Source organism: Streptomyces sp. NPDC006624, from assembly GCF_040611555.1.
GTDB lineage: Bacteria > Actinomycetota > Actinomycetes > Streptomycetales > Streptomycetaceae > Streptomyces.
The window spans coordinates 1-112885 of sequence record NZ_JBEXOM010000016.1 but is presented as its reverse complement, the minus strand read 5'-3'; the positions used below and the strand labels follow the sequence as shown (position 1 = coordinate 112885).

At 72.2% G+C, this 112885-nt stretch carries 101 protein-coding genes, 1 tRNA gene and 2 pseudogenes; 37 read left to right on the top strand and 67 right to left on the bottom strand.

Annotated features, from left to right (window positions below; all coding sequences use genetic code 11):
• Nucleotides 1-36 precede the first annotated feature (36 nt).
• From ABZY20_RS26605 to infC, 4 genes are all read right to left on the bottom strand, one after another.
• The gene (locus tag ABZY20_RS26605) at nt 37-897 is read right to left on the bottom strand and encodes an RNA methyltransferase (protein WP_356444326.1); all 861 of its coding nucleotides are present in this window, start codon (nt 895-897) and stop codon (nt 37-39) included.
• Between the two features lie 90 nt (nt 898-987).
• Entirely contained in the window at nt 988-1371 is a 384-nt protein-coding gene (rplT, locus tag ABZY20_RS26600; protein WP_010045263.1) for a 50S ribosomal protein L20, read from the bottom strand.
• A 94-nt stretch (nt 1372-1465) separates the two neighbouring features.
• Nucleotides 1466-1660, bottom strand: coding sequence for a 50S ribosomal protein L35 (gene rpmI, locus ABZY20_RS26595; RefSeq protein WP_003977225.1), 195 nt, complete (start codon nt 1658-1660; stop codon nt 1466-1468).
• Between the two features lie 107 nt (nt 1661-1767).
• Nucleotides 1768-2406: a translation initiation factor IF-3 gene (gene infC, locus ABZY20_RS26590; RefSeq protein ID WP_078955787.1), complete on the bottom strand. Its 639-nt coding sequence runs from the start codon at nt 2404-2406 to the stop codon at nt 1768-1770.
• A 407-nt stretch (nt 2407-2813) separates the two neighbouring features.
• Here infC and ABZY20_RS26585 point away from each other — a divergent pair, with 407 nt between their 5' ends.
• Nucleotides 2814-3170 (top strand): DUF1844 domain-containing protein, encoded by a 357-nt coding sequence (locus tag ABZY20_RS26585; RefSeq protein ID WP_031114676.1) that lies wholly within the window; start codon nt 2814-2816, stop codon nt 3168-3170.
• Between the two features lie 25 nt (nt 3171-3195).
• Here the strand turns inward: ABZY20_RS26585 and ABZY20_RS26580 are convergent, their stop codons facing one another.
• Genes ABZY20_RS26580 through ABZY20_RS26570 form a run of 3 tightly spaced genes read right to left on the bottom strand, consistent with a single transcriptional unit; the run spans nt 3196 to nt 6252 of the window.
• Complete coding sequence (locus ABZY20_RS26580) at nt 3196-3924, bottom strand: SseB family protein (RefSeq protein ID WP_356444324.1); 729 nt, start codon at nt 3922-3924, stop codon at nt 3196-3198.
• A 44-nt stretch (nt 3925-3968) separates the two neighbouring features.
• Nucleotides 3969-5135 carry a type VII secretion-associated serine protease mycosin gene (gene mycP, locus ABZY20_RS26575; protein WP_356444478.1) on the bottom strand — a complete coding sequence of 389 codons (1167 nt, stop codon included), beginning with the start codon at nt 5133-5135 and terminating at the stop codon, nt 3969-3971.
• Between the two features lie 28 nt (nt 5136-5163).
• Nucleotides 5164-6252: a hypothetical protein gene (locus ABZY20_RS26570; RefSeq protein WP_356444322.1), complete on the bottom strand. Its 1089-nt coding sequence runs from the start codon at nt 6250-6252 to the stop codon at nt 5164-5166.
• A gap of 1401 nt (nt 6253-7653) precedes the next feature.
• On the opposite strand from ABZY20_RS26570, the gene ABZY20_RS26565 reads away from it, so the two are divergent.
• Nucleotides 7654-8856 (top strand): amino acid deaminase/aldolase, encoded by a 1203-nt coding sequence (locus ABZY20_RS26565; protein WP_356444320.1) that lies wholly within the window; start codon nt 7654-7656, stop codon nt 8854-8856.
• Nucleotides 8857-8868: 12 nt separating this feature from the next.
• On the opposite strand, the gene ABZY20_RS26560 is transcribed toward ABZY20_RS26565, so the two are convergent.
• From ABZY20_RS26560 to ABZY20_RS26545, 4 genes are read right to left on the bottom strand one after another with little or no spacing between them, the layout of a single operon-like run.
• A complete protein-coding gene (locus ABZY20_RS26560) occupies nt 8869-9795 on the bottom strand; it encodes a DUF2510 domain-containing protein (RefSeq protein WP_356444476.1) in 927 nt (308 codons plus the stop codon).
• 47 nt (nt 9796-9842) lie between these two features.
• Nucleotides 9843-10628, bottom strand: coding sequence for a 3-oxoacyl-ACP reductase (locus ABZY20_RS26555; RefSeq protein WP_356444318.1), 786 nt, complete (start codon nt 10626-10628; stop codon nt 9843-9845).
• Nucleotides 10625-11998: an aldehyde dehydrogenase family protein gene (locus tag ABZY20_RS26550; protein ID WP_356444316.1), complete on the bottom strand. Its 1374-nt coding sequence runs from the start codon at nt 11996-11998 to the stop codon at nt 10625-10627. The genes ABZY20_RS26555 and ABZY20_RS26550 overlap by 4 nt, the downstream gene beginning before the upstream one ends.
• A gap of 8 nt (nt 11999-12006) precedes the next feature.
• Nucleotides 12007-13371, bottom strand: coding sequence for a glutamine synthetase family protein (locus ABZY20_RS26545; RefSeq protein WP_356444314.1), 1365 nt, complete (start codon nt 13369-13371; stop codon nt 12007-12009).
• 83 nt (nt 13372-13454) lie between these two features.
• Here ABZY20_RS26545 and ABZY20_RS26540 point away from each other — a divergent pair, with 83 nt between their 5' ends.
• The 3 genes from ABZY20_RS26540 (at nt 13455) to ABZY20_RS26530 (ending at nt 16500) form a co-directional block, all read left to right on the top strand.
• The gene (locus ABZY20_RS26540) at nt 13455-14192 is read left to right on the top strand and encodes an FCD domain-containing protein (protein ID WP_356444312.1); all 738 of its coding nucleotides are present in this window, start codon (nt 13455-13457) and stop codon (nt 14190-14192) included.
• A gap of 147 nt (nt 14193-14339) precedes the next feature.
• A complete protein-coding gene (eat, locus tag ABZY20_RS26535; protein ID WP_356444311.1) occupies nt 14340-15785 on the top strand; it encodes an ethanolamine permease in 1446 nt (481 codons plus the stop codon).
• Nucleotides 15786-15822: 37 nt separating this feature from the next.
• The gene (locus tag ABZY20_RS26530) at nt 15823-16500 is read left to right on the top strand and encodes a gamma-glutamyl-gamma-aminobutyrate hydrolase family protein (RefSeq protein WP_356444474.1); all 678 of its coding nucleotides are present in this window, start codon (nt 15823-15825) and stop codon (nt 16498-16500) included.
• 33 nt (nt 16501-16533) lie between these two features.
• Here ABZY20_RS26530 and ABZY20_RS26525 read toward each other — a convergent pair whose 3' ends face one another.
• A complete protein-coding gene (locus ABZY20_RS26525) occupies nt 16534-17463 on the bottom strand; it encodes a LysR family transcriptional regulator (protein WP_356444309.1) in 930 nt (309 codons plus the stop codon).
• Between the two features lie 70 nt (nt 17464-17533).
• Here ABZY20_RS26525 and ABZY20_RS26520 point away from each other — a divergent pair, with 70 nt between their 5' ends.
• Entirely contained in the window at nt 17534-18685 is a 1152-nt protein-coding gene (locus tag ABZY20_RS26520; RefSeq protein ID WP_356444307.1) for a TDT family transporter, read from the top strand.
• Here the strand turns inward: ABZY20_RS26520 and ABZY20_RS26515 are convergent.
• The 4 genes from ABZY20_RS26515 to ABZY20_RS26500 form a co-directional block, all read right to left on the bottom strand.
• Entirely contained in the window at nt 18597-19328 is a 732-nt protein-coding gene (locus tag ABZY20_RS26515; protein WP_356444306.1) for a helical backbone metal receptor, read from the bottom strand. The two genes, ABZY20_RS26520 and ABZY20_RS26515, sit on opposite strands and share 89 nt — an antisense overlap.
• Nucleotides 19325-19894 carry an XRE family transcriptional regulator gene (locus ABZY20_RS26510; RefSeq protein ID WP_356444304.1) on the bottom strand — a complete coding sequence of 190 codons (570 nt, stop codon included), beginning with the start codon at nt 19892-19894 and terminating at the stop codon, nt 19325-19327. The genes ABZY20_RS26515 and ABZY20_RS26510 overlap by 4 nt, the downstream gene beginning before the upstream one ends.
• A 334-nt stretch (nt 19895-20228) precedes the next feature.
• The gene (locus ABZY20_RS26505; protein WP_356444302.1) at nt 20229-22844 is read right to left on the bottom strand and encodes an ABC transporter permease/substrate binding protein; all 2616 of its coding nucleotides are present in this window, start codon (nt 22842-22844) and stop codon (nt 20229-20231) included.
• Nucleotides 22837-23928 carry a betaine/proline/choline family ABC transporter ATP-binding protein gene (locus ABZY20_RS26500; RefSeq protein ID WP_356444301.1) on the bottom strand — a complete coding sequence of 364 codons (1092 nt, stop codon included), beginning with the start codon at nt 23926-23928 and terminating at the stop codon, nt 22837-22839. The genes ABZY20_RS26505 and ABZY20_RS26500 overlap by 8 nt, the downstream gene beginning before the upstream one ends.
• Nucleotides 23929-24123: 195 nt before the next feature.
• Here ABZY20_RS26500 and ABZY20_RS26495 point away from each other — a divergent pair, with 195 nt between their 5' ends.
• Together ABZY20_RS26495 and ABZY20_RS26490 are read left to right on the top strand one after the other, a co-directional pair.
• Nucleotides 24124-25053 carry a 5'-3' exonuclease gene (locus ABZY20_RS26495; protein ID WP_356444472.1) on the top strand — a complete coding sequence of 310 codons (930 nt, stop codon included), beginning with the start codon at nt 24124-24126 and terminating at the stop codon, nt 25051-25053.
• A 102-nt stretch (nt 25054-25155) separates the two neighbouring features.
• Complete coding sequence (locus tag ABZY20_RS26490) at nt 25156-25998, top strand: siderophore-interacting protein (RefSeq protein ID WP_356444299.1); 843 nt, start codon at nt 25156-25158, stop codon at nt 25996-25998.
• A gap of 21 nt (nt 25999-26019) precedes the next feature.
• Here the strand turns inward: ABZY20_RS26490 and ABZY20_RS26485 are convergent, their stop codons facing one another.
• Nucleotides 26020-26601 carry a GNAT family N-acetyltransferase gene (locus ABZY20_RS26485; RefSeq protein ID WP_356444297.1) on the bottom strand — a complete coding sequence of 194 codons (582 nt, stop codon included), beginning with the start codon at nt 26599-26601 and terminating at the stop codon, nt 26020-26022.
• Between the two features lie 79 nt (nt 26602-26680).
• Between ABZY20_RS26485 and ABZY20_RS26480 the strand changes: the two genes are divergently transcribed.
• On the top strand, nt 26681-27667 hold the full coding sequence (locus tag ABZY20_RS26480; RefSeq protein ID WP_356444295.1) for an RluA family pseudouridine synthase: 987 nt from the start codon (nt 26681-26683) through the stop codon (nt 27665-27667).
• Here ABZY20_RS26480 and ABZY20_RS26475 read toward each other — a convergent pair.
• From ABZY20_RS26475 to ABZY20_RS26395, 17 genes are all read right to left on the bottom strand, one after another.
• The gene (locus ABZY20_RS26475) at nt 27661-29184 is read right to left on the bottom strand and encodes a cytochrome P450 (RefSeq protein ID WP_356444294.1); all 1524 of its coding nucleotides are present in this window, start codon (nt 29182-29184) and stop codon (nt 27661-27663) included. The genes ABZY20_RS26480 and ABZY20_RS26475 overlap by 7 nt on opposite strands.
• Before the next feature lie 67 nt (nt 29185-29251).
• Complete coding sequence (locus ABZY20_RS26470) at nt 29252-29872, bottom strand: ATP/GTP-binding protein (protein WP_356444292.1); 621 nt, start codon at nt 29870-29872, stop codon at nt 29252-29254.
• Nucleotides 29853-30254 (bottom strand): DUF742 domain-containing protein, encoded by a 402-nt coding sequence (locus ABZY20_RS26465; RefSeq protein ID WP_356444290.1) that lies wholly within the window; start codon nt 30252-30254, stop codon nt 29853-29855. Before ABZY20_RS26465 ends, ABZY20_RS26470 begins: the two co-directional genes overlap by 20 nt.
• Nucleotides 30251-30658, bottom strand: coding sequence for a roadblock/LC7 domain-containing protein (locus tag ABZY20_RS26460; RefSeq protein WP_215122510.1), 408 nt, complete (start codon nt 30656-30658; stop codon nt 30251-30253). Before ABZY20_RS26460 ends, ABZY20_RS26465 begins: the two co-directional genes overlap by 4 nt.
• Nucleotides 30655-32301, bottom strand: coding sequence for an ATP-binding protein (locus ABZY20_RS26455; RefSeq protein WP_356444288.1), 1647 nt, complete (start codon nt 32299-32301; stop codon nt 30655-30657). The genes ABZY20_RS26460 and ABZY20_RS26455 overlap by 4 nt, the downstream gene beginning before the upstream one ends.
• A 325-nt stretch (nt 32302-32626) precedes the next feature.
• Nucleotides 32627-35476, bottom strand: a complete 2850-nt coding sequence (locus tag ABZY20_RS26450; RefSeq protein ID WP_356444286.1) for a DEAD/DEAH box helicase — start codon at nt 35474-35476, stop codon at nt 32627-32629.
• A 78-nt stretch (nt 35477-35554) separates the two neighbouring features.
• Entirely contained in the window at nt 35555-36445 is an 891-nt protein-coding gene (locus ABZY20_RS26445) for a diacylglycerol kinase (protein ID WP_356444285.1), read from the bottom strand.
• A 31-nt stretch (nt 36446-36476) separates the two neighbouring features.
• A complete protein-coding gene (tatC, locus tag ABZY20_RS26440; protein WP_356444283.1) occupies nt 36477-37439 on the bottom strand; it encodes a twin-arginine translocase subunit TatC in 963 nt (320 codons plus the stop codon).
• A 47-nt stretch (nt 37440-37486) separates the two neighbouring features.
• On the bottom strand, nt 37487-37771 hold the full coding sequence (tatA, locus tag ABZY20_RS26435) for a Sec-independent protein translocase subunit TatA (RefSeq protein ID WP_356444281.1): 285 nt from the start codon (nt 37769-37771) through the stop codon (nt 37487-37489).
• Nucleotides 37772-38030: 259 nt separating this feature from the next.
• Nucleotides 38031-38225 carry a hypothetical protein gene (locus ABZY20_RS26430; RefSeq protein ID WP_356444280.1) on the bottom strand — a complete coding sequence of 65 codons (195 nt, stop codon included), beginning with the start codon at nt 38223-38225 and terminating at the stop codon, nt 38031-38033.
• A gap of 81 nt (nt 38226-38306) precedes the next feature.
• The gene (locus tag ABZY20_RS26425) at nt 38307-38600 is read right to left on the bottom strand and encodes a hypothetical protein (RefSeq protein ID WP_356444278.1); all 294 of its coding nucleotides are present in this window, start codon (nt 38598-38600) and stop codon (nt 38307-38309) included.
• A gap of 100 nt (nt 38601-38700) precedes the next feature.
• Complete coding sequence (locus ABZY20_RS26420) at nt 38701-39780, bottom strand: WYL domain-containing protein (protein WP_356444276.1); 1080 nt, start codon at nt 39778-39780, stop codon at nt 38701-38703.
• Between the two features lie 19 nt (nt 39781-39799).
• Nucleotides 39800-40777, bottom strand: coding sequence for a WYL domain-containing protein (locus tag ABZY20_RS26415; RefSeq protein ID WP_356444274.1), 978 nt, complete (start codon nt 40775-40777; stop codon nt 39800-39802).
• 129 nt (nt 40778-40906) lie between these two features.
• Nucleotides 40907-41278, bottom strand: a complete 372-nt coding sequence (locus ABZY20_RS26410; RefSeq protein WP_019754140.1) for an FKBP-type peptidyl-prolyl cis-trans isomerase — start codon at nt 41276-41278, stop codon at nt 40907-40909.
• A 62-nt stretch (nt 41279-41340) separates the two neighbouring features.
• The gene (locus ABZY20_RS26405; RefSeq protein WP_356444272.1) at nt 41341-42342 is read right to left on the bottom strand and encodes an FKBP-type peptidyl-prolyl cis-trans isomerase; all 1002 of its coding nucleotides are present in this window, start codon (nt 42340-42342) and stop codon (nt 41341-41343) included.
• A gap of 131 nt (nt 42343-42473) precedes the next feature.
• Entirely contained in the window at nt 42474-43835 is a 1362-nt protein-coding gene (gene pafA / locus ABZY20_RS26400) for a Pup--protein ligase (RefSeq protein WP_356444270.1), read from the bottom strand.
• A gap of 9 nt (nt 43836-43844) precedes the next feature.
• Nucleotides 43845-45104, bottom strand: coding sequence for an MFS transporter (locus ABZY20_RS26395; RefSeq protein WP_356444268.1), 1260 nt, complete (start codon nt 45102-45104; stop codon nt 43845-43847).
• Between the two features lie 89 nt (nt 45105-45193).
• On the opposite strand from ABZY20_RS26395, the gene ABZY20_RS26390 reads away from it, so the two are divergent.
• Nucleotides 45194-46204, top strand: coding sequence for a LacI family DNA-binding transcriptional regulator (locus ABZY20_RS26390; RefSeq protein WP_356444266.1), 1011 nt, complete (start codon nt 45194-45196; stop codon nt 46202-46204).
• A 373-nt stretch (nt 46205-46577) separates the two neighbouring features.
• Here ABZY20_RS26390 and prcA read toward each other — a convergent pair whose 3' ends face one another.
• From prcA to arc, 6 genes and pseudogenes are all read right to left on the bottom strand, one after another.
• Complete coding sequence (prcA, locus tag ABZY20_RS26385) at nt 46578-47333, bottom strand: proteasome subunit alpha (protein ID WP_356444264.1); 756 nt, start codon at nt 47331-47333, stop codon at nt 46578-46580.
• A gap of 68 nt (nt 47334-47401) precedes the next feature.
• Nucleotides 47402-48202 carry a proteasome subunit beta gene (gene prcB / locus ABZY20_RS26380; protein WP_356444470.1) on the bottom strand — a complete coding sequence of 267 codons (801 nt, stop codon included), beginning with the start codon at nt 48200-48202 and terminating at the stop codon, nt 47402-47404.
• Nucleotides 48199-48300, bottom strand: a pseudogene (locus ABZY20_RS26375) (recombination endonuclease VII); the annotation flags it as partial. The pseudogene ABZY20_RS26375 and the gene prcB, both read right to left, overlap by 4 nt.
• A gap of 308 nt (nt 48301-48608) precedes the next feature.
• Entirely contained in the window at nt 48609-48827 is a 219-nt protein-coding gene (locus ABZY20_RS26370) for a ubiquitin-like protein Pup (RefSeq protein WP_094055289.1), read from the bottom strand.
• Between the two features lie 178 nt (nt 48828-49005).
• Nucleotides 49006-50517, bottom strand: a complete 1512-nt coding sequence (gene dop, locus ABZY20_RS26365) for a depupylase/deamidase Dop (protein WP_356444262.1) — start codon at nt 50515-50517, stop codon at nt 49006-49008.
• A 234-nt stretch (nt 50518-50751) separates the two neighbouring features.
• Nucleotides 50752-52518: a proteasome ATPase gene (gene arc, locus ABZY20_RS26360; RefSeq protein ID WP_356444260.1), complete on the bottom strand. Its 1767-nt coding sequence runs from the start codon at nt 52516-52518 to the stop codon at nt 50752-50754.
• Between the two features lie 246 nt (nt 52519-52764).
• Between arc and ABZY20_RS26355 the strand changes: the two genes are divergently transcribed.
• Nucleotides 52765-53070, top strand: coding sequence for a ferredoxin (locus tag ABZY20_RS26355; RefSeq protein ID WP_356444258.1), 306 nt, complete (start codon nt 52765-52767; stop codon nt 53068-53070).
• 60 nt (nt 53071-53130) lie between these two features.
• On the opposite strand, the gene ABZY20_RS26350 is transcribed toward ABZY20_RS26355, so the two are convergent.
• The 3 genes from ABZY20_RS26350 to ABZY20_RS26340 all read right to left on the bottom strand — a co-directional run bounded on the left by ABZY20_RS26350 (nt 53131) and on the right by ABZY20_RS26340 (nt 56862).
• Nucleotides 53131-53709 carry a hypothetical protein gene (locus ABZY20_RS26350; protein WP_356444256.1) on the bottom strand — a complete coding sequence of 193 codons (579 nt, stop codon included), beginning with the start codon at nt 53707-53709 and terminating at the stop codon, nt 53131-53133.
• Between the two features lie 319 nt (nt 53710-54028).
• Nucleotides 54029-54931, bottom strand: coding sequence for a tRNA (adenine-N1)-methyltransferase (locus ABZY20_RS26345; RefSeq protein WP_030576904.1), 903 nt, complete (start codon nt 54929-54931; stop codon nt 54029-54031).
• A 38-nt stretch (nt 54932-54969) separates the two neighbouring features.
• The gene (locus ABZY20_RS26340; protein WP_356444254.1) at nt 54970-56862 is read right to left on the bottom strand and encodes a site-2 protease family protein; all 1893 of its coding nucleotides are present in this window, start codon (nt 56860-56862) and stop codon (nt 54970-54972) included.
• Between the two features lie 187 nt (nt 56863-57049).
• On the opposite strand from ABZY20_RS26340, the gene ABZY20_RS26335 reads away from it, so the two are divergent.
• Both ABZY20_RS26335 and ABZY20_RS26330 read left to right on the top strand, forming a co-directional pair.
• Nucleotides 57050-58078 carry a RecB family exonuclease gene (locus ABZY20_RS26335; RefSeq protein ID WP_356444252.1) on the top strand — a complete coding sequence of 343 codons (1029 nt, stop codon included), beginning with the start codon at nt 57050-57052 and terminating at the stop codon, nt 58076-58078.
• A gap of 54 nt (nt 58079-58132) precedes the next feature.
• Nucleotides 58133-58804 carry a response regulator transcription factor gene (locus ABZY20_RS26330; RefSeq protein WP_016434400.1) on the top strand — a complete coding sequence of 224 codons (672 nt, stop codon included), beginning with the start codon at nt 58133-58135 and terminating at the stop codon, nt 58802-58804.
• Between the two features lie 78 nt (nt 58805-58882).
• Here the strand turns inward: ABZY20_RS26330 and ABZY20_RS26325 are convergent, their stop codons facing one another.
• The 4 genes from ABZY20_RS26325 to metH form a co-directional block, all read right to left on the bottom strand.
• The gene (locus tag ABZY20_RS26325) at nt 58883-60466 is read right to left on the bottom strand and encodes an ABC transporter substrate-binding protein (RefSeq protein ID WP_356444251.1); all 1584 of its coding nucleotides are present in this window, start codon (nt 60464-60466) and stop codon (nt 58883-58885) included.
• A gap of 108 nt (nt 60467-60574) precedes the next feature.
• Nucleotides 60575-62179, bottom strand: coding sequence for an ABC transporter substrate-binding protein (locus ABZY20_RS26320; protein WP_356444250.1), 1605 nt, complete (start codon nt 62177-62179; stop codon nt 60575-60577).
• 407 nt (nt 62180-62586) lie between these two features.
• Nucleotides 62587-63288: an HAD family phosphatase gene (locus ABZY20_RS26315; protein ID WP_356444248.1), complete on the bottom strand. Its 702-nt coding sequence runs from the start codon at nt 63286-63288 to the stop codon at nt 62587-62589.
• Nucleotides 63289-63457: 169 nt separating this feature from the next.
• On the bottom strand, nt 63458-66973 hold the full coding sequence (gene metH, locus ABZY20_RS26310; RefSeq protein ID WP_356444247.1) for a methionine synthase: 3516 nt from the start codon (nt 66971-66973) through the stop codon (nt 63458-63460).
• A gap of 318 nt (nt 66974-67291) precedes the next feature.
• On the opposite strand from metH, the gene ABZY20_RS26305 reads away from it, so the two are divergent.
• The 6 genes from ABZY20_RS26305 to ABZY20_RS26280 all read left to right on the top strand — a co-directional run bounded on the left by ABZY20_RS26305 (nt 67292) and on the right by ABZY20_RS26280 (nt 74303).
• On the top strand, nt 67292-68056 hold the full coding sequence (locus tag ABZY20_RS26305; protein WP_356444246.1) for an IclR family transcriptional regulator: 765 nt from the start codon (nt 67292-67294) through the stop codon (nt 68054-68056).
• Nucleotides 68057-68319: 263 nt separating this feature from the next.
• On the top strand, nt 68320-69114 hold the full coding sequence (locus ABZY20_RS26300) for an MIP/aquaporin family protein (RefSeq protein WP_356444244.1): 795 nt from the start codon (nt 68320-68322) through the stop codon (nt 69112-69114).
• Nucleotides 69115-69197: 83 nt separating this feature from the next.
• A complete protein-coding gene (glpK, locus tag ABZY20_RS26295) occupies nt 69198-70736 on the top strand; it encodes a glycerol kinase GlpK (RefSeq protein ID WP_356444242.1) in 1539 nt (512 codons plus the stop codon).
• Nucleotides 70737-70744: 8 nt separating this feature from the next.
• Nucleotides 70745-72361 (top strand): glycerol-3-phosphate dehydrogenase/oxidase, encoded by a 1617-nt coding sequence (locus ABZY20_RS26290; protein WP_356444240.1) that lies wholly within the window; start codon nt 70745-70747, stop codon nt 72359-72361.
• 128 nt (nt 72362-72489) lie between these two features.
• Nucleotides 72490-73161, top strand: a complete 672-nt coding sequence (locus tag ABZY20_RS26285; protein ID WP_356444239.1) for a FadR/GntR family transcriptional regulator — start codon at nt 72490-72492, stop codon at nt 73159-73161.
• 155 nt (nt 73162-73316) lie between these two features.
• Nucleotides 73317-74303, top strand: a complete 987-nt coding sequence (locus ABZY20_RS26280; RefSeq protein WP_356444237.1) for a PAC2 family protein — start codon at nt 73317-73319, stop codon at nt 74301-74303.
• A 59-nt stretch (nt 74304-74362) separates the two neighbouring features.
• On the opposite strand, the gene mshC is transcribed toward ABZY20_RS26280, so the two are convergent.
• The 4 genes from mshC to ABZY20_RS26260 all read right to left on the bottom strand — a co-directional run bounded on the left by mshC (nt 74363) and on the right by ABZY20_RS26260 (nt 77871).
• Complete coding sequence (gene mshC, locus ABZY20_RS26275; RefSeq protein ID WP_356444236.1) at nt 74363-75592, bottom strand: cysteine--1-D-myo-inosityl 2-amino-2-deoxy-alpha-D-glucopyranoside ligase; 1230 nt, start codon at nt 75590-75592, stop codon at nt 74363-74365.
• A 131-nt stretch (nt 75593-75723) separates the two neighbouring features.
• Nucleotides 75724-76554: an SCO1664 family protein gene (locus tag ABZY20_RS26270; RefSeq protein WP_356444234.1), complete on the bottom strand. Its 831-nt coding sequence runs from the start codon at nt 76552-76554 to the stop codon at nt 75724-75726.
• Nucleotides 76518-77108, bottom strand: coding sequence for a DUF3090 domain-containing protein (locus tag ABZY20_RS26265; protein ID WP_356444232.1), 591 nt, complete (start codon nt 77106-77108; stop codon nt 76518-76520). The genes ABZY20_RS26270 and ABZY20_RS26265 overlap by 37 nt, the downstream gene beginning before the upstream one ends.
• Before the next feature lie 76 nt (nt 77109-77184).
• The gene (locus ABZY20_RS26260; RefSeq protein ID WP_356444231.1) at nt 77185-77871 is read right to left on the bottom strand and encodes a histidine phosphatase family protein; all 687 of its coding nucleotides are present in this window, start codon (nt 77869-77871) and stop codon (nt 77185-77187) included.
• 59 nt (nt 77872-77930) lie between these two features.
• On the opposite strand from ABZY20_RS26260, the gene corA reads away from it, so the two are divergent.
• A complete protein-coding gene (gene corA / locus ABZY20_RS26255; protein ID WP_356444229.1) occupies nt 77931-78926 on the top strand; it encodes a magnesium/cobalt transporter CorA in 996 nt (331 codons plus the stop codon).
• 10 nt (nt 78927-78936) lie between these two features.
• Here the strand turns inward: corA and ABZY20_RS26250 are convergent, their stop codons facing one another.
• On the bottom strand, nt 78937-79725 hold the full coding sequence (locus tag ABZY20_RS26250; RefSeq protein ID WP_356444228.1) for a ferritin-like domain-containing protein: 789 nt from the start codon (nt 79723-79725) through the stop codon (nt 78937-78939).
• Between the two features lie 261 nt (nt 79726-79986).
• Nucleotides 79987-81042, bottom strand: coding sequence for an LLM class F420-dependent oxidoreductase (locus ABZY20_RS26245; protein WP_356444226.1), 1056 nt, complete (start codon nt 81040-81042; stop codon nt 79987-79989).
• A gap of 211 nt (nt 81043-81253) precedes the next feature.
• Between ABZY20_RS26245 and ABZY20_RS26240 the strand changes: the two are divergent.
• From ABZY20_RS26240 to ABZY20_RS26230, 3 genes and pseudogenes are all read left to right on the top strand, one after another.
• Nucleotides 81254-82354, top strand: a pseudogene (locus ABZY20_RS26240) (pectate lyase); the annotation flags it as partial.
• A gap of 141 nt (nt 82355-82495) precedes the next feature.
• On the top strand, nt 82496-83482 hold the full coding sequence (locus tag ABZY20_RS26235) for an aldo/keto reductase (RefSeq protein WP_356444224.1): 987 nt from the start codon (nt 82496-82498) through the stop codon (nt 83480-83482).
• Nucleotides 83479-85794, top strand: coding sequence for a helix-hairpin-helix domain-containing protein (locus ABZY20_RS26230; protein WP_356444222.1), 2316 nt, complete (start codon nt 83479-83481; stop codon nt 85792-85794). Before ABZY20_RS26235 ends, ABZY20_RS26230 begins: the two co-directional genes overlap by 4 nt.
• Before the next feature lie 71 nt (nt 85795-85865).
• On the opposite strand, the gene ABZY20_RS26225 is transcribed toward ABZY20_RS26230, so the two are convergent.
• Entirely contained in the window at nt 85866-86579 is a 714-nt protein-coding gene (locus ABZY20_RS26225; protein WP_356444220.1) for a hypothetical protein, read from the bottom strand.
• A 47-nt stretch (nt 86580-86626) separates the two neighbouring features.
• Between ABZY20_RS26225 and ABZY20_RS26220 the strand changes: the two genes are divergently transcribed.
• A complete protein-coding gene (locus ABZY20_RS26220; protein ID WP_094055315.1) occupies nt 86627-86815 on the top strand; it encodes a DUF5703 family protein in 189 nt (62 codons plus the stop codon).
• Between the two features lie 80 nt (nt 86816-86895).
• Here the strand turns inward: ABZY20_RS26220 and ABZY20_RS26215 are convergent, their stop codons facing one another.
• The 3 genes from ABZY20_RS26215 to ABZY20_RS26205 all read right to left on the bottom strand — a co-directional run bounded on the left by ABZY20_RS26215 (nt 86896) and on the right by ABZY20_RS26205 (nt 89558).
• The gene (locus ABZY20_RS26215) at nt 86896-87720 is read right to left on the bottom strand and encodes a chaplin family protein (RefSeq protein WP_356444218.1); all 825 of its coding nucleotides are present in this window, start codon (nt 87718-87720) and stop codon (nt 86896-86898) included.
• 130 nt (nt 87721-87850) lie between these two features.
• On the bottom strand, nt 87851-88084 hold the full coding sequence (chpH, locus tag ABZY20_RS26210) for a chaplin ChpH (protein WP_356444216.1): 234 nt from the start codon (nt 88082-88084) through the stop codon (nt 87851-87853).
• A gap of 148 nt (nt 88085-88232) precedes the next feature.
• Nucleotides 88233-89558 carry a M20/M25/M40 family metallo-hydrolase gene (locus ABZY20_RS26205; protein ID WP_356444214.1) on the bottom strand — a complete coding sequence of 442 codons (1326 nt, stop codon included), beginning with the start codon at nt 89556-89558 and terminating at the stop codon, nt 88233-88235.
• A gap of 196 nt (nt 89559-89754) precedes the next feature.
• On the opposite strand from ABZY20_RS26205, the gene ABZY20_RS26200 reads away from it, so the two are divergent.
• Nucleotides 89755-89839: transfer RNA gene (locus tag ABZY20_RS26200), tRNA-Leu, on the top strand.
• 63 nt (nt 89840-89902) lie between these two features.
• Entirely contained in the window at nt 89903-90277 is a 375-nt protein-coding gene (locus ABZY20_RS26195; RefSeq protein ID WP_356444212.1) for a YchJ family metal-binding protein, read from the top strand.
• Between the two features lie 6 nt (nt 90278-90283).
• On the opposite strand, the gene ABZY20_RS26190 is transcribed toward ABZY20_RS26195, so the two are convergent.
• On the bottom strand, nt 90284-90985 hold the full coding sequence (locus tag ABZY20_RS26190) for a FadR/GntR family transcriptional regulator (protein WP_356444210.1): 702 nt from the start codon (nt 90983-90985) through the stop codon (nt 90284-90286).
• A gap of 137 nt (nt 90986-91122) precedes the next feature.
• On the opposite strand from ABZY20_RS26190, the gene ABZY20_RS26185 reads away from it, so the two are divergent.
• Together ABZY20_RS26185 and ABZY20_RS26180 are read left to right on the top strand one after the other, a co-directional pair.
• Nucleotides 91123-91641, top strand: a complete 519-nt coding sequence (locus ABZY20_RS26185) for a gluconokinase (RefSeq protein ID WP_356444208.1) — start codon at nt 91123-91125, stop codon at nt 91639-91641.
• A gap of 54 nt (nt 91642-91695) precedes the next feature.
• Entirely contained in the window at nt 91696-93093 is a 1398-nt protein-coding gene (locus ABZY20_RS26180) for a gluconate:H+ symporter (protein ID WP_356444206.1), read from the top strand.
• 332 nt (nt 93094-93425) lie between these two features.
• On the opposite strand, the gene ABZY20_RS26175 is transcribed toward ABZY20_RS26180, so the two are convergent.
• The 4 genes from ABZY20_RS26175 to ABZY20_RS26160 all read right to left on the bottom strand — a co-directional run bounded on the left by ABZY20_RS26175 (nt 93426) and on the right by ABZY20_RS26160 (nt 97398).
• Complete coding sequence (locus ABZY20_RS26175; protein WP_356444205.1) at nt 93426-94043, bottom strand: cytochrome b/b6 domain-containing protein; 618 nt, start codon at nt 94041-94043, stop codon at nt 93426-93428.
• A complete protein-coding gene (locus ABZY20_RS26170) occupies nt 94027-94752 on the bottom strand; it encodes a molybdopterin-dependent oxidoreductase (protein ID WP_356444203.1) in 726 nt (241 codons plus the stop codon). The genes ABZY20_RS26175 and ABZY20_RS26170 overlap by 17 nt, the downstream gene beginning before the upstream one ends.
• A gap of 111 nt (nt 94753-94863) precedes the next feature.
• Nucleotides 94864-96414: an APC family permease gene (locus tag ABZY20_RS26165; RefSeq protein WP_356444202.1), complete on the bottom strand. Its 1551-nt coding sequence runs from the start codon at nt 96412-96414 to the stop codon at nt 94864-94866.
• 33 nt (nt 96415-96447) lie between these two features.
• The gene (locus ABZY20_RS26160) at nt 96448-97398 is read right to left on the bottom strand and encodes a hypothetical protein (protein WP_356444200.1); all 951 of its coding nucleotides are present in this window, start codon (nt 97396-97398) and stop codon (nt 96448-96450) included.
• A gap of 363 nt (nt 97399-97761) precedes the next feature.
• Here ABZY20_RS26160 and ABZY20_RS26155 point away from each other — a divergent pair, with 363 nt between their 5' ends.
• Genes ABZY20_RS26155 through ABZY20_RS26140 form a run of 4 tightly spaced genes read left to right on the top strand, consistent with a single transcriptional unit; the run spans nt 97762 to nt 99967 of the window.
• Nucleotides 97762-98655, top strand: a complete 894-nt coding sequence (locus tag ABZY20_RS26155) for a DMT family transporter (RefSeq protein WP_356444199.1) — start codon at nt 97762-97764, stop codon at nt 98653-98655.
• 33 nt (nt 98656-98688) lie between these two features.
• Nucleotides 98689-99204 carry an NUDIX domain-containing protein gene (locus tag ABZY20_RS26150; RefSeq protein WP_356444197.1) on the top strand — a complete coding sequence of 172 codons (516 nt, stop codon included), beginning with the start codon at nt 98689-98691 and terminating at the stop codon, nt 99202-99204.
• A gap of 38 nt (nt 99205-99242) precedes the next feature.
• Nucleotides 99243-99635: a DUF202 domain-containing protein gene (locus tag ABZY20_RS26145; RefSeq protein WP_356444195.1), complete on the top strand. Its 393-nt coding sequence runs from the start codon at nt 99243-99245 to the stop codon at nt 99633-99635.
• The gene (locus ABZY20_RS26140) at nt 99632-99967 is read left to right on the top strand and encodes a DUF202 domain-containing protein (protein WP_356444193.1); all 336 of its coding nucleotides are present in this window, start codon (nt 99632-99634) and stop codon (nt 99965-99967) included. The genes ABZY20_RS26145 and ABZY20_RS26140 overlap by 4 nt, the downstream gene beginning before the upstream one ends.
• A 219-nt stretch (nt 99968-100186) precedes the next feature.
• On the opposite strand, the gene ABZY20_RS26135 is transcribed toward ABZY20_RS26140, so the two are convergent.
• Nucleotides 100187-101146, bottom strand: a complete 960-nt coding sequence (locus ABZY20_RS26135; RefSeq protein ID WP_356444192.1) for an NADP-dependent oxidoreductase — start codon at nt 101144-101146, stop codon at nt 100187-100189.
• Between the two features lie 199 nt (nt 101147-101345).
• Between ABZY20_RS26135 and ABZY20_RS26130 the strand changes: the two genes are divergently transcribed.
• Both ABZY20_RS26130 and ABZY20_RS26125 read left to right on the top strand, forming a co-directional pair.
• A complete protein-coding gene (locus ABZY20_RS26130) occupies nt 101346-102380 on the top strand; it encodes a phosphotransferase family protein (protein ID WP_356444190.1) in 1035 nt (344 codons plus the stop codon).
• A gap of 5 nt (nt 102381-102385) precedes the next feature.
• Nucleotides 102386-103600: an acyl-CoA dehydrogenase family protein gene (locus ABZY20_RS26125; RefSeq protein WP_356444188.1), complete on the top strand. Its 1215-nt coding sequence runs from the start codon at nt 102386-102388 to the stop codon at nt 103598-103600.
• A gap of 50 nt (nt 103601-103650) precedes the next feature.
• Here the strand turns inward: ABZY20_RS26125 and ABZY20_RS26120 are convergent, their stop codons facing one another.
• Genes ABZY20_RS26120 through ABZY20_RS26110 form a run of 3 tightly spaced genes read right to left on the bottom strand, consistent with a single transcriptional unit; the run spans nt 103651 to nt 106707 of the window.
• Nucleotides 103651-104244: a TetR/AcrR family transcriptional regulator gene (locus ABZY20_RS26120; protein WP_356444186.1), complete on the bottom strand. Its 594-nt coding sequence runs from the start codon at nt 104242-104244 to the stop codon at nt 103651-103653.
• A 28-nt stretch (nt 104245-104272) separates the two neighbouring features.
• Nucleotides 104273-105937 (bottom strand): AMP-binding protein, encoded by a 1665-nt coding sequence (locus ABZY20_RS26115; protein ID WP_356444184.1) that lies wholly within the window; start codon nt 105935-105937, stop codon nt 104273-104275.
• Nucleotides 105934-106707, bottom strand: a complete 774-nt coding sequence (locus ABZY20_RS26110; protein ID WP_356444182.1) for an SDR family oxidoreductase — start codon at nt 106705-106707, stop codon at nt 105934-105936. The genes ABZY20_RS26115 and ABZY20_RS26110 overlap by 4 nt, the downstream gene beginning before the upstream one ends.
• Nucleotides 106708-106856: 149 nt before the next feature.
• Here ABZY20_RS26110 and ABZY20_RS26105 point away from each other — a divergent pair, with 149 nt between their 5' ends.
• Nucleotides 106857-108092, top strand: a complete 1236-nt coding sequence (locus tag ABZY20_RS26105) for a DUF1343 domain-containing protein (protein ID WP_356444180.1) — start codon at nt 106857-106859, stop codon at nt 108090-108092.
• 51 nt (nt 108093-108143) lie between these two features.
• On the opposite strand, the gene ABZY20_RS26100 is transcribed toward ABZY20_RS26105, so the two are convergent.
• Nucleotides 108144-110942, bottom strand: coding sequence for a penicillin acylase family protein (locus ABZY20_RS26100; RefSeq protein ID WP_356444179.1), 2799 nt, complete (start codon nt 110940-110942; stop codon nt 108144-108146).
• Nucleotides 110943-111208: 266 nt separating this feature from the next.
• Here ABZY20_RS26100 and ABZY20_RS26095 point away from each other — a divergent pair, with 266 nt between their 5' ends.
• Entirely contained in the window at nt 111209-111811 is a 603-nt protein-coding gene (locus ABZY20_RS26095) for a hypothetical protein (RefSeq protein ID WP_356444178.1), read from the top strand.
• Between the two features lie 75 nt (nt 111812-111886).
• Nucleotides 111887-112609 (top strand): 3-keto-5-aminohexanoate cleavage protein, encoded by a 723-nt coding sequence (locus ABZY20_RS26090; RefSeq protein ID WP_356444176.1) that lies wholly within the window; start codon nt 111887-111889, stop codon nt 112607-112609.
• Nucleotides 112610-112885 lie beyond the last annotated feature (276 nt).

The window sequence follows — 112885 nt, the reverse complement described above, 5'->3', positions numbered from 1 at the left end:
CAGGCTCCGCGGAGGGTCCCTGAGCTGGTCACCCTACTAGTTCCCGGTGACGGAGCGGCACCCTCCGGGGGCGCGCTGTGCACGCGCCGACGCATAGAGACATACGGCCGCGGCGGTGGCCAGGTTCAGGCTCTCGGCCTTCCCGTGGATCGGGACCCGGACCACGGCGTCGGTGAGGGCGCGGGTCTCCTCCGGCAGCCCCCATGCCTCGTTGCCGAAGACCCAGGCGGTGGGCCCGCCCATGGTGCCCTTGTCGAGCTCGTCGTCGAGGTCGCGGTCACCGGCCCCGTCGGCGGCGACGATGCGCACCCCGGCGGCCCGCAGCCCGTCGACGGCCTGCTCGACGGGGACGCCGACGGCGACGGGCAGATGGAACAGGGAGCCGACGGAGGCGCGGACGGCCTTGGGGTTGTACACGTCGACGGAGGCGTCGGTCAGGACGACGGCCTCGGCGCCCGCGGCGTCGGCGCAGCGCAGCACGGTGCCGGCGTTGCCGGGGTCCCGGACGTTGGCGAGCAGGGCGACGAGCCGGGGGCGGGCCCGCAGCACCTCGTCGAAGGGCGTGTCGAGGAACCGGCAGACCCCGACCAGCCCTTGGGGGGTGACGGTGGTGGAGATGTCGGCGATGACCTGCTCGGACGCGAGGTGGACCCGGGCTCCGGCGTCCCGGGCCTCCCCCACGATGTCGGCGTACCGCTCGGCGGCCTCGAGCGTCGCGAACAGCTCCACGAGCGTGGCCGCGTCCCCGGCCCGGTGCCCGGCGGCCTCCCGTACGGCCTGCGGCCCCTCCGCGAGGAACAGCCGCTCCTTGCCCCGGAAGTTCCGCTTGGCCAGCCGCCGCGCGGCCAGGACGCGGTGGGAGCGGGGCGAGATGAGCTCGGGGGTGGCAGGGGACATCCGGTTCGCTTTCTCCGTAACTACTACACAGCAGGACCCGCAGGCCGTCCGGCCTGCGGGTCCTTCAGTCACCTCGGCTGAGCGCCGGTGTCAGGCCGCCTTGGGGGCGTTGACGTCGCTCGGCAGCGCCTTCTGCGCGACCTCGACGAGGGCCGCGAAGGCGCCCGCGTCGTTCACGGCCAGCTCGGCCAGGATCTTGCGGTCGACCTCGATGTTCGCGGCCTTCAGACCCTGGATGAAGCGGTTGTAGGTCATGCCGTTGGCGCGGGCAGCGGCGTTGATGCGCTGGATCCACAGCTGGCGGAAGTCACCCTTGCGCTTCTTGCGGTCGTTGTAGTTGTAGACCAGCGAGTGGGTGACCTGCTCCTTGGCCTTGCGGTACAGGCGCGAACGCTGACCGCGGTAGCCGGAGGCCTGCTCGAGGATCGCCCGGCGCTTCTTGTGGGCGTTGACTGCCCGCTTGACGCGTGCCACTTCTTAACTCCTTGTAGCGGGGCCGTGGGGGTCTTCACACGGCCCGAAATCGATTGGGTCCCGGTCCAGACGTGCGGCGCTCACGCGCCGGGCGTCACTTGCCGAGAAGCTTCTTGATCTTCGCGGCGTCGCCCGGGGCCATCTCGGCGTTGCCGGTGAGGCGACGCGTCACACGGGACGACTTGTGCTCGAGCAGGTGGCGCTTGCCGGCGCGCTCGCGGAGCACCTTGCCGGAGCCGGTGATCTTGAAGCGCTTGCTGGCACCGCTGTGCGACTTGTTCTTCGGCATAGCGCCGTTCTCTCCTCGTCGGTGGCGCTCCGGTGCCCGGTCGTGAAACCGGGCACGGTGGAGCGTCGTCTTGTTTCGGTTGCTTCCTGGGACTCGCGTCCCGGGGGTCACGCCTCGGCGGGCTCCTCAGCCGGCGCCTCGGTCTCCGCGGCGTTCTGCGACTTGCCGGGGTTGGCCTTCGCTTCCGCCTTGCGGGCTTCCTGCGCCTGGCGAGCCTCGGCCATCGCCTCGGTCTTCTTCTTGTGCGGACCGAGGACCATGATCATGTTCCGGCCGTCCTGCTTCGGGTTCGACTCGACGAACCCGAGGTCCTGGACGTCCTCCGCGAGACGCTGCAGCAGTCGGTAGCCCAGCTCGGGCCGGGACTGCTCGCGACCACGGAACATGATCGTGATCTTGACCTTGTCGCCCTGCTTGAGGAACCGGACGACGTGACCCTTCTTGGTGTCGTAGTCGTGCGGGTCGATCTTCGGCCGGAGCTTCATCTCCTTGATGACCGTGTGCGCCTGGTTCTTGCGCGCCTCACGGGCCTTCATGGCCGACTCGTACTTGAACTTCCCGTAGTCCATGAGCTTGCACACGGGCGGACGGGCGTTCGCCGCGACCTCGACCAGGTCCAGGTCGTACTCCTGCGCAAGCTCCAGTGCCTTGGCCAGGGGGACGATGCCCACCTGCTCGCCACTGGGACCGACAAGTCGCACCTCGGGAACGCGAATCCGGTCGTTGATGCGGGGCTCGGCGCTGATGGATCCTCCTCGGTAGCACCACGCGGCGGTCTGGCGGACGGCCGCGTAACGTCTGTGTTCGTTAGACCTAACCGCGCAGAGGCAACAAAAATGCCCCGGACGATTCCCAGGCGGGGCTCCTCGAACTACCGGAGCACCGTCGCGGGGGAACCGCGGGGCGCGCTTTCGGACGGATCGCCGTCGCCGGACGGGACCGTCTGACCGGTGACCCGCCGCCCTGGGGGTGGTCGGGTGGGAGTTCGAAAGCCTCCACTTGTGGGCCGGGCTCGCGGGCTGTGAGGCATACGTGTCCGACCGGTCGTTACCCGAGATTACCAGCAAAGGCCAGGAACGGCTAATTGCGGCGCCTCGCGGAGGGGCCGGGGTCCGGTGCGGCGGGCGCCCGCTCTGCGCCTATCGTGTGGGGCATGAGTGAGACCCCTCCTGAGTCCCCCGACTTCGACGCCATGGCCCGCGACATCGCCGAGGTCCCGGCGGTCGAGGTGATCGTGACGGTCGCCGTCAACCTGATGAGCGCCGCCGCGGTGAAGCTCGGTCTGACCGAGGAGGGCGAGAAGCACAAGGACCTGGACGAGGCCCGCAAGCTGGTGCACGCGCTGGCCGGTCTGCTGGACGCGTCCGCCACCGAGATCAGCTCGTTCCACGCGGCGCCCCTGCGCGACGGCCTGAAGTCGCTGCAGCTGGCGTTCCGCGAGGCCTCGCTCGTCCCGGACGAGCCGGGGCAGGGCCCGGGTGAGAAGTACACGGGCCCGGTCTACGGCTAGAGGCTCATCGGACGAACCCGGAGGCTCAGCGGACGAACAGGGGCTCGCCCGGGGGCGTCGCCTCGGCCGGCAGCAGTGCCAGGTCGAGGCCGCGCACCAGGCGGGCCCTCAGTGTGTCGTCGGCGGCGAGGCGCTCGGCGACGGCCCGGGCGGCCTCGGCGGGATCCGCGGCGGGGTCGAGGACCAGGGCGAGGGTGCCGTCGGCCTGCCCGGGGCCGAGGTGGGCGCGCAGGACGGCGGGCTCGGCGGCCACGGCCGCGCGCACGGCGTCCACGACCGCCGGGTCCGCGAGCGGGTCGGTGGTGACGCGGCCCTCCGCGAGGGCGAGCAGGGCCGGGCCGGTCAGTTCGAAGGGCACCGGCCCGGCGAGGTCCAGCACGACCGTGTCCGCCTTCTCGTGCGCGGCGGCCCGCAGGGCCTGGTGCAGGGGTACGGCGACGGGCCGGGCGGCCGGGTCCCAGCGGGCCAGGGAGTCGGTGGAGGTGAAGGCGGGCAGAGCGGTGCGGTTCCCGGCCTTCAGGGTCGGTACGGCCATGTCGCTGGTCTTCTCGCGGCGCAGTCCCCGCTCGTCCTCCTCGACCTCGCCGAGCACGGCGACGACGGGGACGAGCAGCCGGGCGCCCTTGAGCGCCTCCAGGACGGGTCCCACGGCGGTGCGGTCCTCGGACCAGGCGGCGAGGGCCGCGCTCAGCCGGGGGTCGGCGGAGCCGTCGTCGTCGGAGTAGCCGGGGTCGGGGATGTTCTTGTTCGCCACGGTCGTCGACCCTATCGGCAGGGTGGCGCGCCACCGGCGGCGGCTCAGAACTCCTCGTGCCGCGTGCGGCGGCCCCGCCACAGGACCACCGAGGCGACCAGCAGGACGCCGCCCGCGCTGCCCGCGAGGGGGGCGGCCCAGTCGGCGGTGCCGTCGTCCGAGGACGCCTCGTCCGGTCCGTCGCCGAAGTACTCCGCGCCGTAGGACACCGACCTGAGGCCGCCGTCGGCGAGGCGGCCCCCCTCCTCGATGGCGGCGGCCGGGTCGACGAAGCCGAAGCCCCGGGAGTCGTCGCGGCCCTCGACCGGGGCGTTGCGGGCGGTGTCCTCCAGGAGCGACTTGATCTGGGCCGGGCTCAGACCCGGGTGGGCCGCCTTGACCAGGGCGGCGGCGCCGGAGACGAAGGCGGCGGCGGCGCTGGTGCCCCAGCCCTCGTAGTACTTGCGGTCCGGGTCGGCGATGACGACGTCGACGCCGGGGGCGCTGACGGTGGCGTACCAGCGGCGGGTGGAGAAGGAGGCGCGGGTGCCGGCCCGGTCGACGGCCGTGGCGGCGATGACGCCGGGGTAGGCGGCCGGGTAGGAGATGTGGTCGCCCTTCTCGCCGCCGTTGCCGGCGGAGGCGACGACGACCACGCCCTTCTTCAGGGCGTACTGGATCGCCTGGTCCTCGGCGGGTTCGGGGTGGGCGGAGGCCGAGTCGTCGCCGAGGGAGAGGTTGATGACGTCCGCGCCGTTGTCGGCGGCCCAGCGGATGCCCTCGGCGAGGGCGTTGCCGCGGGTGCTGCGGGCCTTGGCGCGGGAGGGGTCGCCGTCCTCCAGGATCACGCGGACGGGGAGGATCTTCGCCTCCGGGGCGATGCCGAGGACGCCTTCGGAGTTGCCCGGGCCGTGGCCGTGACCGGCGATGATCCCGGCCATGGCGGTGCCGTGGCGGGCCCAGGCGCGGTCGCCCGGCCCGGCGCCGAAGCGGACCAGGTCCTTGCCGGTGAGGACGTTGCCCGCCAGGTCGGGGTGGTCCGCCTCGACACCGGTGTCCAGGACGGCGACGGTGACGCCGGCGCCCTTGGTGGTCTGCCAGGCCTCCTGGGTGTGCATCGCCTCCAGGGCCCACTGCCGGGCGCGGATGCCGTCGGCGTGGGCGGGGACGGAGGGGACCAGGACGAGTCCGGCGGCGAGGAGGGCGCTCAGGAGCCCGCCCGTGCGGGACATGACGGCTTTCACGACGGCTGCTCCGTTTTCACGACGGCCGGTCCGTGGCCGAGCGGACGTTCTTGCGGAGGTCGCGTTCGATGCGGTCGGCGAGGCCCTGCGCCTCGTGGCCTAGCCCGGCCTGGGCGGGGGCGCTGGTCGCGCCGGACGCCACGGCGTCCTCGGCGGGCTGCGGGTCGTCGACGGAGCGGCCGTCGGCCCAGCCGGAGACCGCGTACACGACGACCGGGGCCTCGGTGAGCACGGAGACGGTCCAGGCGGCGCGCTGCCCGGCGCCGAAGTCCGCGGCGGGGGTGCCCTTCGCGGCGTACGGCAGGGGCATGAGGTCGCTCCGGCGGTCCAGGCGCTCCTTGCGGAAACGGTTCGCGAGGGAGGTCATGCCCGCGGCGTCGGCCGTGGTGAACAGCAGGCCGACGGTGGTGACGTGGCTCTCGGTGGCGTCGGTGTAGGTGGCGCGCAGCAGGCGTGCGCAGCCGGCGGGGGCGAGGGCCTTGCGCAGCAGGGGGTCGAAGGCGTCCCTGCAGCCGCTGTCGGGGGCGACGGCGATCCGGGTCCAGGTGCGGTCGGCGCCGCCGGGGCCTGCGCCCCGGCCCTGCACGGTGCGCGGGAAGAGCTGGTCGACCGGGACGCTGTGCCAGAGGCTCCCGGCGGCGGTGAAGGCGCTGCGCGTGCCCTGTTCACCGGAGTCGCCGGCGAGCCAGCTGCCGGTGACCGCGCCGGAGACCAGGCCGAGCCCGAGCACGAGGCAGACGGCGGCAGCGGCGGCCTGCGACGCCCCTCGCCTGCCGAGCGGCCGGGGCCGGGCGTCCGCGTCGTACCCCTCGGGCTCTCCGAACGACACCAGCGGGCGCGTGGGGCCGGGGGCGCCGCCGGGGGTGAGAGGGGCGCTCCAGGACAGCGAGGGGTCGGGAGCGAGGCCGGTGGAGTGGGGGGAGGCCGGGGTGGCGGGGGTGACCGCCGACGGCACACGCACGCCGTGCCCGGCACCGGCGCCCGCGCGCGGCTCCCGACCGGGGCCGGGCGGGGCGGTGGGAGGCATGCCGTGACCGGCGTCGGCACCTGCGTGCGGCTCGCGCGCGGGGCGCGGCGGGGTGCCGGGGCGGGCGGTGGGAGGCATGCCGTGACCGGCGTCGGCACCTGCGTGCGGCTCGCGCGGGGGCCGCGGCGGGGTGCCGGGGCGGCTGCCGGGTCGCCGGGGGGCGCCCGGGGGCATGCCCTGGCCGGCACCGGTGTGCGGTTCCCGCGCGGGGCGCGGCGGGGTGCCGGGGCGGGCCTCGGTGCCCGGTGCGGCGGAGTGGCCGAAGGATTCAGCAGGGTCGGCGGGCGAGGGCTCGGCGGGGACGGGCCGCAGGCGGGCGGTCGTCTCGGACGGCCGCTCGTCGGGGACTCCCGTGCGGCGGGGGGTGGGGAGGCGGAACGGACGGCCTGCCCCCTCGCGCGATGCCTCCGCGGAGGGGTCCGCGGGGCCCGGCCGGTCGGACGGGAACGACGATGCGGTGGCCCGGTCGTCGCCACGGCCCGGCGCGGTGAGGCGGAACGGCCGCCCGTTCGTCTGCGTCGCGTCGGGTGACGAGGGCGTCTTGCCGGGCTCGCCGCCGGCGTGGGGCGGGGCGTCCGGGAAGCGGGCGGATGCGGGGGGCGGGGGCGGGTCGGTGGCCTCGGTGCCGCGCCGGGGTGCGGTGGTGCCGAAGCTCGGGAAGCGAGGGCTCCGGGCCGTGTCGCCTGCCGCTTCGGAGGATGCCTCGCGGCCAGGCCCGGCTGCCGCCCCCTGACCGCGACCGGCGTCGTCCGGGCCACTGCGGCGACCCGGGACGGCCGTGGTCCCGTTGCCGTCACGCGCCGAGGACGACTGGGACGCCTGTGACGACGCCTGAGACGCTTGCGACGCCCGAGCCTCCCTGCCCGAGCCCGCTCCACCCGCACCCGCATTGGCACCGGCACCGGCACCGGCACCGGCACCGAAGCGTCCCGTCTCCCGGGTCGTCGCGGCTCCCGCCGACGCGCGCGGCCCCGACGGACCGCCGTCGGGCGTCCCGGCGGTCTCAGGCCGGTCGCTGCCCGGGGACGAGGACGAAGGGCGGCGCACGGAATCCCGCGCCGTGCCTCCGGAGGAACCCGGGCCCGGGCGGGCCGGGTCGTCCGAGGAGGGCTGGGTGTCCTGCGGGCCCGGGTCGGCCGGTGGGTGCGCGGGGCGGGGCGGGGCGGGCGGGCGCGGGGGGAAGGAGGCGCGTCGCGCTTCCGTGCTCATGCACCCCCCGTTTCCTCGGCCCGGGCCTCATTCGTTCGCGTGGGCAGGTGTCGTCCTGCCCGTGGCCCGGCACGGGCTCGTCCCGGGCACACCTACCCTTACGGACGGAGCGTCATCCCGGCGCGGATCACCGGCCCGACGTCGTTCCGCCGTACGTGCGCGTCACTCTACGGCTTGTTGCCGGGCGCACGGGAACCAGTCCGCGAGGCCGGGGCATCTGCCCGGAACGTCCCCCTACCCTGCGGTAATCGGGTCTGGCAGGCTGCGTCCATGACTGCGCGCGCCGCCGACCGGGCCCGTTACGACCGGGCCACCGCCCATCTCGACGCCCCCCTCGCGATCGTGGACCTGGAGGCCTTCGACGCGAACGCCGCCGATCTGGTCCGCCGCGCCGGGGGCAAGCCGATCCGCGTCGCCAGCAAGTCCGTGCGCTGCCGGGCGCTGCTGGAACGCGTCCTGGCCCGGGACGGTTTCGCGGGCGTCATGTCGTTCACGCTCGCCGAGTCGCTGTGGCTGGCCCGCTCCGGGTTCGACGACGTGCTGCTCGCCTACCCGTCCGCCGACCGCGCCGCGTTCGCCGAGCTGGCCGGTGATCCGAAGCTGGCCGCGGCCGTGACGGTCATGGTCGACGACGTCGCGCAGCTCGACCTGATCGACGCCTCGCGCGGCGACGGGCGCGAAGTGGTCCGCGTGTGCCTGGAGTTGGACACGTCCCTGCGGCTGCTCGGGGGCCGCGTGCGCGTCGGGGCGCGGCGGTCGCCGCTGCACTCCCCCGCCGAGGTCGCCGAGGTGGCCCGGGCCGTCGCCCGGCGGCCCGGCTTCGAGGTCGTGGGGATCATGGCGTACGAGGGGCATGTCGCCGGTGTCGGGGACGCGGTGGCGGGACGGCCGGTGCGCTCGCGTGCCGTCCGGCTGATGCAGGCCGCCGCAAGGCGCGAACTGGCCGTGCGGCGCGCGGAGGTGGTGCGTGCGGTGCGGGCCGTGGTGCCGGGGCTCCGGTTCGTCAACGGCGGGGGCACCGGGTCCGTGCAGCACACGGCCGCCGAGGACGCCGTCACCGAGATCGGCGCCGGGTCGGGGCTGTACGTACCGCGCCTGTTCGACAACTACACCTCGTTCCGCGGCCGTCCGGCGGCCCTCTTCGCGCAGCCCGTGGTGCGGCGGCCGGGCGTCGGGGTGGTGACGGTTCTCGGCGGCGGGTATCCCGCCTCCGGGGCCGCCGGGGCGGACCGCTCGCCCGTGCCGTACCTGCCCGAGGGGCTGCGCTACGACCCTCAGGAGGGCGCCGGTGAGGTGCAGACGCCGCTGCTCGGCTCGCCCGCCGACGATCTGCTGATCGGCGACAAGGTGTGGTTCCGGCACGCCAAGGCCGGTGAGCTGTGCGAGCGGTTCGACGTGCTGCACCTGGTCGAGGGGGACGCGGTGACGGCGACCGTGCCGACGTATCGCGGCGAGGGCCACACGTTCCTGTAGCCGGCGCGCGGATCAGTCCGCCGGGCCGATGCTGCTGCCCACGCCGCCGCCCGTGTCCGCGTCGCCGATCGGGCGGATGCCCTTGGTGATGCGGTCCATGTCGGCGAGCGGCGGGCCGTCCTCGCCCGCGTCGAACACGTACCGGACGAGGACCGGCGACTGGGTGCCGACGCTGGAGGCGAAGGCGAGCGACTGGACGTAGCCGCCGGGGCCCTCGGCGGTCTCGACGCGCCAGCGGACCAGGTACCCGGCGCGGCCCGCCACCGCGACCGGCCCGGACTTCACCACCCGGTGGGACTCCATGCCCCCGTAGGGCTCGTTGCCGAGCGCGTCGCGGTCGAACGCCTCGTCGGCGGCCTCGGAGATGTCCGCCTCGGCCAGGACCTCGGGGGACTTCTCGTCGTTCTCGGTGACCGTGCGGGAGAAGACCATGCCGTGGCGGCACAGACCCACCCCGCCGGGGCAGTCGTAGGTGCCGTCGGTCGTCATGACGACGTCGTCCTGGGCGACGTTGCGCGGGAGCACCCAGCCGTCGAGGAGCGGGAACGTGAGGCCGTTGAGCTGGTCCTCGACGACGGCCGGGTCGCCGCCGGACGGCGCGGGCGAGGTCGGCGGAGCCGGGGACGGCGTCCGGGACGACGGGGGCGAGGGCGCCGAGGGTGCCGTCCTCGTCTCCGTGCCGCCGTCGTCGCCCCCGCCGAGGGCGACGGCTCCGACGGCGATCGCCCCGGCCAGGACGGCGCCCGCGGCGGTCAGGACGATCACCTTGGTGCGGCCGGTACGGCCGGTGCGGCCGGTGCCGCCGGTGCCGCCGTCCGGTGGCGGGACGGCGGCGGGGGCCTCGGGGGCGCGGCGGTGCTCGGTCCAGGCCGCGCCGTCCCACCAGCGCTGCTGGTGCGGGGCGTGCGGGTCGGGATACCAGCCGGGTGGGGGCGTCATGCTCATCCCGGCACTGTAGGGCGGTGTCCCGCCCGTCCGGACGTGCCTTACAGGGGTGTGACGTACGCCCCCGCGATGCCGCCGTCGACCAGGAAGTCGGTGGCGTTCACGAAGGAGGAGTCGTCGCTGGCCAGGAAGGCCACGGCGGCGGCGATCTCCTCGGCCTCGGCGAAGCGGCCCAGCGGGATGTGCACCAGGCGGCGCGCGGCGCGCTCCGGGTCCTTGGCGAACAGCTCCTGGAGCAAAGGGGTGTTGACCGGGCCGGGGCACAGGGCGTTCACGCGGATGCCCTCGCGGGCGAACTGCACGCCCAGTTCGCGGGACATGGCCAGCACGCCGCCCTTGGAAGCGGTGTAGGAGATCTGGGACGTGGCCGCGCCCATCCTGGCCACGAAGGAGGCGGTGTTGATGATCGAGCCCTTGCCCTGGCGCCGCATGTAGGGGATGGCGGCCTTGCAGCACAGGTAGACGGAGGTGAGGTTGACCTCCTGGACGCGCTTCCAGGCCTCCAGGCCGGTCTCCAGGATGGAGTCGTCGTCGGGCGGGGAGATGCCGGCGTTGTTGAAGGCGATGTCGACGCTGCCGTAGGTGTCGTAGGCGGTCCGGAAGAGGGCTTCGACGTCCTCGGGGTCGGTCACGTCGACCTTCACGAAGGTGCCGCCGGTCTCCTCGGCGGCGGCCTTGCCTCGGGTCTCGTCGACGTCGCCGCAGACGACGTGCGCGCCCTCGGAGGCGAGCCGGCGGGCGGCGGCGAGGCCGATGCCGCTGCCGGCTCCGGTGACGACGGCGGTGCGGCCGACCAGACGGCGGCAGATGCTTTCCTGAGCGGTCACTGTGCGGGGCCCTCCGTGCTGATGAAGACGTTCTTGGTTTCGGTGAAGGCGGCCAGGGCGTCGGGGCCGAGTTCGCGGCCGACACCGGACTGCTTGTAGCCGCCGAACGGGGTCCAGTAGCGGACGCTGGCGTGGGAGTTGACGGACAGGTTGCCGGCGCGCACGGCCTGGGAGACGCGCAGGGCGCGGCCGACGTCCCGGGTCCAGATGGAGCCGGAGAGGCCGTAGGGGGTGTCGTTGGCGAGGCGGATCGCGTCCTGCTCGTCGCGGAAGGGCAGCAGGACGGCGACGGGGCCGAAGATCTCCTCGCAGGCCGCCGGCGAGTCCGGCCGCTCCCCGGTGAGGACGGTCGGCGGGAACCAGAAGCCGGGTCCCTCGGGGGCGCTGCCGCGCAGGGCCGGGGCGTCGTCGGGCACGAAGCCCCTGACGCGGTCGAGTTGCTGCCGGGAGATGAGCGGGCCCATCTGGGTCTTCTCGTCGGCCGGGTCGCCCACCACCACGGCGGCGAGGGCGTCGGCGAGCAGGTCGCGGACCTCGTCGTAGACGGACTCCTGGACCAGGACGCGGGTGCGGGCGCAGCAGTCCTGGCCGGAGTTGTCGAGGAAGGAGAACGGGTCGACGGCGGCGTCGAGGTCGGCGTCGGCGAAGACGATGTTGGGGCTCTTGCCGCCGAGTTCGAGGGTGACGGGCTTGACCTGCTCGGCGGCGAGCGCGGCCACGCGCGTGCCGGTGCGGGTGGAGCCGGTGAACACGATCTTGGCGACGCCGGGGTGGCGGACGAGGGCGTCGCCGGTGATGTCGCCGCGTCCGGGCAGGACCTGGAAGAGGTGCTCGGGGAGCCCGGCGTCCAGGGCGAGTTCGGCCAGGCGCAGCGCGGTGAGCGGGGTGGTCTCGGCGGGCTTGAGCAGGACGGCGTTGCCGGCCGCGAGGGCGGGGGCGGTACCCCAGGCGGCGATCGGCAGGGGGAAGTTCCAGGGGGCGATGACGCCGACGACGCCGAGCGGTTCGAGGATCGTGACGTTCAGGCCGCCGGGCACCGGGATCTGCCGGCCGGTGAGCCGCTCCACTCCCCCGGCCGCGTAGTCGAGGAGGTCGCGGACGTTGCCGGCCTCCCAGCGGGCGTTGCCGACGAGGTGACCGGCCTCGCGGACCTCCAGCGCGGCCAGTTCCTCCAGGTGCGCGTCGACGGTGGCCGCGAAGCGGCGCAGCAGCCGGGCGCGGTCGCCGGGGGCGAGGGCGGCCCAGGTCCGCTGGGCGGCGGTGGCGCGGGCGACGGCCGCGTCGACGTCGGCGGCGGTGGCGCCCGGGACGGTGGCGACGACCTCCTCGGTCGCGGGGTTCAGCACGTCCAGAAGGTGCTCGGAAGACACGAAGGACCTCACATGCGTTCGAAGGAGCGGCGCAGCTCCCAGTCGGTCACCGCGGCGTCGAAGGCGTCCAGTTCGACGCGCGCCATGTTGCGGTAGTGCGCGACGACCTCGTCGCCGAAGGCCGCCCTGGCGATGGCGCTGTTCTCCCAGAGCTCGGCGGCCTCGCGCAGGGTGGTGGGGACGTGGGCGTAGTCGGCGGTGTAGGCGTTGCCGGGGCAGGGCTCGGGCAGCTCCAGCTTCTGCTCGACGCCGTGCAGTCCGGCCGCGACCAGTCCGGCCACGGCGAGGTAGGGGTTGACGTCGCCGCCGGGCAGGCGGTTCTCGAAGCGCATCGAGCGGCCGTGGCCGACCACGCGCAGCGCGCAGGTGCGGTTGTCGCGGCCCCAGGCGACGGCGGTCGGGGCGAAGGAGCCGGGCTGGAAGCGCTTGTAGGAGTTGATGTTGGGGGCGTAGAGCAGGGAGAAGTCGCGCAGGGCGGCGAGCTGGCCGGCGAGGAAGTGCCGCATGACCTCGGACATGCCGCCCTCGCCGTCCCCGGCCATGGCGTTGGTGCCGTCGGCGTCGGCGAGGGAGAGGTGGATGTGGCAGGAGTTGCCCTCGCGCTCGTTGTACTTGGCCATGAAGGTGATCGACATGCCGTCCTGGGCGGCGATCTCCTTGGCGCCGGTCTTGTAGACGGCGTGCTGGTCGCAGGTGACCAGGGCCTCGTCGTAGCGGAAGGCGATCTCGTGCTGGCCGGGGTTGCACTCGCCCTTGGCGGACTCCACGGTGAGGCCGGCGCCTGCCATCTCGTTGCGGATGCGGCGCAGCAGGGGCTCGATGCGGCCGGTGCCGAGGACGGAGTAGTCGATGTTGTACTGGTTGGCCGGGGTCAGGCCGCGGTAGTTCGCGTCCCAGGCCTGTTCGTAGGTGTCCTTGAAGACGATGAACTCCAGCTCGGTGCCGACCTGGGCGGTGTAGCCGAGCTCGGCCAGGCGTTCCAGCTGGCGGCGCAGGATCTGGCGGGGGGCGGCGGCGACCGGGGAGCCGTCCTCCCAGGCGAGGTCGGCGAGGACCATGGCGGTGCCCTCGTTCCAGGGGACGCGGCGCAGGGTGGCCAGGTCGGGGTGCATGGCGAAGTCGCCGTAGCCGCGGTCCCAGGAGGACATCGCGTAGCCGTCGACGGTGTTCATCTCGGTGTCGACGGCGAGCAGGTAGTTGCAGCCCTCGGTGCCGTGCTCCAGCACCTCGTCGAGGAAGAAGCGCGCGGCGAACCGCTTGCCCTGCAGCCGCCCTTGCATGTCGGGGAAGGCCAGGACGACAGTGTCGATCTCACCGCCGGCGACGAGGGCGTGCAGTTCCTCGACGCTCAGCGGGGGTGTGCGGTCTGCCACGGGAGGGCCTCCTTGGCTCCTTGGTCCGCCGGAAGCCATAAGGTATTGCGGAGAACCATTGCTTGGGAAGGGGGTGCGGCCACATGACGGAGGAAGTCGGCGGGGACGCCGTGCGGGACGGTCTGACGCCGGTGCTGCGGCCGGTGCGCGCGGGCAACGGCTTCGAGGAGGCCCTGGAGCAGATCCTGCAGGTCCTGCGGCTCGGTCTGGTGCCGGGGGGCGAGCGGCTGCCGGCCGAGCGGGACCTGGCGGAGCGGCTGGGGATCAGCCGGGTGACGCTGCGCGAGGTGCTGAAGGTGCTGACGGACCAGGGGCTGGTCGAGTCGCGGCGCGGCCGCTACGGCGGCACGTTCGTGCTGCCGCGCACCGACGCCGGCGGCGAGGACGAGCTGCGGCGGCGGATCGCCGAGGTCGACATAGAGGACGTGCTGCGCTTCCGCGAGGTGCTGGAGGTCGGCGCGGCCGGGCTGTGCGCGGCGCACGGACTCGGGGAGAAGCAGATACGGCGGCTGCGCGAGGCCCTGGACCGTACGCACGACGCCCCGCTCGCCGACTACCGCCGCCTGGACACGCTGCTGCACCTCACGCTCGCCGAGCTGTCCGGCTCCCCCACGCTCACCGCCCAGTACGCGGCCGTGCGCGCCACCCTCAACGACCTGCTCGACTGCATCCCGCTGCTGGTGCGCAACCTGGAGCACTCCCAGCGGCAGCACACCGCGCTGGTGGAGGCCGTGATCGAGGGGGACGCCGACCAGGCGCGGGAGATCGCGCGCGAGCACTGCGGGGGCACGGCGGCGCTGCTGCGGGGGTTCCTGGGCTGAGCCGCGCGCCGGCCCGGCGCGGTGAGGATTTACGGGCGATTAACGCACGGGTCTTGCCTTCCCTCCCCGGCACCGCAAAGGTATGGCTCCATTCCATTGAGTCGTAGCGCGCTCGTCCTCATCACCGCCGCCCGTGGGGAGCCCACCATGTCCCAGGAACCCACCGTCACACCCGTCGCCCCCGAGGGCGACGACTATCTGCAGCGCAGAGCGCTCCGCCGCGGCAGCGCCGGCTGGGTGCTGCTGACCGGCCTCGGCGTCGCCTACGTCGTCTCCGGCGACTACTCCGGCTGGAACTTCGGCCTGGCCGAGGGCGGCTTCGGGGGCCTGGCGATCGCCATGGTGCTCATGGGCGCGATGTACGCGTGCATGGTCTTCGCCCTCGCCGAGCTGTCCTCGATCCTCCCCACCGCGGGCGGCGGCTACGGCTTCGCCCGGCGCGCCCTCGGCCCGTGGGGCGGCTTCATGACCGGCACGGCGATCCTCATCGAGTACGTCCTCGCGCCCGCCGCCATCGTCATCTTCATCGGCGACTACGTCGAGTCCCTCGGGCTGTTCGGGCTGGAGTCCGGCTGGCCGGTGTACCTGGTCTGCTTCGCGATCTTCCTGGGCATCCACCTGTGGGGCGTGGGCGAGGCGCTGCGCTTCAGCTTCGTCGTCACCGGCATCGCGGTGGCGGCCCTGATCGTGTTCGCGCTGGCGGCCCTGCCGGAGTTCTCCTTCGGCGCGCTGGACGACATCCCCGTCGACGCCTCGGCCGCCGGGGCGAGCTCCTGGCTCCCCTTCGGGCTGCTGGGCATCTGGGCGGCGTTCCCCTTCGGCATGTGGTTCTTCCTGGGCGTCGAGGGCGTGCCGCTGGCCGCCGAGGAGACCAGGGACCCGGCCCGTACGCTGCCCAAGGCGATCCGCTGGTCGATGGGGATCCTGGTGGTGCTGGCCGTGGTCACGTTCTTCGCGGCGGCCGGCGCCCGCGGCTCGGCCGCCATCCAGGAGGCGGGCAACCCGCTGGTCGAGGCGCTCCAGCCGGACGGCGAGGCGACGACCCTGAGCCGGATCGTCAACTACGCGGGCCTGGCCGGCCTGGTGGCCTCCTTCTTCTCCCTGATCTACGCGGGCTCGCGCCAGCTGTTCGCCCTCTCCCGCGCCGGGTACCTGCCCCGCTTCCTGTCCCTGACCAGCCGCCGCAAGGCCCCCTACCTGGGACTGCTGGTGCCGGGCACGATCGGTTTCCTGCTGGCGGCGGTCTCCGGCAACGGCGCCCGCATGCTGAACATCGCCGTCTTCGGCGCGACCATCTCCTACGCCCTGATGTCCCTGTCCCACATCGTGCTGCGCCGCCGCGAGCCGGGGCTGCCGCGGCCGTACCGCACGCCGGGCGGGGTGCTGACCTCCTCGGTCGCGCTGGTGCTGGCCTGCTCGGCGCTGGTGGCGACGTTCCTGGTGGACGTGACGGCGGCGTTCATCGCGCTGCTGGTGTACGCCGTGGCCGTCGCCTACTTCGGCCTGTACAGCCGCAAGCGCCTGGTGGCGAAGGCCCCGGAGGAGGAGTTCGCGGCGCTGGCGGCGGCCGAGGCAGAGTTGGCGAGGGACTGAGACGTCGAGGGACGAGGGAGTATCCGTGAGCAGGCCGCTGATCGGGGTCAGCACCTATCTGGAGTCCGGTGCGCGCTGGGGTGTGTGGGAGCTGGAGGCGGCCCTGCTGCCGGTCGGCTATCCGCGCCTGGTGCAGCGGGCGGGCGGTCTGGCCGCCATGCTGCCGCCGGACGACCCGGAGCGCGCGGCCGAGGCCGTGGCCCGGCTGGACGGACTGGTCGTCGCGGGCGGACCGGACGTGGATCCGGTCCGCTACGGGGCGGAGCGCGAGGCGCGGACCGGCCCGCCGGCACCGGAGCGCGACGCCTGGGAGCTGGCACTGATCGACGCGGCCCTGGCGGCGGGGATCCCGCTGCTGGGGATCTGCCGGGGGATGCAACTGCTGAACGTCGCCCTCGGCGGGACGCTCGTGCAGCACGTCGACGGGCACGCGGAGGCCGTGGGCGTCTTCGGCGGGCACACGGTCAAGCCGGTGCCGGGCACCCTGTACGGCGGGGTCGTGCCGGAGGAGACGTTCGTGCCGACGTACCACCACCAGGCCGTGGACCGGCTGGGCGAGGGCCTGGTGCCGTCCGCGTACGCCGGGGACGGGACGGTGGAGGCGGTGGAGCTGCCGTCCCCCGGGGCGTGGGTCCTGGGGGTGCAGTGGCACCCGGAGATGGGGGACGACGTGCGGGTGATGCGGGCGCTGGTGGAGGCGGCGGCAGCGGGCTGAATCCCCGGGGGCGGGCTCCCGGCGGCGGCGCGCCTACCCCCGTGTCAGCGACAGCAGGTCCCGGGCGGGCCCGGTGGGGCGGTGCCCCACCGGCCAGACCGCCCTGAGGTCCCGCGCCAGCGTGACCCCCTCGACCGGCACCGTGACCAGCCGCCGCGTCGCCAGCTCCTCCCCCACGGCCAGTTCGCTCAGCACCGCCGGGCCCGCACCGCTCACCGCCGCCGCCTTCACCGCGGTCGTCGAGGACAGCTCGATGAGCGGCCGGGCCAGTCCGCCGAGCGCGGCGTCCAGGACCTGGCGGGTGCCGGAGCCCTTCTCGCGCAGGATCAGCGGTGTCGAGGCCAGTTCCCGCGCCGCCAGCGGCCGCCGGCGGCGGGCCCAGGCGTGCCCCGGGGCCGTCACCACGATCAGCCGGTCGTGGGCGATGACCACCGAGTCCAGCCCCGTCGGCACCGTCAGGCCCTCCACGAAGCCCACGTCGGCCTCGTCGGACAGCAGCCGCTGCGCCACCACCGTCGAGTTGCCCGCGTGCAGCGACACCGCCGTGTCGGGCCGCTGCGCCCGCAGCGCGATCAGCCACCCGGGCAGCAGGTACTCCGCGATCGTCATGCTCGCCACCACCCGCAGCCGCGAGTCGCGCCGGTCCCGCAGCGCCTGCGCGCCCGCGTCGAAGGCCTCCGCCGCCTCCACGATCCGCCGCGCCCAGTCCGTGACCAGCGCCCCGGCGTCGGTGAGCCGCGACCCGCGGGGCGACCGGTCGACCAGCGCCACCCCGAGCTGGCGCTCCATCGACCGGACCCGGCTGCTGGCCGCGGGCTGCGTGATGCCGAGCTCCCGCGCCGCCCCTCCGAGACTGCCGACCCGTGCCACCGCCAGCAGCAGCTCCAGGGCACCGAGGTCCGGGACCCGGTGCGCCAGGGAGCCGGCGACCGGCGGGCCGGCCTGCTCATCCGCGTTGCTCATAAACCCAGCTTATGCCGCCATAGAGGCACACTCCCTGGTGGTGGGCCGTCCCGGACCCGAGGGTGAAGCCATGGTCACCGCCGCCCGGTCTTTCGCGTCCCCGAGGTCCGTCCGTCATCTCGGGCCCAACTGGTACGCCACCGTCATGGGCACCGCCGTCGTCGCCACCGCCGGAGCCGCCCTGCCCCCGCACGTCCCCGGGCTGCGCCCTGCCCTCGCCGCGGTCTGGGTCCTCTCCCTCGCCCTGCTGCTGACCCTGCTGTGCGCCCGGGCCGTGCACTGGGCGCACCACCGCGACCAGGCCCGCGCCCATCTCCTCGACCCGGCGACCGCGCCCTTCTACGGCTGCCTCGCCATGGCCCTGCTCGCGGTGGGCGCCGGTGCCCTGGGGGCCGGCCGGGAGGTCATCGGCCTGCGCGCGGCCGTCGCGCTGGACGCCGTGCTGTTCACCGCCGGTACGGCGGTGGGGCTGGCCGCCGCGGTGGCCGTGCCGTACCTGATGGCCGTACGGCACCGCGCGGAGCCGGGGCAGGCCACGCCGGTCTGGCTGCTGCCGCTGGTCGCGCCCATGGTGTCCGCCGCCGTCGGGCCGCTGCTGGTGCCGCATCTGCCGCCCGGTCAGGCGCGGGAGACGCTGCTGCTGACGTGCTTCGCGCTGTTCGGGCTGAGTCTGCTCGCGACGCTGCTCCTGCTGCCGCTGGTCTTCGCCCGTCTGCTCACCGGCGGGCCGCTGCCGCTCGCCCTCACCCCGACGCTGTTCCTGGTGCTGGGCCCGCTCGGGCAGTCCACCACGGCGGCCGGCGCGTTCGCCGATGTCGCCCCCGGGGTCGTACCGGCCCCGTACAGCGAGGGGTTCGGGGTGCTCGCCGTGCTCTACGGGGTGCCGGTGATGGGGTTCGCGCTGCTGTGGTTCTGCCTGGCCACGGCCCATGTGTGGCGCGCCCGGCGGCACGGGATGCGGTTCGCGATGACCTGGTGGTCGTTCACCTTCCCGGTCGGCACCTGTGTCACGGGCGCCGAGGCGCTGGCGCGGCACACCGGGCTCGTGGCGTACGCGGGCCCCGCGGTGGTGCTGTACGCGGTGCTGGTCCTCGCGTGGAGCGCCGCCGCCGCGGGCACCGTGCGCGGGCTGGTCAGGGGCGAGCTGCTCGCAGCGCCCGGCCCAGCACCCGCGGTGCCTCGGCCAGCGACGGCCCGTACCACGTCAGGTGCCGCCCGCTGACGAGCGCGCAGGGCAGGCCCGGGAAGGCCTCAGGGCCGTCGTCCGCCGTGAAGCGGTACGGCTCGTCGGGCAGGACCACCACGTCCGGTGCGGCGGCCCGCAGCTCCTCCAGCGGGACGCGGGGGTAGCGGTCGGGGTGCGCCGCGTACACGTGGCCGACGCCGAGGCGGGCCAGGACGTCACCGGCGAAGGTGTCGCGGCCCAGGACCATCCAGGGGCGGCGCCAGACGGGCACCACGGCCGTCAGCCGGGTCGCCGGCGGCGGGAGGGAGGACCAGGTGTCCTCCGCCTCGTCCAGCCAGCGCGGCCGGGTGGTCACCCCGCAGGCGTCCAGGACCCGGTCCAGTTCGCGGAAGGCCTGCGGCACGTCGCGGACCTCGGTCACCAGGACCTCGCACCCGGCCTCGCGCAGCGCCGCCAGGTCGGGGGCGCGGTTCTCCTCCTCGTTGGCGATCACCAGGTCGGGCGCGAGGGAGAGGATCCGGTCGGTCCCCGGGTTCTTGGTGCCGCCCACGCGGACGACGTCCAGGTCCGCGGGATGCGTGCACCAGTCGGTGGCGCCGATCAGTGCGCCGGGGGCGGAGGTGGCGACGGCCTCGGTGAGGGAGGGCACCAGCGAGACGACCCGTACCGGTGGCGTCACCGGCGCGGCCGGTCCCGGACCGCCTCGATGTGCTCCGCCACGGCGACGACGATCACGCGGGTGTCCGGCTCGGCCGCCCGCCAGCGGTGCCGCACCCCGCCGGTGAGGTAGAGCGTGTCGCCCCGGCCCAGGCGGTAGGCGCGGCCCTCCGCCTCGATCTCCACCGCGCCGTCGGCGACGTACATCAACTGGTCGTTGCGGTACTGGAACTCACGGCCCGGGTCGTGGTCCCCGGTGAACTCGGAGGCGTGCATCTGGTGGTGGCCGCGCACCAGGGACCGGGTGCGCGGCAGGGACGGCGGCTCGGGCTCGTCGGCCCGGACGACGTCCACGCTGCATGCCGGGTCGGCCGCGGCGAGGAGTTCGACGGCGGTGGTGCGCAGCGCGTCGGCCACCTTCTCCAGGGAGCTGCGGCTGGGGCGCGCCCGGTCGTTCTCCACCTGGCTCAGGAACGGGACCGACAGGCCGCTGCGCTCGGCCACGACGGCGAGGGTGAGGTCCAGCGCGCGGCGCCGGCGGCGCACGGCGGCGCCCACCCGAAGGGGCTGTTCTTTGTGGTCGCCCATCGCTCCGGCTCCCTCCTTCGCCCGTCGATCCGCTCCCCGCGCCCCGGTGTCCCGGCGCGCGTCGTGTGTTGAGTTGTCTGCACCCTACGCATGTTCGGCAAACCGTTTCATGCGCCCGTCACATCGACGTCACACAGGGCGGTGCGCGACCTCGCCTTTCGCGCCAGGGGATCCGCCGCGTAGGCGGTGGGGCGCCGGTTCCCCCTCTACGGGGAACAGGCAGGGGAAGGGAGTTCCGGGGATGGCGTAGCGCTCTGTGGTTGTCCGGATCCCGCTCGTGGATCCGGGGGGTGCGGGGCGGGACGCGGCGTGTTGCGCGGCCCGCCCCAGAACCCTACTGCGGAGTCATCCGCTTCACCATGTCCGGGTGTTCCTCCAGCCACGCGGCGACGGCTTCCTCCTCCTGCCCCTGGCCGCGGTCCTTGATCTCGCTCTCCAGGCTGCCGAGCTCCTCCTCGCTCATGGTGAAGTTCTTGATCCACTTCGTGAGCTGCGGGTACCGCCCGGGGAAGTCCTCGTTCGAGATGGTGCGGATGGTGTTGCCCTCGCCGAAGGCCTTGCGCGGGTCCTTCAGCTTGGTCAGCTCGTAGTCGCTGTACGCCCAGTGCGGCGACCAGAGCGTGACGGCGATCGGCTTCCTCTCGGCGTAGGCGCGCTTCAGCTCGGCCAGCATGGCCGGGGTGGAGCCGTCGACGACCTTGTACTCCCCGTCCAGGCCGTAGCCCGGCAGGACCTTCTTCTTCAGCAGGTTCATCTCGCCGGTGCCGGGCTCGATGCCGATGATCCTCCCGTCGAAGCGGTCCGCCTTGCCCTTGAGGTCCGCGAGGGACTTGACGTCCTTCACGTACGCGGGGACGGCGAGCTCCAGGGAGGTCGGCTCGTACCAGGTGCCGAGGTCCCTGAGCTTGTCCTTGTGCCGGTCCCAGTAGTTCTTCTGGGCGTACGGCAGCCAGGCGTCGAAGTTGAGGTCCAGGTCGCCGGAGGCCAGGCCGGTGTAGACCGGGCCGACGTCCATCTGCTTGAGGTTCAGCTTGTAGCCGCGCCGCTCCAGGACGTTCTTCCACAGGTACGTGACGGCGATGTCCTCGTCCCAGGGGAACCAGGCCACGTTCAGGGGCCGCTCGGCCTCGGCGGGCGTGCCGCCCGTGCCGCCCTCGACCGGGGCGAGCCTGTCGACGATGCCGGGGTGCTGCTTCATCCACGCCTGGACGGCCTGCGGCTGCCGGCCCTTGCCGGCCTTGTTGATCTCGGCTTCGAGGCCGGTGAGTTCCTTCTCGGACATCGAGAAGTCCTTCAGCCACTTCCCGACGGCCGGGTGGTCGTCGGCGAAGCCCTTGCGGGAGAGCGTGTGCACGCCGTCGCCCTTGCCCCAGGTGCCCTTCGGGTCCTCGAGCTTCTTCAGGTCGTAGTCGCTGTAGGCCCAGTGCGGTGACCACAGGGTGACGACGATCGGCTGCTTCTTGGCGTAGGCGCGCTTGAGCTGGGCGAGCATGGCCGGGGTGGAGCTGTCGACGACCTGGTACTCCTCGTCGAGGCCGTACTCCTTGAGCACCTTGCTCTTCAGCAGGGACATCATGCCGGCGCTGGGCTCGATGCCGGTGATCTTCCCGTCGAACCGGGCGGCCTCGCCCTTGAGGTCGTCGAGGGAGTCGACGTCCTTCATGTAGGACGGGACGGTCAGTTCGAGGGACGTCTCGTCGTACCAGGAACCGAGGTCGTCGAGCTGCTCGCCGTACTTCTTCCAGTACTGCTCGTGGGTGGTGGGCAGCCACGCGTCGGTCTGGAAGTCGAGGTCGCCGCTCGCCAGGGAGGTGTACAGCGGCCCGGCCTCGAGCTGCTTGGTCTCGACCTCGTAGCCGCGCTGCTGGAGGATCTCCTTCCACAGGAAGGTGGAGGCGACGCCCTCGTCCCAGGGGATGTAGCCGATGCTGATCTTCTTGCCCTGGCCCACGTCGCCGCTGGCCGCGGTGGCGGTGCCCTTGCCGGCGCCGCCGAACACGCCCATGCCGCCCGCGACGAGCGCGAGCACCACGACACCGATCACGGCGACGGCCGGGCGGGGCCGGTACGACCAGATCCTCAGGCCCTGGGCGGCGCGCAGCCGGGCCGCGGCGCGGCGGCCGAGCGGCGAGACCTGGGTGCCGAGGGCGCTGGTCATGCGGTCGAGGTAGATCGCGAGGATCACGATGGCGACACCGGCCTCGGAGCCGAGGCCGACGTTCAGCTGGCCGATGGCCTCGTTGACGTCGCCGCCCAGGCCGTCGGCGCCGACCATGCCGGCGATGGCGGCCATCGACAGGCCGAGCATGATGACCTGGTTGACGCCCGCCATCACGGTGGGCAGGGCGAGCGGCAGCTGGACGCGCAGCAGGATGTCGCGCCGGGACGTGCCGAACGCCTCGGCGGCCTCGAACAGTTCCTTGTCGACCTGCCGGATGCCCAGCTCGGTCATGCGGACGCCCGGGGCCAGCGCGAAGATCAGTGTGGCGACGATGCCGGCGGGGGCGCCGCTGCCGAAGAACAGGATCGCCGGGATGAGGTAGATCATCGCGGGCAGCGTCTGCATGAAGTCCAGCACCGGCCGGACCACGCCGCTGACGCGCTCCGAGCGGGCGGCCCAGATGCCGACGGGCACCGCGACGACCAGGGCGATGATGGTCGCGACGAGGACCAGGGAGAGGGTCATCATCGCGTTCTCCCACAGCCCGAGGGAGTCGATGAACGCGAATCCCGCGAAGGAGAGCACACCGGCGAGGGTGCCGCGCAGCCAGAAGGCGATGACGGCGAAGATGCCCGCCAGGAGCAGGGGTTCGGGTGCCTGGAGGACGGCGTCGATGCCGTCGTAGGCGCCGAGGAAGACCGTCTTGAGGAAGTCGAACAGCCACGCGACGTGGTCGAGGAGCCAGTCGACGGCGCTGTTGACCCAGTCGCCGAAGGGAATCCTAGGCACCGGCGCCCACCTTCTCCCCGCCCTTGTCGCGCGGGGCGTCGCAGGGCTGCGGGCCGGCGTCCGGCTCGTCGCCGAGGAAGCCGACCAGCCGCTGCCGGGGGACGACGCCGATCAGTTTGTTGTCGCCGTCCACGACCGGCACGGGGTGGGAGAGCCGGGCGCTGATCGCGCACAGCTGTGTGAACGGGGTGTCGACGGTGGCGGTCCGGCAGCGGCAGCCGGGGTCGTCGCCGGTGACCGAGGTGTCCATCAGCTCGCCCGCGGTCAGGACGCGGGAGCGGTCGACGTCCTGGGTGAAGGAGGCGACGTAGTCGTTCTCCGGCCGCAGCAGGATGTCCTGGGCGGTGCCGATCTGGACGATGCGGCCGTCGCGCATGACGGCGATGCGGTCGCCCAGGCGCATGGCCTCGTTCAGGTCGTGGGTGATGAAGACGATCGTCTTCTTGAGTTCGCGCTGCAGCTCCAGCAGCTGGTCCTGCATGTCGCGGCGGATCAGTGGGTCCAGGGCGCTGAAGGACTCGTCCATCAGCAGCAGGTCGGCGTCCGTGGCCAGCGCCCGGGCCAGGCCCACGCGCTGCTGCATGCCGCCGGACAGCTCGTCGGGCCAGGACTTCTCCCAGCCGGCCAGGCCGCACAGGGCGAGCGCCTCGTCGGCGCGGCGTACGCGCTCGGCGCGGGGCACGCCCTGCACTTCCAGACCGTAGGCGGCGTTCTCGCGCACACTGCGGTGCGGGAAGAGCGCGAAGTGCTGGAAGACCATGCTGATCTTCCGGGAGCGGACCCGGCGCAGCTCGCGGTCGCTCAGCCCGGTCAGGTCCTGGCCGTCGAAGCGCACGTGCCCGGCGGTCGGTTCGAGCAGGCCGTTCAGCATGCGCAGCAGCGTGGACTTGCCGGAGCCCGACAGGCCCATGACGACGAAGATCTCGCCGGGTTCGACGGTGAAGGAGGCGTCGATCACGGCGGCGGTGGCGCCCTCGGCGCGCAGTTCCTCCCGGCCGGCTCCGTCCCTGAGCCGCTCGACGGCCCGGTCCGGTCTCCTGCCGAACACCTTGTACAAGCTCTCTGCCTCAAGCCTCGCTGACACGTGCACCTCTCCCGACGGCGACAGAACGGAGCGAGGACCGGGCGCCAAAACAGTTGAAATGCGCAACCGACCTCGCTCCGGGCGGCGCCTCCCCCCGATCACGGAAGGCAAACGCACAAGTGGGAGGCCTCACAGGAGACGCGCACACCGCAACGCGTTGCGCAGCGCGACACGCTGTCAGTGGCGTACGGCATGATGCGTGGCGTGACCGGACGACTGATGCTCCTCGACACCGCCTCCCTGTACTTCCGCGCCTACTTCGGCGTGCCCGAGTCGGTCAAGGCACCGGACGGCACACCGGTGAACGCCGTGCGCGGGCTGCTCGACTTCATCGACCGCCTGGTGCGCGACCACCGGCCGGACGAGCTGGTGGCCTGCATGGACGCCGACTGGCGGCCGCAGTGGCGGGTCGAGCTGATCCCCTCCTACAAGGCGCACCGCGTCGCCGAGGAGCACGCGACCGGCCCGGACGAGGAGGAGGTGCCCGACACGCTGTCGCCGCAGGTGCCGGTCATCGAGGAGGTGCTGGACGCGGTGGGCATCGCGCGCGTGGGCGTCGCGGGGTACGAGGCGGACGACGTCATCGGCACCTACACCGCGCGGGCGAAGGGCCCGGTCGACATCGTCACGGGCGACCGCGATCTGTACCAGCTGGTGGACGACGCGCGCGGGGTGCGCGTGCTGTACCCGCTGAAGGGCGTGGGCACGCTGCAGCTCACCGATGAGGCGGTGCTGCGCGGGAAGTATGGGGTCGGCGGCAGCGGGTACGCGGACCTGGCCCTGCTGCGCGGCGACCCCAGCGACGGCCTGCCGGGTGTGCCGGGCGTCGGTGAGAAGACGGCCGCCAAGCTGCTCGCCGAGTTCGGCGACCTGGCCGGGATCCTGGCGGCGGTCGAGGACCGGCGGTCGAAGCTGACGCCGACGCAGCGCAGGCGGCTGGACGAGGCGCGCCCGTACCTCGCGGTCGCGCCGAAGGTGGTCCGGGTCGCGGACGACGTTCCGCTCCCGGAGGTGTCCACGGCTGTGCCGCGGACCCCGCGCGACCCGGCGGCGCTGCGGGAGCTGGCGGCCCGCTGGGGGCTGGGCGGGTCGCTGGAGCGTCTGCTGGCGACGCTCGCGGCGTGAGCCGCCGCGGGAGGGGGAGGCGACTCTCCGCCCCGGGAGGTGTGACATGAGGACGAGGTGCTAACTTAGGTAACCCTAACTATGCGAGACAGGGAGGTCCTCATGGCAGAGCGACCGGCACGCCAGCCGCGCAGGACGCACTCCGCCCAGGTCGTCCGCACCGAGCGGCTGACCCCGCACATGCAGCGTGTGGTGCTCGGCGGAGAGGGCCTCGCCGATTTCGCGGCGCAGACGTGCACGGACCACTACGTGAAGCTGCTCTTCCCGCCGGCCGGGGTGACCTATCCGGAGCCCTTCGACCTGCAGCGCGTCCGTGACGAGCTGCCGCGCGAGCAGTGGCCGGTCACCCGGACGTACACGGTCCGCCACTGGGACGCCGAACACCGCGAGCTGACGCTGGACTTCGTCCTGCACGGCGACGAGGGCCTGGCCGGGCCGTGGGCCGCGCGGGTCCGTCCCGGCGAGACCGTGCGGTTCATGGGTCCCGGCGGGGCGTACGCACCCGACCCGGAGGCCGACTGGCATCTGCTCGCCGGGGACGAGAGCGCGCTGCCCGCCATCGCCTGCGCCCTGGAGGCCCTGCCGCGCGGGGCGAGGGCGTTCGCCTTCGTGGAGATCTCCGGCCCCGAGGAGGAGCAGAAGATCGACTCCGACGTGGAGGTCGTCTGGCTGCACCGGGGCGGCCGGCCGCTGGGTGAGGCGCTGGTCGAGGCCGTACGGAACCTGGACTTCCCCGAGGGCCGGGTGCAGGCGTTCGTCCATGGCGAGGCGCACTTCGTGAAGGAGCTGCGCAGTCTGCTGCGGGTCGAGCGCGGCATGCCCCGCGAGGACCTCTCCATCTCCGGCTACTGGCGGCTCGGCCACAACGAGGACGGCTGGCAGGCCTCCAAGCGCGAGTGGAACGCCCGGATCGAGGCGGAGCAGGAGAGTTCGCCGGCCGCCTGAGGTGCCGCTGCCGCAGGGCGGCTAGTCGCCCCGCACGCGGGCGTGCAGATGCATGTCGTGCCAGCCGTCCGGGTGCAGCAGCGCACTGCGCTTGGTGCCCTCGAAGGCGAAGCCGCTCCTGACCGCGACCCGGCAGGACGCCTCGTTGCCGACGGCGTGCAGGAGTTCCAGGCGGTGGAACCCGACCTCGTCGAGGGCCCAGTGGGCGAGCGCGGTCGCGGCCCGGGCGGCGACACCCCCGCCCCGTGCCGCCGGAGCGGTCCAGTACGCCACTTCGGCCACGCCGTCGTCCAGGCGCATCTCACGCAGCGCGACGCGCCCCAGCAGGGCGTCGCGGTCCGCCCCGGTGACGGCCCACTGCGCCTCCCGCTCCTCCTCCCACGCGCGGTGCCAGTCCCGGATCCAGCCGGCGACCTCGTCCTCGGAGTCGGCGGAGCGGGCGTGCCACCGGTGCATCACGGGGTCCTGGAAGACCCGGTGCACCGCGGGCGCGTCCGCTGCCCGCCAGGGGCGCAGGACCAGTCCGCCGTCTGCGGGCAGGGTGGGCTGCGGGTGCCCGGCGAGCGTGCCCACGGCCAGGACCGGATCGGTGAGGAACGGCATGCCCGCATCCTGGCAAGCGGCCACCGGGGCCTCCAGCGATTTACCGCCGCCGCGCCCCGGCCTCGTACGCTGGGCCGCGATGAGACGCAAGAGCCGTATCCCGCCCTCTCCCCTGCCGCAGCGCCAGGGGGTCGACCCGGTGCGGGTGCGGCTGCCCGCCGCGGGCGGCTGGGCCACGGTGCGGGAGCACCTGGTGGAGCGGCTGTCCGGGGCGGGCGAGGGCGTCGTCGAGGGGATGTTCGACGCGGGGCTGATCGTCGGCGCGGACGGTGCGGCCGTGCCGGTGGACGCGCCCTACGTGCCCGGGATGTTCGTGTGGTTCCACCGCGAGCTGCCCGCCGAGGTGCCGGTGCCCTTCCCGCTGGAGGTCGTGCACCGGGACGAGCACATCGTCGTCGTGGACAAGCCGCACTTCCTCGCCACCACGCCGCGCGGCGGCCACGTCACCGAGACGGCGCTGGCCCGGCTGCGCCGCGAGCTGGAGCTGCCCGACCTCGGCGCCGCGCACCGCCTGGACCGGCTCACGGCGGGACTCGTCCTGTTCACCGTGCGCCCCGCGGAACGCGGCGCGTACCAGGCGCTCTTCCGCGACCGGCGGATCCACAAGGAGTACGAGGCCGTCGCCCCCTGCGATCCGGCTCTCACGCTCCCCCGGACCGTGCGCAGCCGCATCGTGAAGGAGCGCGGCGTGCTCACCGCCCGGGAGGTGCCGGGCGAGCCCAACGCCGTGAGCCGTGTCGAACTGGTCGAGCACCGGCCGCTGGGCACCGGGCGGCTGGGCCGGTACCGGCTGGTCCCCGCCACCGGGCAGACGCACCAGCTGCGCGTGCACATGAGCGCGCTGGGGATACCGGTCCTCGGCGACCCGCTCTACCCCGAGGTGACGCCGCCCGTGCCGGCCGGTGACTTCTCCCGCCCGCTGCAACTGCTGGCGCGGGCACTGGAGTTCACCGACCCGGTCACGGGCGAGGAGCGCCGGTTCCGCAGCGGGCGGGACCTGGCGGCCTGGACGTCGTACGCCCGGTGGGCCGCCGCGCCGGACGGCGGCCCACCGGGCGCTCAGTAACCGCGCCACCACAGCAGCAGGCGCCGCCAGACCCCCTTGCCGCGGACCGGCTCCTGCGCCGCCGGCTGCACCGGCGCCGCCAGGGGCTGGGGCTGCGCCACCACCGGCTCGGGCTGCGGCTGGGCCACGGCGGTCGCGGGACGCGGCTGCGGCGGGACGGCCGCCGGGGCCGGTGGCGTGCCGATCTGCCAGTCCGCGCGCTGGGCCGGGACGGCCTTGTGGTTCGGCGTCTCGGTGATGTCCTGCGGCGGCTTGGGTGAGAACTGCACCGGCAGTTCCACCAGGTGCCGGGAGGCGATGGACGCCGTCCAGCGCAACTCCTCCTCGTCGCAGTCGAGTTCGACGTCCGGCAGCCGCAGCAGCAGCGCGTCGACGCCGACGTCGGCGATGGAACGGCCGATGTCCTGCCCCGGGCACTCGTGCGGGCCGCCGCCGAAGGCGAGGTGGGAGCGGTTGCCCTGCATGCTGGCCTTCAGGTCCGGCCGCACCCGCGGGTCGACGTTGGCCGGGAGCGGGGCGAACAGCAGCCCGTCGCCCCGGCGGATGCGCTGGCCGCCGAGCTCGGTCTCCTGCTTGGCGAAGTAGGCGAAGACCGTGCTGAACGGCGGCTCGTTCCACAGCGACTGCTCCACCGCCTCGGGCACCGTCATCTGGCCGCCGTTGAGCTGGGCCCGGAAGCGCGGGTCGATCAGCACCGTGAGCAGCACGTTGGACAGCAGGTTGGTGGTGGCCTCGTAGGCGGCGAAGAGCACCAGGCGCAGGTGCTCCCTGACCTCGTCGTCGGTCAGCCGGGCCGGGTGGGTGATCAGGTAGCTGGCGAGGTCCTCCTCCGGCTCGGCGCGCCGCCGGGCGGTGAGCCGGCTGAGGGCGTCCATGACGTAGCCGTGGCTGGCGATGGCGGTCTCGGTGCCCTTGAGGGCGTCACGGGCGGCTTCGACGAGACGGTCGTTGTACTCGTCGGGCATGCCGAGGATCTCGCACATCACGGCCATCGGCAGATGCTCGGTGAACTGGCTGACCAGGTCCGCCTCGCCGCGCTCGCAGAAGCGGTTGACGATGGCCTGGGTGCTGCGGTTGATGTAGCGGCGCAGGCTGCGGAAGTCGATGGTCGAGATGGCGCCCATGACCGCGCCGCGCAGCCGCTTGTGCTCGTCCCCCTCGGCGTGCGAGGCGATGGGCTGCCAGGCGATGTGCGGCATCAGCGGATGGTCGGGCTTGATCAGGCCGTCCCGGAGCGGGGTCCAGATACGGCTGTCCCGGCAGAACTGCGAGGGCGAGCGGACCATGTGCAGGTTCTCGGCGTGGCCGAGGACGATCCAGATCGGCACGTCGTCGTGGAGCAGGACGGGTGCCACGGGGCCGTGCTGCTCCCGGAGCCGCTCGTACAGCGCTCCCAGGTCCTCCGCCTCGTGCAGCCGGTGCAGCCCTCCGGGCCCGAGGCCGTGCGCGGGGCAGCCGGGGGGCGGTCCGGGCCGGGCTCGGTCCGTACCGGTGGGGGCGTGGGATTCAGGCGTCACAGTGGTCGCTCCGGAACTTTCCAGGGTGTCTGGGAGGAGGCGTGGGGGGTGGGGGTTCGATACGGGATCAGGTGAGCGAGCCCTGCAGGGCGAGCGAGTGCAGGAAGCGCATGAGGGTCATCAGGACGTCCCGGCTGGAGGCGCGGCGGCGCACGTCGCACTCCATGATCGGGATGTCCGGGGCGAGGTCGAGGGCCGTGCGCAGCTCCTCGATGGGGTAACGGGGCGCGTCGGGGAAGGAGTTGATGGCGACGACGAAGGGCACGCCGCGTTCCTCCAGGCGCCCCATGACGTCGAAGCTCACCTCCAGCCGCCGGGTGTCGACGAGCACCACCGCGCCGAGCGCGCCCTCGAACAGGCCGTTCCACAGAAACCAGAAGCGCTGCTGCCCGGGCGTGCCGAACAGGTAGAGCACGAGCTGCTCGGTGATGCTGATCCGGCCGAAGTCCATGGCGACGGTGGTGGCCGTCTTGGTGGCGGAGCCGAAGTTGTCGTCGACGCCGATGCCGGCCTGCGTCATGGTCTCCTCGGTGGTCAGCGGTTTGATCTCGCTGACCGAGCCGACCATCGTCGTCTTGCCGACGCCGAACCCGCCGACGATCACGATCTTGGCCGCGGCCTCAGCCGTGTGGGGCAGCTGATCCTCGGCCCGGGGGCCCGGGATGGTGTCAGAGCCTTTGAAGTCCATGCATCACCGCTTCGAGGAGGGAACGGTCGGGGACCGCCTGTCGTCGGACGATCGGGGAGCGTGCCTGCACCAGCTCCGCCGTCAGCAGCTCGGTGAGCAGCACGCCCATCGCGCTGAACGGCAGGTTGAGGTAGGCCGACAGCTCCGCCACGGAGAGGGGGGCGGCGCAGAGCCGGAGCAGCGCCGCCTGCTCGGGGGAAGCGGAGGGCGGCGGGTCCGCGGCACGCGCCACGATTAAGGTCACCAGGTCGAGTTCGGCCCGTTCACCGTCCGGGCCGGCCACCACGTACATCCGCTCGGGGTTTCTGACCTTGCCCTCGCCCTCCTCGGGCGTGGCCGGCTGTGCCGTGGGGTCGCGCCTCTGGCGTTGCGGAGGCGTCATACGATCTGCCCGTTCCGCCGGGGCGGGCTGGTGAGGTGGCCGCCGATCCGGACGACCAGGTCACGCATCATCGCGCTCATCCGGCCCGGTTCGCACCGGACGTCGGAGAGCACCGCGAGGAAGGCGTTGGCGCCCGCGTTCATCAGGTAGAAGTAGCCTCGGTCGATCTCGATCATGACGAGTTTCATCTCGCCGTCGCCGACGGTGAGTTCCTGGCAGATGCTGCCCGCGAGGGACTGCAGGCCGGCGCAGGCCGCGGCGACGCGGTCGGCGGCGTCGGGCTCTCCGCCGTGGCGGGCGATGCGCAGGCCGTCGGCGGAGAGCACCACGATCATCTCGATGCCCGGGACGCCGTCGGCGAGTTGCTTGAGCATCCAGTCGAAGTTGCCGCGCTGCTGGATCACTTGAGGTCCCCCTCGTCATCGGCCTCGGTGGGGGCCGGGTCGTTGATCAGGTGCAGGTACTTGGTCGGGTTCCTGATGAAGTCGGTCGGGTGGGTGCCGGGCTCGATGCCCTGCTTGAGTCCCTCCCAGAAGGCCTCCAGGCCCTTGCCGGGGGCGTCGGGGGCCGACATGTCGCGCAGCGGCTTGGTCTCGGGCTCCGGCTCGTGGGCCGCCCAGGGGTTGTGCTCGCCGCGTTCGGCGGCCTCGCGGTCGGCCTTCTCGTTGGCGGCCTGCTGCGCGAGGCGCTCGGACAGCGGGGTCTTCACGCGGCTGCGGCGCTGCGGCAGCCCGTTCGGCGTCCACTCGGTGACCTCGGGGACGTCGTCGTCCTCCAGGGACACCGTCTCGGGGATGCGCGGGCTGGTGGGGCGGCGCTTCTTCGGCGTGCGCTTCGGCCCCTCGGGGATGCCGACCTTCATGGGGATGCCGGTGGCGCCGATGCCGTGGGCGAGACCCACACCGGGTGCGTGCGTGATCATCTCGCTGGGCACGATGAGGATGGCCCGGACCCCGCCGTAGGCGGAGGCGCGCAGCGAGACCTGCATGTTGTACGCCGTGCACAGACGGCCCACGACCGCGAGGCCGAGGCGCGGGTGCTCACCGATGTCCTGGAGGTCGACGCCGGCCTTGGCGGCCTCCAGCATGCCCTCGATCCGGGCGCGGGCCTCCTCGTTGAGGTTGACGCCGCCGTCCTCGATCTCGATGCAGACGCCGGTCTGCACCTCGGTGGCGGTGACGTGCACCTTGGTCTGGGGCGGCGAGTAGCGCGTGGCGTTGTCGAGGAGTTCGGCGGCGGCGTGGATGACCGGTTCGACGTAGATGCCCTTGACGCTGACCTTCGCGATGGAGGCCAGCTGGATGCGCCGGTACTCCAGGATGCGGGACATGGCGCCACGCAGCGTGCTGTAGAGGGAGACGGGCTCGGGCCACTGCCGCCCGGGCCGGCCGCCGCCGAGGACGGAGACCGAGTCGGCGAGGCGGCCGATCAGGGCGTTGCCGTGGTCGATGCGCAGCAGGTCGTCGAAGACCTCGGGGTTGCGCCCGTGGTCCTCCTCCATCTCCCGGAGTTCCTCGGCCTGCTGGTGGATGATCGCCTGGACGCGGCGGGCGACACTGACGAAGGACCGGGCGGCGGCGTCACGCATGGTCACTTCGGTGTCGACGATCTTCAGCACCGTCAGCAGCGTCTCGGCCAGCGGCGCGGGCAGGTCGCGGTAGGCGGGGTTGGCGACACCGATCTTGCGCATCGCCTCCCTGGGGGATTCCCCGGAGCGCAGCAGCGTCAGCGCGGCGGGGAAGATCTCCCGGGAGAAACGGGCGAACTCGGTCTCGTGCGCGGCGATCCGCTGCTGCAACTGCGCGCTCTGGCGCGCGTGTTCGCCCTGCCGCCTGCGCAGGACACGGCCGCGGCGGACCGCCTCGGCCGCCGTGGCGACGACCAGCACGGTGGCGATGCCGCCCAGCCAGCCGACGGCGAGCCGGGCCGGCGCCGACACCAGGGCGACGGCGGCCCCGGTCGCCGCGGCCATCGCTATGGCCGGCAGCAGCAGCACGCGGGCGTAGGGAAGTTCACCGCGGACGGGAGGGGATTGAACACTCACCATGTAGGCCTTCTGACAGACGTCGGCTGGGGTTCAAGGGGACTTGCTGGGGGGTATGTCATCAAGCAGTCGGACTTTCCACACATGGGGGAACAAGCGCACGAATCCACATCAAGCTGGTGCGCTGCGGGCGAGCTTAGTCCGACCGGATCATCGCCGTGTCATATTCCGCATCTGCCGGAAACCGGCCGTGAAGGGATAGTAGGCTCACCCGTTTACACGCTGAGACATCGTTCGAATGCGCTACGTCATCACGAACGGGCGTACGAAAGCCCACTCACCGTGAGGGTGAGCGGGCTTCAGTACGAGGCCGGATCCGGGAGGACGGTCACCCCACCGACGAGTAGGCGACGACCCCCCGCAGCAGCAGATCGACGGCCTTGCGGGCGTTCTTCACCACGGAGGAACCCTGCGGCGCCGCCGCCGCGATCTGCCCCAGCACGTCGATGACCTGCTTGCACCACCGCACGAAGTCGCCCGCCGGCATCTCCGCCTCGCGCAGCACCTCGTCGAGCCCCTTGCCGCCCGCCCACATGTAGGCGGCCCAGGCGAAGCCGAGGTCCGGCTCGCGCTGCCCGACCCCCTCGGTCTGGGTGATCCGGAACTCCTCCTCCAGCGCGTCCAGCCGCCCCCAGATGCGCACCATCTCGCCCAGCGCGGCCTTGGCATTCCCGGACGGCAGCTTCGGCGCCATGGCGTCGTCCCCGGCGCGCGACTCGAACACCAACGCCGAGACGCACCCGGCGAGTTCGGCCGGGCCGAGCCCTTCCCAGACGCCCTCGCGCAGGCACTCGCTGGCGAGCAGGTCCAGCTCGCCGTAGAGCCGGGCCAGCCGCTTGCCGTGCTCGGTGACCTCGTCGCCGCGCAGATAGTCCAGCTCGGTCAGCAGCGCGACGATGCGGTCGAACGTCCGGGCGATGGTGTTCGTCCGGCCCTCGATCCGGCGCTCCAGCTGGGAGGTGTCCCGCAGCAGCCGGTGGTAGCGCTCGGCCCAGCGGGCGTGGTCCTCGCGGTCGTTGCACCCGTGGCAGGGGTGGGCGCGCAGCGCCGTGCGCAGCCGGGCGATCTCGCGGTCGTCGGCCGCCTGGGAGCGCCGCTTGCGGTGCCGGTCGGCCGGGATGTGCCCGGCCTTCGTGCGCAGCGCCGACGCCAGGTCCCGACGGGACTGCGGGGAGCGGGGGTTGAAGGACTTCGGGATGCGCATCCGCTCCAGCGGCTCGACCGGCACCGGGAAGTCCATCGACGCCAGCCGCTTGACCTGCCGCTCGGCGGTCAGCACCAGCGGGCGCGGACCGTCGTGGTGGTCGAAGCCGCGGTGGCCGTTCGAACGGCCCGCGGGCAGGCCCGGGTCCAGCACCAGCGCCAGGCCCGCGTACTTGCCGGTGGGCACGTGGATGACGTCGCCGGGCTTCAGCTTCTCCAGCGCCACGGCGGCCTCGGCGCGCCGCTGCGCGGCGCCCTGCCGGGCCAGCTCGTTCTCCCGGTCCTTCAGCTCGCGGCGCAGCCGCGCGTACTCCTCGAAGTCGCCGAGGTGGCAGGTCATGGAGGCCTTGTAGCCCTCCAGCCCTTCCTCGTTGCGCTGCACCTGACGCGAGATGCCGACGACCGACTTGTCCGCCTGGAACTGCGCGAACGACGTCTCCAGCAGCTCGCGCGAGCGGTGCCGGCCGAACTGCTCGACCAGGTTGACCGCCATGTTGTACGACGGCTTGAAGCTGGACCGCAGCGGGTACGTGCGCGTGCCGGCCAGGCCCGCCAGGTGCTCGGGGTTCATGCCGCGCTGCCAGAGCACCACGGCGTGGCCCTCGACATCGATGCCGCGCCGCCCGGCCCGGCCCGTCAGCTGGGTGAACTCGCCCGGGGTGATGTCCGCGTGCTGCTCGCCGTTCCACTTGACGAGCTTCTCCAGCACCACCGAGCGAGCGGGCATGTTGATGCCCAGGGCGAGCGTCTCGGTGGCGAACACGGCCTTGACCAGGCCGCGCACGAACAGCTCCTCGACGACCTCCTTGAAGGTCGGCAGCATGCCCGCGTGGTGGGCGGCGATGCCGCGCTCCAGGCCCTCAAGCCACTCGTAGTAGCCGAGGACGTGCAGGTCCTCCCGGGGGATCGACGCGGTGCGCTCCTCGACGAGGGAGCGGACCCGCTCGCGCGCCTCCTCGTCGTTGAGTCTCAGGCCCGCGTACAGGCACTGCTGGACGGCGGCCTCGCAGGCGGCGCGGCTGAAGATGAAGGTGATGGCGGGCAGCAGCCCCTCGGCGTCGAGCCGCTCGATCACCTCGGGGCGGCTGGGCGTCCACACCCGGGAGCGCTGTCTGCGCTCGCGCTCGCGGTCGGCCTCGCGCATGGACCGTCCGCGCCGGCGGTCCTGGAACGACGGCCGGCTCGCCTCCATGCGCGCCATGCGCGTGAGGTCGGGGTTGACGGCCTTCTTCTGGCCCTCGCCCTCCTCGAACAGGTCGTACATCCGCCGCCCGGCCAGCACGTGCTGGAACAGCGGCACGGGCCGGTGCTCGGAGACGATCACCTCGGTGTCGCCGCGGACCGTGTCGAGCCAGTCGCCGAACTCCTCGGCGTTCGACACCGTCGCCGACAGCGAGACCAGCGTGACCGACTCGGGCAGGTGGATGATCACCTCTTCCCAGACGGCGCCCCGGAAGCGGTCGGAGAGGTAGTGCACCTCGTCCATGACCACGTAGCCGAGGCCCAGGAGGGTCTGGGAACCGGCGTACAGCATGTTCCGCAGCACCTCCGTGGTCATCACGACCACCGGGGCGTCGGAGTTGACGCTGTTGTCGCCGGTGAGCAGGCCCACCTTCTCCGTGCCGTAGCGGCGGCACAGGTCGGCGTACTTCTGGTTCGACAGCGCCTTGATGGGTGTCGTGTAGAAGCACTTCCTGCCCTGCCCGAGGGCGAGGTGGACGGCGAACTCGCCGACGATCGTCTTGCCGGAGCCGGTGGGCGCGGCGACCAGCACGCCCTTCCCCGCCTCGAGCGCCTGGCAGGCCTCGATCTGGAAGGGGTCGAGGCCGAAGTCGTACATCTCGCGGAAGGAGGCGAGCGCGGTGGCCTGCTCGGCAGCGCGCTTACGGGCTGCCGCGTACCGCTCGGCCGGTGAGAGATCCTCTGTCATCGTGCTTTCGAGCGTACCGGGCCGCACTGACAACAGGACGATCATTATCCGGATCCGTGCCCGTGGGACCGGGGAACGGCGCAGCTCAGGGGCGGCGGGCCGGGCGTGCGGGCCAGGCGGGCCTCAGGGGCCGACGACCCGCACGCCCCCGCGCACACAGCGCGCGCTCAGCGGCAGCGGACCGAGCGGCTCCCCGTCCGCGTATCCCGTGATGCCCTCGGCGGCGAGCTCGACCCGGGCGGCCCGCAGCACGGTCACCTTCGGATGCTCGACGTGCGTGCCCCGGTAGACCCGCGGGAACACCCGCAGCAGCGTCGCGCGGTCGCAGTCCCCGACCACGGTGATGTCGAACAGCCCGTCGGTGAGGTCGGCGCCGGGGCAGATCCGCATGCCGCCGCCGTAGGACGGGCCGTTGCCGACGGCCACGAGGGTCGCCTCCAGCTCGCGGACCTCGCCGTCGTCGAGCCGGATCCGGTACGGCAGGGGCCGGAACGCGGCCAGCTCGGGGATCATCGCGAGTTCGTACCGGAAGCGGCCGGCGATCCGGCCCATGCGGTTGCCGCGGTCGTTGACGCGGGAGTCGAAGCCGGAGGCCAGGACGGTGCCGAACCAGCGGTCACCGGCCTGCCCGAGGTCGATGTCGCGGAGCCGGCCGCACTTGAGCGCGTCGGCGATCATCCGGCCCGCGGCGGCCGGCTGCCGTACGGGCAGGCCGAGGGCGCGGGCGAAGTCGTTGCCGGTGCCGACGGCGACCAGGCCCAGCGGGGTGCGCGTGCCCGCGACTGCCTGCAGGGCGAGGTTGGCCATGCCGTCGCCGCCCACGGCGATCAGCGCCCCGGTGCCGCCCGCGACGGCGGCACGCGCCCGCCTGAGGGCGTCCGGGGCGTCCTCCCCGAGCACGGTGCGGACCGAGAAGCCGGCCGCCCGCAACGCGGAAGCGGCCGGCTGCGCCGCGCGGGCGCCCCGGCCGCGGCCCGCGGTGGGGTTGACGAAGAGGGTGATCTCGCTGGTCACGGGAGAGACCCTACGAGCTGCCCGGCGATCTTCAGGTCACGTCGTCATAACCGTTGACCCGGTCCGAGCGGTCCGAGGTCGCCTGCTCGGGCAGCGCCGCGCGGCTGGTCGTCACGGGCTCGATCCCGCCGATGTCCTCGGGCGTGAGATCCAGCTCGGAGGCCTCGTCGTCGGCGGGGCCGAGGGCCTCGCGACGGCTGCGACGGCGGTCGTTGAGCAGGGAGAAGAGCGTGGCACCGAAGTACAGGATCCAGATCGGCCCGGCGAGCGCCAGCATGGTCAGCGGGTCGGTGCTGGGCGTGGCGATGGCCGCGAAGACCGTGATGCCCATGACCATGCCGCGCCACCAGCCGAGCATGCGCTTGCCGGTGATCGCCCCGGTGAGATTGAGCATGATCAGCAGCAGCGGCAGCTCGAAGGAGAGGCCGAAGACGAGCACCATCCGCATGACGAGGTCGAGCAGGTCGTCCAGCGGGAGGAGGTTGGACGTGCCGCCCGGGGTGAATTCGAGCAGCACCTTCGCGGTGGTGGGGAGCACCGTGTACGCGAAGTAGGCGCCGGCGAGGAACAGCGGGGCGCCCGTGCCGACGAAGGCGTAGGCGTACTTCTTCTCGTGCCGGTGCAGACCGGGCGCGACGAAGGCCCACAGCTGGTAGAGCCAGACCGGCGAGGCCAGCACGACACCGGCCATCAGCGACACCTTCAGCGCCAGCGTGAAGGGCGTGAGCAGGCCATTGATGGTGATCTGGGCACACGGCTCGGTGCCCACCTGCGACCTGGCCAGTTCCGCGAAGGTCTTCTCACAGCCGACCGAGTCGAGGATCGGCTCGGTGATCAAGTTGATGATGTCGTTGTAGAAGAAGGCGGCGAAGACCGTGACGACGACGATCGCCAAAATCGCCTTGGCGAGCCGGTTGCGAAGCTCGCGAAGGTGCTCCGCGAGGGGCATCCGCCCCTCGGGGTCCCTCTCCTTCTTGCGGGCAGACTTCAGCAACCCACGTTCCCATCTCGTGCGGCGGGCCGGAGGTCACCGGCCCTGCGTCAGCGCTTGGTCGTGTCCGTCGGCTCGTTGACCGGGCGGGAGCTGGTCACGTCGCCGGGCGCGGCCTGGATCGTGCGCTGCGAGGGCTGCTCGTCGGTGTTGGGCGGGCCGGCCGGGGTCGTGGAGGACTTGTTCTCGTCCTTCATCGCCTTGGCCTCGCTCTTGAGGATGCGGGCCGACTTGCCGAGCGACCGAGCCATGTCCGGAAGCTTCTTCGCGCCGAACAGCAGGATGATGACGACGAGGATGAGAATGATCTCGGGGGCTCCGAGCCTTCCGAACATAAGTCTTTACCTTCTCACCGAGGCGGCTGTGGTGGGATGCTGTCCGACCGGTCGGACACCTGTCCGAACGATCGTGCTGGCAGCGATCGTAACGCTCGGGGGTGAACGTGAGGCAATCCCTCTGCATCCCCTGTGCGTACTCCCGTCCGCGACCAGTGCCTCGTTAACCGGGTCGCGACCAGCAGCGTACCTGTCCCAAGCCCACAGGTGACAGGGCGAAGTGCCCCAAAGCGCAACTCACAGGCGCCTGTCGGACGACTCACAGGGCGTCCACGGAACGAGCCGCGCTCTCCGCCGCCCGCTCCAGGTCCTCGGCGGCCCGGCTGATGCGGCGCGCCGAGTCCGTGACCTGCCTGCCCAGGCGCTGTGCCTCCAGGAAGACCCGCACGGCGAGCACCCCGAGCACGGCGAGACCCACGAACCCCAGAGCAATCGCGAACATCGGCCAGAACATGACGTCGAGCCTAGACCGTCCGGACGGGCGGGCCGTCCCGACCCTCTGAACGGCGTCCGCCCCGCGGGCCGTCCCCGTCCTTCAGACGGTGGAGTGCAGCCGCAGCGTCCGCACGCCGCCACCGGTGAGCAGTTCCACGATCCGCTCCCCCGCGGGCTTGCGGACCGACGCGCCGCACGCCGGGCAGGTGAAGGAGTAGAACGTCGTACGGCTGGAGGCGCCGATGGCCAGGCGCAGGGCGCCCGCGGTCAGCTCGAAGCGCTCCCGGCAGTCCGGGCAGCCCGCCCGGAACACCACCGGGGCCACGCTTCTCATCCCGGAGAACGCGGACTCCACCGTCATGCCCCGCACACCGGACGTCGCCGACTCGCTCACAGCCCTCGCTCCTCTTCCTGGGGTCGTCCGCCTCCGGGGCGGCACGGCCGCCGGCCCCGCACGCCCGCGCCGGGCCGCCGGCGCCGGTGGGCGCCTCTGCTCACACGGGTCCGCCGTCCGGCCCGTCCGCTGCCGCGTGCGCCACGGGCACCGCCACCGGCTCCGGCGGCCCGGCCGTGTCCGCCGCGCCGCCCGCCTCGATGCCGTCGTACGCCGCCAGCGCCTCGCGCGCCGCCCGCCGGGCGCTGTCGGCCAGCTCCGGCGGTGACACGATCCGGCCGTCCCGGCCGAGCCGCAGCGCCAGGCGGCGCAGCGACGTGGGATCGGGTGTCCGCAGAGTGATACGCAGCCCGCCGTCCGGAAGCTCATCCGCACTGTCGTGCGGGTAGTACTCCGCGACCCAGCGGCCGCCCGGGCCGACCTCGATCACGACCTCCGGGTCCTCGGCGGCCGGCTGCACCAGCGCCTCCGACAGGTCGCGCAGCTCGATCTCCGGGGGCGCCGACGGCTCGTCCAGGATCCTGATCTCGGCGACCCGGTCCAGGCGGAAGGTCCGGCGCGCCTCCGAGCGGCGGCACCAGGCCTCGACGTAGGTGTGCCCGACGCTGACCAGGCGGATCGGGTCGATCTCCCGCTCGGTGACCTCGTCGCGCGCGGGCGAGTAGTAGCGGATCCACAGGCGGCGGCGCTCGGCGATCGCGCGGTCGACGTCCGCGAAGACGCCGCCCTCGGACTCGAAGGTCACCGACAGCCGCGAGCTGGCGCCGGCCGCCTCCCCGGCCGCGGTCTCCACCTTGGCCGTCGCCCGCAGCAGCGCCTGCCGGTCGCTCTCGCGCAGTCCGGGCAGGGTGGCCACCGCCCGGGCGGCGACGAGCAGCGCGGTGGCCTCGTCGGCGGCGAGCCGCAGCGGCTCGGCGGCCTCCGCCGCCAGCGCGGCCGGGTTGTGCCACCAGATGCGCTCACCGTCGGTGTCGATGTCGAGGAGGTCACCGCCGCGGAAGCTGGTGCCGCACATGGGCAGCACGTCGAGGTCGGAGACCAGCTCGTCCTCGGTGATGCCGAAGGCGCGCGCGACGTCCTCGACGCGCGCTCCGGGGCGCTCCCTCAGATAGGTCACCAGCGAGAGCATCCGCCGGGTCTGGTCGATGGCGTTCACGGGCCTGACCGGTTTGCCTGCCACTGTCTTGCTCCGCTCCCCCTCAGCCCTTGGCCACGGCGCGCAGCCGGTCCACCACGTCGGCCCGCAGCTCGGCGGGCTCCAGCACGACCACGTCGGGCCCGAACTCCACCAGCCAGGCGTCCAGCCCGTGGCCGTACGGAATCTCCAACTCGTCCCAGCCGCCGCCGAGTTCCCGGACGGCGGTGGCTTTCGCCCGAAGGGGGTACCCCGCGTCCGCGCGCAGCCGGATCCGGGCCGAACGGTCGGCGATCTCCCCCGCCCAGCCCGCGACGGTCTCCCGGACCGTGACGACGTCCGGCACGTCGGCGGTGTAGCGGCCGCCGCGGGAGCGGACCTTGCCGGTGATCCGGGACAGCCGGAAGACGCGCTCGGCGCCCCGGTCGCGGTCCCAGCCCGCGAGGTACCAGTGGCCCCGCCAGCACTCCAGGGCCCACGGCTCCACATGCCGCTGCTCGGGGTGGGCGGCGGTCGCCTTGCGGTAGTCGAAGACGACCGGGCGGCGGTCCCGGCAGGCCAGCATCAGCGGCTCGAACGCCGCCTCGTGCACGGGGATCCGCGGCTCCAGCGCGCCGTGCGACCCGTACGGGTCGACGTCCTCGGGGAGTCCCGCGGCGCGCAGCTTCTGCAGGGCGCCGCTGGCCGCGCCGGCGAGCCGGGCCTGCTGCCACACCTTGGCGGCGAGGCCGAGCGCGGCGGCCTCCTCGGCGTCCAGGGTGATGGGCGGCAGGCGGTTGCTGTCGCGGCGGGCCAGGTAGCCGATCTCGCCGTCGAGGCTCTCGACGGTCTCGATGACCAGTCCGAGTTCGCGCAGGTCGTCCTTGTCGCGCTCGAACATGCGGTTGAAGGAGTCGTCGGACCCGGACGCGCCGTTGCCCGGCCCGAAGGCCTCGACATAGGCCTCGATGGAGTCACGCAGCTCGCGCTTGCTGAGCGGACGTCGCGTCCCGAGCAGACACAGCGCCAGGTTCATCAGCCGCTCGGCCTTGGCAATGGCCATCGACGCCCTTCGCCTCCCTATGGTGCTTGACGAGGTCGACCGTACCGCCCCGCGGTGGCCCGGCAAAAGCCGAGGGCCCACGCCCGAACAGGCATGGGCCCCACGTGATCGGGTCTGTTCGTACCTTGCTCAGACCCCGAGCAGGTCGACCACGAAGATCAGCGTCTCGCCGGGCTTGATCGCCGGGGTCGGGCTCTGGTTGCCGTAGGCGAGGTGGGCGGGGATGGTCAGCTGGCGGCGGCCGCCGACCTTCATGCCCTGCACGCCCTGGTCCCAGCCCTTGATGACCCGGCCGCCGCCCAGCGGGAAGCGGAAGGGGGTGCCGCGGTTCCAGCTGGCGTCGAACTCCTCGCCGGTGCTGAAGGCGACACCGACGTAGTGCACGGTGACGGTCTGGCCGGCCTGCGCGACCGGGCCGTCGCCCTCCCAGATGTCCTTGATCTCGAGGTCCGCCGGGGGCTCGCCGCCCGGGAAGTCGATCTCGGGCTTGTCGATGCTCACGTCTCTAGCTCCTGCTTGTCTGCGAAAAGGCGAACACGCACAGTCTTACATCCCGCGAGGGGTCACAGCTTCGCGAGGATGTCCACCGAAAAGACCAGCGTGGAGTCCTTCTTGATGCCGCTGCCCTGCGGCGGGTTGTCCCCGTAGCCCAGCTTCGGCGGGATGACGATGAGCACCCGGCTGCCGACCTTCTTGCCGGTCAGGCCCTGCGCCCAGCCCTTGACGACCTGCTGGAGCGAGAACGACACCAGCTGCTTGTTGGCGTAGGAGGAGTCGAACTCCTTGCCGCCGTCCCACAGCACGCCCTTGTACTGCACCAGGACGCTGTCGGCGGCGGCGACCTTCTCGCCATCGCCCTCCAGGACGTACTCCGCGACGAGCTCCTTGGGGGCGGTCGCGTCGGGCACCTCGATGGAGGGGGCCTTGCCGTCGGTGTTGGTGCCGACCTTGGGCAGGTCCGCGTCGTCCTGCGGGACCTCCTTGCCCTTGGCGGAGCTGGTGGAGTTGAACGTGTCCTGCACGTCTACGACGAAGACCAGGGTGTCGGTGCCCTTGATGCCCGCCTGCGCGTTGCCCTGCTCGCCGTAGCCCCAGGTGGGCGGGACGGCCATCTCGACGCGGCTGCCGGCCTTCTTGCCCGCCAGCGCGTACCGCCAGCCGTCGATGATCTGGCCCTGGGCCAGCTGGATGGCCAGGCGGGTCTTGCGGTCGTAGGAGTTGTCGAAGACCTTGGCGGTGCTCCAGATCTGGCCCAGGTAGTTCGCGACGACGAAGTCGTTCTCCGCGACGGTGCGCCCGCTGCCCGCGATGAGCGTCTTCACCGCGAGGTCCTTCGACGGCTCACCGCTGCCCTTGGCGACCGTCGGCTTCTCGTCGAACCCGGTGCCTGCCGTGACCGCGGGGAGCGGCCCGTCGACGATCTTGGGCGGCGGGGCCGCGGACGTGGCGGGCGCCGAGGGCGAGGGGCTGTCGCTGGCCTTGCTCGAGTCGGACTTGTCGTCGCCGCACGCGGCGAGCGTGGCCAGGCCGGCGGGTACGGAGAGGAGTAGTGAGCGTCGGCGCACTGTGGGGGCCTCGTAATCGGTTGATCTCGTGGATGGAGTGCGCGCAACTCTACGGCGTGAGCAGGGCGCCGCACTGGTAACGTGCGGCGCCCGTGTGGCGTTCCGGCGATTTTTCACGCCGGCAGGTTTCGTCACATTCCGGCGATCAGCTTCTCCACCCGGTCGTCCACCGAACGGAACGGGTCCTTGCACAGGACGGTGCGCTGCGCCTGGTCGTTGAGCTTGAGGTGGACCCAGTCGACCGTGAAGTCGCGCCGCTGCTCCTGGGCCCTGCGGATGAAGTCGCCGCGCAGCCGGGCCCGAGTGGTCTGCGGCGGGACGGACTTGCCCTCGAAGATCTTCAGGTCGTTGCAGATCCGGGCCGCCTGGCCCTTCTTCTCGAGCAGGTAGTACAGCCCACGACGGCGGTGGATGTCGTGGTAGGCGAGGTCTATCTGCGCGACCCGCGGATGCGACATGGTCATGTTGTTCTTGCTGCGGTACCGCTCGATGAGCTTGTACTTCATGACCCAGTCGATCTCGGTGCCGATGCGGTCGAGGTCCTCGGTCTCGATCGCGTCCAGTGTGCGGCCCCACAGCTCCAGGACCTGCTCCACCGTCCCGGTGCGGATGCCGCGGCGCTCGCAGAAGTCCAGCGCCTTCTCGTAGTACTCGCGCTGCACCTCAAGGGCGGAGGCCTCCCGGCCGCTGGCCAGGCGGACCTTGCGGCGGCCGGTGATGTCGTGGCTGACCTCGCGGATGGCCCGGATGGGGTTCTCCAGGGTCAGGTCCCGCATCACCGTGCCCGCCTCGATCATGCGCAGCACCAGGTCGGTGGCGCCGACCTTGAGCAGCATGGTCGTCTCGGACATGTTCGAGTCGCCCACGATGACGTGCAGGCGGCGGTAGCGCTCGGCGTCCGCGTGCGGCTCGTCGCGGGTGTTGATGATCGGCCGGGACCGGGTCGTCGCCGAGGAGACCCCTTCCCAGATGTGCTCGGCCCGCTGGCTGACGCAGTACACGGCCCCGCGCGGTGTCTGCAGCACCTTGCCGGCGCCGCACAGCAGCTGCCGCGTGACCAGGAACGGGATCAGGATGTCCGCGAGACGCGAGAACTCCCCGTGCCGCGCCACGAGATAGTTCTCGTGGCAACCGTAGGAGTTGCCCGCCGAATCGGTGTTGTTCTTGAAGAGGTAGACGTCGCCCGCGATTCCCTCCTCGTGCAGGCGTCGTTCGGCGTCCACCAGGAGTCCTTCGAGAATGCGCTCGCCGGCTTTGTCGTGGGTGACCAGTTCGATCACGTTGTCACATTCGGGTGTCGCGTATTCCGGATGCGATCCCACGTCGAGATAGAGGCGGGCGCCGTTTCGCAGAAAGACATTGCTGCTGCGGCCCCATGACACGACACGGCGGAAGAGGTACCGCGCCACCTCGTCAGGAGACAGGCGGCGCTGTCCCCTGAACGTGCACGTGACGCCGTACTCGTTCTCCAGCCCGAAAATGCGGCGGTCCATGAGGGAACATTACGCCCGATCCCCTGAACTGAAACGGGGTTCGAGGGCACGGTTCGGATCATTTTCCGATCCGGCCGCAACGACCGCTCCCTGGCCGGGAGCTGCGACTACCCGTCCTGTGGCGGTCAAAACCAGCAGGGACACGCCGGCCGCGACGGACGGCACGGCGAAGCCCCACAGGGCCCCGCCCGCTTCGACGACGGGTCCCGCCACGCCCGTTCCGACCGAGTGGCCCACGGTGAACGTGGTCACCAGCCAGGAGAACGCCTCGGTGACCGTGCCGCGCGGGGCGTGCCGGTCGACCAGGACGAACGCGCAGGCGATGGCGGGCGCGAGGAAGACCCCGGCGAGCGCCGTCAGCGCCACCATGGGCACCGCGTCCGGCATCAGCGTCAGCGGCAGGTAACACACCAACAGAAGCGCCACCAGCACCTGCAGTCGCCGCGCGGGCTCACCGGCCCACTGGCGTGCCCCGTAGGCCGCGCCGCCGACCAGCGCCCCGAACCCCAGGGCCGCCATCAGCCAGCCGTACACGGCGTCGCCCCCGTGGGCGTCGGCGTAGGGCACGGAGGCGACCGTGATGGACCCCAGCGCCATGCCGATGAACAGGAACGCCGCGAGCAGGGCCAGCAGTCCCGACGAGCGCAGCGCGCCGAGCCAGTGGGCCTCGCGCGGGGCCGAGCGCCAGGCGCGCGAGGGCGGCGACACCACCACCGACAGCGCTCCCAGCACGCCCACCACGTTCAGCACGAGGAGCGCGGCCTGGGCGGACCACAGGGACACGCAGAGCGTCACCAGCAGCGGCCCGACGGTGAACATCACCTCCTGGGCCACGGCGTCCATCGCGTACGCCGTGTGCACCTGGCCCTCCTTGCGCAGGACCGAAGGCCACAGGGCGCGCAGCCCGCCCTCCAGGGGCGGCGTGAAGAGCCCGGCCGCCGCGACGGCCGCGTACGCGAGCGGCAGCGGCCCGATCCCGCCGAAGGCGAACACGGCCATGGCGAGCGCGGAGAGGACCGCGGCGGGCAGCTGCACGCGCGGCTGTCCCCGCAGGTCCACCAGCCGCCCCAGCACGGGCTGCCCCACGGCGTTGGCGAGGCCGTACACGGCCGCCAGCGCGCCCGCGAGGGTGTACGAGCCGCCCTCGGCCCGGACGAACAACACGATGGCGATCGGCGCCGTGGCGCAGGGCAGCCGCCCCACCAGCGTGCCGGCGAGCAGCCGGGCGGCGTGTCGCGCCCGGAGGATCTCCAGGTATCCGGTGGCCATGTCCCCCCGCTCAAGTTTTACGTATAACTTCGGCTTCCATACGTACCATGGCCGCTGTTCACGAGTCCAGACGAAGGAGCGGTCCGACGGTGGCACGAGGCAGCACCCGCCCCACGAGCCGGGACGTCGCCCAGGCCGCCGGCGTGTCCCAGGCGGCCGTCTCCCTGGTCCTCGGGGACAAGTGGCGCGGACGCGTCTCCGAGACGACCGCCGAGCGCGTCCGCGAGGCCGCCCGCGACCTGGGCTACCGCCCGAACCTGGCCGCCCGCCACCTGCGCCTGGGCCGCACGCGCACGGTCCTGCTGGTGGTCCCGGCCCTGACCACGGAGTTCTTCGCCGGCGTCTACACGGGCGCGACCCGCGTCGCCGCCGAGCACGGCTTCGGCGTGGTCCTCTACCCCTCCCCCGAGGGCATCGGCCCCGCCCGCGACCCGTTCGCCTCCGCGCAGGCCGCACTGGACGGCGTCATCGCCTCGTCCATGGCCGCGGACGCCCTGACGGCGATCCGCGGCGAGGCGCTCCCCCTCGTCATGCTGGACAGCGACCCTGCGGGGAGCCTCGGGGCGGCGACGGTGAACCTGGACATCGCCGACGGCGTCCGCCAGGTCACGGAGCACCTCCTCGCCCTGGGGCACCGCCGTTTCCTCCACCTGGCGGCGGACGTGCCGTCGTGGACCTTCGAGGTACGCGCCCGGGAGCTCGCGTCCCGGCTGCGCGCCGTGGCCGGCACGTCGCTCACCACGGCCCACTCCCCCATCTCCATCGCGGGCGCGGTGACGGCGGCGCACACCGCCCTGTCGCCCTCCGGCGCCCGTCCCACGGCCGTGGTCTGCGACGACGACCAGCTGGCCGCCGGCGTCTACAAGGCGGCCCGCCGCCTCGGCCTGCGCATCCCCGACGACCTGTCGGTCACCGGCCTGGACGACCTGGCCCTCGCCACGGCGATCGACCCGGAGCTGACGACCATCCGCCTGGACGCGGAACGCTTCGGGGAGCGCGGGATGCAGGCGCTCCTGGCCGTACTGGAGGGCCGTACGCCCGAGGGCGGCGACATCCCGGTGGAACTGGTGGTACGGGGCTCAACGGCGCGGCCCGCGTAGCGACACCCGGCACCGCGGCTGAGGCCGGGGCATCGCGCCACCCGGCGAAGCGGGGTGCCGCCGCGCCCACGCCGCCCTCGGCGGCACGCATGCCGGCAGCGGGGCGGACCCGCACCCGCGCACGCACGGAAGGGGACGTGCCGGGGGGGGTGTCCGCCCGCAGCGGTCGGCGCGTCGAAGAACAGTCAGCCGGCACGCAACCCCATCGCGCCGATCCGAGGACGGACACCCCCCCCGGCGCGGCCCCGCCCCACACCCCGGCGCAACGCGCGACACGCACCCCCACCCACGCCGCACAGGCCGCCACAGGCACACGACAGCGCGCCCCGGCTCGCGGGCTCGCGACAGCCGGGGCGCGCCACTTCCACACGGACTACTCGGAGGACTCCTCCTCGGAGTCCGACTCGGCGGCGGACGCCGACGCCGCCCCGCCCGCCTCCAGCAGCCGGGACAGCTGGCGTCCGCTGATGCGCTTGAACTTGCGCTTCTGCGGGCGCGTACGGTCCAGCACCGCCACTTCCAGCCGCTCGGCGGGGATCTCCCGCTCGCTGCCGTTGGTGTCGCGGGACAGTGCCTGCACCGCCAGCTTCAGCGCCTCGGCCAGCGTCATGCCGTCCTGGTGGCGCTGGTCCAGGTAGCCGCTGATCTGCTCCGCGTTGCCCCCCACCGCGACCGAGCCGTGCTCGTCCACGATGGATCCGTCGTGCGGCAGCCGGTAGATCTGGTCGCCCTCGGGCGTCTCCCCGACCTCCGCGACGACCAGCTCCACCTCGTACGGCTTCTCCGCCGAACTGGAGAAGATCGTGCCCAGCGTCTGCGCGTACACGTTCGCCAGGCCCCGGGCGGTCACGTCCTCCCGGTCGTAGGTGTAGCCCCGCAGGTCGGCGTAGCGCACACCGCCGATCCGGAGGTTCTCGTACTCGTTGTACTTGCCGGCGGCCGCGAAGCCGATCCGGTCGTAGATCTCGCTGAACTTGTGCAGCGCACGGGACGGGTTCTCGCCGACGAACACGATGCCGTCGGCGTACTGCAGCACGACCAGGCTGCGTCCACGGGCGATGCCCTTGCGGGCGTACTCCGCCCGGTCGGCCATCGCCTGCTGGGGTGAGACATAGAACGGCGTCGACACCGGTTATCCGTCCCTCTCTTCAGGATTGCGTCGATTCACTGGACCACCTCGTCAGGAGAGCCGGCCGCTCACAGCAGCGCGGCGCGCGGACCGTCCGGCTGCTCCAGACGCCGCTCCAGGATCGAGCGCGCGATCTCGGACGCCTCGCCGTCGGAGAGCCTGCGGAAGCCGTCCTCGGTGATCACGGTGACGATGGGATAGATCCGGCGGGCGACGTCCGGACCACCGGTCGCCGAGTCGTCGTCTGCCGCGTCGTAGAGCGCCTGGACCACCAGAGTCGTGGCCTCGGCCTCGCTCAGGTCGTTCCGGTAGAGCTTCTTCATCGCACCGCGGGCGAAGATCGAACCGGAACCCGTGGCCGCGTAGCCCTGCTCCTCGGAGCGCCCGCCCGTCACGTCGTAGGAGAAGATCCGCCCCTTCTCCCGGTCCACGTCGTACCCGGCGAACAGCGGGACGACCGCCAGCCCCTGCATGGCCATGCCCAGGTTCGAGCGGATCATGGTCGACAGCCGGTTCGCCTTGCCCTCCAGCGACAGCTGCGCGCCCTCGACCTTCTCGAAGTGCTCCAGCTCCAGCTGGAACAGCTTCACCATCTCCACGGCCAGGCCCGCCGTGCCGGCGATGCCCACCGCCGAGTACTCGTCGGCGGGGAAGACCTTCTCGATGTCCCGCTGCGCGATGACGTTGCCCATGGTCGCCCGCCGGTCACCGGCCAGGACGACACCGCCGGGGAACGTCACGGCGACGATCGTGGTCCCGTGCGGGGCCTCGATCACGCCCTGGGTGGGGGGCAGTTGCCGGTTGCCGGGCAGCATCTCCGGCTGATGCTCGGACAGGAAGTCCATGAAGGAGGAGGACCCTGGCGTCAGGAAGGCAGCTGGTAGACGCCCGGTGCTACGAGTGTTGGCTTCCACGCGATTCCTTCCACGTAAGCGACAGCCCGCCCTGTGACGTCGGGCCGATCCTTGGAACAGCCCCGGCCCGGTTGCGACCGGGGGCACGGTATGGCAGGGACCCTACCCGCCCTCCGCCGGTGATCCACATGCCCGGCGGCTCCAACTCCGCCGGAGCGACGGCGCACTTGTCCGGGACGGCTGCCCGCCGCACGGACGGGCCGCGCGGGCGGACGGGCCGCACGGCCGCGGACGCCACCGACGCCCGGAGCGCCGCACACGAAGGCGCCGCCTCACCGGCTGCCCCGCGCACAGCGCTCCGCGCTTCGCCCGTCCGTTACCTGCGCATTCCGTTCACCTTCGGAATGAAGGCAAAGGCGCCTTACTGGCCACCCTTTTGAACGAAGGACCGTACGAAGTCCTCGGCGTTCTCCTCGAGGACGTCGTCGATCTCGTCCAGAACCGAGTCCACGTCGTCGCTCAGCTTCTCCTGACGCTCCTTGAGGTCCTCGGAGGCCTGCGACTCCGCCGCCTGCTCCTCGACCTCCTCGGTGGACCGGGTGGCCTTCTGCTGTCCGCCGCCGGTGTCCTTGGTCGCCATATCCCTCACCCCGCTCGGTTCGCCCGACACAGTTGCTCGGTCAAGATCAGACCCTACTCGCCGGGTCTGACAATGGCCCCGTAGTTGCTCCAACGTACGGGGACCACCTCGATGATTCCCGGACCAGGGCTTTTCCACCCTGCCCGGCGGGCACCGCCCGAGTACCCGGGATGCGCGCTCACCCCCCGGACAGGACCCTGACCAGGTCTTCCGCCGTACGGCAGCGGTCCAGGAGCTCCTTGACGTGATTACGCGTTCCGCGAAGCGGTTCCAGGGTTGGAACGCGCTGCAGGGAGTCCCTGCCCGGCAGGTCGAAGATCACCGAGTCCCAGGAGGCCGCCGCGACGTCGTCCGCGTACTGCTCCAGGCAGCGGCCGCGGAAGTAGGCACGGGTGTCCTCGGGTGGCGTCGTACGGGCCCGCTCGACATCCGCCTCGTCCAGCAGCCGCTTCATGCGCCCGCGGGCCACCAGACGGTTGTACAGGCCCTTCTCGGGCCGCACGTCGGCGTACTGCAGGTCGACCAGGTGCAGCCGGGCCGCGTCCCAGTCGAGGTTGTCGCGGCGCCGGTAGCCCTCCATCAGCTCCCGCTTGGCGACCCAGTCCAGCTCGCCGGCCAGACTCATCGGGTCGTGCTCCAGACGGGTGAGGGTGTCCTCCCAGCGGGACAGCACGTCCTTGGTCTGGTCGTCGGCGTCGGCGCCGAACCGCTCCTCCACGTACTTGCGCGCCAGCTCGTAGTACTCCATCTGGAGCTGGACCGCCGTGAGCGTCCGCCCGCTGCGCAGCGTGACCAGGCGCTTCAGGGAGGGGTCGTGCGAGACCTGGTGGAGGGTGCGCACGGGCTGGTCGACGGCCAGGTCCACGGCGATGAAGCCGTCCTCGATCATCGACAGCACCAGCGAGGTCGTGCCCAGCTTGAGGTAGGTCGAGATCTCCGACAGGTTCGCGTCGCCGATGATCACGTGCAGCCGCCGGTACTTCTCGGCGTCCGCGTGCGGCTCGTCGCGGGTGTTGATGATCGGGCGCTTCAGCGTCGTCTCCAGGCCGACCTCGACCTCGAAGTAGTCGGCGCGCTGGCTGAGCTGGAAGCCGTGCTCGTGGCCGTCCTGGCCGATGCCGACGCGGCCCGCTCCGGTGAAGACCTGGCGGGAGACGAAGAACGGCGTCAGGTGGCGCACGATGTCCGAGAAGGGGGTCTCCCGCTTCATCAGGTAGTTCTCGTGCGTGCCGTAGGACGCGCCCTTGTTGTCGGTGTTGTTCTTGTACAGGTGGATCGGCTGGGCACCGGGCAGCTGGGCGGCCCGTTCCGCGGCCTCGGCCATGATCCGCTCGCCCGCCTTGTCCCAGAGGACGGCGTCGCGCGGGTTGGTCACCTCGGGGGCGCTGTACTCGGGGTGCGCGTGGTCGACGTAGAGCCGTGCGCCGTTGGTGAGGATCACATTGGCCAGGCCGATGTCCTCGTCCGTGAGCTGGCTGGAGTCGGCGGCCTCGCGGGCGAGGTCGAAGCCTCGCGCGTCCCGCAGCGGGTTCTCCTCCTCGAAGTCCCAGCGGGCCCGGCGGGCCCGGTGCATCGCCGCCGCGTAGGCGTTCACGATCTGGGACGAGGTGAGCATGGCATTGGCGTTGGGATGGCCGGGGACGGAGATCCCGTACTCCGTCTCGATGCCCATTACTCGCCGTACGGTCATGCGGCCCTCCTTGCCCGGCGGCACCCTCGGTCGTGGGCGCCACTCAGATACCGCTGGCGCTCGGTTGCGTGTGCGGTGCCCGTCCCCGCACTGCGCGACTCGGCGGTACGGAAGAGCCTAGAACGCCTTTGCGCTGGTGGGGAGATCATTTGCGTCATTGCGTTGCTCCAGCCGTGGCCTGAAAAACAGTCGGCTGCGGGTACCCGCCGAGGGCACCCGCAGCCGCCCTGCCTTTTACAGGTACTGACCGGTGTTCGCCACCGTGTCGATGGAGCGTCCGGTGTCCGCGCCCTGCTTTCCGGTGATGAGCGTACGGATGTACACGATCCGCTCGCCCTTCTTTCCGGAGATCCGGGCCCAGTCGTCGGGGTTGGTGGTGTTCGGCAGGTCCTCGTTCTCCTTGAACTCGTCCACGCAGGCCTGGAGGAGGTGGGAGACGCGGAGGCCCTTCTGGTTCTTCTCGAGGAAGTCCTTGATCGCCATCTTCTTGGCACGGCCAACGATGTTCTCGATCATGGCGCCGGAATTGAAGTCCTTGAAGTAAAGGACTTCCTTGTCACCATTAGCGTAGGTGACTTCCAGGAAGCGGTTCTCCTCGGACTCGGCGTACATCTGCTCCACGGCGGTCTGGATCATGCTCTGGACCGTGGAGGCCTTGGAGCCGCCGTGCTCGGCGAGGTCCTCGCCGTGCAGCGGGAGGCGCTCGGTGAGGTACTTGCCGAAGATGTCCTTGGCCGCCTCGGCGTCCGGACGCTCGATCTTGATCTTCACGTCCAGCCGGCCGGGGCGCAGGATGGCCGGGTCGATCATGTCCTCACGGTTGGAGGCACCGATCACGACCACGTTCTGCAGGCCCTCCACACCGTCGATCTCGGCGAGCAGTTGCGGGACGATGGTGTTCTCCACGTCCGAGCTGACACCGGAGCCGCGGGTGCGGAAGAGGGACTCCATCTCGTCGAAGAAGACGATGACGGGCGTGCCCTCGCTGGCCTTCTCACGGGCCCGCTGGAAGACGAGACGGATCTGCCGCTCCGTCTCACCGACGTACTTGTTGAGCAGCTCGGGGCCCTTGATGTTGAGGAAGAAGCTCTTGCCGGCGGCCTGGCCGGTCACCTCGGCGACCTTCTTGGCCAGCGAATTGGCCACGGCCTTGGCGATCAGCGTCTTGCCGCATCCGGGCGGTCCGTAGAGGAGGACGCCCTTGGGCGGCCTCAGCTCGTGCTCCTTGAACAGGTCCGGGTAGAGGTAGGGGAGCTCGACGGCGTCCCGGATGGCCTCGATCTGGCCGCCGAGACCGCCGATCTGCTCGTAGCCGATGTCGGGGACCTCTTCGAGGACGAGTTCCTCGACCTCGCTCTTCGGCACGACCTCGTAGACGTAGCCGGAGCGGGGCTCCAGGAGCAGGGCGTCGCCGGGGCGGATGGTGACGTCCAGCAGCGGCTCTGCGAGCCGCACCACCCGCTCCTCGTCGGTGTGCCCGAGCACCAGGGCCCGCTCGCCGTCCTCGAGGATCTCCTTGAGGGTGACGATGTCGCCGACGCGCTCGAACTCCATGGCCTCGACCACGTTGAGCGCTTCGTTGAGCATCACTTCCTGGCCGCGCCGGAGCTCTTCCAGATCGACGCTCGGGCTGACGTTCACGCGGAGCTTTCGGCCTCCGGTGAAGATGTCGGCCGTGCCGTCCTCGTTCGCCGTGAGGAAGACACCGAAGCCGGCCGGCGGCTGCGCGAGCCGGTCGACCTCCTCCTTGAGGGCCACGATCTGGTCGCGGGCCTCACGGAGCGTGTTGGCGAGTCGCTCGTTCTGTGCGGACACGCCGGCCAGATTGGTCTGCAGCTCGACGATCCGCTCTTCGAGAATCCTCGTGTGTCGCGGAGAGTCGGCGAGCTTGCGTCGCAGGACGGCGATCTCCTGCTCAAGGTAGGCGATCTGCCCGGCCGGGTCGTCGGACCCGCGTCCCGGGCGGATGCCGCGGTTCATGTCGTCGTCGTGGGCTGCCACGGTCCTCACCTCCTCCAAGGGGAGCTGGACGCTTCCAGACCCTACCTGGGCGGGTGTCGATTGAAACCCCTAGATCACAAAGACGGTCGGGGTGTGTCCGATCTTCACCCTTGCGCTCTCCCTCACGCCAGGGGGATACCCAGCGAACGTGACGGGAACCCAGCCGGGGGTAGGGTCGAAGCGTTCAACACCCGTCAGAGCTGGCCGGATTCCCGGTGCGGCTCGACGCATGAAACGGCAGGAGACATGAGCGTGCAGCAGGAGGCCGGGGTCGAGGGCGAGGCACTGGAGGTCTGGATCGACCAGGATCTGTGCACCGGTGACGGCATCTGCGCGCAGTACGCGCCCGAGGTGTTCGAGCTGGACATCGACGGTCTGGCCTATGTGAAGAGCCCCGACGACGAGTTGCTCCAGGGCAAGGGCGCGACAACGCCCGTACCGCTGCCGCTTCTCACCGACGTGATCGACTCCGCCAAGGAATGTCCGGGCGAGTGCATCCACGTACGTCGGGTTTCGGACAGGGCCGAGGTGTACGGTCCGGACGCCGAGTGACCAGTTCTCCACGTTCGGTTACTGCTGTCTGATATCTCACACACCGCCACCACGCGGGCTTCACACGCTGCGGGCCTCGGAGGGTGCCGAGCGGACGAACGCGCCGTCCTGCCAACGCCATTTCACGTCGCTCTTCACGTCGGGGCAGCAACGCGGCACGTCGGTCGAGGAGTAGCCGAGGACGGTGGCGGTGACGGCGCCGTCCCGCAGGGCGAAGTCCCCGACCGTGTTGCGGTCCTCGGGGTCGAGCAGGGTGGCCACCACGCGCGGCTTGCCGCTGTCGCCGTCCCGGGTGAGGACGTAGACGCCGTCGGGCGGGGTGCCCATCGGGGAGTCGCAGTGGACGACCGCCACCGTCTCGGGGCTGCCGTCGCCGTCCAGGTCTCCGGAGGCCTTCTCCTTCACCACGGCCCGCACCGGTCCGCATTCGAGGGGAAACGTCACCGCGGCCGGGTCGGGCGGGGCGAGCTGTGCCGGGGCGCTCCTGGTCTCGGGGGCGGCCGGCTGTGCCGCCGTCGCCGCGCCGGGCTGGAGTACCGAGGAGAGGGCCACCACACCGGCGACGGCCGTGGCCGTGGCGAGCCAGTGGATGGGACGGGTGTGGGTGTGGGCGAGCTCCGGGACCGCGGAAGGCTGCACTAGGAGTGTCTCCTGAGGGCTGTGCCGGTGGTGGGGTGGCCAAGATGGTGCCACACGTCACACGGCGAGGGAACGGCGGGGTGTGCACCTTCCGCGCCGGGGAAGCCGGACGGGTTGGAATCCTGCCGCCGTGTCAGGCGTCCGGTGGGAGCAGGGCCGCGTCCGTCGCGGCGGGGCGTGCCGCGGAGGGTCCGGTACGGGCCGGCCGCTGTGTGCGGTGCCTGGCGCGCGGCAACGGAAGGGCGCGGTGGCGGAGTTCCGGAGCGGGTCCGGGAACTCCGCCACCGCGCCCGTGGGTTGTGCGGGGTGGCGTCTCGCCTCAGCGGCCGGAGCCGCCGTCGGCGTTGGGGCCGGCGTAGTCCTCGCCGTAGGCGCCCTTGGCGGGGCGGCGGCGGCGCATGGGCGGCTCGACGCCGTCGGCGAGGCGGCGGGCGGTCAGCAGGAAGCCGGTGTGGCCGATCATCCGGTGGTCCGGGCGGACGGCGAGGCCCTCGATGTGCCAGTTGCGGATCATCGTCTCCCAGGAGGTCGGCTCGTTGAAGCAGCCGATCTCGCGGATGGACTCGACGGTCCGGGCGAGCTGGGTGGTGGTGGCCACGTAGCAGCAGAGGATGCCGCCGGGCACGAGCGCCTTGGAGACGGCCTCCAGGCACTCCCAGGGGGCGAGCATGTCGAGGATGACGCGGTCGACGTCCGTGTCGGACAGGTTGTCCTGGAGGTCGCCGACGGTGAGCTGCCAGGCGGGGTGCGGGCCCCCGAAGTAGCGCTCGACGTTCGCCTGGGCGATCTCGGCGAAGTCGGCGCGGCGCTCGTAGCTGTGCAGCATGCCCTGGTCGCCGATGGCGCGCAGCAGGAAGCTGCTGAGCGAGCCGGAGCCCACGCCGGCCTCGACGACGCGCGCGCCGGGGAAGATGTCGGCGAAGGCGAGGATCTGCCCCGCGTCCTTCGGGTACACGACGGCTGCCCCGCGGGGCATGGACAGGACGTAGTCGGGGAGCAGGGGGCGCAGCGCGAGGTAGGCGACGTTCCCCGTGGTGCGGACAACGCTGCCCTCGGGAGCGCCGATCAGTTCGTCGTGCGGGAAGGAACCCTTGTGGGTGTGGAAGTTCTTCCCGGCCTCGAGCGTGAACGTGTAGTGGCGGCCCTTGGGGTCGGTCAGCTGTACCTGGTCCCCGACCTTGAAGGGCCCGCGCCTGCGGGCGGCACCGGTCGGTTCGGACATGTGACCAGCCTACCGGCAGCCGGGAGGGCCTCCGACCACTAGGACGGCCTCGCCATCGCCTTCACGAAAGCGCGCTCCACGTCGGCGGCGGACAGCACGCCGTAGATCTCGCCGGTCTCCTCGACCACCAGGTACTCGGTCGCCGGGGTCGCGCGCAGGGCGTCGAGCAGCTCCTCCCCCGCCAGCTCCGCGGAGACGCGCATGCCGTCGGTGAGTTCCTGGGCGAGGCCGCTGACCGCGACCCAGGGGCGGCGGTGCTCGGGTACGCCGACGATGGCGGCCTCGCGGACGAGGGAGAGGGGGTGGCCGTCGGCGTCGACGACGACCAGGGCGCGGGCGCCGGCGGCGTTGGCGCGGCGCAGCGCCTCGGAGAGCGGGGTGTCGGTCTCGACGGGGACGGCCCGGCGGGTGAGGGCGCGGGCGCGCAGTTCGGGCAGGTGCTCGCGCAGGCGGGCCATGCGCAGGCTGTTGCCGGCGCCGGTCCAGATGATCGCGGCGAGGATCGCGGCGAGCAGGGCGTCCAGGACGGTGTCCATGCCGACGTTGTCGACGGCGTCGGAGCCGAGGGCGCCGGACTGGGTGAGCAGCGGCAGGCCGATCAGCACGCAGACGGCCAGGGCGCGGCCGACCCAGGCGGCGGCGATGGTGCCGTTCATGGGCTTGCCGGTGAGCTTCCAGACGACCGCGCGGAGCATGCGGCCGCCGTCGAGGGGCAGGCCGGGCAGGAGGTTGAACGCGGCGACGATGAGGTTGGAGATCATCAGGCCGGCCAGCAGCACGCCCGGGACGGTGCCGGGCTCCACGGCCTGCAGGCCGCCGTAGAAGACGCCGGCCAGGGCGAGGGAGAGCAGCGGACCGACGAAGGCCAGCCAGAATTCCCGGCCGGGGGTCTCGGCCTCCTTCTCGATCTCGGAGACGCCGCCGAAGAACTGGAGCTGGATACGGCGCACCGGGAGCTTGAAGCGGAGGGCGGCGACCGTGTGGGCCAGTTCGTGGACGAGCACGGAGGCGTAGAAGGCGACCGCGAAGAACAGGGACACCAGGTACCGCGCGGCTCCGAGCTCGGGCAGCACGCGCTCCAGCTGCCCGCCGAACACCCAGGTGATCAGCGCGGCGACCAGGAACCAGCTGGGCGCGACGTACACGGGCACCCCGAAGGGCCGCCCCATGAGCAGCCCGCCCCGGGGCCCCGGGGGCCGCTGCGGGGCGGGGCCCTTGCCGTCCGCGGAGTGGGCGAGGTGGCGGGGGCCGGAGGCGGGGGGCTCGGTGGGGGGCTCGGTGGGGTGGTGCCCGGCGGAGGGCTTGGAGAAGCGGTCGGGGACGCCCGGGGGCGGGGCCTGGGGGGTCTGCCGAGGGTCCGCCTCCGGGCGGGCCGAGCCGGGCCCGGTGTGCGGCGCACCGGCCGGGGTCTGCCGGGGGTGCGCCTCGGGGCGGGCCGAGTGCGGCCCGGTGTGCGGCTCACCTGCGTAGGAGCGGTCGGGGTGAGCGTCGGTCTCGGGGGACCCGCCCTCGCCGTGCTCGGCGGCGGTGGGGGCGCGGTGCTCCTCGGCTCCGGTGGGCTCGCCAGGGGTGGTGGAGGAGGCGCCGACCGGGCTTGCGGAGCCGCGGGCGGGCGCCTCGGCGTCACCGCCGGGGGCGTCCGTGTCGCGGGCGGGCGCGTCGGTATCGCGGGCGGGCGCGTCCGGGTCGTGTGCCGGGGCGGCGGGGCCGGCCGCGGGGGGCGTCTTCTCGTCACGGCCGGGGGCGTCCGAGCCGGCTGCCGTGTCGCGCGCGGGGGCGGCGGTGTCGTGCTCGGGGGTCAAGCGCTCGCCGTGCGGGGGCCGTTCGCCGGCGGGGGTCGGGTCGGTGGCCCGGGCCGGCGCCCCCGCGTGGCGGTCGGCCGACTCCTCGTTGCCGGACCGCGGCTGCCCGCGCCCGCCGCTCTCGTCCACCGGTGTCCCCTCGTTCGAAGCGTCTCCCGCGCCTGCCGGTCGGGAGGGTCTCGTGTCGATGGTATGCGTCCGCCGGGGTGCGTTCCGCCCCGGCACCCCTGAGTTTTCCGGACGTCGGCCTCCCCTCCCGGCTTCCCTCACGCACGCGGTTGGGTCACTGTCAGTGGCGGGCCGTAAGGTCTGGGGCATGGAGACGAGCACCGAGGGCGCGGAGACGGCGCGGACGGCGGCGGAGGAAGCGGCGGAGACGGTGGCGGTGGCCGCGGCCGAGACCGCCGCCGTCAGCGAGCTCGTGACCGGGACCAGCGCCATACCGCCCGCCTCGCTGTCCCCCTCGCGTGCGAGCGACTTCATGCAGTGCCCGCTGCTCTACCGCTTCCGGGTCATCGACCGGCTCCCGGAGAAGCCCAGCGAGGCGGCGACGCGGGGCACGCTGGTGCACGCGGTGCTGGAGCGCCTCTTCGACGCCCCGGCGGCCGAGCGCACACCGCCCCGGGCGAAGTCGCTGATCCCCGGCCAGTGGGACCGGCTGCGCGAGTCGCGGCCGGAGGTGGCCGAGCTGTTCGCCGACGATCCGCAGGGCGAGCGGCTGGCGCGCTGGCTGGGTGAGGCGGAGCAGCTCGTCGAGCGCTGGTTCACGCTGGAGGACCCGAGCCGGCTGGAGCCGGCCGAGCGGGAGCTGTTCGTCGAGGCCGAGCTGGAGTCCGGGCTGCGGCTGCGCGGCATCATCGACCGGGTCGACGTGGCGCCCACCGGCGAGGTCCGCATCGTCGACTACAAGACGGGCAAGGCGCCCCGGCCCGAGTACTCCGAGGGCGCCCTGTTCCAGATGAAGTTCTACGCCCTGGTGGTCTGGCGGCTGAAGAACGTGGTCCCGCGGCGGCTCCAGCTGGTCTACCTCGGCAGCGGCCAGGTGCTGACGTACGACCCGGTCCCCGCCGACCTGGAGCGGGTCGAGCGCAAGCTGCTGGCGCTGTGGGACGCGATCCGGCTGGCGACGGAGACGGGCGACTGGCGGCCGCGCCCCACCAAGCTGTGCGGCTGGTGCGACCACCAGGCCCACTGCCCGGAGTTCGGCGGCACTCCCCCGCCGTATCCGCTGCCGGTGGGCCCGGCGGGCCTGGTGCCCGCGCCCGCGGCGGAGCGGGAGGCGGGCCGGGACGGCGCCGGGGTCGCGGCCCCGGAAGGGACAGCGCCCGCCGGTGAGGGCGGCTGAGTCCGGCGGGCCCGCGCAGGGCAGAATGGGCCCGGACTAGCGAAGGAGACTCACGTGGCCATCCGCGTCCTATTGGTCGACGACCAGCCGCTGCTCCGCACGGGCTTCCGGATGATCCTGGAGGCCGAGCAGGACATCGCGGTCGTCGGCGAGGCCGGAGACGGCCTCCAGGCGCTCGACCAGGTGCGGGCCCTGCAGCCCGACGTGGTCCTGATGGACATCCGCATGCCGCGGATGGACGGTGTGGAGGCGACCCGGCAGATCACCGGCCCCGGGCGCGACGGCCCGGCGAAGGTGCTGGTGCTGACCACCTTCGACCTCGACGAGTACGTGGTGGAGGCGCTGCGCGCGGGCGCCAGCGGGTTCCTGCTGAAGGACGCCCCGGCGAACGAACTGGTGCAGGCCATCCGGGTCGTCGCCGGGGGCGAGGCCATGCTCGCGCCGAGCATCACGCGCCGGCTGCTCGACAAGTACGCCACGCATCTGCCCTCGGGTGACGAGCCGGTGCCGGACACGCTGCACACGCTCACCGACCGTGAGGTCGAGGTGCTGAAGCTGGTGGCGCGCGGGCTGTCCAACGCCGAGATCGCGGCGGACCTGTTCGTCAGCGAGACGACGGTCAAGACGCATGTGGGGCACGTGCTGACGAAGCTGGGCCTCAGGGACCGCGTGCAGGCCGCCGTGTACGCCTACGAGAGCGGGCTGGTGCGGCCCGGCGCGCAGTAGGCCGCCCCGCTCCTCACCCGCGCATGACGAAAGGGCGCCCCCTGCCGAGCAGGAGGCGCCCTTGTGCACACCCGTGTGTCAGGCGTCCTTGCTCAGCTCCCAGAAGCGGAACACGGTCGACGCGTCGAGGCAGTACTCCAGGCCGTAGGCGCCGTCCCGGACGACCGCGTACTGCTTGGCCTGCCACACCGGCAGGACGGGGAGCTCGTCGGCGACGATGTCCTGCAGCTCGCCGAACTCCTTGTCCGTGGCGGCGCGGTTGGTCAGGGCCGCGGTGCGCGGGATCAGGGACTCGGTGATCGTGCTGTTGTCGTAGTTGTTGTTCAGCACGTTGCCCTCGCCGAAGAAGGGGGCCGTGAAGTTGTCGGCGTCCGGGTAGTCGGGGACCCAGCCCTTGACGTAGACGCCGTACTTGCCGGCCGCGATGTCCTTCTCGTACTGGCCGAACGGCACGGACTTGACGTCGGCGTCGAACAGGCCGCTGGCGTTGAGCTGCCCGGCGATGGCGGTCAGCTCCTGGTCGGTGGCGGGGCCGTAGCGGGAGGGCGTCGACCACAGGGTCAGCTTCACCTTGCCGGTGATGCCGTCCTTGCGCAGCGCGGCCGCCGCCTTGGCCTTGGAGGGCCGGGCGCCGTAGGTGTCGAAGAACGCCGTGTTGTGGCCGGCGATACCGGCCGGGATGATCGAGTACAGCGGGGTCGCGGTGCCCTGGTAGACGTTCCTGATGAGGGCCTCGCGGTCGAGCAGGTGGGCGATGGCCCTGCGGACGCCGAGCTTCCCGGTGACGGGGTGGTCCATGTTGAACACCAGGTGCTGGACCTCGGCGCTGCTGCCCTCGACGACCTCGATGCCGGTGCCGTCGTCGGCCTTCTCCATGTCGGCGACGTCGCCGGCGGTGAGGCCGCGGTAGGCGATGTCGACCTCTTCGTTCTCGATGGCCTGCCTCAGGGCGGTCTGGTCGCCGTCGAAGAACCGGAGGGTGACGCCGGTGTTGCTCACCTCGGCGGTGCCCTTGTAGTTCTCGTTGACGGAGAAGACGGCCTGCTCGTCGTCGATCGAGTCGAGCTGGTACGGGCCGGAGCCGACGGCCTTGCCGTCCTTGCGCAGCCCGTCGGCGTCGTACGAGCGGTGGTCGACGATGGACCCGGCGCCGGAGGCGATCTTGCTGGGGAAGGTGGCGTCGGCCGTGTTGAGGCGGAAGACGACCGTCTTCTCGTCCGGCGTCTCGACCTTCTCCAGCGTGGGGAACATGACCGCCGGCCCGTCCGGGTCGTTGATCTTCAGCATGCGGTCGAAGGAGAACTTGACGTCCTTGGACGTCAGTTCGTCACCGGTGCTGAACTTGAGGCCGTCCTTCAGCGTGCACTTGTAGACCGTGGTCTGCGCGTCGCTGAAGGCGCAGCTCTCCGCGGCCTCCGGCTGGGGCTCCGTGGCGCCCTTGGGGAAGCTGAGCAGCGACTGGAAGACGTTGTTGAACAACAGCCAGGAACCCGGGTCGTAGCCGGAGGCCGGGTCGGTGGCCAGGACGTCGTCGGACATCCCCACCACCACGTTGGAGCCGTCCCCCGCGGAGTCGCCGGTCTCCGTGCCGCAGCCGGTCAGCAGTCCGGAGGCGAGCCCTGCCACGATCGGCAGGACCGGCCACTGGTTGCGTATGTTCACGTGTGTGCCTTGTCGTCGGTTCTCGAGAACACCCGGAGCATGTCCCTGGCTCCGGGGCACGGTCCCCCGGGGTCCGCGGTCACAGACCCCGGGGTTCCATAAGGTGCGTCAGTCGCTCACTCCGCGGCCGAGCTCCCAGAGCTGGAGCGTCGACGCGGAGTTGAGCGCGTACGCGGTGCCCGTGATGTCGTCGCTCGCGGCGACGTACTGCTTGCCCTGCCAGAGCGGCAGCACCGGCACGTCACTGGCGACGATGTCCTGAATGTCCGTCAGGCTGGTGGAGGCGGACAGCCGGTCCGCCTCACGGCGGGACTCGGGGATCAGGCGGTCGCGGATCTGGCTGTTGGCGTAGGGCGAGCCGAGGGTGTTGTCCTTGTCGAGGAACGGCGCGAGGAAGTTGTCGGCGTCCGGGAAGTCCGGGAACCAGCCCATGCCGTAGACGTCGTACTCGCCCTTCTTCTCGGCCGGGCGGAAGGTGGCCCAGGGCGTGCCCTTGATGTCGACGTCGAACAGGCGGCTGGAGTTCAGCTGGTCGCGCAGGACCTCGAACTCCTTCTTGGTGGCCGGGCCGTAGTGGTCGGTGGTGTAGTGCAGCGTCAGCTTCACCGGCGTGGTGATGTTGGCCTGGTTCAGCACCGAACGGGCCTTGGTGACGCTCGGGTCGCCGTACTGGTTGAAGAACGAGTTGGAGTGGCCGGTGAGGCTGGCCGGGACGAGCGAGTACAGCGGCTCGGCCTGGGAGCCGTAGACCTTGGAGACCAGCTCGCTGCGGTTGACGACACGCGCCATCGCCTGGCGCACGGCCTTGGACTTCACGCTGGGGGCGTCGGTGTTGAAGCCCAGGTAGCGGATCTCCAGGCCGGGCATCTCGACGAGGTCGATGTCGGTGCCGGCGTCGTCCGAGAGCTTGCGGATCTGCTCCGGCGACATGGTGCGGGTCATCAGGTCGATGTCGCCCTCGTCGAGGGCGTCGCCCATGGCGTCGGCGTCCTTGAAGGACACCATGTCGACCTCGTCGTTGTTCACCTTCAGGGTCCCCTTGTAGTTCGGGTTCCGGGTGAACCGGGCCTTGACGACCTCGTCACCCTCGACGTCCGCGTCGAGGGTGTACGGGCCGGAGCCGTCGAGGTCGAAGCCGTCGCGCAGCCTGTCCTTCGGGTAGTCGTCGGGGTCGACGATGCCGGCGACCGGGGTCGACAGCTTGTAAGGGAAGGTGGCGTCGGCCGTCTTGAGGTGGAAGATGACCTCGCTGTCGCCCTGGGTCTCGACGGTGTCGATGGTGGACAGCAGGGCGAAGACACCGCTGTCGGCCTTGAGGGACAGGGCGCGGTCGATGGAGTACTTGACGTCCGCCGCGGTGATGGGGTCGCCGTCCGCGAACTGCAGACCGTCGCGCAGGGTGCAGGCGTAGCGCTCGTTGCCGGTGTCGGTGAAGCCGCAGCGCTCGGCTGCCTCGGGCACCGGCTCGCCCTCGCCGCGCGGCTGGATCATCAGGGTCTGCACGGTCTGGCGCAGGATGTTCCAGGTGCCGACGTCGTAGGCGTACGCCGGGTCGAGGGGCGCGGGGGCCTCCTTCGAGGCGGTGAACCGGTCCGTGGTGCCGACGACGATAGCGCCGCTGCCGCCGCTGCCGCTGTCGGTCCCGCCGCATGCGGCGAGCACCGGCGCGAGCAGGCCGAGGACGGCCGGCAGCACCAAAGTCTTGCGGTTCATGCTCGAGTTTCTCCAGAGCTGTCTACTCCGTGTACCCGGCATGCAGGGGTGGCGCAGCGGATCACGGGGGTGGGGCGATGTTCTCGCGACGAGATTAGTCCGGGCCGGCAGGAGGGTTGGCGGCCACCGGAGTTGAGCACCCATCACGCTGCGGAACCGGGCGCGGACAGACCGAAAACCCGATGGGGGAAGCTTTGGTGCAGCGTCCCATCAATCGGGACACAAGGGCACGCCTGCGACCCCCCCGAGGGGGTACGCAGCACACGCCCGTTCGACTGTCGAGCCCGGACTGCGTGGCGAACGTCACACGTTAAACGGGTTCGAAGGTACGGGAATTCGAGCGTCCCGAGAAGCTCGAATTCATCTTCGGAATTCGCACCTAACACCGCTGCACGCTGGGTGAACGGCTAGGGCATTTCCGTCATCAGGCCGTGCAGAAATGTCAGGTCGACCTCTTCGAGGGAGCTGACGACCGTGCGCCTCAGGGCCGGCTGGATGGGGGCGACGGAGGGGACGGCCACGACGTGGCAGCCCGCGGCCTCGGCGGCGGCGACGCCGGTCGCGGTGTCCTCGATGACGGCGCACCGCAGCGGGTCCGCCCCCAGGCCGGTGGCGGCCGCCAGGTAGGGGTCGGGGTGGGGCTTGGTGCGCGGCACCTCGTCACCGGCGACCGTCAGGCCGAAGTGGTGGGCGCCGAGCGAGGTGAGCACCCGGTCGATGATGCGGCGGTGCGAGGCGGAGACGAGGGCCGTGGGGACCTCGTACTCGTACAGCTCGGCCAGCAGCCGCCCGGCACCCGGCATCAGCGGCAGGGCGCGGTCGATGCGCTCCTCGAAGCCGTCGTTGAGCAGGACCGTGAGCTCGTCGAGGGCGATGTCGGCCCCGGTGGCCTCGATCAGGAACCCGGCGCTGCGGGTCATGGGACCGCCGACCACGACGTGCCGCCAGGACTCGTCGAGCCTGTGGCCGAGGGAGGCGAAGACCTCGACCTCGACGTCCCACCAGAAGCCCTCCGTGTCCACCAGGGTGCCGTCCATGTCGAGGAGCACGGCCTGCAGGGCCGAGCCTTCGGCCGTACGGGTGCCGAGCGCGGGGACCGTACTGGTCATCCACCTACCTCCTTGAGGGACGATCAGGCCGGTTCCCTCAGGGGAACCGGCCTGCAGTGGACAGACCAGTCTACGTCGTGTGCGGCGGAAGTGCCTCGTTCTGCCGCTGTGCCACCGGGCACACCCCGCACACGACGGGGTGCCCGGGGCGTGCGCCCGGTGGGGCCGCTCAGCGGGCGTTGAAGTACTTCGCCTCCGGGTGGTGGATCACGATGGCGTCCGTGGACTGCTCCGGATGCAGCTGGAACTCCTCGGAGAGGTGGACGCCGATGCGCTCCGGCCGGAGCAGGTCGGCGATCTTGGCGCGGTCCTCCAGGTTGGGGCAGGCGCCGTAGCCGAGGGAGAAGCGGGCACCCCGGTACTTCAGCTCGAACATGCCCTGCATCTCGTCGGGGTCCTCCCCCGCGAAGCCCAGCTCGGAGCGCACGCGGGCGTGCCAGTACTCGGCGAGCGCCTCGGCCAGCTGCACGGACAGCCCGTGCAGCTCCAGGTAGTCGCGGTAGGCGTTGGCCTCGAACAGGCGCGCGGTCTCCTCGCCGATGCGCGAGCCGACGGTGACGACCTGCAGGCCGACGACGTCGGTCTCGCCGGACTCCTCCGGGCGGAAGAAGTCGGCCAGGCACAGGCGCCGGCCGCGGCGCTGGCGCGGGAAGGTGAAGCGGGTGCGCTCGTTGCCCTGCTCGTCCAGGATGATCAGGTCGTCGTCCTTGGAGACGCACGGGAAGTAGCCGTAGACCACGGCCGCCTCCAGCAGGTTCTCCGTCTGGAGCCGGTCGAGCAGGCCGCGCAGCCGGGGGCGGCCCTCGGTCTCGACCAGTTCCTCGTACGTCGGGCCCTCGCCGGTGCGGGCCTGCTTCAGGCCCCACTGGCCCTTGAACAGGGCGCCCTCGTCGAGCCAGCTCGCGTACTCCTTGAGCTGGATGCCCTTGATCACGCGGGTGCCGGTGAAGGGCGGCTTCGGGACGGGGTTGTCGGTGGCGACGTCGGAGCGGACGTGCCCCTCCTCGGGGCGCTCCTCGACGACGGCCGGGGCGGCGGCCCTGACCCGGCGCTGCTTCAGCTCGGGCAGCTTGGCGCCCGGCACACCGCGCTTGACGCCGATCAGGGCGTCCATCAGGCGCAGGCCCTCGAAGGCGTCGCGGGCGTAGCGGACCTCGCCCTCGTACAGCTCGTGCAGGTCCTGCTCGACGTAGGCGCGGGTCAGGGCGGCGCCGCCGAGGATCACCGGGAAGCGGGCGGCGAGTCCCCGGGTGTTCAGCTCCTCCAGGTTCTCCTTCATGATCACGGTGGACTTCACCAGGAGACCGGACATGCCGATGACGTCGGCCTTGTGCTCCTCGGCGGCGTCCAGGATCGCGGAGACCGGCTGCTTGATGCCGAGGTTGACGACGTTGTAGCCGTTGTTGGTGAGGATGATGTCGACGAGGTTCTTGCCGATGTCGTGCACGTCGCCGCGCACGGTGGCCAGCACGATGGTGCCCTTGCCGGCCTCGTCGGTCTTCTCCATGTGCGGTTCGAGGTGGGCGACGGCCGCCTTCATCACCTCGGCGGACTGCAGGACGAACGGCAGCTGCATCTGGCCGGAGCCGAACAGCTCGCCGACGACCTTCATGCCCTCCAGCAGGGTCTGGTTGACGATGTCGAGCGCGGGCCGCTCCTTCAGGGCCTCGTCGAGGTCGGCTTCGAGGCCGTTGCGCTCGCCGTCGATGATGCGGCGCTGCAGGCGCTCGTCCAGCGGCAGGGCGGCCAGCTCCTCGGCCCTGCCGGCCTTGAGGGACTTGGCGGTGGCGCCCTCGAAGAGCTGCATGAGCTTCTGCAGCGGGTCGTAGCCCTCGGCGCGGCGGTCGTGGATGAGGTCCAGGGCGGTGCGGACCTCCTCCTCGCTGAAGCGGGCGATCGGCAGGATCTTCGACGCGTGCACGATCGCCGAGTCCAGGCCCGCCTTGACGCACTCGTCGAGGAAGACGGAGTTCAGCAGGATGCGGGCGGCCGGGTTGAGGCCGAAGGAGATGTTGGACAGGCCGAGGGTGGTCTGCACCTTCGGGTGGCGCCGCTTCAGCTCGCGGATGCCCTCGATGGTGGCGATGCCGTCCTTGCGGGACTCCTCCTGGCCGGTGCAGATGGTGAAGGTCAGGCAGTCGACGAGGATGTCCTCCTCGTGGATGCCCCAGTTGCCGGTGAGGTCGTCGATGAGCCGTTCGGCGATCTCGACCTTCTTCTCGGCGGTGCGGGCCTGGCCCTCCTCGTCGATGGTCAGCGCGATGAGGGCGGCGCCGTGCTCCTTGGCGAGCTGGGTGACCTTGGCGAAGCGGGACTCGGGGCCGTCGCCGTCCTCGTAGTTCACCGAGTTGATCACCGCGCGGCCGCCGAGCTTCTCCAGTCCTGCCCGGATGACGTCGACCTCGGTGGAGTCCAGCACGATCGGCAGGGTGGAGGCGGTGGCGAAGCGGCCGGCCAGCTCCTCCATGTCGGCGACGCCGTCGCGGCCGACGTAGTCCACGCACAGGTCGAGCATGTGCGCGCCCTCGCGGATCTGCTCGCGGGCCATCTCCACGCAGTCGTCCCAGCGGCCCTCCAGCATGGCCTCGCGGAACTTCTTGGAGCCGTTGGCGTTGGTGCGCTCGCCGATGGCCAGGTAGGAGGTGTCCTGCCGGAACGGCACCGACTGGTAGAGGGAGGCGGCGCCCGGCTCGGGCCGCGGGTCGCGCTCGGTCGGGGTGACGTCCCGGACCCGCTCGACCAGCTGCCGCAGGTGCTCGGGGGTGGTGCCGCAGCAGCCGCCGACCAGGGAGAGACCGTAGTCCCGGACGAAGTTCTGCTGGGCGTCGGCCAGGCCCTCGGGGTCGAGCGGGAAGTGCGCGCCGTCCTTGGTGAGGATGGGCAGACCGGCGTTCGGCATGCACAGCAGCGGGATGCGCGAGTGGCGCGTGAGGTAGCGCAGGTGCTCGCTCATCTCGGCGGGGCCGGTGGAGCAGTTCAGGCCGATCATGTCGATGCCGAGGGGCTCCAGCGCGGTCAGGGCCGCGCCGATCTCGGAGCCGAGCAGCATGGTGCCGGTGGTCTCGAAGGCCATCGAGCAGAGCAGGGGGACCTCGACGCCGGTGGCCTCCATGGCCCGGCGGGCGCCCAGGACGGACGCCTTGGTCTGCAGCAGGTCCTGCGTGGTCTCCACGATCAGCGCGTCGGCGCCGCCGGCGAGCAGGCCCTCGGCGTTGGCCTGGTAGCCGTCGCGGATGGTGCCGTAGGCGATGTGGCCGAGCGTGGGCAGCTTGGTGCCGGGGCCGACCGAGCCCAGGACCCAGCGGGGGCGTCCGTCGCCGGCGGCGTACTCGTCGGCCGCCTCGCGGGCGATGCGGGCACCGGCCTCCGACAGTTCGAAGACGCGGTCGGGGATGTCGTACTCCGCCATGGCGGAGTGGTTGGCGCCGAAGGTGTTGGTCTCGACGCAGTCGACACCGACCGCGAAGTACGCGTCGTGCACGGAACGGACGATGTCCGGCCGGGTGACGTTGAGGATCTCGTTGCAGCCCTCGAGGTTCTCGAAGTCCTCGAGGGTGGGGTCCTGGGCCTGGAGCATGGTGCCCATGGCTCCGTCGGCGACGACCACGCGGGTGGCCAGGGCCTCTCGGAGCGCGGACACACGGGTCCGGCTGTCGGCGGAAGGGGTCGGCGGCAACGAGGCCATGAAAGGGGCTCCCTCAGGTGCGACGGCTGTCGGCTTTGCGGCTTCCCTGACGTCCGGAGGGCATCCGGGGAAGGGCGCACCGCGCCAGCGTAACCGGGAGTGGGCTTGGATGGGCAGAGCGTCCACGGGGCGGACGCCGATGGCGCGCGGGTGGCCGGTTGTGCGAGGAATCTGCGGCGGACCGACCCGGCGCGGCGCAACAAATGGTGACCCACCATTAGCGAGACGTCGCCAAGGACCGGTAGTGTTCGACATTGCCGAACGAGGGCTGCGGGCCCCCGGTTGTCGGCGGTCGAAGGGGACGGAGGCAGTACGGCGATGGCACGGAACATCCAGTCGCTCGAGCGGGCGGCCGCGATGCTGCGGTTGCTGGCGGGCGGCGAACGGCGGCTCGGCCTGTCGGACATCGCCTCGTCGCTGGGCCTGGCCAAGGGCACCGCCCACGGCATCCTGCGCACCCTGCAGCAGGAGGGCTTCGTGGAGCAGGACGACGCCTCCGGGCGCTACCAGCTGGGCGCGGAGCTGCTGCGCCTTGGCACCACCTATCTCGACGTCCACGAGCTGCGCGCCCGCGCCCTGGTGTGGACCGACGACCTGGCCCGCTCCAGCGGCGAGAGCGTCTACCTCGGCGTCCTGCACCAGCAGGGCGTGCTGATCGTGCACCACGTCTTCCGGCCCGACGACAGCCGGCAGGTCCTGGAGATCGGGGCCATGCAGCCGCTGCACTCCACCGCCCTGGGCAAGGTGCTGTCCGCCTACGACCCGGTGGCCCACAGCGAGGCCCTGGAGGCCGACCGCAAGGCGTTCACCGACCGGACGGTGTGCGAGCCGGAGGACTTCGAGAAGATCCTCGACCTCACCCGCGCGCGTGGGTACGCGGCGGACGTGGAGGAGACCTGGGAGGGCGTGGCGTCCCTGGCCGCGCCCATCCACGACCGGCGGCGGATGCCGGTGGGCTCGGTCGGCATCACCGGTGCCGTCGAGCGGCTGTGCCGGGACGGCGAACTGCGCCCCGAGCTCATCGCGGCGGTCCGGGACTGCGCCCGTGCGGTGTCCCGGGATCTGGGCGCCGGGCGCTTCTGACGCAGGACGAACGAGACCGGAGCGCCCGACGGCGTTCCGGTCTTTGGCATGTCCGCGCTCACCTGCGGCAAGGATCCAGGGGACGGCCGCGATCAGTAACGATCGTGTTATCGGCGACACAGCTCTTGACGTGCTCGTAACGCCGAAGCAAGACTCCCGTCCATCGGTCGACATTGTCGAACAGCTACCGGCAATACGCGCTAGAGTGTGACAACGCCAGGCCGGTATCGAACTTCCCTGGACGTAGGACAAAGGAGTCGCGGGTGTCCAGCTCCGACATCTTCATCGGCGAGACCATCGGTACCGCCATACTCATCCTTCTCGGCGGCGGAGTCTGCGCCGCCGTCACGCTCAAGGCCTCCAAGGCACGGAACGCCGGCTGGCTGGCCATCACCTTCGGGTGGGGCTTCGCGGTGCTCACGGCCGTCTACACCACGGCGCCGCTGTCCGGCGCCCATCTGAACCCGGCCGTCACCGTCGCCCTCGCGATCAAGGACGGCGACTGGAAGAACGTCCCGGTCTACTGGGCCGGGCAGATCCTCGGCGCCATGATCGGCGCGGCCCTGGTCTGGATCGCCTACTACGGTCAGTTCCACGCCCACCTCACCGACCGCGAGATCGTCGGCGGTCCGGGTGCGCAGGACACGGCGGTCAAGGCCGTCGAGGCCCAGGAGCAGGGCGCCGGCCCCGTGCTGGGCGTCTTCTCCACCGGCCCCGAGGTCCGGGTCGCCTGGCAGAACGTCGCCACCGAGGTCATCGGCACCATCGTGCTCGTGCTGGCGGTGCTCACCCAGGGCCTGAACGACAAGGGCAACGGCCTGGGCACCATGGGCGCCCTGATCACGGCGCTCGTCGTGGTCTCGATCGGCCTGTCCCTCGGCGGCCCGACGGGCTACGCGATCAACCCGGCCCGTGACCTCGGTCCGCGCATCGTGCACGCCCTGCTGCCCCTGCCCAACAAGGGCGGCTCCGACTGGGGCTACGCCTGGGTCCCGGTGGTGGGTCCGCTGCTCGGCGGCGCCATCGCGGCAGGCATCTACAACGTCGCGTTCGCCTAGGAGCGATCCTCGCGTCCTTTGCGAAACTCTCCGCACGCGCCGTACGTAAAGCCCCATAAACACGGAACTTCCAGGAGCACACAGTGACCGACGCGCACACCGCCGGCCCCTTCATCGCCGCCATCGACCAGGGCACCACCTCCAGCCGCTGCATCGTCTTCGACCGGGACGGCCGGATCGTCTCCGTCGACCAGAAGGAGCACGAGCAGATCTTCCCGAAGCCGGGCTGGGTCGAGCACAACGCCACGGAGATCTGGACGAACGTCCAGGAGGTCGTCGCCGGGGCCATCGAGAAGGCCGGCATCACCCGCGACGACATCAAGGCCATCGGCATCACCAACCAGCGCGAGACCACCGTGCTGTGGGACAAGAACACCGGTGAGCCCGTCCACAACGCCATCGTCTGGCAGGACACCCGCACCGACGCCCTGTGCCGCGAACTCGGCCGCAACGTCGGCCAGGACCGCTTCCGCCGCGAGACGGGCCTGCCGCTGGCCTCGTACTTCGCCGGCCCCAAGGCCCGCTGGCTGCTCGACAACGTCGACGGCCTGAAGGAGCGCGCCGAGGCGGGCGACATCCTCTTCGGCACCATGGACACCTGGGTCATCTGGAACCTGACCGGCGGTGTCGACGGCGGCAAGCACGTCACGGACGTCACCAACGCCTCGCGCACGATGCTCATGAACCTGCACACCATGCAGTGGGACGACAAGATCTGCGAGTCGATCGGCGTGCCGAAGCAGATCCTGCCCGAGATCCGCTCCTCCGCCGAGGTCTACGGCGAGATCACCGGCGGCAAGCTGGGCGACCTGCTCGGCGGCATCCCGGTGGCCTCCGCGCTCGGCGACCAGCAGGCGGCCCTGTTCGGCCAGACCTGCTTCGCCGAGGGCGAGACCAAGTCGACCTACGGCACCGGCACCTTCATGGTGATGAACACCGGTGACAAGATCATCAACTCCTACAGCGGCCTGCTGACCACGGTCGGCTACAAGATCGGCGACCAGGACACGGTCTACGCCCTGGAGGGCTCGATCGCCGTCACCGGTTCGCTGGTGCAGTGGATGCGCGACCAGATGGGCCTGATCTCCACCGCCGCCGAGATCGAGACCCTCGCCCTGTCGGTCGAGGACAACGGCGGCGCCTACTTCGTGCCGGCCTTCTCCGGTCTGTTCGCCCCGTACTGGCGCTCCGACGCCCGCGGTGTGATCGCCGGCCTGACCCGGTACGTCACCAAGGCCCACCTGGCGCGGGCCGTCCTGGAGGCCACCGCCTGGCAGACGCGGGAGATCGCCGACGCCATGACCAAGGACTCCGGCGTCGAGCTGGCCGCCCTGAAGGTCGACGGCGGCATGACCTCCAACAACCTGCTGATGCAGACCCTCGCCGACTTCGTGGACGCCCCCGTGGTGCGCCCGATGGTCGCCGAGACCACCTGCCTCGGCGCCGCCTACGCCGCCGGTCTCGCCGTCGGCTTCTGGAACAGCACCGACGACCTGCGCGCCAACTGGCGGCGGGCCGCCGAGTGGACCCCCCGCATGGACGCGGAGACCCGCGCCCGTGAGTACAAGAACTGGCTCAAGGCCGTCGAGCGGACCATGGGCTGGCTCGAGGACGAGGAGTAAGAAACAGCATGACCACCAAGTCCACCCTGCAGTCCGTGCCTGCCCTGGGGACGCACCCGGCCTCCGGCTCGAACCCGAGCCGAGCCGAGACCAGGGAGCAGCTCTCCAAGGCGTCGTACGACCTTCTCGTGATCGGCGGCGGCATCCTGGGCATCTCCACCGCCTGGCACGCCGCGCAGTCCGGCCTCAGGGTGGCACTGGTGGACGCCGGCGACTTCGCCGGCGCCACGTCCTCCGCCTCCTCCAAGCTGCTCCACGGCGGTCTGCGCTACCTGCAGACCGGCGCGGTGAAGCTGGTGGCGGAGAACCACTTCGAGCGCCGTGCGGTCTCCCGCCAGGTGGCTCCCCACCTGGCGAACCCGCTCACGTTCTACCTCCCGGTGTACAAGGGCGGGCCGCACGGCGCGGCGAAGCTCGGCGCGGGCGTCTTCGCCTACTCCGCGCTCTCCGCGTTCGGTGACGGCGTCGGGCACCTGCTCTCCCCGGCCAAGGCCGCGCAGGACGTGCCCGAGCTGCGCACCGAGAACCTCAGGGCCGTGGCCGTGTACGGCGACGACCAGATGAACGACGCGCGCATGGCGCTGATGACGGTCCGCGCGGCCGTCGAGGCGGGCGCGGTGGTCCTGAACCACGCCGAGGTCACCGGCCTGCGCTTCACCCAGGGCCGGGTCACGGGCGCCGAGCTGAAGGACCGCCTGTCCGGCGACGAGTTCGGCGTGAACGCCCGGCTGGTGCTGAACGCGACCGGCCCGTGGGTCGACCACCTGCGCCGGATGGAGAACCCGAACGCGGCGCCGTCCATCCGCCTGTCGAAGGGCGCGCACCTGGTCCTGAAGCGCACCTCTCCCTGGAAGGCCGCGCTCGCCACCCCGATCGACAAGTACCGCATCACCTTCGCCCTCCCCTGGGAGGACATGCTGCTGCTGGGCACCACCGACGAGGTGTTCGAGGGCGACCCGGCGGACGTCTCGGTCACCGAGCAGGACATCACCCAGATCCTGGACGAGGCCGCCTTCTCGGTCCGCGACCAGCAGCTGAGCCGTGACCTGATCACCTACTCCTTCGCCGGTCTGCGCGTGCTGCCGGGCGGCCCCGGCGACACCGCCAAGGCCAAGCGCGAGACGGTCGTCACCGAGGGCCGGGGCGGCATGCTGTCCGTGGCCGGCGGCAAGTGGACCACCTTCCGCCACATCGGCCGCACCATCATGAAGAAGCTGGAGGCGCTGCCGGGCCACCCGCTGGGCGACGACTTCGAGCCGGTCGGCTCGCTGCCGAAGAAGCTGCCGCTGCCCGGCATCGCCAACCCGCGCGCGGTCGCCCACCGGCTGCTGACCGACCGCCCGGCGCCCGGCCCGCGCATGGCGCCCGACACGGCCAGGCACCTGGCGACCCACTACGGCTCGCTGGCCTTCGACATCGCCCGGCTGGCCAACGACAACCCGGAGCTGGCCGAGCGCGTCCACCCGGACGCCCCGGAGATCTGGGCGCAGGTCGTGTGGGCCCGCGACCACGAGTGGGCCGAGACGCAGGACGACGTGCTGCGCCGCCGTACGACGCTGACGATCCGCGGCCTCGCCACGGACGACGTCCGCGCCAAGGTCCAGGACCTGCTCGACAAGAAGTAGGCACGCCCCCTGGGCGATCCCGGCCCGGGAGGGGCGGCTCCACGCCGACGGAGCCGCCCCTTCCGTGTTTCCCCGGCCCCCATAATGACCGGATACGTCGGAGGTCCTGAACGACAGGGAGGCCGGGGATGGCTGTCACCGACGAGGCGATCGAGAAGATCAAGGGCATGATCGTCTCCGGCGCGCTCCGGCCGGGCGACCGGCTGCCGAAGGAGAGCGAACTGGCCGCCGGGCTCGGGCTGTCCCGCAACTCCCTGCGGGAGGCCGTCCGCGCGCTCTCCCTCATCCGGATCCTGGACGTCCGCCAGGGCGACGGCACGTACGTCACCAGCCTCGACCCGCAACTGCTGCTGGAGGCACTGAGCTTCGTCGTGGACTTCCACCGCGACGACACGGTGCTGGAGTTCCTGGCGGTGCGCCGCATCCTGGAGCCCGCCGCCACGGCGATGGCGGCGGCGCGGATCGGCGAGCGGCAGCTGGACGCGCTCACGGCCCGGCTGGACGGGCTCGGTGACGATCCGTCCGTGGAGGACCTGGTCGCCTGCGACCTGGAGTTCCACCGGGACATCGTGCGGGCTGCGGGCAACTCCGTGCTGTGCTCGCTGCTGGACGGGCTGTCGGGTCCCACCACCCGGGCCCGGATCTGGCGGGGCCTCACCCAGGAGGACGCCGTGAGCCGCACGCTGCACGAGCACCGGGCGATCCTGGCGGCGCTGCGCGACCGGGACGCCGAGGCGGCCCGCTCCTGGGCGACCGTGCACATCGCGAGCGTGGAGCACTGGCTGCGCTCCGCCCTGTGAGCCGCGCCGCACGGACGGCCCGGACGGGTCCGGGTGTTCACGGGTGGATCACGGGGCAGTGATGGGGCACTCCCCCTGCAAGGGGGCTGCGGACGTCCCCTTCGCACGCCGTAAGGTTGGGGCGTACGCGAGGGTACGTCGGAAGGAGGCACTGGGTGATCGAGCTCGAGGGGGTTCCCGAGCTGATCGACCCGGTCATGGTGGCCGCGTTCGAGGGCTGGAACGATGCCGGCGACGCCGCCTCCACCGCGGTCGCGCATCTGGACAGGGAGTGGAAGGGCGAGGTGTTCGCGGCGCTGGACGCCGAGGACTACTACGACTTCCAGGTGAACCGCCCCACGGTCTTCATGGAAGCGGGCGTCCGCAAGATCACCTGGCCGACGACGAGACTGTCGGTCGTGCGGGTCGGCGGTGACAAGCCGCGCGACCTGGTCCTGGTCCGGGGCATCGAGCCGTCCATGCGGTGGCGTTCGTTCTGCAACGAACTGCTGGGCTTCGCGCACGAGCTGGGTGTGGAACTGGTGGTGGTGCTGGGCGCGTTGCTGGGCGACACCCCGCACACCCGTCCGGTTCCGATCAGCGGGACGACGTCCGACCCGGACCTGGCCCGCCGTATGGATCTGGAGGAGACCAAGTACGAGGGGCCGACGGGCATCGTCGGCGTCCTGCAGGAGGCGTGCACGCACGCGGGGGTGCCGGCCGTGTCGCTGTGGGCGGCGGTGCCGCACTACGTGTCGCAGCCGCCCAACCCGAAGGCGACGCTGGCGCTTCTGAACCGGCTGGAGGACCTGATCGACGTGCGCATCCCGCTGGGCGAGCTGCCCGAGGACGCGCGCGCCTGGCAGGTGGGCGTGGACCAGCTGGCCGCCGAGGACAGCGAGGTCGCCGAGTACGTCCAGTCGCTGGAGGAGGCCCGGGACACCGCGGAGCTGCCGGAGGCGTCGGGCGAGGCGATCGCCCGCGAGTTCGAGCGCTACCTGCGGCGCCGGGACGGCGGCGGACCGCCCGCGGCGGGCGGGCACGCCACGGCGGACGGCAGCGACAGCTCGTCGTACCTGCGGGACAACCCCAGCGGCCGGACCCGTCCGCCGAAGCCGCCCAAGTCCGGGGGTTCGGACGACGAGGAGTCGTCGGAGGACTGAGAACGGCGAAAGGGGGCGTCTCCCGGTCGGGAGACGCCCCCTTTTCCGTGCGCCTGCGGCTAGAGCGCCACGCCCAGCAGCGCGTCCACCGCCCGGGAGACCACCCCGGGCGCGCCCTCGTCCGTGCCGCCGGTCTCCTCCTGGAGCGCGGCCCAGCGGTCGACCGCGGCGAGCGCGTCCGGGGCGTCCAGGTCGTGCGCCAGGGCCGCGCGGATCTCGTCGACGAGCGCCTCGGCGGGCGGTCCGTCGGGCCGGGAGACCGCGGCCCGCCAGCGGCCCAGCCGCGCGACGGCGTCCTGGAGGACCTGGTCGGTCCACTCCCAGTCGGCGCGGTAGTGGTGGGCGAGCAGCGCGAGCCGGATGGCGGCCGGGTCGACGCCCTCGCGCCGCAGGCGGGAGACGAAGACGAGGTTGCCCTTGGACTTGGACATCTTCTCGCCGTGCAGGGCGACCATGCCGGCGTGCACGTACGCCTTGGCCATGGGGAACTCGCCGGTGAGCACCTGGGCGTGCGAGGCGCCCATCTCGTGGTGCGGGAAGGCGAGGTCGGAGCCGCCGCCCTGGATGTCGAAGCCCATGCCGAGGTGGTCCAGGGCGATGGCCACGCACTCGATGTGCCAGCCGGGCCGGCCGCGTCCCAGCGAGCCGCCGTCCCAGCTCGGCTCGCCCTCCCTGGCCGCCATCCACAGCATCGGGTCGAGCGGGTTCTTCTTGCCCGGCCGGTCCGGGTCGCCGCCGCGCTCGGCGGACAGCAGCCGCATCGCCGCGGCGTCCAGGTTCGAGACCTCGCCGAAGTGCGGGTCGGACTCGACGGAGAAGTACACGTCCCCGTCGAGCTCGTAGGCCGCGCCCAGGTCGCGCAGCCGCTCCACGAGCGGGACGATCCCGGGTATGGCCTCGACGGCTCCTATGTAGTGGCGCGGCGGCAGCATCCGCAGGGCGGTCATGTCCTCGCGGAAGAGGGCCGTCTCCTGCTCGGCGAGGTCGGCCCAGTCGAGGCCGTCGCGCTGTGCCCGCTCCAGGAGGGGGTCGTCGACGTCGGTGACGTTCTGGACGTAGTGAACCTGCCGCTTGGTGTCGAGCCACACGCGCTGCACGAGGTCGAACGCGTTGTAGGTCGCCGCGTGTCCGATGTGGGTGGCGTCGTACGGGGTGATGCCGCAGACGTAGATACGGGCGACGGGACCGGGGTCGAGGGTGACGAGTCCGCCGGTCGCGGTGTCGTGGATCCTCAGGTCGCGGCCCTGACCAGGCAGGGCGGGGACCTCGGAAGCGGGCCAGGCATGCATGCCTTGAGCCTAACCGGACTGAAGTTCCATATACGAATGGGAGCGGGCCGGAAGACCGAGAAGGCGCTCTTGCGGCGAACCGCCCGCTGTGCTGTCCCCCGCGAACGCCCACGCGAACGCCGCGAGGGCCCCTACACGGGTGGCCAGGGAATGGCCGGCCATTCCCCGCCGGGCTCCGGATGGGTCCCGGCGGCGAGCAGCGCGCCGACCCGGGCGCGGGTGGCCTCGATCTCGGCGCCCGTGATCAGCGGTTCGAGCCGTGCGGTGAGGGCCCCGCCCTCCGCCAGGGCCGTCCGGAGAGCTTCGAGGACGTCCACGGCCTCCTCGGTGAGGCGCTCCCCCGCCCAGCCCCACAGCAGGGTGCGCAGCTTGTTCTCGACGTGGAAGGTCACGCCGTGGTCGATGCCGTACAGCCGCCCCTGGTCGCCGGGCAGCAGGTGGCCGCCCTTGCGGTCGGCGTTGTTGATCACGGCGTCCAGCACCGCGAGCCGCCGCAGCCGCTCGTCGTCGGCGTGCACGAGCAGCGCGGTGCGCCCCTCGCCGACCTCGGCGAACCCGATCGCCTTCCAGCCCGGCCCCGGTTCCTCACCGTCGACCAGGGCGAGCAGGTCCGACTCCGGCACTGGGTCGATCCACAGCTGGCACATGCCCTCGCCGTAGGGGCCGTCGCGCAGCACGGTGGGCGGGACGAGGCCCCAGCCGGTGGCCTCGGAGACCTCGTAGGCGGCGACCTCCCGCTGGGCGAGCGTGCCGTCGGGGAAGTCCCACAGGGGCCGCTCCCCGGCGACCGGCTTGTAGACGCAGGCCGCTTCCCGGCCGTCGTGGCCGACCGTGCAGTACAGGGCCGCGTTGGACGCCTCGCGGATGCGCCCGCGCACGGTCAGTTCGCCCCGGGCGAGCAGCTCGGCGGCGTCCGGGAGAGGTGTCACGCTCCGCGGCGGTATCCGTTCTGGCGCGGACATACGTGTCCTTCCGGGTCGAGCGGGAGGCTGCACAGCGGGCACGGCGGCCGCCCGGCGTTGACGACGTCGAGGGCGCGCTTGGCGAAGGCCCTGGCCTGCGCGCCGGTGAGCCGGACCCGCAGCATCGGGGGCCCGTTCTCCTCGTCCTGGAGCAGCCGTTCCTCGGCCTCGGCGAGGTCCTCGTCGGACTCGGCGTCGAGCTCGACGAGGGCCTGCGCCTCGACGATCATGAGCTGCTCGTCGCCGTCCCAGGCGAGCGCCATGGTGCCGACCCGGAACTCCTCCTCGATGGGGGTGTCCAGCGGGGCCGTGTCGGTGATCTCCGAGGGGGCGACGGCGGGGACCGAGGCGCTGCCGCCGCTGCGGCGCACGACCTCGTCGAGCAGCTCGTCCATGCGTTCGGCGAGTGCGGCGACCTGGGTCTTCTCCAGGGCCACGCTGGTCACCCGGGTGCCTGCCGAGGCCTGGAGGAAGAACGAGCGGCGTCCGGGCAGTCCGACCGTACCGGCCACGAAACGCTCCGGATGGTCATAGAGGAACACCTGACGGGACACGTCCTGTCTCCATTGGATCGTGGGAAACCGTGAGTACGGCACTGCTGCGACCGCTTCACCCTACTGCGGCCGACGATCACGGTGCGCCCGCACCACCCCCGACTTCGGCGTCGTCGCCCGGCGGCTCCTCGCGCGGCACCAGCGAGGTGAAGTCGCCGGTGTCTCCGAGGCGGACGAGAAACGGACGCAGCCGGGTGTAGCGGATCGCGGTGATGGAACACGGTTCAACAGAAATCCGCTGGAAGAGGTCCAGATGAAGTCCGAGTGCGTCGGCGACGAGCGACTTGATGATGTCGCCGTGCGAGCACATGAGGTAGACGGCGTCGGCGCCGTGGTCGCGCTCCACGCGCGCGTTCCACTCGCGCACGGCCTCGGCGGCGCGCGTCTGCATGGCCCGCATCGACTCCCCGCCGGGGAACGCGGCCGCGGACGGATGGGCCTGCACCACCTCCATCAGGGGCTCGTCCTTGAGTTCGGCGAGCTTGCGCCCCGACCAGTCGCCGTAGTGGCACTCGCCGATGCGCTCGTCGGTGTGCGGGCGCAGTTCCGGCCTGGCCTCCAGCAGCGGCCGGATGGTCTCCTGGCAGCGCTGGAGCGGGCTGGCGACGATCTCGGCGAGGGGCAGTCCGGCGAGGCGCCCGGGCAGCGCGGCGGCCTGCGCCGCGCCGCGTTCGTCGAGGGCGACGCCGGGCGTCCAGCCGGCGAGCAGTCCCTCGGTGTTTGCGGTGGAGCGTCCGTGCCTGACCAGGATCAGTGTGGGCATGCGCTCCAGCGTAGGCGCACGCGCGTGCGGCGTCGTTCGAGTGACGGGAGAGTCTCTACGTGATCGTCGACTGTGCCATCTACCGCGACGGGCACCGGTCGGAGGGGCCCGAGGACTTCTCGGACGCCTTGAGTGAGGCCCGTGCGGGGGGTGGTTTCGTGTGGATCGGTCTGCACGAGCCGACCGAGACCGAGTTCGAGCACGTCACGCAGGAGTTCGGACTGCATCCGCTGGCCGTCGAGGACGCCCTCAAGGCGCATCAGCGGCCCAAGCTGGAGGTGTACGACGACTCCCTGTTCGTGGTCCTGAAGCCGGTGGCGTACGAGCCGCAGAGCGACACCGTCTCCTCCGGCGAGCTCATGATCTTCCTGGGCGACGGTTTCGTGGTGACGGTCCGGCACGGCGAGGGCGCCCCGCTGAAGGCCGTGCGGCGGCGGCTGGAGCAGGAGCCGGAACTGCTGGTCAAGGGCCCCACGGCGGTGCTGTACGCGGTCGCCGACGCCACCGTCGACCACTACCTGGACGTGGCGACCGAGCTCCAGACCGACCTGGAGGAACTGGAGGCGGAGGTCTTCTCGCCGGAGGACGGGGGCTCGCGCAACACGGCGTCCCGGATCTACGGCTTCAAGCGGCAGGTGCTGGAGTTCCGCCGGGCGACCGGGCCGCTGGCGCTGCCGATGAGCCGGCTGGCGGGGACGGCGCAGTCCGGTGTGGCGGTGCCGTTCGTGGACGACCGGGCGCGGCCGTTCTTCCGGGACGTCAGCGACCACCTCACGCGGGTGAACGAGTCCGTGGAGAACCTGGACCGGCTGGTGTCGGACATCCTCTCGGCGCATCTGGCGCAGATGAGCGTCCGGCAGAACGACGACATGCGGAAGATCTCCGCGTGGGCGGCCATGGCCGCGATCCCCACGATGCTCGCGGGGATCTACGGGATGAACTTCGAGCACATGCCCGAGCTGGGCTGGGTGTGGTCGTATCCGGCGCTGATCGTGCTGATGGCCGTGCTGGAGGTGCTGGTGTTCCGGCTGTTCAAGCGCCGGGGGTGGCTGTGAGGCCGGCCGCCTAGGCGAACTCGGGTTCCGTGGAGGCGGGGCCGCCGAGGGCGTTGCGGCGCTCGGGCGTCTCCAGCGAGACCATCCGGCGCCAGCCGCCCAGCCGTTCGTAGGCGTACACGGCGTGGATGCCCGCCTTGAGCACCGCCGCCTTGGCCCGGGACCAGCCCAGGATGCGGCCCATGTTCGCCATGACCGCGAGGCTGACGTCCCGGTAGATCCGGATCTCGGCGAGCGCGCAGTCGCGCAGGGTCCGCTGGATGGCCCGGCCGTGGCCCGCGCGGGCGAAGCGCAGCAGTTCCTCGTGGCAGTAGGCGAGGTGGTTGTCCTCGTCGTTGGAGATCTGCCGGACGGCGCGGCCGATGTCGGGGTGGTCGGCGAAGTGCTTGCGCAGCAGCTCCATCTGCTCGGAGGCGCGCTGTTCGGTGACCCGGCTGTGGGAGAGGTAGGTGACGATGTCCTGGACGGTGAGCTGCTCGTCGCGCTTGAGCCGCGCGTGGGCGAGGCCGATGCCGTTGCGCTCCAGGAGCATGGTGTAGTCGGTCTCCGGCGGGACCGGGACGGGGTCGAGGCCGCGCTTCTTCAGCAGGGCGTTGAAGATGCGGCCGTGCTTGTCCTCGTCGGCGCCGTGCCGCGTGATCTTGGGGGCGAGGTCGCGCTCGCCGTCGGGGACGAGCGCGGCGATGCGGGCGTTCTCCCAGCCGCCCTGGGTCTCGCCGCTCGCGGCGACGGAGCAGAACAGGGCGAAGGACTCGTCGTTGTCGAGGATCTCCTGGAAAAGACTCTTGGCCGAAAGCATCGTGGGCACCTCTCCCGCGCGCGTGCGCGTGCTGCAGGTCCGCAGGTTTCCGCGAAGAACGAGTCAAGTGCGGGGCGCGGGGCGCTGCAACAGGTGTGCGGGACAACTCCGCCGAATGGAGGACACGGGGGTGCCCCGGCCGTGCCCGGTGCAGCCGCCGGGCGGCACGGCGTAACCGCCGGCGGCTCGCCGCGTTGTTCCCCGTGACGGCCGTGGCGGGGAAGACCCCCGAGCCCCCACCACGGCCGTGGAAACCTCCCGTCACGCGAGCCCGGCGCGCTCCAGGGCCTCGGTGCCGGCGCGCAGGGACGCCAGCCGCTCGTCGAGCGTGAAGCCGGCCGGGGCGAGGGACAGGGTGGTGACCCCGGCGGCGGCGTAGGCCTTCATCCGGTCCGCGATCCGGTCCACGGACCCCAGCAGGGCCGTCTTGTCGATCAGGTCGTGCGGTACGGCCGCCGCGGCGCCCTGCTTGTCGCCGGAGAGGTACTTGTCCTGGATCTCGGCGGCTTCCTTCTCGTACCCCATGCGCCGGGCGAGCTGGTTGTAGAAGTTCTGCTTGGGGCTGCCCATGCCGCCGACGTACAGGGCGGTGTAGGGGCGGAAGGTGTCGGCGAGCGTGGTGACGTCCTTGTCGTCGCCGAGGGCCAGGGGCACGGTCGGGCAGACGTCGAAGCCGTCGAGGGTCTTGCCGGCCTTCTCGCGCCCGGCGCGCAGGTACTTGATCGTCGTCTCCTCCAGGTGCTCGGCGGAGGGGAAGATCAGCAGGGCGCCGTCGGCGATCTCGCCGGTCTGCTCGAGGTTCTTCGGGCCGATCGCGGCGATGTAGAGCGGGATGTGCTCGCGCTGCGGGTGCACGGTCAGCTTGATGGGCTTGCCGGGGCCGCCGGGCAGGGGCAGGGTCCAGTGCTCGCCCTCGTACGACAGGCGCTCGCGGGTCATCGCCTTGCGGACGATCTCGACGTACTCGCGGGTGCGGCCGAGCGGCTTGTCGAACTTGACGCCGTACCAGCCCTCGGAGACCTGCGGGCCGGAGACGCCCAGGCCGAGACGGAAGCGCCCGCCGGAGAGGGAGTCGAGGGTGGCGGCGGTCATGGCGGTCATCGCGGGCTGGCGGGCCGGGATCTGGAAGATGGCGGACCCGACGTCGATGCGCTCGGTCTGGGCCGCGACCCAGGACAGGACGGTGGCCGCGTCGGAGCCGTAGGCCTCGGCGGCCCAGCAGACGGCGTATCCGAGCCGGTCGGCCTCCTGGGCGACGGCCAGATTGTCCGCGTCCATTCCGGCACCCCAGTAGCCGAGGTTGATACCGAGCTGCATGCCGCATCCCCTTACCGATCAGTAACGTGCCTGGCGTCCCGACCATAGCGCGGGGGCGGGCCCCTGGACACCGCCACACCGCGCCCTGGCGGTCAGATGTGTGAACAGAAAACAAGTACGCGACCATTGACGCGTTCACAGCAAGTCCTTACCTTCACGGGAAAGCGCTTTCCACACCACCCCCACGTCGAAGACGGAACGGAGAGCAAGGATGAAGCGAACGGTCTCACTGCGGTTCCACGCGGCTCTGGCCACCCTGGCGGTGGCCGCCACGACCGGCACCCTCGTGTCCCTGCCCGAGGCCTCGGCCGCGACCGGCAGCGTCACCGGCTACGCGACCCAGAACGGCGGGACCACCGGCGGCGCCGGCGGCCAGACGGTCCGGGCGACCACGGGCACCGCGATCCACCAGGCCCTGTGCGGCCGGGCCAGCGCCACCACCCCGATCACCATCGAGGTCCAGGGGACCATCAACCACGCCAACACCAAGAAGGTGTCGGGCGACAGCTGCGACACGGCCGACGGCGTGATCGAGCTCAAGAAGATCAGCAACGTGACCCTGGTCGGCGTGGGCAGCGGCGCCGTCTTCGACCAAGTGGGCATCCACATCCGCGAGTCGAAGAACATCATCATCCGGAACGTGACCGTGCGGAACGTCAAGAAGTCCGGCTCCCCCACCTCCAACGGCGGCGACGCCATCGGCATGGAGAGCAACGTCCGCAACGTCTGGGTCGACCACACCACCCTGGAGGCCTCGGGCGGCGAGTCGGAGGGCTACGACGGCCTGTTCGACATGAAGAACAACACCCAGTACGTGACCCTGTCCTACAGCGTCCTGCGCAACTCCGGCCGCGGCGGCCTGGTCGGCAGCAGCGAGAGCGACCGGTCGAACGGCTTCATCACCTACCACCACAACCGCTACGAGAACATCGACTCCCGCGCCCCGCTGCTGCGCGGCGGCATCGCGCACATGTACAACAACCACTACGTGCGCCTCAACGAGTCCGGCATCAACTCCCGGGCCGGCGCCCGCGCCAAGGTGGACAACAACTACTTCGAGGACTCCAAGGACGTCCTGGGCACCTTCTACACCGACGAGGCCGGGTACTGGCAGGTCTCCGGAAACGTCCTGGACAACGTCACGTGGTCGAAGCCCGGCACCGAGAACAACCCGGCCGGGCCGGACCTCAAGTCCACCACCACGGTCTCCGTCCCGTACTCCGTGAGCCTCGACGCGGCCGGCTGCGTGCCGGCCGTGGTGAGCCGCACGGCGGGCGCGAACAAGGGCCTGCAGGTGTCCGACGGCACGTGCTGACCCCGGCGGCCCGCCGGAACCGGCCTCGACCGAGGATCCGGCTCCGGCGGGCCGTCCGCACCACCCGCCGCCGGGCCCGGGAATTCGGTGGTCCTCGGCCACCCACACGGCAGGCTCTGGCCAGTAATCTCGGCGTCCATGGAGCAGAGGCAACTCGGCCGCACGGGCCTGCGGGTGTCACGGATCGGGCTCGGCACCCTGACCTGGGGACGGGACACCGACGAACACGACGCCGCAGACCTGATGAAGACCTTCTGGGAAGCGGGCGGGACCCTCGTCGACACGGCGGACGTGTACGGCGACGGCGAGGCCGAGTACCTGCTCGGCAAGCTGCTGGACGGGCTCGTGGCACGGCGGGACCTGGTCATCTCGACCAAGGCCGGCAGCGTGCCCGACCCCGACCGCCGCGTCGACGGCTCCCGCGGCCATCTGCTCGCCGCGCTGGACGCCTCGCTCTCCCGGCTCGGCACCGACTACGTCGACCTGTGGCACGTCCACGCCTTCGACCCGGAGACGCCGCTGGAGGAGACCCTCCAGGCCCTCGACCTGGCGGTCGCCAGCGGCCGTGCGCGCTACGCCGCCGTCTCCAACTTCTGCGGCTGGCAACTGGCCAAGGCCGCCACCTGGCAGCTCGCCGCCCCCGGCACCCGGACCCGGCTGGCGGCCACGCAGCTGGAGTACTCACTGCTCCAGCGCGGCGTCGAACGCGAGGTGCTCCCGGCCGCGCTGGACCTGGGGATCGGGCTGCTGCCCTCCTCCCCGCTGGGGCGCGGGGTGCTGACGGGCAAGTACCGGGGCGACGGCATGCCCCCGGACTCCCGCGGCGCCTCCGAGCACCTCGCCCCGTTCGTCGCGCCCTACCTCGACGACACCGCGCGCCGGATCGTCGACGCCGTGACGACCGCGGCCGACGGGCTGGCGGTGTCACCGCTCCAGGTGGCGCTGGCGTGGGTCCGCGACCGTCCGGGAGTGGCGGCCCCGATCGTCGGCGCGCGCAACGCGCAGCAGCTCACGGCGGCATTGTCAGTGGAGACCCTTAGTCTTCCTGACGAGATCTGCCGGGCGCTCGACGATGTGTCGGCGCCCGTGCACCGCTATCCCGATCACGACTGGAGCACGCTGTGAGCACGGAGCCCGAGACCACGGAGGACGCCGAGCCGGGGACGCCGGGCGCCGAGAGCACGACGCCCACCGCGGACGGCGGTTCGGAGGGTGGCGCGGGCGGGGAGGCCGGGCGGGCCGCCGAGGGCGGGCGTGCTGACGATGGAAGCGAGCCCGGCGCCGGGACCGGGGAGCGTGGAGCCGAGGCGGGGGAGCATTCCGGCTCCGAGCGCCCCGAAGGCGAAGCCGCAGCCGCAACCGCAAGCGCTGACGCGGCCGAGGCCCGCAGGCTGTCCGAGGCGGAAGCCGAATTGCTGGCCCAGCAGGCCGAGCGCGAGCGCATCGCGCAGCGGAAGGCCGAGAAGAAGGGGCCGATCGCCAGCGGCGCCAAGCTCAGCGGCACGGCGGCCGATCTGCTCGCGGCCGTACGGGCCGTGGAGAGCGGCGAGAAGCCGGCGGCCACCGTCTTCCAGGAGCCCTCCCCCGCGCCCCGCCGCACCGCCCCGGAGCCGGTCCGGCCGCCCCGGCCGCTGCCGGCCGAGGCCGCCGCCGCACCGGCCGGTCCCGCGCCGGAGGCCGTGCAGGCCGTACGGCGGGTGCTCGGCGAGGGCGGCGCCCCGGAGGCGCTCGCGCCGCAGGTGGCCGCGGCGCTCGGCGAGGGCGCCGACGAGCGGCTGCGCGAGGACCCCTGGCAGTTGCTGCGCGTGGCGGGCGTGCGGCCCGAGCAGGCCGACGGGTTCGCGCGGGCGCTGCTCGGCGCCGAGTGCGGCCCGGACGACGCGCGGCGGGGCCGTGCCGTCACCGTCTGGCTCCTGGAGCAGGCGGCGCTCGCCGGGCACACCGCCCTGGAGATGCCGGCGCTGCTCGCGGCCCTGGCCCAGCGCGGGGTGCCGGAGCCGGACAGCGCCGTGCAGGACAGCCTCGCGGAGGGCGAGGCGCTGGTCTTCCAGGACGCCCTGGAGGAGACGGGCGCGCCGGCCGCCCCCGCGGCCCGCACCGAGGAGAGCACGGACGACGCGGAGGACGAGGAACGTCCGGTCCGTGTCCTGGTCGGGCTGGAGCGCTACGCACTCGCCGAGGAGAGCCTCGCCGACGGCCTGGCCCGGCTGGTCAACTCGACGCCCAAGCAGGACGGGTCGGCCGAGGAGTGGGAGCGGGCCGCCGCCGCGGCCCGGGGCTCGGCGGCAGACCTGCTCCGCGCGGTCGCCGGACACGGACTCGTCCTGCACACCGGCGGTGAGGCGTCCCTGGCCGAGCCGGCCGCCCTGCTGGACACCGCCCGTGCCCTCGGACTGCGCGCCTGGGCAGCCACGCACAGCCCGATCGGCCGGGACCGTTTCGCGGCGCTGCTGCGACGGTCCGGGCAGGAGACCGCCGCCGACTCCCCGGTCACGACCGTCGCCGGCCTGCTCGCGGGCCTCGAGGGCCCCGGCCGTGACGCCGACGGCGCCCTGGACCTGGACCTGCTCGTCGTGCTCGACGCGCCGCAGCTGGACGTCGAGACGGCGGCGCTGGTGACGGAGTCGCTGCCGGACGGGGCGCGGCTGGTGCTGGCCGGGGACCCGGCGGTGCTGTGGTCCGTGGGGCCGGGCCGGGTCTTCGCGGATCTGCTCGCCGCCCGGATCTGCCCGCAGGTCGCCTCGCGGCTGCCGGACCCCGGGCCGCTGGGCGAGCTGGTCTCCGGCATCGGCATCGGCGAGCTGAACCCGGTCGAGGCCCCCGGCAAGGAGGTCGTGATCGTGCCGGTGCGGGACGCGGGCGAGGCCGTGCACCGCACGGTGCAGCTCGTCGTGGACTCGGTGCCGCGGGCGATCGGCGTACCGGCCGAGCAGACCCAGGTGATCACACCGGGGCACGGCGGCGCCGTCGGTACCCGCGCTCTCAACGCGGCGCTGAAGGAGCGGCTCAATCCGGGCCCGGGCCGCTTCGGCGGCTTCGACCCCGGGGACCGGGTCGTCCACTCCCCCGTGCCGGGGCGCGCGCTGCCGGGCCGCGTGCTGAAGGCGGACGCCGAGGGACTGCACCTGTCGTGCGCGGGCGGGACCGTCGTCGTGCCGAAGGACCGGGTGGAGCACACCGTGCGGCACGGGTGGGCGATGACCGCGCACCAGGCCGTGGGGAGCCGGTGGCCCGCGGTGGTGGCGGTGCTGCCCGGTGACGCGGCGCAGGCCCTGAGCCGGCCGTGGGTGTACACGGCGTTCGGGCGGGCCGACCGGCATCTGTCCGTGGTGCACGGGGTGGAGCAGGCGCTGGCCAGGGCCGTGGCGGAGGTTCCGGCGAAGCCCCGGACGACCCGGCTTCCGGTGCTGCTCGCTCCGCAGGTGAGCGGGGCGTGACGAGGGCGGTGGTCACGGGCCCGGGCCCGTGACCACCGCCCTCGCGGTCGCCGTCGTTCGCCGTCCGGTGCTCAGCGGCGGTCGGCGTCCAGCGGCTCCAGGTCCTCGTCCTCGTCGAGGTCGGTGTCGAGCTCGTCCTCCGGCTCCTCGCCGGCCTCGTCCTCGTCGTCCTCGTCGTCCTCGAGGTCGTCGTCGAAGACGGCGCTGACGTCGAAGCGGCAGACCACCTGCTGCGGATCGACCTGTTCGAACGGCGCCTCCAGCCACTCCCCGGGCTCGGCCGGCTCCTCCGAGGCCGCCACCCAGAGCGTGGAGTCGCCCTCCTCCAGCCCGAACTCCTTGTGCCGGGAGGCGATCTCGTCGGGCTCGAACTCGCCGAACAGCAGGCCCAGCGCACCGTGCACCGTCCCGGAGGCGGAGGTGCCCTCGTCGCCGTCGGCCGCCTCGATCCGCTGGGCCTGGGCCAGCAGACGCTGCGGTTCGGCGACGGCGTAGTCACGGCGGATCAGTACGCTCAGCGCGTTCGGTTCCTCGGGGCCCGTGTACGGGGGCAGCGCTTCCTCCGCACCGGGGATCTCGAAGGGGGTGACCTCGTCATAGCGGTCGTAGAGCAGTTCGTCGTACACCTCTGCGGCCGCGGCCAGCTGGTTGAACGCCTCGTAGACGGCCGGGTCGTCCTCACCCGACCTGCGTTCGACCGCGGCCAGGTGGCGGTCGAGCGCGGTCTTGACCGCCTCGGCGGCGGCGCGTACCTCGGCAGCGGTGGGCTGCGCAGCATCAGACATAGTGCAGACGCTATCCGTACCAGGGCCCAGCCCGCACAATAGATGCGATGCCGGAATACGAATTTGTCGACGTGTACGTACCGCGCGGGGTCTCCCGCAAGGAGACGGCACGTCTGCTGACCGACCATGCCGAGTACGGACACTGGGAGTTGCACCGTCTGAGCCTGCTGCGCGACGGCAGCCGCAGGGTGCGGTTGCGCCGGCGGATCATCCGCCAGGTGCGGGCCACGTGGTGAGCTGAGACGGCGCACGGGAGGACGCACACCCGAAACGGGCCCCGCACCGCGGGGCCCGCTCCGTTCCCGTGGGGGGCGTGTCAGGCCGAGGCGCGCGCCTTGCGGTAGAGGACCGCGCCCGCCAGCAGGGCACCCGCGCCGGCCGGCAGGACGAGGCCCAGCGGCAGGTCGCTGCCGGTGCTGGCGAGCTGGGCCTCGCCCTTGGGCTGGGTGACGAGCTGCCCGCTCGGCCGGTTGCCGTCCGAGGAGCCGCCCGGCGTCTCGACGCCGGTGGAGGGCGGCGTGCCCGGGTCGGCGGGCTCCTCGGGGCTGCCGGGGTCGCCCGGGTTCCCGGGGTCACCGGGGTTGCCCGGCTCACCGGGTTCTCCCGGGTTGCCGGGCTCACCCGGCTCTCCGGGGTTGCCCGGCTCGCCCGGCTGGCCGGGGTTCTCGGGGCCACCGGGCGGGGTGCCGTGGTCGCCGCCGTTGGAGCAGTCGTTGCCCGTGCTGGGGTTGCCGGCGCCGACGACGTCGACGCTGTTGCCGCAGACGTTCACCGGGGCGTGGATCGGTGCCTGCACGTGGTTGCCGGAGCCGACGCCGGGCGAGTCGCTGGCGTGACCGCCCGCGTGCGAGCCGCCGCCACCGCCGTGTTCGCCGTGTCCCCCGGACGACGATCCACCGCCCTTGTCGGCGCACGCGTTGCCCACCGACGGGTTGAGCACGCCGACGACGTTGACGGTGTTGCCGCAGACGTTGACCGGCGCGTGCACCGGCGCCTGCACCGTGTTGCCGGAGAGCACGCCGGGTGAACCGGAAGCGGCGCCGTACGCGCCGGAGTCGGCGTGAGCGGAGCCGCCCGCGGCGGCGATCACGCCGGTCGCGGCCGCCACGGTCATCAGACCCTTGCGGGTGACCTGTCGCATTTCTGATTACCTGCCTTCGACCCTTTATCGAATTCTTCTCGAATTCCCTTGCAGAAGCGTCGGTCCCGGAGCGCGTGGCTCGCACTCCGGGACCGATGGCTTTGAAACTCCCCTCAGCGAGGGGGAGGCGTCACTTGTTGACGCAGGTGTTGCCGAAGGCGGGGTTCAGCAGGCCGATCACGGAGACCGTGTTGCCGCAGACGTTCACCGGGACGTGCACGGGCACCTGGATGACGTTGCCGGACACGACACCCGGGGAGTGCACGGCGGCACCCTGGGCGCCCGAGTCGGCGACGGCCATGCCCGCGCTCGCGAGAACCAGACCACCGGTGGCAGCCGCAGCAGCGACGACCTTCTTGATCATTATTCCTCCTAGTTGGCAAAGCGATCGATCTTGCGATCGCATTACCTGTAACGAGGAGGGAGTAATGAGGCTACGAGCTTATGGTCGCATTCACTCTTCCCAGTCGATCTCGTACGCGCGCCCGAATACCGGGCCGCTCCGGGTGTGCTCAGGACGCGTCGATGAACCGGTCCAGCACCCGCGCGCCGAACTTCAGGCCCTCCACCGGCACCCGCTCGTCCACGCCGTGGAACATGCCCGCGAAGTCCAGCTCCGGCGGCAGCTTCAGCGGCGCGAAGCCGAAGCAGCGGATGCCGAGGTCGTCGAAGGACTTGGCGTCGGTGCCGCCGGAGAGCATGTACGGCACGGCCCGGGCGATCGGGTCCTCGGCGCGCAGCGCGGTCTGCATGGCGTCGACGAGCCTGCCGTCGAAGTCGGTCTCCAGCGCCTTGTCGGCGTGCACGTCCTCGCGCTTGACCCGCGGGCCGAGGATCCGGTCGAGGTCGGCGAGGAACTCCTCCTCGTAGCCGGGCAGGAAGCGGCCGTCGACGTGCGCGGTGGCCTGGCCGGGGATGACGTTGACCTTGTAGCCGGCGCCGAGCATGGTCGGGGCGGCCGAGTTGCGCAGGGTCGTGCCGATCATGCGCGCGATCCCGCCGAGCGTGGCGAGGGTCTCGTCCATGTTCTCGGGGTCCAGCTCGACGCCGAGCGCGTCGGACAGCTCGTCGAGGAAGGCCCGTACGGTCTTGGTGACGCGGACCGGCCAGGTGTGCCGGCCCAGCCGGGCGACCGCCTCGCACAGCTCGGTGATGGCGTTGTCGGTGTTGGTCATGGAGCCGTGGCCCGCGGTGCCGTCGACGGTGAGCCGCATCCAGTGCATGCCCTTCTCGGCGGTCTCGACGAGGTAGAGCCGCAGCTTCTCGTTGACCGTGAAGGAGAAGCCGCCGACCTCGCCGATCGCCTCCGTCACCCCCTCGAAGAGGCCGGGGTGCTCGCGCACGAGGTGCTTGGCGCCGTAGGTGCCGCCGGCCTCCTCGTCGGCGAGGAACGCGAGGACGATGTCGCGCGGGGGCTTGCGCCCGCTGCGCATCCGGTCGCGGACGACCGCGAGGGTCATCGCGTCCATGTCCTTCATGTCGACGGCCCCGCGGCCCCAGACGCAGCCGTCGGCGATCTCACCGGAGAAGGGGTGGTGGGTCCAGTCGCCGGCGTTGGCCGGGACGACGTCGGTGTGGCCGTGGATGAGGAGCGCGGGCCGGGAGGGGTCCTCGCCCTCGATCCGGGCCACCGTGGAGGCGCGGCCCGGGTGGGACTCGAAGATCTGCGGTTCGAGCCCGACCTCGGCGAGCTTCTCGGCGACGTACTCGGCCGCCTTGCGCTCGCCCGGACCCGAGTGGTCGCCGTAGTTGCTGGTGTCGATCTGGATCAGCTCGCGGCAGAGGTCCACGACCTCGTCCTCGCCGGTGACGCTCCTGGCCGTGTCCGTCTCGCTCACGTGCTTCCTCCCGCTGTCACTGCTGGTGGGTCCCTCTCATCCTCCCTCTCCGTGCCGCGCTCCCCAAGAGCGCTCCCGGCCCGTCGCACCCCGTTCACACCGCGTCGGGGGCGGGACGGGGGGTGATCGGCCACCCTCGAAAGCCTGGTAATGTTTACGTCGTCGCCGCGGGGAGAACCCGCGCGACAGACACCTTGTCCGGGTGGCGGAATGGCAGACGCGCTAGCTTGAGGTGCTAGTGCCCTTTATCGGGCGTGGGGGTTCAAGTCCCCCCTCGGACACACGAGGGCTGAGGGCCGTGACCGCGAGGTCACGGCCCTCGGTCGTTGCCGCGGAGGGTGACCATGACCAGGCGTTCCTGCCCGTGCGGGCTCCCCGATGCCTACGAGGCCTGCTGCGGGCGGTACCACTCGGGAGCCGCCGCCGCACCGACCGCCGAGGCGCTGATGCGCTCGCGGTACTGCGCCTTCGTGAGGGGGGACGCCGGATATCTGCTGCGCACCTGGCATCCGCGGACGCGGCCCGCGCGGCTGGAGCCCGATCCGGGGATGCGGTGGACCGGGCTGGAGATCCTGGTCACGGTCGACGGGTCCGCGTTCCACTCCACCGGCACCGTGGAGTTCCGGGCGTCGTACCGGGGCGGGTCGCTGCACGAGCGGAGCCGGTTCGAGCGGGTCGGCGGGGCGTGGGTGTACGTCGACGGGGAGTTCCCGGCGTAACCGGGCTCAGGGCGCCAGGATGTCGAGTTCCTGGAGGGCGCCCACGGCGATCTCGCGGGTCAGCTCCTCGGCGCGGACCGCGTCGCCCGCCCGGACCGCCTCGGCGACCTGGACGTGCAAGGTGACGGCGGCCGGGTCGGGGTCCTCGAACATCACGTCGTGATGGGTGCGGCCCGCCAGGACCTCCGCGACGACGTCCCCGAGGCGGGCGAACATCTCGTTGCCCGACGCGTCCAGGATGACGCGGTGGAAGGCGATGTCGTGGACGAGGTACCCCTCCAGTTTGTGGCCGCGTGAGTGGGCGACCATGCCGAGGGCGCACTCGGTGAGTTCGGCGCACTGCTCGGCCGTGGCGTGCCGGGCGGCGAGGCCGGCGGCGACCGGTTCGACCGCCGAGCGCAGCACGGTCAGGGAGCGCAGCTGCCGGGGGCGGTCGGCGCCGGCCAGGCGCCAGCGGATGACCTGCGGGTCGTAGACGTTCCACTCGGTCTCGGGACGGACCGTCACGCCGACGCGGCGGCGCGACTCGACCAGGTGCATGGACTCCAGGACGCGGACCGCCTCGCGCATCACGGAGCGCGACACGTCGAAACGCTGGGCGAGCTCGTCCGTGCGCAGGACGCTGCCCGGCGGGTACTCACCCGCGGTGATCTCGGGGCCGAGGGTGTCCAGAACACGGCCGTGCAGCCCCCGGCCCGGTGTGGTCATGCACTCAGCGTACGGGGTAGATCACGGAGACAAAAAGTCAGACTTATTCGTCACGACCTCTTGAATTCGTCGTACCTAATGGGTTTCAGTTGCGTCGACATCACGTGTCGACGGAGACAGCAGACAGTGAGGCAGCGATGAACACCCCCCACGTCGTCGTGGTCATGGGCGTCGCCGGCACCGGCAAGACCACCATCGGTCCCCTGCTCGCGGCCCGGCTCGGCGTTCCCTACGCCGAGGGCGACGACTTCCACCCGCAGGCCAACATCACCAAGATGTCGGCCGGTACGCCGCTCACCGACGAGGACCGCCTGCCCTGGCTGGACGCCATCGGCGAGTGGGCGCAGGGGCGGGCCGGGCTCGGCGGGGTGGTCAGCTGCTCGGCGCTGAAGCGGTCGTACCGCGACCGGCTGCGGGCCGCCGCGCCCGGCGTGGTCTTCGTGCACCTCACGGGCGACCGCGCGCTGATCGAGGACCGGATGTCGCACCGGCAGGGTCACTTCATGCCCACGGCGCTGCTCGACTCCCAGTTCGCCACGCTCCAGCCCCTGGCGGCGGACGAGGCGGGGGTCGGCGTGGACGTCGCGGGCAGCCCGGAGGAGATCACCGAGCGGGCGTACACCGCCCTCTGCTCGCTCCCCGAGCCCACCCCGTAGCCCTGCCGGACCCTCTCCCCTCCCCGACTCACCAACGCAAGGGACATCCCCACCGTGACCAGACTCAGCGTCGAGATGCTGGCAGCGGACGCACCCGAGCCGATCACCTCGGCCGGCCACGCTCAGCTGGGCATCGCCGTCCTGGCGGGCATCGCCGTCATCGTCCTGCTCATCACCAAGTTCAAGCTGCACGCCTTCCTGGCGCTGACCATCGGGTCGCTGGCGCTCGGCGCGATCGCCGGGGCGCCGCTGGACAAGGTCCTCACCAGTTTCAGCACCGGCCTCGGCACCACGGTCGCCGGTGTCGGGGTGCTGATCGCCCTCGGCGCGATCCTCGGCAAGATGCTCGCCGACTCCGGCGGCGCCGACCAGATCGTCGACACCATCCTCGCCAAGGCCGGCGGCCGGTCGATGCCGTGGGCGATGGTGCTCATCGCCTCGGTGATCGGGCTGCCGCTGTTCTTCGAGGTCGGCATCGTGCTGCTGATCCCGGTGGTGCTGATGGTCGCCAAGCGCGGCAACTACTCGCTGATGCGCATCGGCATCCCGGCGCTCGCGGGACTGTCCGTGATGCACGGCCTGGTGCCACCGCACCCCGGTCCGCTGGTCGCGATCGACGCCGTCGGGGCCGACCTCGGCATCACGCTGGCGCTCGGTGTCCTGGTCGCCATACCCACGGTGATCATCGCCGGTCCGGTGTTCTCGAAGTACGCGGCCCGCTGGGTGGACGTCCCCGCCCCCGAGCGCATGATTCCGCAGCGTGCGTCGGAGGACCTGGAGAAGCGTCCCGGGTTCGGCGCCACGCTGTTCACGGTGCTGCTGCCGGTGATCCTCATGCTGGCCAAGGCGCTCGTCGACATCGTCATCGACGACCCGGAGAACCTGGTCCAGCGCGTCTTCGACGTCATCGGCGCCCCGATGATCGCGCTGCTCGCCTCGGTGCTGGTCGGCATCTTCACGCTGCTGCGGCCCGCCGGTTTCTCCAAGGAGCGCGTCTCGCCGCTCGTCGAGAAGAGCCTCATGCCCATCGCGGGCATCCTGCTGATCGTCGGTGCGGGCGGCGGCTTCAAGCAGACGCTGATCGACACGGGCGTGGGGCAGATGGTGCTGGACATCTCCGAGGACTGGGCGATACCCGCGCTGCTGCTGGCCTGGCTGATCGCGGTGGTGATCCGTCTCGCGACCGGCTCGGCGACGGTGGCGACGGTCTCGGCGGCCGGTCTGGTCGCCCCGCTCGCGGCGGACATGTCGAGCACGCACGCCGCGCTTCTCGTGCTGGCCATCGGTGCGGGCTCGTTGTTCTTCAGCCATGTCAACGACGCCGGGTTCTGGATGGTGAAGGAGTACTTCGGGCTGAGCGTCGGCCAGAACATCAAGACGTGGTCCGTCATGGAGACGATCATCTCGGTGGTGGCCGGGGGAATCGTTCTGCTGCTGTCCCTGGTGTTGTAGGAGGCGGGTCCGGCGGGTGCGGGTGGGTGGGGGCTTGTCGCGCAGTTCCCCGCGCCCCTAGGCGGAGCGCCGTGGCAGTGCGGGTGTGTACGGCGGGTGCCGGTGCGTCGGGGCTTGTCGCGCAGTTCCCCGCGCCCCTAGGCGGAGCGCCGTGGCAGTGCGGGTGTGTACGGCGAGTGCCGGTGCGTCGGGGCTTGTCGCGCAGTTCCCCGCGCCCCTAGGCGGAGCGCCGTGGCAGTGCGGGTGTGTACGGCGAGTGCCGGTGCGTCGTGGCTTGTCGCGCAGTTCCCCGCGCCCCTGGGGCCGTTGGTCGTGCCGTTTTGTGTCTGGCTTCAGGGGCGCCACAGTGAGTGGTGGGTGTTCGCCCAGGTGCGGCTGACCGTGCCGGTGCGCAGGCCCTGGCGGGCCTCCGGGTCCGCCAGGGCCATGCCTATGTGGCCGGCCAGGACGATGCCGATGGTGAGGGCCAGCCAGTCGTGGACGAAGGTCGCGCTGGTGCGCCACAGCAGGGGGGTGAGGTGGGTCAGCCACATCATCAGGCCCGTGGCGAGCATGACCACGCTCGCGCCGGCGATCCAGGCCGCGTAGAGCTTCTGCCCGGCGTTGAACTTGCCCGCGGGCCGGGCTTCCAGGCGTCTGTCGCGGTGCAGGGCGGCGCGCAGCCAGGTGCGGTCGTGCGGGCCGAAGCGGTTCAGCAGGCCGAGGTCCGTCCGGAAGGCGCGGGAGGCCAGGCCCGCGAGGACGGGCACGGGCAGGGCGATTCCGGCCCAGACGTGCAGGGTGACGACCAGGGCGCGGCGGCCGACGAGTTCGGCGAGCTGCGGGACGTAGAGGCAGGCCGCCGTCGCGAGGCAGAGGCCCATCAGGGCGGCCGTGGTGCGGTGGACCCAGCGCTGCACCGGGGTGAAGCGCCGGACCCGCGCCGGGGGTGACTCAACTGGTGGGTTCATCGTCCCGTCCGTTCGAGCGGCCCACCCAGGCGTCGACGTCGTAGCCGCGCTCCTCCCAGTAGCCCGGCCGTACCTCGTCGGTGACGGTGATGCCGGAGAGCCACTTGGCGGACTTGTAGAAGTACATGGGCGCCACGTAGAGGCGGACCGGGCCGCCGTGGGAGTGGCCGAGGTCCTGGTCCTGCATGCGCAGGGCGACGAGGACGTCGGCGCGGCGGGCCTGGTCGAGGGTGAGGCTCTCGGTGTACGTGCCGTCGAAGCAGGTGAAGCGGATGGCCCCGGCGGTGGGGCGCACGCCGGCGGCGTCGAGGAGGCGGGACAGGCGGACGCCCTCGAAGGGGGTGTCGGGGACGCGCCAGCCGGTGACGCACTGGACGTCGCGGACCATGCGGGTCTGCGGGAGGGCCCTGAGGTCGGCCAGCGTGTAGGTGGTGGGGCGGTCGACGAGGCCGTCGACGGTGAGGCGGTAGGTGCGGGCGTTCTCGCGCGGCACCGACGAGGCGACCGAGTAGTAGCGGAAGCCGCCGCCGTTCGGGAGCAGGCCGGTCAGGCCGGTGGGGTCCTTGTCGGCGGCGCTGCCGAGGAAGTTCTCCAGGCCGCGCTGCAGCGGGGGCGCGGCGGCCACGCCGAGGGCGCCCAGGGCGAGGGTGCCGAGGAAGACGCGGCGGCCGACCGGGGTGCCGCGCTGCTCGGGGGGTTCGTCGTTCACGCCTTGGGATACGTCCTCGTTCACGTCTTCATTCGAGCACCCGCGGTCCCCGGGGAACAGGGATCGCGGGTGCTCGTCAGAGTTCCGTAAGCACCGGCGGCGCGGACGGGGTCAGGACGAGGCGGCCTTGTCCAGCTGGAACGCCTCGTTGCCGAGGCCGATGCGGGCGTGCTTCTCGGGGGCGCGGGCGCGCAGTACCAGGCCCAGGACCAGGCCGGCGGCCAGCGCGAGGCCGATGATGCCGGGCAGCGCCCAGCTCAGCGCGGAGCCGGGGCCGGCGCCGACCAGCACCTCGAAGTCCTTCACCGTGTAGCCGGCGATGACCAGCAGGGCCAGGCACGCCAGGGCGGAGGTGACCAGCCGCCAGGCCTGGGCCCGGACGGCGCCGCGGCGGACGAAGAAGACGACGACCGACAGGGACGCCGCGGCCATCAGGACGATCACGCCGAGGGCGCCGACGTTGCCGAACCAGGTGAACAGGTGCAGCACGGGCGCGGTCGGGTCGCCGGACGGCTTGTCGTCGGCGATGGCGAAGGCGGCGACGACCACGACGGCGACGCTGGTCTGGAGCAGTGAGCCGGTGCCGGGGGCGCCGCTGCTGCCGCTGGTGCGGCCGAAGGCGGCGGGCAGCAGGCCCTCGCGGCCCATGGCGAAGGCGTAGCGGGCGACGACGTTGTGGAAGCTGAGGAGGGCGGCGAACATGCCGGTGACGAACAGGACGTGCAGGACGTCGGTGAAGGTGGCGCCGAGGCGGGACTCGGTGAGGAAGAACAGCAGGCCCGCGCTCTGCTTCTGCGCGGTGCCGACGATCGCGGACGGGCCGGTGGCGACGGTGAGGGCCCAGCTGCTCAGGGCGAAGAACACGGCGACGCCGCCGACGGCCAGGAACATCACGCGCGGCACGAGCACGTGCGGGCGGCTGGTCTCCTCGGCGTAGACGGGCGCCTGCTCGAAGCCGAGGAACGCGGCGATGCAGAAGCACAGCGCGGTGCCGACGCCCGCGCCGGTGAGGGTGTCGGGGTTGAAGGCGTGCAGCGACAGGCCCTCCGTGCCGGGGTCGGCCAGGGCGGCGACGTCGAAGACGACGACGAGGAGCACCTCGATGACCAGCAGCACCCCGAGCACGCGCGCGTTGACGTCGATCTTCAGCCAGCCCAGCAGGCCGACGGCGAGCGCGGCCGCCAGCGCCGGTATCCACCAGGCGACCTCGATCTCGGCGTAGGTGGCGAGGAGGCCGGAGACCTCAAAGCCGAAAATGCCGTAGATGCCGACCTGCAGGGCGTTGTAGGCGACGAGGGCGACCAGGGCGGCGCCCGCGCCGGCGGTGCCGCCGAGGCCGCGGGAGATGTAGGCGTAGAAGGCGCCCGCGTTGTGGACGTGGCGGCTCATCTCGGCGTAGCCGACGCTGAAGAGGATCAGGACGACGCCGAGGACGACGAAGAGCAGGGGCTGGCCGACGATGCCCATCACCGCGAATGTGGTGGGCATGACACCCGCGACCACCATGAGGGGGGCGGTCGCGGCGAGGACGGACAGGAGCAGTCCGCCGGTGCCGAGCCGGTCGGCGCGCAGGGCGCGCTCCCGCCCCTTGAACGTGCTGATGCCTCCGCCGGGGGCGGATGCGCTCGTGCTCGTCTTCGTGCTCGAACTGTCCGTGGTCATCGGGAGGGCGTCCTCACTGGTCGGGTCCGGGGGTCAGGCCGTGCCGAGCGCGCCGTCGCGGGCGGCGGCGAAGGCGGTGTGCGGGTCGCGGTCCGGGTACGACCAGGGCGCCGGGGTGGCGTGGCGGCCGATCCGGTGGAACAGGGCGGCGGCCTCGGCGCCCCGTCCCTCGCAGAACTTGGCGTGCGCGAGGAAGTTCAGGTCGATCAGCCGCCGCGGGTGGCCCTCCAGCTCCCACTCCAGCCACCAGTCGAAGGCGGCCTTCATCACCTGCCGGGCGCGGCGCCCGGTCCAGTGGCCGGAGGCGGCCGGGTCGGCGGGTTCGTGCCCGGCGGCGGCCAGGACGCGGTAGCGCTCGGCGTGGGCGATGACCGGCAGGATGGCGAGCGGGGAGTCCGCGGGCGCCTGTTCGGCGGCCCAGTTGGCGAAGTCGTAGACCTCGTGCAGCGGGTCCGGGCCGGCCTCCGTGCGGCGTCCGGCGAGCCGGGCGACCATCAGGTGGTGGGCGTGGTGGTGGTCGGCGTACCGGGCGCGCACGTGCTCGAAGGCCCGGACGGCGTCCTGGTCGGTGCCGGCCGCGCACTCCAGCATGAGCAGGCCGAGCCAGGGCGTGGGGTCGGCGGGGTCGAGGGCCGCGGCGTCCCGGCAGGCTTCGCGGGCTCGGGCGGTCTTGCCCTTGCCGCGCAGGGCGCGCCGGACCTGGGCGAGGGCGAGCAGGACGCGGGCGTCGGCGGACTCCGGCTCGGCGAGCAGCCACTCACGCGCCCAGGCGGCGCTGTAGGGCTCGCGTGCGAGGACGGTGACGCGGTGGCCGCGCCGGTCCCAGTCGTCCCCGGTGTGCACCAGCAGGGACCGGGCGTTCTGCCAGCGGCCCTGCGCCAGGGCGGCGCGGGCGGCCACGAGCTCGGCGTCGTCGAGGGCCTCGTCGAAGGCCTGCGCCGGACGTCGGCGGCCACGGCCGAGGGGAGGCGGGGGTGGGGGCACCGCGGGTCTTCCTCACGCGCTCTTCTGGTGTTTCGGCTCACGGCTGCCGATGGGGCGCGGATGCGCACCGCCATGAACCGATCACGCACAGCCAACCCCCCGCCAACGGTTGACGTCAAGGGCCACCCGGGCGTTACACGCGTCAACTCACGCCATTCGTGAGGTTGTTGTGACCGAAGGGGACCTGGAGGAACCTGTGACCGACACCCGAATTTTCCCTTTCGTCTTTGTGACGTACGTCATAGCGCGCCCCGGGAGCGCCCCTGACGATGGGCGGGACGTACGGGCACGCCGGGCGGAGCCGGCCGGTACAGTCGGCCCTTACGCAACCGTGAACCCGACCTGACGATCGAGGTACACCGCGTGTCGGTTCCCGTCCTGGTGCTCGCCCTGAGTGCCGCCTGCTGTCTGGGCTTCGGATTCGTCCTGCAGCAGAACGCGGCCCAGCGGGCCCCGTTGAGCGACTTCCTCTCCCTGCGGCTGCTGGCCGACCTGATGAAGGTCCCGCGCTGGCTCGGCGGCATCGCCCTGATGGTGGCCGGCATGGCCCTGGGCGCGGCGGCGCTCGGCCAGGGCGAGCTGTCCCTGGTGGAGCCGCTGCTCGCCACGAACCTGCTCTTCGCGCTCGCGCTCTCCCGCAGGCAGACCCGGCAGCCGCTGGGCCGCCAGGGCTGGGCGGGCCTGCTGCTGCTCGGCGGCGGGGTGACCGCGTTCATCGTGGCCGGTCAGCCGCAGGGCGGCGCCGCGACCGCCGATCCGGTACGGCAGTGGCTCATCATGGGCACCATGAGCGGGCTCGCCCTGCTGCTCACGGCCCGCGGCAGGCGCTCCCGGCTGGGCTCGGGCCCGGTGCTGCTGGCGCTGGCCGCCGGGCTGCTCTACGGCGTGCAGGACGCGCTGACCCGGGTGAGCGGGCAGAGGTTCTCCGAGGGCGGCCTCGCCGGGCTGCTCACCGGCTGGCAGCCCTACGCGGTCGTCGCGCTCGGTGTCACGGGGCTGGTCCTGGTGCAGAGCGCGTTCGAGACGGCGTCCCTGCGCAAGTCGCTGCCCGCCCTGACCGCGGCGCAGCCGCTCGCCGGGATCATCTGCGGCGTGGGCTTCCTGGGCGACCGGCTGCGGACGGACGCGGTGGCCCTGACCTGGGAGACCGGCGGGCTCCTCGCCGTGGTCGCCGGGATCGTGCTGCTGGGTCTGCACCCCGCGATGCCGCACGGAACTCCGGCACCGGCACCCGCGGTGCGGCTGCAGACGCAGTGACCCCGGCGCCCGGTGCCCTGCTTGGATGAGGGCATGAGCGCTGCTGACGAGATCCTCGACATCGTCGACGACAACGACCGGGTCATCGGGCGGTCCCCCCGGGGTGAGGTCTACGCCCGCGGCCTGAGACACCGCTGCGTCTTCGTCGAGGCGCGGGACGCCGAGGGCCGGATCTTCGTCCACCGCCGGACCCCGGGCAAGCTGGTCTTCCCCTCCCTGTACGACATGTTCGTCGGCGGGGTGGTCGGCGCGGGCGAGTCCTACGACGCGGCGGCCCTGCGCGAGGCCGAGGAGGAACTGGGCGTGACCGGCCTGCCCCGCCCGCGGTTTCTGTTCAAGTTCCTCTACGACGACGGCGCCGGGCAGGGCTGGTGGTCGGCCGTGTACGAGGTCCGCTGCGAGCTTCCCGTACGGCCACAGGCCGAGGAGGTGGCCTGGCACGACTTCCTGCCCGAGGACGAGGTGCGGCGGCGCCTCGGGGACTGGGAGTGGGTGCCGGACGGGCTTGCGGCGTACCGGCGGCTCACGGCCTTCCGCTCGACGGGCTGAGGCGGAGGCGCGGCGGGCAGGCGGGTAGGGTCGCGCACGTGATCGAGTTCGTACGGAACGTCCGGTTGTGGTTCGCGCCCGCCGAGATGCGGCGGGACGGCGAGACGCCCGACTACCGGTTCTCGCTGGCGAACGAACGCACCTTCCTGGCCTGGCTGCGCACCGCCCTCGCCCTGGTCGGCGGCGGCTTCGCCGTGGACCAGTTCCTGCCGGACCTGCGCTGGGGCTGGCGGGTCGGGCTGGCGCTCGCGCTGCTGGCCGCGGGCGTGCTGTGCTCGCTGCGGGCGGTCAACCACTGGCTGCGCTGCGAGCGGGCCATGCGCCGGGGCGAGGACCTGCCGGTGTCCCGGTTCCCGGCGCTGCTGAGCCTGGTCATCGCGGTCGTGGCCGTCGCCATGGTCTTCGTGGTGCTCCTGGGGTGGGAGGGGTGAGCACTCCGGCGGTCCGGCAGCCGGAGCCCGACCGCGACCCCGGGCTCCAGCCCGAGCGGACCCGGCTCGCCTGGCGGCGCACGACGCTGTCGGCCACGATCGTCGCCGTCCTCGCCGTGCGGGCCGCGCTGCACGGCGGGCCCTCGACGGCCGGCGTCCTCGCGTGCGCCCTGTGCTGCGTTCTGTGGCTGGGCTTCCTGGCCGTGGCCCACCACCGGATCCGCTCCCTGACGGCCTCCCCCAGCCCGGCGGCGCTCGCCCCCCGGCACGCCACGGCGGCGGTGCTGTGCGCGGTGGCGATGGCGGCGTGCGGGGCAGCCGTCGTGCTCTGACACGGAGCGCTCCCGGGCTCGGTGCCACGCGTTGAAGGGCACTCCGTCCAGGGTGGAGACGCCGTGGAGGCGCACTGGTGCCGCTCGGCCCGGGTCAGGAGCGGCCCGTTCTCCGGCCGGAGGAAGCCCGAGGCGCCTCGCAGCAGGGTGAACGTCGCGTCCAGGTCGTCGGTCAGGGGGCGTTCTGCCGGGGCGCTGCCGGCGTCGCGGCGGTGCCCCCTACGCCGGCGCCTCCGCCTCTCCCTCCGCATCCCAGTCCACCGTCACCACGATCTTGCCGCGGGTGCGGCCCTCCTGGTTCAGCCGGTGCGCGTCCGCCGTGCGCTCCAGGGGGAACGTCTCGTCGACGTGCACGCTCACCACGCCCTGTTCCGCGAGGCCGGACAGCCGCTCGAGGTCCGCGGCGTCGGGGCGGACGAAGTAGTAGCGGCCGCCGTAGTTCACCACCCCGTTGTCGGCGATCGACACCAGGCGGCCCTCGGGGGCCAGCAGGTTCGCCGAGACCTTCAGCGCCTCCCCGCCGACCGTGTCGAACACCGCGTCCACGCCCTCGGGCGCCAGCCCCCGCACCCGCTCGGCCAGGCCCTCGCCGTACGCCACCGGCTCCCCGCCGAGGCCTCGTACGAAGTCGTGGTTGGGCTCGCTGGCGGTGCCGATGACCCGTGCGCCGAGGTGGGTGCCGAGCTGGACGGCGATCGAGCCGACTCCGCCGGCCGCGGCGTGCACCAGGATGGTCTCGCCCCGCTTCACCTGCAGCACCTTCACCAGCACCTGGTAGGCGGTGAGCCCGACCAGCGGCAGCCCGGCCGCCTCCTCCCAGGAGAGGTTGCGCGGCTTGCGCGCGAGGGTGCGCACCGGCGCGGCCACGTACTCGGCGAAGGTGCCGCGGGAGAGGAAGTCCTCGCGGACGTAGCCGATGACCTCGTCGCCCACGTCGAACTCCGAGACGGCCACGCCCGGCCGGACGACGACGCCCGAGACGTCCCAGCCGGGCACCACGGGGAAGACGGGCGCGAGGATGCCGTCGAGGTGGCCCTCCCGGGCCTTCCAGTCGACCGGGTTCACGGCCGCCGCCCGTACCTTCACCAGCACGGCGTCCGGGCCGACCTTCGGATCGCGCACCTCCCCGAACGCCAGCGCCTCGGGCCCGCCGTACCGTGAGTAGCTGATCGCCTTCATGGCTTCGACCCTCCGGGCTCGCCGTGCGGCACGCAAGCCGGATGGCCTGAACGAACCGGCCGAAAAGTCCCGGTGGCCCCGCACGGGCCCTCGTCGGCCTATCGTGGCCCCGATCACGTTTCGCCCCCGCTCTGGACGACATACCGACCGGTCGGCATCATGAGTCGGGAACGATTCACCTGCCCCGGAGGAGCGACGCATGAGCCCCGACCACCCGCCCGGACTCGATCTCGACCGGCTGCGCGGCCTGCTCGACCGGGAGCGGCCCGGACTGGTGGACGGGCCGCTGTCCGGCCGGCTGATCGAGGGCGGACGGTCGAACCTGACCTACGAGGTCTCCGACGGCACCCGCCGGTGGGTCGTACGCCGGCCCCCGCTCGGCCACGTCCTGGCCACCGCGCACGACATGAAGCGCGAGCACCGGGTGATCAGCGCCCTGCACCCGACCGCCGTGCCGGTCCCGCGGCCGCTGCTGCTGTGCGAGGACGAGGAGGTGCTCGGCGCGCCCTTCTACGTCATGGAGTTCGTCGAGGGCACCCCCTACCGCACCGCCGACCAGCTGCTCCCGCTCGGACCGGAGCGGACCCGGGGCGCGGTGCTGAACCTCGTCGACACACTGGTGGAGCTGCACGCCGTGGACCCGGAGGCGGTGGGCCTCGCGGACTTCGGACGGCCCGAGGGCTTCCTCGACCGGCAGCTGCGGCGCTGGGGCAAGCAGCTCGACGCCTCCCGCAACCGCGACCTGGACGGCATCGACGAGCTGCACGCCGCCCTCGGGCGCGAGCTGCCCCGCTCCCCCGCCCCGGCCGTCGTGCACGGCGACTACCGCCTGGACAACGTCCTCATCGGCGAGGACGACCGGATCAAGGCGATCCTCGACTGGGAGATGTCGACCCTCGGCGACCCGCTCACCGACCTCGGCCTGCTGGTGATGTACAGCATGCCGCTCGGCATGCCCGGGTCCCCCGTCTCCACGACCGCCGAGGCCCCCGGGCACCCGGCGCCGTCCGAACTCATCGAGCGGTACGCCGCGCGCTCGGGGCGCGACGTCTCCGCGGTCTCCTGGTACACGGCGTTCGCCTGGTTCAAGCTCGCCGTGATCCTCGAGGGCATCCACTACCGCTACACGCTGGGCCAGACGGTCGGACGCGGCTTCGACCGCATCGGCGACCTCGTGCCCGTCTTCGTCCGGCACGGACTGACCACGCTCCACGAAGGCCTCCAGGAGGGCTGATCCGTATGGACTTCGCTTTCGACACGCGCACCGAAGAGCTGCGCGCCAGGCTCCTCGCCTTCATGGACGAGCACGTCTATCCGGCCGAGGCCGTCGCACACGAGCAGCGCGAGCGGCTCGCCTCCCCGTGGGAGAACGTGCCCGTGGTGGAGGAGCTGAAGGCCGAGGCGCGCAGGCAGGGCCTGTGGAACCTCTTCCTGCCGGACGCCGAGTACGGCGCCGGGCTGACCAACCTGCAGTACGCGCCGCTCGCCGAGATCATGGGCCGCTCGCCGCAGCTGGCGCCGACCGTGACGAACTGCGCCGCTCCCGACACCGGGAACATGGAGGTGCTCACCCAGTTCGGCGACGAGCAGCAGCGCAAGCAGTGGCTGGAGCCGCTGCTGGCCGGCGAGATCCGCTCGGCGTTCGCCATGACCGAGCCGGACGTGGCCTCCTCGGACGCCACCAACATCACCACGCGTATCGAGCGGGACGGCGACGAGTACGTCATCACCGGCCGCAAGTGGTACATCTCCGGGGCGATGCACCCCGACTGCAGGATTTTCATCGTGATGGGCAAGACCGACCCGGACGGGGACGACATCCGGCGCCAGCAGTCGATGGTGCTGGTGCCGCGCGACACCCCGGGCGTCACCGTCAAGCGGGCCATGCAGGTGTTCGGGTACGAGGACCACTACCACGGCGGGCACGCCGAGGTGGTCTTCGACCGGGCGCGCGTGCCGGTGTCCAACCTGATCGGTGAGGAGGGCGGCGGTTTCGCCATCGCGCAGGCGCGGCTCGGGCCCGGGCGGATCCACCACTGCATGCGGCTGATCGGCATGGCCGAGCGGGCGATCGAGCTGATGTGCCGGCGGGCGGTGTCCCGTACGGCGTTCGGCAAGGCGCTGGCACAGCAGGGTGTGGTGCACAACTGGATCGCGGACGCGCGGGTGACGGTGGAGCAACTGCGGCTGCTGGTGCTGAAGACCGCGTGGCTGATGGACACGGTGGGCAACCGCGGGGCGCACACCGAGATCCAGGCGATCAAGATCGCCACGCCCCGGGCGGTGGTGGACATCCTCGACCGGGCGATCCAGCTGCACGGCGCGGGCGGGGTGAGCCAGGACCTCCCGCTGGCGGAGCTGTACGCGGGGGCGCGGACGCTGATGATCGCGGACGGGCCGGACGAGGTGCACCAGCGGTCGCTTGCCCGGCGGGAGCTGAAGCGGTACCTGTGAGCACGGACGGGGGGCGGTCGCCGCGGGCGACCGCCCCCCGTCTGCCGCGTTCAGGGGCGCAGGGCGCGCAGCAGCAGGTCGGCGAGGTGGTCGGCGACCTGCTGGGGGCTGAGCGGGCCGTCCGGGCGGTACCAGGTGGACAGGTGGTGGACCGAGCCGAAGTGGTAGTCGACCACCAGGTCCGCCGGAGTGGCCTTGGAGAAGACGCCCGCTTCCTGGCCCTCCTCGATGAGCGCGCGGAAGCGCTCGTGGTACCGCCGGCGCTCGGACCGGACCTGCTTGTTCTTCTCCGGGCTGAGGTGGTGCATCGAGCGCCAGAAGATCATCGCGTCGTCGAGGTTGTCGATGGTCGTCACGACGACGTCCGCGGCGGCGGCCCGCAGCCGCTTCTCGACCGGCTCGTCGGCACCCGCCACGGCGTCCAGCCGCTCCTGCTGAATGCGCAGCACGCGCGCGTACACCTCGTGCAGCAGGTCGTCCTTGGAACCGAAGTAGTGGTAGAGAGCACCCTTGGTGACCCCCGCCGCCTCAACGATCTCCTGCACCGAGGTGCGGTCGTAGCCCTGCTCCGCGAAGAGCCGGGTGGCGGCGGCCAGGAGCCGCTGCGGGACGGGAGCGCCGTCCGAGTCCGTGGTCCTGGGCACTGCCGCCACCTGCCTTTCCGATCTGCTGTCAGTTGCCGTGCGTACGGGAACGCAGTTCCCGACGGAGGATCTTCCCACTGGCCGTCTTCGGCAAGTCCGGCAGGATCTCCACCTGGCGCGGGTACTTGTAGGCGGCCAGTCTCTCCCTGCAGTGGGCGGCGACTTCATCCGGGTCCGTCTCGGCACCCGGGCGCAGGCTGATGTACGCCTTGACGGTCTCCCCGCGATACCCGTCGGGCACGCCCACCACGGCGGCCTCGCGCACCGCCGGGTGCGTGTGGAGCACGTCCTCGACCTCGCGCGGCCACACCTTGAAGCCGGACGCGTTGATCATGTCCTTCTTGCGGTCGACGACGTACAGCCAGCCCTGTTCGTCCATGAAGCCGATGTCGCCGGTGCGCAGTTCGGCGCCGGGGAAGGTCTCGGCGGTGGCGTCGGGGCGGCGCCAGTAGCCGGGCACGACCTGCGGGCCGCGCACGACGATCTCGCCGTGCTCCCCGAAGGGCACCTCGGCGCCGTTGTCGTCGACGATCCGCACGACCGTGTCGGGGCCGGGCAGGCCCACCGCGAGGGTGCCGGAGACCGGGTCCACGGGCGCCTCAAGGCCGGGCGGCACGAAGGCGCAGGGCGCGGTGCACTCGGTCAGTCCGTAGCCGTTGCGGATGTAGGGCCCGAAGGCCGCCCGGAACTTCTCCACCAGCGCGGGCGGCAGCGGGGCCCCGCCGGAGGAGATCACCCGGAAGGAGGAGAAGTGGTCGCGGCCGACGGACGGGTGGGCGGCCAGGGCCATGAAGGCGGTGGACGGGCCGACCGTGTAGTGCGGCCGGTGCTCGGCGAACGCGTCGAGGACCACGCCCGCCTCGAAGCGGTAGGCCAGCACGAGCGTGCCCCCGCTCGCCAGGCAGGCGCCCAGCTGGCAGACCATGCCCGTGATGTGGAACAGCGGCGCCAGCGCGAAGTACACGGGCCGCTCGGGCAGGCCGAGGCCGGTCCGCTGCCGCTCGGCGTTGTACATGATGTTGCCGTGGGTGTTGGTGGCGCCCTTGGGGGTGCCGCTCGTGCCCGAGGTGTAGCTGATCAGCGCGATGTCGCCGGGGGCGGGTTCGCGGCCCGCCGGTGCCCGGCCGCCGGCGCGTGCCACGGCGGTCAGGTCGTCGGCGTCGGATGCCCGGGGCAGCCGCTCGAAGGACAGCACGCGCGTGTCGTGGCGCGTCTGGAAGTCCAGCTCGCACGCGGTGAGCACGATCCGCACCGGCGAGTCGGCCGCCGTCGGGCGCAGGTACGTCTCCCAAGCCCGGTCCGAGCAGATCAGGGCGGCCACCTCGCCGTCCCGCAGGACGTGCGCCACCTCGGCCGACTTGTACATGGGGTTGACGGGCACGACGACCGCGCCCGCCTTCCACGCCCCCAGCACGGCGAGCACGAAGTGCGGGGAGTTCTGCAGCAGCACCGCCACCCGGTCACCGCGCTGCAGCCCGCGCGCCGCGAGGTGCCCGGCGACGGAGTCGCTGAGCTCGTCGACGTCCCGGTAGGTCAGCCGGCCGTCGAAGTAGGCGAGGAAGTCCTGGTCCGGCGTGCCGGCCACGGCCCGGCGCAGGGCGTGCACGAGCGAGTCGTCGGGGCTGACCGCGCCCCGCTGGGCGTCGGTGAGCAGCGCGAGCCACGGCTTGGCGGCGTAGCGGGACTCCGTCACCGGGTCGCCTCCCACTGCTGCTGGATGCGGTTCATGCCGCTCAGCCACCGGTCGGGATCACCCGCCCGGGCCTGGCTGTACGCGGCGACCTCGGGGTGCGGCAGGATCAGGAAGCGGTCGTCCTCGATGCCCTTGAGCAGCGCGTCCGCCACGGCCTCGGGCTCGATCGCGGTCGGCTGCAGGACCAGGTCGCCGGCGCTGCCGGTGGCGGCCAGCATGTCGGTGCGCACGCCCTGCGGGCAGATCGCGTGCACCTTCACGCCCCGGTGGCGGTAGGTCAGCGACAGCCACTCGGCGAACGCGAGCGCGCCGTGCTTGGTGACGGCGTAGGGCGCGGCCCCGATCATGGTGAGCAGTCCGGCGGCGGACACGGTGGAGACGAACCGGCCGCTGCCGCGCTCCAGCCAGCCGGGCAGCAGTGCGTGGGCCGCCCGTACGTGGGCCATGACGTTCACGTCCCAGGAGGCGGCCCAGGCGTTCTCGTCCGGCGGCCCGCCGGCGTCGCCGCCCCCGAAGGCCACCCCGGCGTTGGCGCAGTAGACGTCGACGGTGCCGCCGAGCGCGTCGCGGGCGTCGGCGACGATCGCCGAGGCGTCGCCGGGCACGGCCGTGCCCCCGACCTCGTCCGCGATGTGCTTGGCGCGCTCGGCGTCCAGGTCGTTGACGACGACCCGGGCCCCCTCCGCGGCGAAGCGCCGGGCGAGCGCGGCTCCGATGCCGCCCCCCGCCCCCGTGACAACGACTCCGGCCCCTTGAAAGGCTCCCACCATCGGTCTCCTCAGTCGCGGCTCAGCAATGAGCGTCAGACTAACCGGTCGGTATGTTTCAAGGAAGGGGGTGGCGCAGCACCCTACGGGCGCGGGGAACCGCGCGCCCAGCCCCATCCGAGCGGCACACGACGGATCACGGAGGCCACCTCATGCACCCCTCCAGACGCGGCTTACTGGCAACGGCCACCACGGCCGTCACCCTGCCCGCCATCACCGCGGCGACGGCACAGCGCCACCGGAGGCCGCGCACCGGCTTCGAGAACCTCGCGGCATCCGGTTACGAGCCGCTGCGCGGTCAGCGCGTCGGCGTCGTCACCAACCCCACCGGCGTCACCCGGGACGTCCGCCACATCGTCGACGTCATGCACGCGGACGACCGCGTCGAGCTGACCGCCGTCTTCGGCCCCGAGCACGGCTTCCGCGGCACCGCCCAGGCGGGCGGCTCCGAGGGCCGCTACGACGACCCGGCTACCGGACTGCCCGTCTACGACACGTACCTCAAGAGCGGCCGGCCGCTCGCGGACGTCTTCACCGCCTCCGGTGTGGACACGGTCGTCTTCGACATCCAGGACGCCGGCGCCCGCTTCTACACGTACATCTGGACCCTGTACGACTGCATGGAGGCCGCCGCGCTCGCCGGGAAGCGGTTCGTGGTCCTGGACCGGCCCAACCCGGTCACCGGCCGGGCGGCCCTCGGCCCGGTGCTGCACCGGGAGTTCGCCTCGTTCGTCGGGCGGCAGCCCGTCTCCCAGGCCCACGGGATGACCGTCGCGGAGCTGGCGCGGCTGTTCAACGGCGAGTTCCTGACCGAGCCCGTGCCGCTGGAGACCGTGACGATGTCGGGCTGGAGGCGCTCGGACTTCTACGACGCCTCCGGACTGCCGTGGGTGCCGCCGAGCCCGAACATGCCGACGCCGGAGACGGCCCTGGTCTACTCGGGGACCTGCCTGTTCGAGGGCACGAACCTGTCGGAGGGGCGCGGCACCACCCGTCCCTTCGAACTGCTCGGCGCCGAGGGGATCGACCGGCGCTGGGCGGCCGAGGCGAACGCCCTCGGCCTGCCCGGGGTGCGCTTGAGGGAGGCGTACTTCACGCCCACCTTCTCCAAGTTCCAGGGCAAGACCGTGGGCGGGGTGCAGCTCCACGTGCACGACCGGGAGGCGTTCGACCCCGTGCGCACCGGCATCGCCCTGCTGGTGACGGCCAGGAAGGCGTGGAGCGGCTTCGCCTGGCGCCCCGACCACTGGATCGACAAGCTCACCGGCTCCACGCGGGTGCGCACGATGATCGACGCGGGCGCGGACACCGACGAGGTCGTGGCCGGATGGCAGGACGAGCTGGCGGCGTTCCGCCGGGTACGGCGCGCGTACCTGCTCTACCGCTGACCGCCCCGGCGGCGGGGGCGTGCGCCGCCCCGCCGCCGGACCGGCCCCGCGTCACCGGTGGGAGGTGAACTCCACGACCTGCTGGTAGGTCGGCCGGTTCTGCCAGCCGATCGTGCGGTGCTCGATGCCGCCCAGGGTGCGGTGGTGGATGGAGTCGGCGCACCACTGGTCGCCCGCCGCGCAGAGGTCGTCACCGGGGTACACCTGCGCCGCGGTCCTTCCGGCCGCCTCCTTCAGGGTGCCGAGGAGGGTGTCCCGGCAGGCGGCGAGGCTGCCGTCGCCGCAGTACGCGCGGGCCAGGGGGCCCTTGACCTGCTCCCCCAGCACGGACCGGATGTCCTTGTCGACGTAGCTCCACCAGCCGTACTGGAAGGAACTCCCGGCGTGCGAGCCGGTCGGGCCGTGCGCGGCCGACGGCGCCTCGTCGACGGGGAGGTTGGCGGTCATCGCGGTGAACAGCCCGCTGCCGAGGCCCGGTTCGAACTGGGCCTTCACCAGCAGCGGCCACCAGGCGTCCAGGATGCGGATCGCGTCGGCGTCGGCGTACCGCTTCGAGCCGGCGGAGGTCTCGGTGCGCCGGCCGCCCGCGGCGACCCACGCCTGGAGCTTCTTCACGGCGTCCGCGGCCACGGGATCGGTGACCGGCGAAGCGGTGACGACCCTCAGCAGCCCGGGCAGCACGTCCTGCGCCCGCAGGTCGGCCAGACCGGCGTCGGCCATCGCCTTCACCAGCGAGGCCCGGGTCACCCCGCCCTGCCGCACCAGCGCCCTCACCCGGTCCTCCAGCAGGTCGCCGCGGTGCACGGAGCCGTTGCCCCAGGGCGCGGCCGTGTAGTCCCTGGCCTGCTTGTTGTTCCAGGAGATGTAGTAGTCCTGGTCGACGGAGTGCGGGTGCGCCGAGGGTGGGGTGTAGTCGGCCCTGTTGGCCGCCGGGTCCCAGCCCCGCCACTCGTGGGCCGGCCGCGCCCACACCGGGAACTCGGCGTCGACGCCGCTCGCGCGGACCGGGTTGTCGCCGCTGTTGTAGTAGGCGGTGTGCTCGGAGTCGGCGTAGAACCAGTTGAAGGTGAAGTTGATGTGCCGCACCGCCTGCTGGAACGACTCGGGGCCCTGCACGAACTCCGGGTCGTTCAGCATCTGGAAGCCGATGATGGAGTCGGCCTCGTGCAGGAAGGACGAGCGCAGGGTGGTGTAGGCGATCTTCTTTCCGCCGACCGTGGCGCGGTGCCCGACGGGCCCGTACTTCGTCCGCCACACCCGCATGGTGTACGAACCGGCCGCGGTGCCGTCGGCGACGGTCGGCTTCCAGGCGTTCTTCCGCTCGACCTTCTCCATCGGGGTGCAGGTGCCGCGGTACAGGTAGTGGTGGTCGTCCTGGCACAGCTCGACGGCGTAGGTGTCGATGATGTCCTGGCCGGAGGTCGTGGCGCTCCACGCGTAGTCCTGGCCGCGGCCGAGCTGCACGTACATGCTCAGCCCGGCGAAGGAGGCGCCGCGGGCGCTGATGCCGGGGCCCTGGAGCTCCTGCAGGAGCAGCAGCTGCGGGGCGAAGTAGCCGGTCTGCGGACCGAAGACGGCGACGGGGTGGCCGCTGGCGGTGTGCTCGCCGCTGACCACGAGGGCGTTGGACATGCCGCGCTTCGCCGACGACAGGGCCGTCCTCGCGGCCTCGCGGGACGCGGCGGTGGCGCCGGACGAGGCGGCGCTGCCGGTGCGGTCGTGCACGAGCGGCTCGGGCTCCACCGAGCCCGCGTCGGGCAGGGCCGTGCCCTGCGGGTCGTCCGGCCGGGTCGCGTAGGGGAAGCTGCCGTCGTGGACGGTGAGGGCCGCCTCCGGGTCGTTGCGCATCCGGAAGGACTCCCAGACCTCGGTGCCCTCCCGCACCCCGTACTTCTCCTGGGCGGCCAGCAGCGAGAGCGCGTTGGCGACCTCGCCGCCCCCTCCGGAGCCGAACAGGGCGCCGACGACGGACGCCAGCGCGACCAGGTCGGTGATCTTGAAGTGCTCTATCGTCCCGGCGTTGGTGATCGAGTCCTTGTGCCCGGTCAGCACGTATTCACCGGGGAAGGAGCGGCCCCTGTCGGAGGCGTCGATGTAGGCGTTGATGCCGTCGAGGTAGGCCCTGGCGTCGGCGAGGGCCTGCCGGCCGCGCTCGCCGCCCTCGGCGACGGCGTTGTCGATCTGCGCCTGCAGTTCGGCCTCGGTGTACGGGGCGTGCCGCCAGAACTGCTGCTCCAGGCCCTGGTTGGAGGGGGCACCGCCCGCGAAGGAGGTCAGTTGACCGCGACCGACGTGCCGGAAGACGTCCATGAGCCACAGCCGGTCCTGGGCGGCGGCGAAGCCGGCTCCGAACTCGGTGCCGTAGCGCGTGGTGCCGGTGATGTGCGGCACACCGGTCCTCTTGTCGCGGACGATCGTCACGTCACCGCGCCCGGCGGGCCTGACGGTGGAGGCGACCTGGTCGGCGGGCACCCCGAAGGAGGCGTCGTTGAAGAACTCGCCGATCCTGTCGTTCGTGAGGCCGCCGTACTCCTGGGCGAGGTCCGCGTAGGGGCCGAGCTGGTCCCCGGCGTGCTCGGGCAGGGTGCCGAAGGCCTGGTTGAGGAGGATCTGCGCGAGGGTGGCGTTGCCGTTCTGGCCGGGCGGGAGGATGTCCGAACACTGGTTGCCGCAGAAGTCGTTCGCGGCGGCTGTGGCCTGCGCGGTTCCCGTTTCCGAGGCGGCCGCCGGGGCAAGCGGCGACAAGAGACCCGCGATGAGGGCGCATATCGCGGCGGTCTTCAGGAACCCGGGGATTCCGCGGGGAGTTCTCATTCCGCCGAGAACGTGGCGTGGGGCACGCCGAGGCATGGAGGGCTCCTCCCGATGGGGGGTGGGGGCGGGATGTTACCGCCGGTATCCCCGCCTTTGAAGATGAACAAGCGTCACTTCCCGGAGTCGGCGCAACAGGCGCACAGGGCACGGCAGTTGACCGGCGAGCCTCTCCGGAGGCTGATGGAGGCCATTTGAAATCGGATGGAGCCGATTCGCTTGTCGATACGTCTATTCGGCGACGTCCTTACGACGACGCCGAAGTGACCGGATTACAGGTGCAGGTGTGACGGAGGTGCAGGACGATGGCCGGTTTCCGGAGTCTGGCGAGACAGGTCCGAGATCCACGGTGCGATCTGGCCTTGCGGCGCTATTCGCTGCGCAAGTGCCTTGAGCGGTTCGCCCCTTACGGACACAGGGCGACCTGGGACCATCTGTGCTCCCGGGCGGGGTTCGGGCCCGAGGACCGCTCCCCCGATCCAGCGCGGCTCGTGGCCGCACTGGACGAGTTGGAGGAGGCGCGGGCGGTCTGGCTGGCCTACGAGGTCGAGTTCGCCGAGCGCCGCAGGAAGGAGAAGCACGACGGGCTGCGCCGGCCGGGCAGCGTGGACGACTGGCACCGGCTGACCTGGGGCGGTTTCGGCGTGGCGTGGTGCGACGATCCGGCGGTCCATCCCCGTGAACCGCTGGCCGAGGTACTGCGGCGGCTGATCTCCGCGCTGGAGCGCGAGCCCGGCGCGGAGTGCCCGGTGTGCGGCGGGCGGCAGCTCGCCTGGAAGTACGACCTGGACCACGAGCCTTCGGCGGGTCCGGTCTGCACGGACTGCGGGATTCTGGTGCCGCGCCCCGTGCTCACACCCGAAGCCCTGGCGGACGCCAGGCGGGTGAGGGTGCTGGTGTCGGCTTGACGGATGCGGGTGCGCGGGGGGTGCGCCGGGGATGCCGCACCCCCACTGTCAGTGCCGTCCGGCACCATCGGGGGCATGGTGCAGGTGTGTCTGAACGGCCCGCGGACGGCCGCTGACGGTACGGCGGTGCCACTGACGCCGGGGTCCCTCGCCGATGCGGCCGCCGCAGCGGTCGCGGCCGGGGCGACGGACGTCCATGTCCACCCGAAGACGCCGTGCGGCCGCGACACGCTGTCCCCGCGGGTGCTCGCGCAGACGCTGCCGGCGCTTCGCGCGCGGGTGGCGGTGCCGGTGGGCGTCACCACGGGCGCGTGGGCCGAGCCGGACCCCGCCGCCCGGGCTGCCCGGATCCGCGGCTGGACGGTGCTGCCCGACCACGCCTCGGTCAACTGGCACGAGCCGGGGGCGGAGGAGGTGGCCGCGGCGCTCCTCGACCTCGGGGTGGGCGTCGAGGCGGGCATCTGGTCGGGCACGGACGGGGCGCAGCGCTTCGCCGCCTCCCCGCTCGGCCCCCACGTCCTGAGAGTGCTGGCCGAGGTGACGGACCCGGATCCGTCGACCGCGGTGGTCACCGCGCGGGCACTGCTGTCCGACCTGGGGGATGCGCACGGGCGCCCGGTGCTGCTGCACGGGGAGGACGGGGGCGCCTGGCCCGTACTGCGGCTTGCGGGACGCCTGGGCCTGGCGACCCGGATCGGGCTGGAGGACGTCCTGCGGTTGCCGGACGGCCGACTGGCCGGATCCAACGCGGAGTTGGTGCGGGCGGGGCTGGCCGAGTACGGGGCGTCCCGACGGTGACAGGCCCCGCGGAGCCGCTCGCCCTCCACAGCGTCCGGGCCCGCCTGCGGGCCCGGCTGCCCGCGTGCAGCCGCTGCCGGTGAGGCCCGGGGGGCGCACCCCGGCGGAGCGGGGAGCCGTGGCGGGCATGCGTGCCGCTGCGGGCGGCACGGGTGGGCGCAGCGGGGCGAGACAGATCCCCCGTTATGTTCTTCGCGGTCCTGCAAGAGGGCCGCTGGCCTCCGGGCCCGGCATGACTGTTGCCCCCTGTCGATGGGATGACCTGGGGGGTGGTGT

What these genes read in the sequence shown, in the direction of transcription:
- ABZY20_RS26605 (WP_356444326.1), bottom strand. Translation starts at nt 897, where the DNA reads ATGTCCCCTGCCACCCCCGAGCTCATCTCGCCCCGCTCCCACCGCGTC.
- rpmI (WP_003977225.1), bottom strand. Translation starts at nt 1,660, where the DNA reads ATGCCGAAGAACAAGTCGCACAGCGGTGCCAGCAAGCGCTTCAAGATC.
- ABZY20_RS26585 (WP_031114676.1), top strand. Translation starts at nt 2,814, where the DNA reads ATGAGTGAGACCCCTCCTGAGTCCCCCGACTTCGACGCCATGGCCCGC.
- mycP (WP_356444478.1), bottom strand. Translation starts at nt 5,135, where the DNA reads ATGTCCCGCACGGGCGGGCTCCTGAGCGCCCTCCTCGCCGCCGGACTC.
- ABZY20_RS26570 (WP_356444322.1), bottom strand. Translation starts at nt 6,252, where the DNA reads ATGCCTCCCACCGCCCGCCCCGGCACCCCGCCGCGCCCCGCGCGCGAG.
- ABZY20_RS26565 (WP_356444320.1), top strand. Translation starts at nt 7,654, where the DNA reads ATGACTGCGCGCGCCGCCGACCGGGCCCGTTACGACCGGGCCACCGCC.
- ABZY20_RS26560 (WP_356444476.1), bottom strand. Translation starts at nt 9,795, where the DNA reads ATGACGCCCCCACCCGGCTGGTATCCCGACCCGCACGCCCCGCACCAG.
- ABZY20_RS26540 (WP_356444312.1), top strand. Translation starts at nt 13,455, where the DNA reads ATGACGGAGGAAGTCGGCGGGGACGCCGTGCGGGACGGTCTGACGCCG.
- eat (WP_356444311.1), top strand. Translation starts at nt 14,340, where the DNA reads ATGTCCCAGGAACCCACCGTCACACCCGTCGCCCCCGAGGGCGACGAC.
- ABZY20_RS26525 (WP_356444309.1), bottom strand. Translation starts at nt 17,463, where the DNA reads ATGAGCAACGCGGATGAGCAGGCCGGCCCGCCGGTCGCCGGCTCCCTG.
- ABZY20_RS26520 (WP_356444307.1), top strand. Translation starts at nt 17,534, where the DNA reads ATGGTCACCGCCGCCCGGTCTTTCGCGTCCCCGAGGTCCGTCCGTCAT.
- ABZY20_RS26510 (WP_356444304.1), bottom strand. Translation starts at nt 19,894, where the DNA reads ATGGGCGACCACAAAGAACAGCCCCTTCGGGTGGGCGCCGCCGTGCGC.
- ABZY20_RS26495 (WP_356444472.1), top strand. Translation starts at nt 24,124, where the DNA reads ATGCGTGGCGTGACCGGACGACTGATGCTCCTCGACACCGCCTCCCTG.
- ABZY20_RS26490 (WP_356444299.1), top strand. Translation starts at nt 25,156, where the DNA reads ATGGCAGAGCGACCGGCACGCCAGCCGCGCAGGACGCACTCCGCCCAG.
- ABZY20_RS26485 (WP_356444297.1), bottom strand. Translation starts at nt 26,601, where the DNA reads ATGCCGTTCCTCACCGATCCGGTCCTGGCCGTGGGCACGCTCGCCGGG.
- ABZY20_RS26480 (WP_356444295.1), top strand. Translation starts at nt 26,681, where the DNA reads ATGAGACGCAAGAGCCGTATCCCGCCCTCTCCCCTGCCGCAGCGCCAG.
- ABZY20_RS26470 (WP_356444292.1), bottom strand. Translation starts at nt 29,872, where the DNA reads ATGGACTTCAAAGGCTCTGACACCATCCCGGGCCCCCGGGCCGAGGAT.
- ABZY20_RS26465 (WP_356444290.1), bottom strand. Translation starts at nt 30,254, where the DNA reads ATGACGCCTCCGCAACGCCAGAGGCGCGACCCCACGGCACAGCCGGCC.
- ABZY20_RS26455 (WP_356444288.1), bottom strand. Translation starts at nt 32,301, where the DNA reads ATGGTGAGTGTTCAATCCCCTCCCGTCCGCGGTGAACTTCCCTACGCC.
- ABZY20_RS26450 (WP_356444286.1), bottom strand. Translation starts at nt 35,476, where the DNA reads ATGATCGTCCTGTTGTCAGTGCGGCCCGGTACGCTCGAAAGCACGATG.
- tatA (WP_356444281.1), bottom strand. Translation starts at nt 37,771, where the DNA reads ATGTTCGGAAGGCTCGGAGCCCCCGAGATCATTCTCATCCTCGTCGTC.
- ABZY20_RS26430 (WP_356444280.1), bottom strand. Translation starts at nt 38,225, where the DNA reads ATGTTCTGGCCGATGTTCGCGATTGCTCTGGGGTTCGTGGGTCTCGCC.
- ABZY20_RS26415 (WP_356444274.1), bottom strand. Translation starts at nt 40,777, where the DNA reads ATGGCCATTGCCAAGGCCGAGCGGCTGATGAACCTGGCGCTGTGTCTG.
- pafA (WP_356444270.1), bottom strand. Translation starts at nt 43,835, where the DNA reads ATGGACCGCCGCATTTTCGGGCTGGAGAACGAGTACGGCGTCACGTGC.
- ABZY20_RS26395 (WP_356444268.1), bottom strand. Translation starts at nt 45,104, where the DNA reads ATGGCCACCGGATACCTGGAGATCCTCCGGGCGCGACACGCCGCCCGG.
- ABZY20_RS26370 (WP_094055289.1), bottom strand. Translation starts at nt 48,827, where the DNA reads ATGGCGACCAAGGACACCGGCGGCGGACAGCAGAAGGCCACCCGGTCC.
- dop (WP_356444262.1), bottom strand. Translation starts at nt 50,517, where the DNA reads ATGACCGTACGGCGAGTAATGGGCATCGAGACGGAGTACGGGATCTCC.
- ABZY20_RS26355 (WP_356444258.1), top strand. Translation starts at nt 52,765, where the DNA reads ATGAGCGTGCAGCAGGAGGCCGGGGTCGAGGGCGAGGCACTGGAGGTC.
- ABZY20_RS26345 (WP_030576904.1), bottom strand. Translation starts at nt 54,931, where the DNA reads ATGTCCGAACCGACCGGTGCCGCCCGCAGGCGCGGGCCCTTCAAGGTC.
- ABZY20_RS26335 (WP_356444252.1), top strand. Translation starts at nt 57,050, where the DNA reads ATGGAGACGAGCACCGAGGGCGCGGAGACGGCGCGGACGGCGGCGGAG.
- ABZY20_RS26320 (WP_356444250.1), bottom strand. Translation starts at nt 62,179, where the DNA reads ATGAACCGCAAGACTTTGGTGCTGCCGGCCGTCCTCGGCCTGCTCGCG.
- ABZY20_RS26315 (WP_356444248.1), bottom strand. Translation starts at nt 63,288, where the DNA reads ATGACCAGTACGGTCCCCGCGCTCGGCACCCGTACGGCCGAAGGCTCG.
- metH (WP_356444247.1), bottom strand. Translation starts at nt 66,973, where the DNA reads ATGGCCTCGTTGCCGCCGACCCCTTCCGCCGACAGCCGGACCCGTGTG.
- ABZY20_RS26305 (WP_356444246.1), top strand. Translation starts at nt 67,292, where the DNA reads ATGGCACGGAACATCCAGTCGCTCGAGCGGGCGGCCGCGATGCTGCGG.
- ABZY20_RS26290 (WP_356444240.1), top strand. Translation starts at nt 70,745, where the DNA reads ATGACCACCAAGTCCACCCTGCAGTCCGTGCCTGCCCTGGGGACGCAC.
- ABZY20_RS26285 (WP_356444239.1), top strand. Translation starts at nt 72,490, where the DNA reads ATGGCTGTCACCGACGAGGCGATCGAGAAGATCAAGGGCATGATCGTC.
- mshC (WP_356444236.1), bottom strand. Translation starts at nt 75,592, where the DNA reads ATGCATGCCTGGCCCGCTTCCGAGGTCCCCGCCCTGCCTGGTCAGGGC.
- ABZY20_RS26270 (WP_356444234.1), bottom strand. Translation starts at nt 76,554, where the DNA reads ATGTCCGCGCCAGAACGGATACCGCCGCGGAGCGTGACACCTCTCCCG.
- ABZY20_RS26260 (WP_356444231.1), bottom strand. Translation starts at nt 77,871, where the DNA reads ATGCCCACACTGATCCTGGTCAGGCACGGACGCTCCACCGCAAACACC.
- ABZY20_RS26250 (WP_356444228.1), bottom strand. Translation starts at nt 79,725, where the DNA reads ATGCTTTCGGCCAAGAGTCTTTTCCAGGAGATCCTCGACAACGACGAG.
- ABZY20_RS26245 (WP_356444226.1), bottom strand. Translation starts at nt 81,042, where the DNA reads ATGCAGCTCGGTATCAACCTCGGCTACTGGGGTGCCGGAATGGACGCG.
- ABZY20_RS26235 (WP_356444224.1), top strand. Translation starts at nt 82,496, where the DNA reads ATGGAGCAGAGGCAACTCGGCCGCACGGGCCTGCGGGTGTCACGGATC.
- ABZY20_RS26225 (WP_356444220.1), bottom strand. Translation starts at nt 86,579, where the DNA reads ATGTCTGATGCTGCGCAGCCCACCGCTGCCGAGGTACGCGCCGCCGCC.
- ABZY20_RS26220 (WP_094055315.1), top strand. Translation starts at nt 86,627, where the DNA reads ATGCCGGAATACGAATTTGTCGACGTGTACGTACCGCGCGGGGTCTCC.
- ABZY20_RS26215 (WP_356444218.1), bottom strand. Translation starts at nt 87,720, where the DNA reads ATGCGACAGGTCACCCGCAAGGGTCTGATGACCGTGGCGGCCGCGACC.
- chpH (WP_356444216.1), bottom strand. Translation starts at nt 88,084, where the DNA reads ATGATCAAGAAGGTCGTCGCTGCTGCGGCTGCCACCGGTGGTCTGGTT.
- ABZY20_RS26195 (WP_356444212.1), top strand. Translation starts at nt 89,903, where the DNA reads ATGACCAGGCGTTCCTGCCCGTGCGGGCTCCCCGATGCCTACGAGGCC.
- ABZY20_RS26190 (WP_356444210.1), bottom strand. Translation starts at nt 90,985, where the DNA reads ATGACCACACCGGGCCGGGGGCTGCACGGCCGTGTTCTGGACACCCTC.
- ABZY20_RS26185 (WP_356444208.1), top strand. Translation starts at nt 91,123, where the DNA reads ATGAACACCCCCCACGTCGTCGTGGTCATGGGCGTCGCCGGCACCGGC.
- ABZY20_RS26175 (WP_356444205.1), bottom strand. Translation starts at nt 94,043, where the DNA reads ATGAACCCACCAGTTGAGTCACCCCCGGCGCGGGTCCGGCGCTTCACC.
- ABZY20_RS26165 (WP_356444202.1), bottom strand. Translation starts at nt 96,414, where the DNA reads ATGACCACGGACAGTTCGAGCACGAAGACGAGCACGAGCGCATCCGCC.
- ABZY20_RS26150 (WP_356444197.1), top strand. Translation starts at nt 98,689, where the DNA reads ATGAGCGCTGCTGACGAGATCCTCGACATCGTCGACGACAACGACCGG.
- ABZY20_RS26135 (WP_356444192.1), bottom strand. Translation starts at nt 101,146, where the DNA reads ATGAAGGCGATCAGCTACTCACGGTACGGCGGGCCCGAGGCGCTGGCG.
- ABZY20_RS26130 (WP_356444190.1), top strand. Translation starts at nt 101,346, where the DNA reads ATGAGCCCCGACCACCCGCCCGGACTCGATCTCGACCGGCTGCGCGGC.
- ABZY20_RS26125 (WP_356444188.1), top strand. Translation starts at nt 102,386, where the DNA reads ATGGACTTCGCTTTCGACACGCGCACCGAAGAGCTGCGCGCCAGGCTC.
- ABZY20_RS26110 (WP_356444182.1), bottom strand. Translation starts at nt 106,707, where the DNA reads ATGGTGGGAGCCTTTCAAGGGGCCGGAGTCGTTGTCACGGGGGCGGGG.
- ABZY20_RS26105 (WP_356444180.1), top strand. Translation starts at nt 106,857, where the DNA reads ATGCACCCCTCCAGACGCGGCTTACTGGCAACGGCCACCACGGCCGTC.
- ABZY20_RS26100 (WP_356444179.1), bottom strand. Translation starts at nt 110,942, where the DNA reads ATGCCTCGGCGTGCCCCACGCCACGTTCTCGGCGGAATGAGAACTCCC.
- ABZY20_RS26095 (WP_356444178.1), top strand. Translation starts at nt 111,209, where the DNA reads ATGGCCGGTTTCCGGAGTCTGGCGAGACAGGTCCGAGATCCACGGTGC.
- ABZY20_RS26090 (WP_356444176.1), top strand. Translation starts at nt 111,887, where the DNA reads ATGGTGCAGGTGTGTCTGAACGGCCCGCGGACGGCCGCTGACGGTACG.